Below are 114426 nucleotides of genomic sequence, written 5' to 3'. Positions count from 1 at the left end.
AGTTGATCTCCTCGTCGGGCTTCTCCCATACGGCGCGCAGGCAGTCGCGCAGCGATTCGACCCAGCCGATGCCGGTCAGCAGCAGCGCGGCACCGGCCACCAGGCCGACGGTGGTCGCGTGGTCGACGAGTCCGGCGATGTCGAGCCGGTCCGAGAGGCCGGGGAGCTGCTCGGCGAGCTTGTTCTCCAGCGAGTGCAGCCGGGCGTCGCTGAGCAGCGCGGCGCCGACCGCGGCGGCGACGGTGAGCAGCGGGAAGAGCGCGACGAAGCTGGTGAAGGTGATCGCGGCGGCGAGCCGGGTCCAGTGCACCCGGAGCATGCGTTCGTAGGCGCGCCAGAGGTGTGTGGTCATCAGCCAGGTGACGGCCGGCCCGATCACCGGGAGTGTGCTCAACCAGTTCATGGCAGTCCCCTCGTGCCCGGTCGGCCGCCGGGTCGGGCAGGAGTGGCGGCCGGCGCTCCGGGTGTTCCGGCGGTTCCGGCGATTCCGGAACACTAGCGTCCGGGTACCCCGGAAACGCGCACGCTCATACGTGCCGTACGGCTGTCGCGGGCCGGGGCGGGCAGCTGCGCGCCCCGCGGCGGGCAGCGGCCGTCAGCAGGAGGGCGCCGGCGGGCGGGAAAGATCGGCGGCCTGGCGGGGGACGGCGGCCGTCCGGGGCCCGAAGGGGTACTCCCGCTCCAGGCGCCACACCTCGTCCGCGCCCTGCTCGTAGAGCGCGAAGCCGCCGATGGTCCAGGTCGCGGTGAAGTCCCGGAGCCCGGTCTGGGCGCGCTCCATGGCCTCTTCGGTGATGCCGTGGGCGATGGTCACATGCGGGTGGTACGGGAACTGGAGCTCCCGGGCGCAGGGGCCGGAGGCGGCGCGGATCCGGGCCTGGAGGGTGGTGCAGCCCGCGACCCCGTCGGTGACCTTGACGTAGACCACTGGGGAGAGCGGGCGGAACGTCCCGGTGCCGTCCAGGCGGAGCGGGAAGGGGCGGCAGCCGGCCGCGACCTCGGCGAGGTGGCGTTCGATGGCGGGCAGCGCCTCGGTCCGTACCTCCGTCGGCGGGAGGAGGGTGATATGCGTGGGGATGCCGGGTGCGGCAGGGTCCCCGAAGCTTTCGCGCTTCCGCTGGAGGAAGCTGCCGTAAGGCTCCGGGACCGCGATCGAAACGCCCAGCGTTACGGTCCCCACTGCGTTCTCCCTCCTGACGTGTGTGCGGCGCGCTCGCGCACCCTCTTAGTGTGCCGGGTACGCGCCCTAATCGGGGAGCGTCCCCGGTCCTGTTGCGAGCGGACAAGGGGCCCACGGGCGGGGCCCCCTGGCTCGGCGGGGTCCGCGCGGCCGGCCGTGGCCCGCCGCGCGAGGGGCCGGCGTCAGTGCTTGGCCGGCAGGAATCCGAGCCGGTCATAGGTGGTGGCGAGGGTCTCGGCGGCTACCGCGCGGGCCTTCTCCGCACCCTTGGCCAGGATGGCGTCCAGCGTCTCGGGGTCGTCCAGATATTCCTGCGTACGGTCCCGGAACGGTGTGACGAAATCGACCATCACCTCGGCGAGATCGGTCTTGAGCGCGCCGTACATCTTGCCCTCGTACTTCTGCTCCAGCTCCGGGATCGAGAGGCCGGTGAGGGTGGAGTAAATGGTGAGGAGGTTGGAGACGCCGGGCTTGTTCTCGGTGTCGTAGCGGATCACCGTGTCGGTGTCCGTGACCGCGCTCTTGACCTTCTTCGCGGAGACCTTCGGCTCGTCGAGGAGGTTGATCAGGCCCTTGGGGCTGGCGGCCGACTTGCTCATCTTGGCCGACGGGTCCTGGAGATCGTAGATCTTCGCCGTCTCCTTGAGGATGTACGGCGCCGGCATCGTGAAGGTGTCGCCGTAGCGGCTGTTGAAGCGCTCGGCGAGGTCGCGGGTCAGCTCGATGTGCTGGCGCTGGTCCTCGCCGACCGGGACCTGGTGGGCCTGGTAGAGCAGGATGTCGGCGATCTGGAGGATCGGGTAGGTGAACAGGCCGACGGAGGTGCGGTCGGCGCCCTGCTTGGCGGACTTGTCCTTGAACTGGGTCATCCGGGACGCCTCGCCGAAGCCGGTGAGGCAGTTCATCACCCAGCCGAGCTGGGCGTGCTCGGGCACATGGCTCTGGATGAAGAGGGTGCAGCGCTCCGGGTCGAGACCGGCGGCCAGCAGCTGGGCGGCCGCGATCCGGGTGTTGCTGCGCAGTTCCGCCGGGTCCTGCGGAACGGTGATCGCATGCAGGTCGACCACCATGTAGAAGGCGTCGTGGGACTCCTGGAGCGCCACCCACTGGCGTACCGCACCGAGGTAATTGCCGAGGTGGAAGGAGCCGGCGGTGGGCTGAATGCCGGAGAGCACACGAGGACGTTGCTGCATGGCGGAGCCATTCCCCTGAGGGTGGTGGTGGGCGACGGGCGGGCGATCGAGAGCCATGGGTCGATTGTCTCAGGTCGGCCAGGGGCGCCGGTGTGTGGTGGCGCGCGCGGCGACGGTACCGGGCGGAAGCGGGGCGACGGGGCGTTGCCGGAGAGGGCTCGGCGGCCTGTTCGGGGCGGGCGGGAGCTGGAATCGTGGACCTGTTCGTGGCCTGGCGGCAGCGCCGTGGTGGCCGCGGCACCGTGCCCGTACCCATGGGCCGCGCCTATGGGCCGCACCCATGGCCCGTACCTGTGGACCCGTGCACCGCCCCGGATCTTCGTCACCGATCTGTGAGGACCGCCGATGAGCGACGGACAGCCCGAGACCGACGCACAGCCGACCGACGCACAGCCGACCGCCGACGCCCGCCGACCCGCGCCCGCGCCGTTATCCCCCTCGCCCGAGCCCCTCTCCCCTGGCACCGCCTGCCCCGCGCACCCCGGCGGCGGGCCGCCCCACCGGCTCGCCCCCGGCGGCCCCGGCCGGGCCGCGGCCGACGCACGGCTGCGGGAGGCCGGGCCGGTGGTGCCGGTGCTGCTGCCCGGGGAGGTGCCCGCAGTCGCCGTCACCCGCCACGAGGCGCTGCGCGCGATGCTGGCGCACCCCGAAATCGCCAAGAACGCCTGCCACTTCACCGCCCTGCACGACGGCACGGTGCCGCCCGGCTGGCCGCTGGCCCTCTTCGCCACCATCGAGGGGATGACGACCGCCGACGGGGCCGACCACCGGCGGCTGCGCGGCCTGGTGACCCAGGCGTTCACCGGGCGGCGGGTGGCGGCGCTGCGGCCCCGGATCGCGGAGCTGACGGCCGGGCTGCTCGACGCGCTGCCGCGGGCCGCGGATGCCGACGGCACAGTGGATCTGCGCCGGCACTTCGCCTATCCACTGCCGATGAGCGTGATCTGCGAACTGCTGGGCGTGGACGCCGCGTTGCGCGACCGGCTGCACGAGCTGTCGAACGTGATCGTGAGCACGGCCGGCACCGCGGCCGAGGTGCTGGCCGTCAACCGTGAGATCACCGCCCTCCTCACGGAGGTCGCCGAGGCCCGGCGGGCGGACCCCGGGGACGATCTGACCAGCGCGCTGCTCGCCGCCCAGGAGGAGGACGGCGACCGGCTGAGCGCACCGGAGCTGGTCGGCACCCTGCTGTCGCTGACCGTCGCCGGGCACGAGACCACGCTCAATCTGATCAGCAACGCGGTCCGGGCCCTGTGCACCGACCGCGGGCAACTGGAGCTGGTGCGGAACGGGCGGGCCACCTGGGACGACGTGGTCGAGGAGACCCTGCGTTACGACAGCCCCGTCGCCCACTTCCCGTTCCGCTACCCGGTGCGGGACCTGGAGATCGGCGGCATCCTCGTCCCGCGCGGCACCCCGATGCTGGCCTCCTACTCGGCGGCCGGCCGTGATCCGGACGCCTACGGGGCCGACGCGGACCGGTTCGACGTCACCCGGCGGCCCGCCGCCCGGCACCTGTCCTTCGGCCACGGCGCGCACTACTGCCTGGGCGCGCCGCTGGCCCGGCTGGAGGCGACCGTGGCCCTCCAGGCGCTGTTCACCCGCTATCCCACGCTGGACCTCGCCGTCCCGGACGCCGAGCTGCCGGCGCATCCGAGCCCCGTCAGCAACGGCATCCAGGTGCTGCCGGTCCGGCTCACCTGCTGATCACCGGCCGGTGAGCCGGGCGGAGCGCCGTGGGGCCGCCCGTTCAGGCCGTCGGCAGGCCCGGCGCCGGGTAGGCGGCCATCAGTTCCGCGACCTCACTACGGATCACCGTCAGCGCCTGCTCGTCGCCCTTCGCCGCGGCCCGGACGCTGCGGTCGATCCACTCGGCGACCAGCGGCATCCGGTCGGTGCCCAGCCCGCGCGAGGTGAGGGACGGGGTGCCGATGCGGATGCCGGAGGGGTCGAAGGGCTTACGCGGGTCGAAGGGGACGGTGTTGTAGTTGACGACGATCCCGGCGCGGTCCAGCGCCTTCGCGGCAACCTTGCCGGGGACGTCCTTCGAGGTGAGGTCGATCAGCACCAGGTGGTTGTCGGTGCCGCCGGAGACCAGGTCGTAGCCGCGGGCCAGCAGCGCCTCGGCGAGGGCCTTGGCATTGGCGACGACGGCATGCGCGTAGTCACGGAAGGACGGGGCGGCCGCCTCGCGCAGCGCGACCGCGATGGCGGCGGTGGTGTGGTTGTGCGGGCCGCCCTGGAGGCCGGGGAAGACGGCCTTGTCGACGGCCTTGGCGTGGCTCGCCCGGGACATCAGCATCGCGCCGCGCGGGCCGCGCAGGGTCTTGTGGGTGGTGGTGGAGATGACGTCCGCGTGCGGCACGGGCGAGGGGTGGGCGCCGCCCGCGATCAGACCGGCGATATGCGCGATATCGGCGACGAGGACGGCATCGACCTCGCGGGCGATCTCGCCGAAGGCGGCGAAGTCGATGGTGCGGGGGACGGCGGTGCCGCCACAGAAGATGATCTTCGGGCGTTCCTTGCGGGCGAGCTCGCGCACCTCGTCGAAGTCGATCAGCGCGGTGTCCGGGCGTACGCCGTACTGCACCCCGCGGAACCACGTACCGGTCGCCGAGACGCCCCAGCCGTGCGTGAGGTGGCCGCCCATCGGCAGCGCCATGCCCAGCACGGTGTCGCCGGGCTCGGCGAAGGCGAGGTAGGCGGCGAGGTTCGCGGGCGAGCCGGAGTACGGCTGGACGTTGGCGTGCTCCACACCGAAGACGGCCTTGGCCCGCTCGACGGCCAGCGTCTCGACCTGGTCGATGTTCTGCTGGCCTTCGTAGTAGCGACGGCCCGCGTACCCCTCGCTGTACTTGTTCTGGAGGACGGTGCCGGTGGCTTCCAGGACGGCGGCGGAAACGTAGTTCTCGCTGGGGATCAGCCGCAGCGTGTCGGCCTGGAGCTGCTCCTCGGCGCCGACCAGCGCGGCCAGTTCGGGGTCGGCGGCGCTCAGCGCGGGATGCGAAAGGGACTGGGACATGCGGGGCTGTGACATGGCGTCCTCCGGGGCGGTCGATCGGTGTTGCCGGTCGTGGTCCCGGGGTGCCCAGGCGGGGCGGCACCTCGTGGTGGTTGCCGCACACCGCTTCCTCGAGGTTGCTTCCCCGTACGCCAGTCGCGGTGCGCATCGCAGAGTCTAGGACACCCGGGCGGCCGTGTCCGGCGGATCTTCGCAGGCCGGACGGTCCGGGCGAGCGCAACAATGGAGGGGACGCGGCACGGTCCGCGCCCCGCACGGTCTACCGAACGGAGTCACCGGTGACGTCCACGGAACGCGGCATCGCGGCCGCCGAAGCGCACAGCGCGCACAACTACCACCCGCTGCCCGTCGTCGTGGCCACCGCCGAGGGCGCCTGGGTGACGGACGTCGACGGCCGGCGCTACCTGGACCTGCTCGCCGGGTACTCCGCACTGAACTTCGGGCACGGCAACCGCCGGCTGCTCGACGCGGCCAAGGCACAGCTGGAACGGGTCACGCTCACCTCGCGCGCCTTCCATCACGACCGTTTCGCGGACTTCTGCACACAGCTGGCCGAGCTGTGCGGCATGGAACTCGTGCTGCCGATGAACACCGGCGCCGAGGCGGTCGAGACGGCGGTGAAGACGGCCCGAAAGTGGGGCTACAAGGTCAAGGGCGTCCCGGACGGCCGGGCGAAGATCATCGTCGCGGACAACAACTTCCACGGCCGGACGACCACCATCGTCTCCTTCTCCACCGACCCCGAGGCGCGCGCCGACTTCGGCCCGTACACCCCCGGCTTCGAGATCGTCCCGTACGGCGACCTCGCCGCGCTGGAGGCCGCCGTCGACGCCGACACGGTCGCGGTGCTGCTGGAGCCGATCCAGGGCGAGGCGGGCGTGCTGGTGCCGCCGCCGGGCTACCTGGCGGGCGTACGGGAGCTGACCCGCAGCCGGAACGTGCTGTTCATCGCCGACGAGATCCAGTCGGGTCTGGGCCGCACCGGCCGGACCTTCGCCTGTGAGCACGAGGGTGTGGTGCCCGACATGTATGTGCTCGGCAAGGCGCTGGGCGGCGGCGTGGTGCCGGTCTCGGCGGTGGTCTCCTCCCGCGAGGTGCTGGGCGTCTTCGCCCCCGGCGAGCACGGCTCCACCTTCGGCGGCAATCCGCTCGCCTGTGCCGTGGCCCTGGAGGTCATCGCCATGCTGCGGACCGGCGAATTCCAGCAGCAGGCCCTGGAGCTGGGCGAACATCTGCACAGCGAGCTGGGGCAGCTGCTGGCCGGCGGCGCGGTGGACGCGGTACGCGGCCGCGGGCTGTGGGCCGGGGTGGACATCAACCCGTCGCGCGGCACCGGGCGGGAGATCTCCGAACAGCTGATGGCCCGCGGGGTGCTGGTCAAGGACACCCATGGCTCGACGATCCGGATCGCGCCCCCACTGGTCATCAGCAAGGAAGACCTGGACTGGGGGCTCGACCAACTGCGGGGCGTGCTGGAGGGGTGAGACGGGGCCGGGACAGCCCTCAGGCAGAGAGTGAGGCCGGGGTGACGAGCCGGGCGCGTTCGTCGAGTTCCCGGGCGGCGTGGTTTTTTAGGTGGGGGCGGATGAGTTTGAACATCTTCCCCATGCGCCGGTCGACCCTCCCGCTTTGCACCAGGGGATATTCGTCCAGCGCTGTATTCCATGTCGCACAGGCCGCTTCCAGGTGCCCCACCTCAAGCTGGAACTCGGCGAGTGTGGCCCGTTCCTTCACCCGGGACCGGCGGTAGATGTCGTAGCACAACCTGTCCGATTCCCGCATCGCCGTCACGGCTCCGGGAAGGTCTCCGAGCTCATGGCGAACATGGCTGATGTGGTAGTGCAGAGATGAAGGGTCATAGGACCCGAAGGCTTTCGCCCGCGCCTCCGCCTTTTCCATGGAAATTTCGGCCTCTTTGAGATGCGCCAGGGCCTTTTGGCGGTCTCCTGTTTGCGCAGCGGCGTGCGCCTGCTGGCCCGCGAGGAAGGCGAGCATACGCGGGCCCGCTTGCGGAGAGGCTGCGGCAGCGGCGTCGGCCAGCCGCATGGCTTCACGACCGTGCCCCAGGTCAACTGCCTGCACACTCATACCCCGCAGCGTCGTGCAGTACGTGAGGTGGTCCTCCGAAGCGCCGGCCAGTTCCAGCGCCTTCAGGTAGTACTTCTGCCCCAGCCCCTCCACCCCCTCGTCCACCGCCATGTATCCGGTGAGATAGCACAGGTCGGAGGCTGCCGACAGCATTGCCTTGCGTACCGGTTCCGGCGCATCGGCCCGTAGATACGGAGCCACCGTGTTGACGAGAAATGCCGCAGCCATGGGGCGGGCATGGCGTCCACCGAATTGGTCGTCGAGTTCCGAGATCCGCTCGGTCATGGCGATAACCGTGTCAACTTCCGGCATGCCGATGCGCGGAGTGAGGCCGGCTTGCACGGCTTCCATCCGCCCCACCACATCCGGCCAATTCGGCACCGTCAGCGCAACGGAAAAGAGCCCTATACCGAGAACGCTGCGGCGTGAGGGATCCATATCTCCCCTGCCGAGATCGATCAGCCCCTCCACCGCGCTCGGAGGGGCGTCCGGGCTACTGGCAGGGGACGGGAATCCCACCTCGGCATGTGTGACGGGACGTCCCAGCTTACGCGCCAGGGCCTCCACGATCAGTGGTCTGACCTGCTCCTTCGGCAGGTGCCCCTGGCGCCACTGATGGGCCGACGGCTCGCGGTACTTGAGCGGGGTTCCCCGCTCGGTGCCGATGCGGTTCACGGCCTGGACGAACTGCCGCAGCGTCCAGCCGGTCTGCCGGTAAAGCCGTTCAAGGTGCCGGTTCGGTTCCCGAGTGCCCACTAGCCCTCAACTCCCCGGTGTGCACGAGCACTTAAAGCTCTTAAAAGCCGCTTCCACTGCCACCGTACCGCTGGGCGTAGTGGAGCGGTTGCCTAGAGCGAGGAAGGCCCTCCTCGCAAGACAGGAGGACCCCCGCGACCGTGGTGGACGGCCCGGGGGCGTGGCCCTCAACTACAAGGGAGTTGACGACATGTCCAACGCTACCGCGCGGGTCTTCGTCCGGCTGCTGCCGTGGACCAGCCCCGACGGCAAACCGTGCTTCCTGGCAGGCGACGGGACCGGATATGTCTCCCGCATCGCCGACCAGATGGAGGAGGAACAGCTCAGTTCGGCCGACGACCTCATCGACGAGGCCCGCCAAGTGCTTGCCGCACGGGCCTGGACGCCCGGCGAACTGCACCTGCTGGCCGTCGAATTGACCGCGACCCTCGCCGATGTCCGCCGGGTGGCCAAGAGCCGGGGCGGGCGCCTGACCGCTCTCGGGGCGGCGTCGGTCCGTACGTAGAAGTTCGTGGCTGAACGCACCGCGCCCCTGCTCCGGCCATGTGCCGGAGCAGGGGCGCTTCCGCCTTTACCAGCGTGGGTTACTTGCCGTCCCCGCCCTGTGGCGACGGCTCACGCGGAGCCTCCGGGGGCATGGGGCCGCCATCGTGTTTACCACCGTCCTCCTCCATCTCCGCCTCGTGGCGGAAGGGGACACCGCGCCAGCCTTCGGCGTCGGGCCTGCGCGTCTCGTAGGTATCGACGCTCAGAACGCTCATTCACCAACCTCCTCTTTCGCGAGGAGCCATGCCGCCGTACGGTCGAGGGCATGGCCCATGGGCCGCAAAGGGGTTTCCTTTGCGGTTGGTCACCCGCCCCGGCTGCTCGACTGTCCAGGTTTCCGCCGCCGGGGCGGGAGTCTTCGGGCTCCGACTGCCGCCGGGCAGATGTGGCAGGCCCACAGGCCGGCGGGGTGAACGGCTTGTCTTCCCGACCGTATGGAGAGCGAAAGACTCAGCTCAATGAACTTCTGCGAACTTGCGCGCCGTCACCCGAGCGCGTCGATTGCCGAAGTAATGAGCTTCCTGGCTGCCGCCCCGTAGACAGCGATGCCTGCGAGTTCGGTGAACGTCTTGGCGTACTCGGCGATTTCACTTGGCTGCTTCACGGTGAGACTGGCGGACACCAACTCACAGGCGACTTGCTTCTCGTCGTACAGAGAGAAGGACTCGCACGGCCACGCATTGCCGCGCACGACCCCCATGGGGATCACGCCAAGGCTCAAGGAGGGTGCGGCCGTCATTCCGATCAGGTGGCTCAATTGGCTCAGCATCGTGGCGGAATCTCCGATGACCGTGCGAAGAACCCATTCCTCCATCAGGAAGGCGAACCGGCGTCCTCCCGTGTACAGGACGCGTTGGCGCTCCATCCGCGCCGCGACAGCCTCATCAGTGTCGCCAGGAGTGTCCCTGACGGAGGCAACCGTGTTGAGGACGGCGCGTGTGTAGTCCTGGGTCTGGAGCAGTCCTGGGATGACCCACGACTGATAGAAGCGGAACCAATGGGTTCGCTCGAAGAGCGGCAGCACAGACTCCTGGGCACGCTTCAGGCCGGCGCTTTCCAGACGCCGCCACTCCACGTACATGCCGTCAATGCCGCGGGCGGTCGCGATGAGGTCGGCGGCTTGGCCCTCGGCGTCACAGATCCGGGTCCAGGTACGAATGTCCTCATCGGAGGGAGGAGTTCGGCCGTTTTCCAGCCGGGAACTCTTGGACTCATGCCACCCTGCCGCCGCCGCCACAGCGCGGGCGGTCAGACCGGAGTCCTTGCGAATCTCGCGGAGGCGCTTCCCCAGCGCTTCCCTGGCCTGCTGGATGCTGGACGACGGCGACGACGGGGACACGGAGAGTTCAGCCCTGTTCGTGGATCAGACCGGCTGGTAAACCTCGTGCGGGACTGCGCGTTCCCAGACGGCCTCGAAAGACGTTGAGCAGAGCTGCACGATGGCTGGTTCCGTCGTCCGCTCCTCGTCTCCCTCGGGTGACAGCTCGCCATCCCCGGTGAAGTGCAGGAACACGACCAGGCTGTCATCGAACAGCCAGAAGTCATTGCCTGGGAGCGCCAGGTCCGACGCCTTGCGACGTGGCAGCCAGCGCACCTGCTCGCCGGCCTCCACGTTGCTGGGCGTGAGGTGGTGCTCAAAGCGGAGGTAGTCACTCATGGGCTCGGAGAAGATCCGGGCACGACGGACTTTCACACCGCGCGTGGTGATCTCCTGCATCAGGGCGAGCCAGGGGCGCGAGGCCGGGTCGCTCTCGGCAGGGACGCTTTGCGGATCCTGCCGCCAAGAGACGAATCGCGGGTCGGATCGCATGTACCCGTCCCTCATCTCCAGGTGAACGGCTGAACGCTTGGCCTGCTTGAACAGCTCGCTAAACGTCAGCTCGGCCGCCACCGCGTACCTCCGGAAAGAACTGTGTCATGTACTTGGGGATCTCTACGACCGTCTCATGGTCCGGGAGATCCAACTGGGCGAGTCGTTCGTCATCCAGCACCTTCAAGCCCTGGACCAGGTACTTGTCCGTCACATCGTCGTAATAGACGGTGGCGGACTTACCCTCGGGGGAGTTCGGGTCCTTGCCGAGCATGTGCAAAGCCATGATGCCCTCCGCACTCGTTGAAGACGATCTCTATCCATGAGCTTGCGCTTAAGTAACCCTGCTGCGCACTGAACTTGCATGAACTTGCACGGGTTTAAGGTTCCGGTGATCTGACGCGGCACCCGGCCACGCACGGTGGCGTGCCTAGCTGCGGATCACATGCGGCAAGAACCGCGCATACTCATCGGTGACCGGGCCCGCCGACTCCCGGATGCCGAGGCCGGCCGCCTCGTTCTCGACGACCCAGGCGCCGAGGACGACGCGGTTGCCGTCGAAGTCCGGCAGTGGGGCCAGTTCCTGGTAGCAGCAGGGGTCGTCGGGGTCCCGCGGGGCCGGGTCGGTGCCCGGCTCGTGCAGCGTGACCCCGGCGCCCTCGCGGCCGAGCAGCGGCTTGGCCACGTAGCCGCGGGTGTGTGCCAGCTCGCGCGGGCCGTCGAGGTAGGCGGGCAGCAGGTTCGGGTGGCCGGGGTAGAGCTCCCAGAGGATCGCCAGCAGCGCCTTGTTGGAGAGCAGCATCTTCCAGGCGGGTTCGATCCAGAGGGTGGAGCCGGTGCCGCCGCCGTTGTCGAGGGTGTCCAGGACGTGCGGGCCGAAGTCGTCGGTGGCCAGCCACTCCCACGGGTAGAGCTTGAAGCAGGCTCGTATGAAGCGCAGCCGCTGGTCGACGAAGCGGTCCGAGAGTCGGTCCCAGCCGATGTCCTCCATCGAGATGGCGACGGTCTCCAGGCCCGCCTGCTGGGCCGTCTCCTCCAGGTAGGCGACGGTCATCAGGTCCTCGCCGAGCTCGTCGCCCGCCGAGTGCGCGAAGTGCAGCGGTGCGCCGGGCGGCAGCAGCGGGGCCTGTCGCTTCCAGGCCGCCACCAGCCGCTCGTGGAGGGAGTTCCACTGGTCGGCGCCGGGGAAACGCTCCTCCATCCAGAACCACTGCGGGCTGGCGGCCTCGACCAGCGAGGTCGGGGTGTCGGCGTTGTACTCCAGCATCTTGGCCGGGCCACTGCCGTCGTAGTGCAGGTCGAACCGCCCATAGAGAGAGGGGAGTTCGTCGCGGCGGCGCCAGGATTCGGCGATCAGCCCGGCCAGGCGCGGGTCCTCGATGCCGAGGTCGGCGAAGCGGTCCCGGTCGACGATGTGCGCGGCCGCGGCCAGGCACATGCCGTGCAGCTCCTCGACGACCTCCTCCAGGGCCTCGACCTCGGGGAGGGTGAAGGAGTAGTACGCGCTCTCGTCCCAGTAGGGGCGCAGCGAGTCGTCCGGGTAGCGGGTCAGCGGGTAGATCAGGCCCTGCGCCTCGACGGTCTGCTGCCAGCCGGGGCGCGGGTCGATGGTGTGGCGTTGCATGCCGGCCGCGTCCGCTCAGCCGCCGAAGGAGCCGTGCCGGCCGCCGCCGCTGCCGTGCGAGCCCGAGCAGCCGAAACCGCCGCGGTTGACGGCCGTGCTCTTGCTGAACGTGCCGCTGTCGGCGTACGAGCCGCCCTTGTTGCTCGGGTCGTAGTACCACTGGCCGTCGACGCGCTGCTTGCCGCGGCCGGCGCTGCCGTATCCGCCGCTGCTGGAGCCACTGCTCCCGGACGACGAACTGCCGCCCGCCGAGCAGTTCTTGGAGTCGACGACGCGGTAGCCCTTGAGCGTGTCGTAGCTGTTGCGGTCGACGCAGCGCTTGTCGGGCTCGGAGCCGCAGGACGTCAGGGCGGCGGCGAGCGCGCCCATGCCTCCCAGGATCACCGTGCTGGACCGCAGCCTCCGGCGTGCCTTCTCGGCCATGATTTTCGCCTTTCCCCCGTGGAACATTTGTCTGAGCACGGACAGCGTAGACGGCGCCCGCGGGCCGAGGACAACGCGGTGCGGCCCGCGCCGCGACGAGGCCCCGGGCATCCACGACGGTCCCGGACGAAGCGGGCGGGGGGACAGGGAAAAGGGGCGGGGGGACAGTCGGGCGCCGGGCCGCCCTCCGGGGAGGACGGCCCGGCGCGGCGGGCAGGGAACGGCGCGTCAGGCGCCGAGGACGGTCTGGGTGTCGGTGTCGGAGGAGCCGGTGAAGTTGGTGTCACCCCCGTAGACGCCCGTGACGGTGTAGGTGCCCGCCGTGGCCAGCGGCGAGCTGGCGGCGGCGACCCCGTCGCCGTCGAGCGTGCCGGTCAGCGTCACGGTGGTCACCCCGTCGGTGACGGTGAAGGTCACCGTGCCGGTCGGGGTTCCGCTGCCGGGCGCCACGGCCTGTACGAAGGCCAGGAACGCCACCGTGTCACCGGCGTTGGACGGGTCGGGGAACGAGGTCACGGTCGTGGTGGTCGCGCTCTGGGTGACCGTGTGGATGTCGGTACCGGTGGAACCGGTGAAGTTGGCGTCGCCGCTGTAGAGGGCGAAGACGTTGTGCGGGCCGGCTTCGAGGGTGCTGGTGGTGATGGTGGCCACGCCCCCGGAGACGGTGGCGGTCTGTGTCCCGCCGCCCGCACCGTCGATGGTGAAGGTCACCGTTCCGGTCACGGTGCCGGAGCCGGGCGCCACCGGGGCGACCGTGGCGGTGACCGTGACCGTCTCCCCGAACACCGTCGGGTCGGGCGACGAGGCGACCGTGGTCGTGGTCGACGCCTGCGTCACCGTCTGGGTGTCGGTGCCGGCGGAACCGGTGAAGTTGGTGTCACCGCTGTAGGTGGCCGTGACCGTGGAGGTCCCCACCGCCACCGCATTGGTCGTGGCGGTCGCCGTGCCGCCGGACAGGGTGGCGGTCAGCGTCGGGCCGCCGGTGACGACGAAGGTCACCGTGCCGGTCGGGGTACCGGTGGCCGGTGCGACCGGAGCGACGACGGCCGTGAAGGTCACCGTCTCCCCGAACACCGACGGGTCCGGCGCCGACGTCAGCGTGGTGGTCGTCGCCCCTTGGGTCACGGTGTGGGTGTCCGCGCCCACCGAACCGAGGAAGTTGGCGTCACCGCCGTAGGTCGCCGTGACCGTGTAGGCCCCCGCGGTCACCAGACCGCTGGTGGTCACACTGGTCGTGCCGCCGCTGAGCGTGCCGGTCAGCGTCACCGTGGTCACACCGTCCGTCGCCACGAACGTCACCGTGCCGGTCGGCGTACCCGCACCCGGCCCGACCGGCGTGACGGTCGCGGTGAAGGTCACCGGCCCCCCGACGCCGGACGGGTCCGGAGCCGTGGAGACCGCGGTCGTGGTCGCCGCCTGGCCCACGGTCTGGGTGTCGGTGCCGGCCGAGCCGGTGAAGTTTCCGTCGCCGCTGTAGGTCGCGGTGACGGTGTAAGTGCCCGCGGTCACCAGCCCGTTGGTGCTGACGCTGGTGCTGCCGCCGCTGAGGGTGCCGGTAAGCGTCACCGTCGTCACCCCGTCGGTGGCCACGAACGTGACCGTGCCCGTCGGGACGCCGCTGCCGGGCGCCACCGCGGCCACCGTGGCCGTGAAGGTCACCGACTCTCCGACCACCGACGGGTCGGGGGACGAGGTGACCGTCGTGGTCGTCGACGCCTGGTTCACGGTCTGGGTGTCGGTACCGGACGAGGCGCTGAAGTTGGCGTCACCGCTGTAGGTCGCCGTCACCGTGTAAGTGCCCGCGGTCACCAGCCCGTTGGTGCTGACGCTGGTCGTACCGCCACTGAGCGAGCCGGTCAGCGCCACCGTCGTCACGCCATCCGTGGCCACGAACGTCACCGTGCCCGTGGGCGTACCCGCACCCGGCGCGACCGGCGCGACGGTCGCCGTGAAGGTCACCGTCTCCCCCACGACCGACGGGTCGGGGGACGAGGTGACCGTCGTGGTCGTCGACGCCTGATTGACGGTCTGGGTGTCCGTGCCGGACGAGGAGGTGAAGTTGGCGTCACCGCTGTAGGTCGCCGTGACGGTGTACGCGCCCGCGGTCACCAGCCCGTTGGTGCTGACGCTGGTCGTACCGCCACTGAGCGAGCCGGTCAGCGCCACCGTGGTCACACCGTCCGTCGCCACGAACGTCACCGTGCCCGTGGGCGTACCCGCACCCGGCGCGACCGGCGCGACCGTCGCCGTGAAGGTCACCGTCTCCCCCACGACCGACGGGTCCGGCGTGGTGGAGACCGTCGTCGTCGTCGATGCCTGGCCGACGGTCTGGGTGTCCGTTCCGACCGAACCGATGAAGCTTCCGTCACCGCTGTAGGTCGCGGTCACGGCGTATACGCCCGCGGTCACCAGACCGCTGGTGGTCACGCTGGTCGTACCGCCACTGAGGGTGCCGGTCAGTGCCACCGTGGTCACACCGTCGGTCGCCACGAAGGTGACCGTGCCCGACGGAGTACCCGCACCCGGCGCGACCGGCGTGACAGTGGCCGTGAAGGTCACCGGCTCGCCCACCACGGACGGGTCCGGCGACGAGGTGACCGTAGTGGTCGTCAACGCGAGGGTCACCGTCTGTGTGTCCGTGCCGCTGGACCCGGTGAAGTTGGCGTCGCCGCTGTAGGTCGCCGTGACGGTGTGGGTGCCGACGGTCAGCGCGTTCGTCGAGACGGTCGCCGTCCCGCCGGACAGCGTGCCGGTCAGGGTCGGACCGCCGGTGACGACGAAGGTGACCGTCCCGGTCGGGGTGCCCGCGCCGGGCGCGACCGGTGCGACGGTCGCCGTAAAGGTCACCGTCTCGCCGAAGACCGACGGGTCGGGGGACGAGGTGACCGTCGTGGTCGTCGCCGCCTGGCCCACGGTCTGGGTGTCCGTACCGACCGAGCCGGCGAAGTTCGCGTCACCGCTGTAGGTCGCGGTCACGGTGTACGCGCCCGCGGTCACCAGACCGCTGGTGGTCACGCTGGTCGTGCCGCCGCTGAGGGTGCCGGTCAGGGTCACCGTGGTCACGCCGTCCGTCGCCACGAACGTGACCGTGCCCGTGGGCGTACCCGTGCCCGGCGCGACCGGCGCGACGGTGGCCGTGAAGGTCACCGGCTGCCCCACCACGGACGGGTCGGGGGCCGAGGTGACCGTAGTGGTGGTCGCCGCCTGGTTGACGGTCTGGGTGTCCGTACCGACCGACGAGGTGAAGTTCGCGTCGCCGCTGTAGGTCGCGGTGACCGTGTGCGTGCCGACGCTCAGCGCGCTGGTCGTGACGGTCGCGACCCCGCCGGAGAGGGTGCCGGTCAAGGTCGGACCACCGGAGATAACGAAGGTGACCGTCCCGGTCGGCGTCCCCGCGCCCGGCGCCACCGGAGCGACGGTCGCCGTGAAGGTCACCGGCTCACCGAACACCGACGGGTCGGGGGACGAGGTGACCGTCGTGGTCGTCGCCGCCTGGTTCACCGTCTGGGTGTCCGTACCGGACGAGGCGGTGAAGTTCGCGTCACCGCTGTAGGTCGCGGTGACCGTGTAGGTGCCGGCGCCCAGCGCACTGGTCGAGACGGTCGCGACCCCACCGGAGAGGGTGCCCGTCAAGGTCGGACCACCGGAGATGACGAAAGTGACCGTGCCGGTCGGCGTACCCGCGCCCGGCGCGACCGGAGCCACGGTGGCCGTGAAGGTCACCGTCTGCCCCACCACGGACGGGTCCGGCGACGAGACGACCGTGGTGGTCGTCAGCGCCGGGAGCACGGTCTGGGTGTCGGTGTCACTGGAGCCGGTGTAGTTCGCGTCTCCGCCGTAGGTCGCGGTGACGGTGTAAGTGCCCGCGGTCACCAGCCCGTTGGTGCTGACGGTCGCGACGCCGGCGCCGTCGAGGGTGCCGCTGAGGGACACCGTGGTGACCCCGTTGGTGATGACGAAGCTGACGGTTCCGGTCGGAATGCCGCTGCCGGGGAACACTGGCCCCACAAAGGCCGTGAAGTTGACCGTCTGGCCCACCACGGAGGGGTCGGGGAACGAGGTGACCGTAGTGGTGCTCGCCGCCTGGTTGACGGTCTGGGTGTCCGTACCGACCGACGAGGTGAAGTTGGCGTCGCCGCTGTAGGTCGCGGTGACCGTGTGCGTGCCGACGCTCAGCGCGCTGGTCGTGACGGTCGCGACCCCGCCGGAGAGGGTGCCGGTCAAGGTCGGGCCACCGGAGATAACGAAAGTGACCGTCCCGGTCGGCGTCCCCGCGCCCGGCGCCACCGGCGCGACCGTGGCGGTGAAGGTCACCGACTGACCCACCACCGACGGGTCCGGCGACGACGTGACCGTAGTGGTCGTCGCTGCCTGGTTCACCGTCTGGGTGTCCGTACCGACCGACGAGGTGAAGTTGGCGTCACCGCTGTAGGTCGCGGTGACCGTATGCGTACCGGCGGAAAGGGCACTCGTGCTGACGCTCGCAACGCCCCCGGAGAGGGTGCCGGTCAGCGTCGGGCCACCGGAGATGACGAAGGTGACCGTCCCGGTCGGGGTACCTGCGCCCGGCGGCACCGGGGCGACCGTGGCGGTGAAGGTCACCGACTGACCCACCACCGACGGGTCCGGCGAGGACGTCACCGTGGTGGTCGTCGCCGACTGGCCCACCGTCTGGGTGTCCGTACCCACGGAGGAGGTGAAGTTGGCATCACCGCTATAGGTCGCGGTGACCGTATGCGTACCGGCGGAAAGAGCACTGGTACTGACGGTCGCCGTACCCCCGGAGAGGGTGCCGGTCAACGTCGGACCACCGGAGATAACGAAAGTGACCGTCCCGGTCGGGGTACCCGCGCCCGGCACCACCGGGGCGACCGTGGCCGTGAACGTCACCGACTGGCCGACCGCCGACGGATCCGGCGCCGAGGTGACCGTGGTGGTCGTCGACGCCTTGTTGACCGTCTGGGTGTCGGTACCGCTCGACGACGCAAAGCTGCCGCTGCCGCTGTAGGTCGCGGTCACGGTGTGGGGTCCCACCCCGAGGCTGCCGGTGGTGACGGTCGCCGTGCCACCGACGAGCGGGGCGGTCAGCGTGCCGCCCCCGGTACCGCTGATGACGAAGGTGACCGTGCCGGTCGGGGTACCCGAGCCGGGCGGGACGGGTGCGACGGTGGCCGTGAAGGTCACCGGCTGCCCGAAGACCGACGGGTCGGGGGACGAGGTGACCGTGGTAGTCGTCGGCGTCAAAACCTGCTGCACCGTCTGTGTATCGGTCCCGGACGACGCGTTGAATTGCGCATTGCCGCCGTAGGTCGCGGTGATGAGATGGGTGCCCGGGGTGAGACTGCTGGTGGTGACGGTCGCCGTACCGCCGACGAGCGGGGCGGTCAGCGTGCCGCCCCCGCCACCGGCGATGACGAAGGTGACCGTGCCGGTCGGGGTGCCCGAACCCGGCGAAACCGGCGCGACGGTGGCGGTGATGGAGACCGGCTGTCCGGAGTTCGACGGGTCCGGCGACGAGACCACGACGGTGGAGGTCGACGCCTTGTTGATCGTCACGGACCCGGAGCCGCTGGACGGCGAGAATTGGGGGCTGCCGTTGTAGTTCGCAGTGAAGGTATGAAAACCGATGGGGATACCGGTCGTGGTGACGGTCGCGGTGCCACCGACGAGCGGTGCGGTCAGGGTGGGTCCGCCGGCGACGACAAAGGTCACGGTGCCGGTGGGTGTCCCCAGGCCCAGCGGGATGACGGTGGCGGTCAGCGTCACCGGCTGTCCGAAGACAGCCGGATTTGGCGCTGCGGACGCCAAAGTGAAGGTGGGTGCCATGCTATGGCCCTCCGGTTGATGGATGTAGGCGGGCCGTTCAGCTCCCCGCGGAGCTTGTGGTTCTGCGGGAAGTGGGCATCAACCTGGGGACCAGGATCGGTAATGACAGCGACGGCAATTCGCACCTGCATACCGACGCCATCCGCCAGGTGGGCAACCCGCCGGTCGATAGCATCAGTAGGCGCGCCGATCACGCCGCCGCGCCATAGCCGTCACACCCATTTACCCTGAATGGCGCAGCGCGAAGTGGCGCCCAGGAGGCAGCGGGGCGCGCGCCACCGGGCGTAGATGTGACAGGGGTCAGCACTGGTGACCCGAGGTCAGTACGGGACGTCGCCGGGAGCGGCGCCGACACCACCCTCAACGACGTTGCACAACGGCGCAGTTGGTGGCAAGGCGCACGCGGGTGGGGGGCTGCCGACCATTCGCTCGATTTGCCAGCGCAATGCATCCACGGGGTCAGGCGAGGGGGCGGCGGCTTCCCCCTTTGTCGCCTCAACCAGCCCTCTACGCAAGGGCGTTGGCCGGGCAAGAGGGCGACTTTTCGCCAGTCGCCCGGAGCGGCCTCCCTCTACGCTGGCCAATGAATCGGGGCAAGATCCCGTTCGCCCCGGAGAACGGAGGAGCCACACCATGACCGAGCACGCCCGAGTGCCGGAACAGCTGCCCGGACGGCTGACGTTGCGCCGCCCGGTTCCCGCGGATCACGCGCGGCTTCAGCAGGCGCTCACCGATTGGTGGGACGGCCTGGGCGGCGAAGCGGGCGCGCTGCAACGCCGGCTGCTGGTACCGCGCCTCTGGCTTCAGCACTTCGCCGACACCAGCTTCCTGGTCGAGCGGCCCGACCGGACCCTGCACGCCTTTCTGATCGGCTTCCTGTCCCAGACGGACCCCAGGACCGCGTATATCCACTTCGCGGGCGTGTGCCCGGAGGGCCGGCGGGAGGGCCTGGGCAGCACCCTCTACGACCGCTTCTTCACTACGGCCCGCACGGCCGGCCGCAGCCAGGTCCGCTGCATCACCAGCCCCAACAACCGCAACTCCATCGCGTACCACACCCGTATGGGGTTCCAGCTGGAGCCGGGCGACCGGATCGCCGACGACGGCGTCCCGGTGCACGGCGACTACGACGGGCCGGGGCTGGACCGGGTGTCGTTCGTGCGGGAGTTGTAGTGCGGAGGGGGGAAGAGAGCGCCTGAGCCGAATTGGTTTCTGAAGTTCTTCGGCCGGCACCCTATCCGCCGCCCAACATTAACTAACCCACCTCCTGTTCTACCAAATTATGGCCACCCCCTCCTCAACATGACGGATTGTCTGTTCGGCACTGAACAATACAATTTGAGCCTGCAAGCGGGTTGCTTCTCGACGGGTGACACTCGTCGCCTGGCAACGGCTTCCCGCTGGTATGCCCCCCCCAGTTGAGAGGAAGGGAAGTCCATGACCCTCAACACATTCCACAGACGCGGCTGCCCGGTGACGCGTCCAATCGCCACCATATTGGCGCTCTGCTGCATCGCCCTGGGAGTCGTCATGTCTCCGCTCGCCACCGGCACGTCTTATGCGGTTGGCTCTGACGACTTCCAGGACTTGCTCCTCCCCTCCACGGTGACTGGCAGGCTCGTCGACGTGGAAAACGGCTCATACGATGACGGCGCTACGATCGTCACCAATTCGGGCGCGAATGGGGACTCACCGAGTCGGCACTGGAAGTTCAACGTTGACTCAAGTGACTCAACGTTCACGATCGAAAACAACTCTACCGGAAAGTGCGTCGACAAACCCGACAACAAAGAACACCGCCTCACCCAGTACACCTGCACCAGTAACAGCTCCCAGAAGTGGTACTTGGAGTTGGTGGACGGAACGTACAACAACTTCTATATCCGGAACAAGGAATCCGGCAAGTGCATGAACCTGCTGAACGGCAGCAATTACGACGGCGCCTGGGTCGGAGAGTGGGACTGCGATGGTTCAAGTAACGCGCAATTCTCGCCCGCCCCGCCGGATGGAATCCTAGAGAACTCTGCCAATCCCGGAAACAATTTCCAAAGGTTGGCAGTACAGCATGCAGCGGCGACAGACTGTCAAGATCCCACCAACGGAAAGTGCTCCTGGACGGCGCTCAGCAGCGAAACCGCAGTGGTTGGCGCAGAGCAGTGTGTAAGTACGGTCTGGGACAACACGGCTGGCACGGACGACCTGACTACTAGCTACAGCAGACAGGTGACAACGGGATATTCGAACGCTGCGGGGTTCTCATTTATGCTGGGAGCCAGCGTTAAGTGGGGGACCAGCCTCTTCGGCTTGGTGCAGGGGGAGGTCACCCTTAGCGCGTCGTTGACAACGACTTACACCCATACCGACACGACACAAGAAGCCACAACCAATGCAACGACGCTGAGCGTACCCCCGGGGCAATACGGATGGGTGACAGTAGGTCAGCTGGGCAAGAAAGTGACGGGCGAGTGGACGTTTGACAAGGGCACACCCACAGAGTGGAAGTACACCGCAACCGTGGAGATTCCCGCTGTCGACGGCACGGACGGTATGCAGTCCGTAACCAAGCCCAACTACTCCGATACCGCTCCGACCGACTGCCCCTCGGCAACGTAATCGAAGCGCCCTGGTCAGCGTGACACAACGCGGCCACCGCTCAGTCATCGTCGGGTTCCGACCAGGAACTCCCGGCGACGACAGGGGCGGTGGCCGCATCCGCGCAGGTCCGGGAGTGACCCCGTCCTGGCAGCGGGCGCCCGCGCAACGGTCCGTCCGTCACTCCCCCGGCGGCAGCGCCCTGATCAGCGCGTCCAGGACGCCTGCGAAGGAGTGGTCGGGCGGGGTGCCGTAGGCCACCACCAGGGCGTCGCGGGAGGCCGGTGGGGCAGCGGGGTCGTGGAAGTTGCTGAGGCCCTCCAGGGCGAGGCCCTGCCAGCGGGCGGCCTGGACGATGGACTGTTCGGTGCCGGGCGGGAGTTCCAGGACGGCGTGGAGTCCGGCGGCGATGCCGGAGACATGGACGTGGGGCGCGCGGTCGGCCAGGGCGGCCACCAGCTGGTCGCGGCGGCGCCAGTAGCGCAGCCGCATGCCGCGCAGATGGCGGTCGTAGGCGCCCGAGGAGATGAACTCGGCGAGGGTGAGCTGCTCCAGCTGTCCGGACTGCCATTCGCCGGTGCGTTTGACGGCGAGCAGCGGGTCGACGAGGCGGTCCGGCAGCACCATCCAGGCCAGCCGCAGTGCGGGGGCCAGGCTCTTGCTCGCGGTGCCCAGGTAGACGACGTGGTCGGGGTCCAGCCCCTGGAGCGCGCCGACCGGCTGGCGGTCGTAGCGGAACTCGCCGTCGTAGTCGTCCTCCAGGACATAACCACCGGTGGCGCGCGCCCAGTTGACGGCGGCGGCGCGGCGGTCTGGGTGCAGCGGCACGCCGGTGGGGAACTGGTGGGCGGGGGTGAGCAGCGCCGCCCGTACGTCGTCGAGGCCGGCCAGCTCCTCGGTGCGGGCGCCGCGTTCGTCCACGAGGAGCGGGACGGTGTCCAGCCCGGCGCGGGTGATGACGGCGCGGTGGAAGTGCAGGCCGTACGACTCGGTGGCCAGCCGCCCGGTGCCCAGCACCCGGCTGAGCAGGGCCAGCCCCTGCATGAAGCCGGTGCAGATGACGATGCGGTCGGGGTCGGCGCGTACCCCGCGGGCGCGCGCCAGGTAGTCGGCGAGGACTGTGCGGAGTTCCGGCCGGCCGCTCGGGGTGCCGTAGCCGAAGGCTTCGCTGGGGGCGGTGGTCAGGGCGCGGCGGGCGGCGGCGAGCCAGGCGGTGCGGGGGAAGGCGGAGACATCGGGGGTGCCCGGGGTGAGGTCGAAGCGCGGCCGGTCGGGGTGGCCGGCCGGGCCCGGGGGGCGCCGCGAGGCGGGCGTGGCGCGCGGCAGGACCCGCTCCGCCACGCGGGTGCCGGAGCCCTGCCGAGCGCTGAGCCAGCCCTCGGCGACCAGTTCGGCGTAGGCGTCGGCGACGGTGTTGCGGGCGATGCCGAGGTCGGCGGCGAGCGAGCGGGAGGACGGCAGCCGGGTGCCGGGGGCCAGCCGGCCGGACCGTACGGCGTCCCGCAGGGCGCGCAGCAGCGCGGCCCGCAGTCCGCCGGGACCGGTGAGGTCGAGGTGCAGATCGCGCCCGAAAGTGGCCCAGGAATTCCCCATGGAAGTGGACCATACAGCTGTGCCATTGCCGCCGTAGCGTCGTAGCCATGACGACCACACCGACAGCACAGAGGACGACACCGGCCACGGCCTCCGGGGCGGCGGAGGGCGCGGCGCACCGGCACGGCCCCCGGCTGCACTGGGCGAAACTCGCGCCGGACGTCTACAAGGCCATGATCGCGCTGGATGCGGCGGCGAAGCAGGGCCTCGACCCGACGCTGGTCGAGCTGGTCAAGATCCGTGCCTCGCAGCTCAACCACTGCGCCTTCTGCATCGATATGCACATCAAGGACGCCCGCAAGGCCGGTGAGACCGAGCAGCGCGTCTACCTCCTCAATGCCTGGGAGGAGGCCGCCGGTCACTACACCGACAAGGAGCAGGCCGCCCTCGCCCTCACCGAGGCGATCACCCTCCTCACCGACGGCTTCGTCCCGGACGCCGTCTACGACCGCGCCGCGGCCCACTTCGGCGACACCGAACTCGCCCAGCTCATCGCCCTGATCACCACCATCAATGCCTGGAACCGCTTCGGTGTCTCCACCCGCATGGCTCCGGGGCAGGCATGACGGAGAACGAGACCGCGCGGCTGCCCTTCTACCGGCTCGCGCCGGGCATTTACGAAGCCGGCCTCGTCCGCCTGATCGCCCTGATCACCGCCATCAACTCCTGGAACCGGATCAATGTCGCGGCCCGTGTACCGGTGGGGGCGGGTCTCGCTCCGGCCGAGGCGGCGCCGGTCGGAGGTGCCTCATGACAGCCGCCGTGCTCCGTGCCCTGCACCACGGTCCTGAGCTGCCGCTGGTCCTCCCCGGCCCGTGGGACGCGGCGAGCGCCCAGGTCTTCGCGGACGCCGGCTTCCCGGCGCTGGCCACCCCCAGTGCGGGCGTCGCGGCCTCCCTCGGCCACGCGGACGGGGCGACCCCGCCCGACGAGATGTTCGCCGCCGTCCGCCGTATCGCCCGCGCCGTCGACATCCCGGTCTCGGCGGACGTGGAAGCCGGATACGGGCTGTCCGCCCGGGAGTTGGTCGGCCGGCTCGTGGACGCGGGGGCGGTGGGCTGCAACCTGGAGGACACCGATCACACCAGCGGCCAACTACGGGACGCGCACCAGCAGGCCGACTGGCTGGCCGAGGTACGCGCCGAGGCCGGCGACGCCCTGGTGATCAACGCCCGGATCGACACCTACCTGCACGGCGCCCCGGACCGGGACGAGACGGTCCGCCGCGGCCGCATGTACGCCGCGGCCGGCGCCGACTGCGTGTACCCGATCCTCGCCCCGCCGCCCCTGCTGGCCGACCTGGCCGGCGCCATCGGCCTCCCGGTCAATGCCGTGGTGACCCCCGACGGCCCCGCACCCCGCGAACTCGGCGCCCTGGGCGCGGCCAGAGTCACCTTCGGCCCCGGACTCCAGCAGCGGGCGATGGCGGCCCTGACGGGGATGGCGGAGCGGCTGCGGGAGGAGCTGGGCGGGTAGCCGGTGGCGGGGGGCCGAGGCGCTACCGCTCGTCCGTCCCCGCCACCTTCCCCGTGCTGAGGGCGAGCCGGTTCCAGGTGTTGATGGTGAAGATCAGGGCCAGCAGGCGGGCCAGTTCCGGCTCGTCGAAGTGGGCGGCGGCGCGCCGGTAGACCTCGTCCGGAACACCACCCTGCGCCACCAGGGTCACGGCCTCGGTGAGGGCGAGGGCCGCCCGCTCCCTGGGGGTGAAGAAGTGCGCGGCCTCCTCCCAGACGGCGACCATGTGCAGGCGCTCCTCGCTCTCCCCGGCCTTGCGGGCGTCGGTGGTGTGCATGTGCAGGCAGTACGCGCACTTGTTGAGCTGCGAGGACCGGATCTGGACCAGTTCCACGAGGGCCGGATCGAGACCCTCACGGGCCGCGGCGTCAAAGCCGATCAGCGCCTTGAACGCCTTCGGTGCGGCCTTCGCGAAATTGACCCGCGGGCTGCGTCCCGCCACCTCGTCCGCCACGTCCGCCACCTTCGCTTCGCCGTTCCGAGCCGTGATCCGCTCCGTGATCTGTGCCGTGCTGTCTGCCGTGCTGTTTGCCGTGATATCTGCCGTGTTGAGCTGCGCTTCCTTCGTCATGCCTTGAATCTAGAAGAGCAGGCGACCGGCTGTAGGGTGCACTTCCATGCCGGAATCATGGGTCAATCTCGCCGAGAGCCTGGGCGCCGATCTGCATCTGGAGCTGACCGGCCCCGGCAGCCGCCGCGCCGTCCTCATCCGGGCGCTGCGGGACGCCGTACGGTCCGGACGGCTCGCCCCCGGTACGCGGCTGCCGCCCTACCGCTCGCTCGCCGCCGACCTCGGCATCGCCCGTAACACCGTCGCCGACGGCTACGCCGAACTGGTCGCCGAGGGCTGGCTCAGCGCTCGGCAGGGCTCCGGCACCCGCGTCGCCCACCGCGCGAAGCCGCTGACGCCCACCCGGGCCCCGGCCCACCGCGCCCCGGCGGGCCGCCCCGCGCACAACCTCCTCCAGGGCCAGCCGGATGCCGCGTCCTTTCCGCGTACCGCCTGGCTCGCCGCCGCACGCCGTGCGCTGACCGCCGCCCCGCATGACGCGTTCGGCCCCGGCGACCCGCGCGGCCGCCCCGAACTGCGCCGCGCCCTCGCCGACTACCTGGCGCGCACCCGTGGCGTACGCACCGACCCCGAACGCATCGTGATCTGCTCCGGCTTCGCCCACGCGCTGCGTCTGCTGCTGCCCGCCGTGCTCCCCGGGCCGCTCGCCGTCGAGTCCTACGGCCTGCCGTTCCACCGCCATCTCCTGGCCACGGCCGGCCTCCGCACCCACCCTCTCGGCATCGACCAACACGGCGCCGACAGCGCGGAGTTGGCCGCGACCCCAGGCGTGCGGGCGGCGCTGCTCACCCCGGCGCACCAGTTCCCGCTCGGCGTGCCACTGCATCCCGACCGGCGCGCCGCGGTCATCAACTGGGCGAGGGAGAGCGGGAGCTATCTCCTCGAAGACGACTACGACGGGGAGTTCCGCTACGACCGCAAGCCCGTCGGCGCCCTCCAGGGCCTGGATCCGGAGCACGTACTCCACATCGGCTCGGTCAGCAAGAGCCTCTCCCCCGCGGTGCGGCTGGGCTGGATGGTGCTTCCCGACCGCCTCGTCGACGCCGTACTGGAGGCCAAGGGTGAGCGCGAGGCATGGGCGGGCGTCACCGACCAGCTCACCCTCGCCGAGCTCCTCACCCACGGCGCCTACGACCGGCACATCCGCCGGATGCGCCAGCGCTACCGCCGGCGCCGCGACCAGCTGATCGACGCGGTGGCCGGCCATGCCCCGCACCTCACCGTCACCGGCATCGCCGCCGGCCTGCACGCCGTCCTCCAACTCCCCGACGGCTCGGGCGAGTCGGACGAGCAAGCGGCCCTGCGCGCCGCCCGCTGGCAGGGCCTGGCCCTCGACGGCCTGTCCGCCTACCGCCACCCCGAGGCCACCATGGCCCCCCACCACGGCCTGGTCGTCGGCTATGCGACCCCCAGCGACAGCGCCTTCCCCGCCGCCCTGGAGGCGCTGTGCCGGGCGCTGCCGCCTCTGGGGTAGCGGCCTGTGGGTGTGGGGGGCGCCGCGCGGCGGTGCGGGGCGGTCCGGGCGCGCTGGGTCCCGCCGACCGCGAGCGGCCGTGGGTGTGGCGGCAGGTCCCTCCGCCACACCCACGTCCTCCTCCCCTACTGGCTCGCGAACTTCTGGCTGATGTTGGCGAAGACCTGCTGGGCCTCCGGGCCCAGGTGCGGGCCGGCCAGCCAGGTGTGGGCGTTGGAGCTGATCGAGGTGTTGGACACCAGGGTCAGCTTGCCGCCGCGGTTGACGAACCAGCCGCCGCCGGAGGTGCCGCCGGTCATCGTGCAGCCGATGCGGTTCATGGCGGGGGTGCCCTGCTGCATGACGAGACGGCCGGGACGGGCGGGGCAGTTCATCATGCGCGCGCCGTCGTAGGGGGGAGCCGCCGGGTAGCCGAAGGCATCCAGGGAGCCGAGCTGGTTCGCGGCCGGGGCGTTGAACCAGACCCGGGCGGCGTTGCCGACGGTCTCCTGGAGGGACTTGCCGCTGCCGTTCTCCGGCTTGACGTGCAGCACCGCGAAGTCGTAGGCGGAGCCGCCGTTGCCGGACTTCTCGCTGCCCATCTTGATCCACTCACCGGAGGTGGTGATCCAGTCGGCCCAGAACCGGCCGTAGGGCGTGACCTGTTGGGCGGGCGTGCTGTTGACCTGGTTCATCGGCACGCCGTTGTCGTTGTAGGACGGCACGAAGACGATGTTGCGCATCCAGCCGCCCTGCTTGCCGGAGTGCACGCAGTGGCCCGCGGTCCACACCAGGTTGGACTTGCCCGGGTGTGCCGGGTCCTCGACGATCGTGCCGGAGCAGACCATCGGGCCCTTCGGGCTGTCGAAGAAGATCTTCCCGACCGGGGCCATGTGCTGGTGGTACGGCCGGTCGACCTGCTCGGCGGTGACCGGCCGCGGCTCGGGGTCCGTACCGTCGAACTCGCTTCCCGTGCCGGTGGCCTTGACGCCGATCTCCGGCGAGGTCTTCGCCTTGGCCAGCCGGTCCGACTTCCAGTGGTCCTTGATGACCGGGTTGGCGAAGTCCTTTGCGTCGCGGGCCCACTTGTCCCAGTTCTGCCAGCCGCCGTCCTTCCACTTCTTCAGATCGTCCAGGCTGGTCGGCGCGTCCTCGGGGAGCTTGAAGCCCCCGTCGGCCCGGTCCTTCTGGTCGGCGGCCGCACCGCCGCCGGCCTGGTCGTCGGGGCCGCAGGCGGTGACGGTGCCCGCGAGCAGTGCGACGAGTGCCGCGGCCGCGGCGGTGGAGCGGCGGATGGATGGCATGGAGCGGGAGTCCCCCTGGTACGGGGCGGCGCCGAGCGCAACAGCGCGCCGTAGCCACCGTTGATTGTCATGTCCCTCATCGGGCTGCGCCCTACTATGCCGTCACTCCAGGACCGCCGGGCAACCAGGTCCCGGCCTTCAGGCCCGCCGCGCGTTCACTCTCCGCTGCGGAGCCTGTCGAGGTTCCGCGTGATGGCCTTCGTCTCCGCGATCAGCCGGTCGTGCGCCTGCTGCTGCTCTTTGCCGCCCTGCTCCTTGAATGCGCCGCTGAAGTGCGGCTTGAGCTGGGTCCACCAGCCGTAGTCCAGCATCGCCCAGGACTGCGGACACCACGGAGCGCGGGTTTTCGGCAGGTAACCCGGGCCGACCAGGGGCCCGTAGTACCTCTTCGGGTCGCTCCCCTCCAGGTAGCAAAGGAAGTGGAAGACGCGTTGCTGGGTGACGGGGTGGTCGCTGGAGAGCCCTTCCAGCGTCAGCCGGCCCTCCTCGCGGGCGATCTCGTCGAAGAGGAGGGCGGCTGCCAGCGACGGCTCGGGACCGACCTCGTTGACGGTGTAGAACGACGCGAATCCGTCGGCGGCGTCCTCCTCCAGGCCGAGGTTCGCCAGCAGCAGCTGCCGCTGCAAGGCATGCCCCATCTCGTGGCCGAAGATGAACTGGGTCGACAGCGCGGTCAGGTCGTCGGCATCGAACTTGTCGGCGGGAAACAGCGCGGGCCGCTTGACGGTCCTGACCACGGTGCCGAGGGCCTTTTCGATCTGGGCCAGGAACGACGGGGGCACAAAGATCGTCCTGCCATCGGGCTGGGTGACCGCATCCGTCACGCCCGGCGGGACCCGGTCGGTGACCTTCACGACCAGCTCATGCGGGAGCGCGAGCGAGGCGTTCACCCAGTCGGCGGTCTGCTCCAGCACCCGGGACCTCCGGACCACCGCCACGGCGTGCCGGTTCTTCGGCTGGATCGCCTTGTCCTGGTAGACGACGGTGACCTTGCCGCTCGCGTCGTCCTTGCCACCGTCGTCGCCGCTGCCGCACGAGGCGACCGCGAAGCCCGCGAGGAGCAGCGCCCCCGCCGAAGCAGCCCGCCTCCTGGCCGGGGACCCACCACTGCGCAGCACCCTGGTCAGCCCTTTCCTCGGTCAAGGTGTGCGGGCGGACGGTTGCCCTTCCGGGGTCTTCGGAGCCACCTGCCGGAGGCGATGCCGGAGCCACGGCCCGAACCTGACATCCGGATTATGAGCGATGAGGCAATTCACCACAATTACCCATTTATGAGGTGTTTCGCCCTACGGGCAGGGCCGAGTATCCGCGGAAGCACTCACGCCCGCTCCCCATGCAGGAGCGGCCCGGCCGTGACGCAGGCCGGGCCGCTCCGTGGTGGCACTCAGGCGCGGGGGTTCGGCCGGCCGGCCTCGCAGATGGTGCGGTCCACGCTGCTGCCGCGGTACTTGCGCACCCCGAGCTCCAGGTACTGGATTCCGTCCCGGTCGTAGATCGACGGAGTGCTCCAGTGGGTCTCGCCGCTGCGGACGTGCCGCCATGGGGTCGCGCTCGTGTGGCCCTTCTTGTCGGTCCACACGATCCGGACGGCCGGGTGCCGTCCGTCGGACTTGGTGTCCTTGCCCCGGAGGGTGACCGAGCGGATCTCGTTCCGGCTCTTCCAGTTCCATGCGGCGCTGCCCTTGCCGCCGCTCCCCGAGCAGGACAGCTTCACCGATGCTGCGGCCGTCGCCGGGGCCGTGGTGGCCGCGGCCGGAACGGCGGTGGCCGGCACCGTGACGGCGACGGCCGCCAGAGTGGCGGCGGCGAACGTCATCCCCCGTGTACGCACAAGAAACTCCTTCATTGGTCAGTTCGCGGTCCGGCCGGGGCCGGACCCACCCCGTGTGGGTTGCTTCAAGAAAGAGATACCGCAGCTGTGTTCCGCCGGCACAGATGATTCGAGGAGCCTCGAAAGTCGGTCTAGCGGCGAGCCGTCCGCGGGTCCCGGTGGGCCGCGGCGGGCCGGCTCGTTCCGTAGCGGAAGTCCTGGAGCTGTTCTGCCGTGGGGTACCACTGTTTGCGGCAACGGCAGCACCACCAGCGCCAGTTGTCCCAGTCGGTGTTGGTGTGCGCGGTGTCCTTCCACAGCCGGTCGTCGCAGTCGGGTGTGGGGCAGGTCGGCGGCAGCGGCATGGCGGGCCTTTCGTCGGGACGGCTGCCCAGCCTTCTGGGCCGGGCGCCGCGCCGTGCGGTGGTTCGCCACCCGCCACCCGAACGGGTAAGGCCGACGCGCAAGGCCCCCAAAACGCGCTCGCGGGCAGCCGCACACACCGTGCGACTGCCCGCGGGGTTCCGCGCTTCCCGTGCGGCTACTTCTTAGTGAGCCACTTCTTCCAGACCTCCGGGTGCTTGTCCACCCAGCGCTTCGCCGCCTCGTCGGCGGACAGACCGCCCGAGGCGATCGACTCGGAGACCTCGTTCTGGTCGTCCTTGGTCCACTTGAAGTTCTTCAGGAACGCCGCGGCACTGCCGCCCTTCTTGGCGAATTCCGTGTTGAAGTACTTCTGGAGGGGCGTGGTCGGATAGGCACAGTCGATGGACGTGGGGTCCTTGGTGCCCTTCTCCGCACAGGCATCGGTGTACTTGGGGAGCTTGACCTCCTCCATCGGCACCTGGTTGAAGAGCCACTGCGGCTCGTACCAGTACGTCAGGAAGGGCTTCTTCTGCTTGGCGAACTGCTGGATCTGGGTGATCTGCGCCGCCTCGGAGCCCGCGAAGACGACCTCGTAGTTGAGCTTGAGGTTCTTCACCAGCGCCTTGTCATTGGTGACGTAGGACGGCGAACCGTCCATCAGCTGGCCCTTGTTGCCGCTCTCCGAGGTCTTGAGCTGGTCGGCGAACTTGTTGAGGTTCTTCCAGTCCGTGACCTCGGGGTGCTTGTCGGCCCAGTACTTGGGGACGTACCAGCCGATGTGGCCGGTGACGCCGTTGCCGCCACCCGCGGTGATCGTCTTCTTGTCCTTGACGTACCGCTGTTCCTGCTCGGGGTGGCCCCAGTCCTCCAGGATCGCGTCGACCCGGCCCTGGCTGAGGGCGTCCCAGGCGGGGATCTCGTCCACCTGGACGGTGTCGACGTGGTAGCCCATCTTCTGTTCGAGAAGGTACTTGGCGACCGCGACATTGGACTGGGCGCCGACCCAGGTCTGCACCGACAGGGTGACCGACTTCGAGCCCTTGGCCGCCGCGAACGGCGAGGACTGCTTGGTCATGTCGGACTTGCCGCAGGAGGACAGGGAGAGGGCGAGGACCGCCGTGCCGGCCAGCGCGGCCGTCCCGATGGTCATGGTGCGCTTACGGGACATGGTCAGGCTCCCTTCCCCGTCGTGCGGCGTTCCGTGGGCTGGGTGACCCGGTCGAGCATCAGGCCCAGGCACACGATGGCCACACCCGCGACCAGGCCGAGGGCCAGGTCTCCGGTGGCGAGGCCGGTGACGACGTCGTAGCCGAGGGCACCGCCGCCCACCAGACCGCCGATGATGACGACGGCGAGGACCAGTACCACGCCCTGGTTGACGGCCAGCAGCAGGGCGGGCCGGGCGAGCGGGAGCTGGACCTGGCGGAGGATCTGCCAGCGGGTGGCACCGAGGGACTTCGCCGATTCCATGGCGGCGGGGTCCACCTGGCGCAGGCCCTGGGTGGTGATGCGGATGACGGCCGGCAGGGCGTAGACCACGGCAGCGGCGGCGGCCGGGGCGCGGCCCACGGCGAAGAGCGCGACGACCGGGATCAGGTATACGAACTGCGGCATGGTCTGCATGACATCCAGGACCGGGCGCAGGATCGCTTCGAGGCGCTTGCTGCCCGCCGCCAGGACGCCGACGCCGAAGCCCAGCACCAGGGTCACCACCAGCGCGGCGAGCACCTGGGAGAGGGTGTTCATCGACGGCTTCCACACGCCCAGCACACCGATGGCGGCCATCGCGAGGACGGCGGTCAGCGCGGTGCGCCAGGTGCCGATGAGCCAGGCCAGCGCGGCGACGATGAGCAGCGTGCCGTACCAGGGCAGCGCGGTCAGACCGTCCCGCAGCGGGTTGAGCACCCAGTCGGTGAAGTGCGCGGCCCAGTCGGCGGTGCCGCCGATGACCGGGACTCCGGAGTAGAGGTGGTCGACCATCCACTCCTTGAAGTCGTTGACGGGGCGGGCCAGGTCCACGGCCCAGGCACCCGGCCAGACCAGCGAGCCGGACAGCCGGCCGGCCAGCGCGAGGACGGCGGTGACCACGGCGATGCCGGTCCAGGCCTGCCAGCCGCGCAGCCACGCCGGGCCGGTGGTGGTGTCGGAGCCGAGACGCGCACCGGCCGCGGCCGTGGTGCGGTCCATGACGATGGCCAGCAGCACGATCGGGATGGCGGCGGCGAGCGCGGCACCGACGTCGACCGAGGCGAGCGCCTGGTAGACGCGGTCACCGAGACCGGCGGCGCCGATCATCGAGGCGATCACGACCATGGACAGCGCCATCATGATCGACTGGTTGACGCCGAGGAGGAGTTCCTTACGGGCCAGCGGGAGGCGGGCGGTCAGCAGCCGCTGCCGGCCGGTGGCACCGAGCGAGGAGACGGCCTCCAGGACGCCCGGGTCGGCGCTGCGCAGACCCAGCGCGGTCAGCCGCGCCATCGGCGGCGCCGCGTAGATGACGGTGGCCAGCAGCGCGGCGGGGACGCCGATGCCGAAGACCAGCACGACGGGCAGGAGATAGGCGAAGGCCGGCAGCACCTGCATGGTGTCGAGGACCGGGCGCAGCAGCCGGAAGAGCCGCTCGGACAGTCCCGCGGCCAGGCCGAGCAGGGCGCCGACGACGACCGAGGCGGCGACCGCCACGACCATCAGCGCGAGCGTCTGCATGGTCGGGACCCACATCCCCAGCAGACCGCTGACCAGGAAGGAGATCAGTGCGGTGGCGGCGATGCGGACACCGGCCACCCGCCAGGCGATCAGCGTGACGCCGGCCGTCACACCCGTCCAGCCGAGCGCGAGCAGCAGCAGATAGACGGCGCGTACGGAGATGACCACGGCGTTGGAGAGGTGGCCGAGGAAGTAGACGAACAGCCAGTGGCTGTCGCGGTTGTCGATGATCCAGTCGCTGGTCTTGCCGAGCGGGCCGGAGACATCGACGGTCAGCGAGGACGGCCAGGCGGCGCCGTACTTGGTGGCCAGCAGCGGGACGAGGACGGCCGCGGCGACGACGAGCAGCAGGAGCTTGGCGAGGCCACGACGCTGGAGCAGGAGCTGGGCCGGGCCCTTGGGGGTGTCGACGCCGAGGGTGCCGCGCGCGGAAACCGGGGTTGCGGTGCTCATGCGCGCCCCCGCTTCACGGTGCCGGTGGGCACATTGAGCGCGGCGCAGCGCTGGGCCTCGCGCCAGTGGCGCAGCCAGGAGGCGCGCAGCCGGGCGCGGGGCGTGGCGGCGGGAGCTCTGGAGCCGACGGCGCGGAGGGCGCCGCCGCGGGTGGTCGCGGTGTACATCAGGCAGCCACCTCGCCGTGCTGCGGGCTGTCGACCCGGGCGACCACGTTCAGCAGACAGGCGTGGTCGACGATGCCCACACAGCGGCCGTCGTCGACGACCCGGGCCGCGCCGCCGGAGCGGGCGACGGCCTCGATGGCGTCGGAGATCAGGGTGTCGGGGCTGAGCGCCGGACCCTGGTCGGCCTCGCCGTCCTCCACCGGGCGCATCGCGCGGCGGACGGTCAGCACCTGCTCGCGCGGGACGTCCCGGACGAAGTCGCGGACGTAGTCGTCGGCCGGGGAGCCGACGATCTCCTCGGGGGTGCCGAGCTGGACGATCTCGCCGTCGCGCATCAGGGCGATCCGGTCACCGACCCGCAGCGCCTCGGCAAGGTCGTGGGTGATGAAGACCATGGTGCGGCCCTCTTCGCGGTGCAGGCGGACGACCTCTTCCTGCATATCGCGGCGGATGAGGGGGTCCAGGGCGCTGAACGGCTCGTCGAAGAGCAGGACCTCGGGGTCCACGGCGAGCGCGCGGGCCAGGCCGACGCGCTGCTGCTGACCGCCGGAGAGCTGCCCGGGGCGGCGCTTCTCCATCCCGGCCAGGCCGACCTTGTCGACCATCTCGTTGGCCTTCGAGCGGCGCTCCGTCTTGCCCATGCCCTGGATCTCCAGGCCGTAGGCGACGTTGTCGACGACGGTGCGGTGCGGCAGCAGGCCGAAGTGCTGGAAGACCATGGCGGCGCGGCGGCGGCGCAGTTCGCGCAGCGTGGTGCGGTCCATGGCGCGGACGTCCTCGCCGTCCATCTCCAGCTCGCCGCTGGTCGGCTCGATCAGCCGGGTCAGACACCGTACGAGGGTGGACTTGCCGGAGCCGGACAGGCCCATGACGACGAAGACCTCGCCCTTGTGGACGTCGAAGGAGACATCGCGGACGGCCGCCACACAGCCGGTCTTCTCCCGCAGCTCCTGGGCGCTCAGCTTCTTCACCGAGGAGTCGCCGGGGATGCGGTCGGCCTTGGGGCCGAAGACCTTCCAGAGGTTGCGGACGGAGAAGACGACCTCACGGGCGTCCTGCTCGTTCTCGGCGGCTTTGCGGGCGTTGGGTATCTCGGATGCGCCGGCGGAGGTGGTAGCCATCACGCATCACCTCCTTGGGTCGGAGCCTTATGGAGCAGTTCAGCGCACTTCTCCCCCACCATGAGCACGCCCAGCATCGGGTTGACCGCGGGCATCGTCGGGAAGACGGAGGCGTCGGCGATACGGATGCCGGACAGCCCACGGATTTTCAACTCGGGGTCGACGACGGCGAGTTGGTCGTCAGTGGCGCCCATCTTGCAGGTGCCGGCCGGGTGGTAGACGGTGTGGGCCGCCTTGCGCACCAGCTCGCTGATCTCCGCGTCGTCGGTGACCTCGGGGCCGGGGAAGACCTCCCGCTTGAGCCACTTGGCGAACGGCTCGGCCTGGGCGATCTTGCGGGCCAGCTTGACGCCGTCGACCAGGGTCTGGCCGTCGTAGTCGTCCTCGTCCTCGAAGTAGCGGAAGTCCAGGGCCGGCTTGGCCTCGGGGTCCGCGGAGGTGAGGTAGAGGCGGCCGCGGGAGCGGGACTTGGGGATGTTCGGGGTCATCGACACGCCGTGCTCGGGGCGCTCGTAGCCCAGCCGCTCAGGGTTGTCGGTGAAGGGGATCTGGTAGAAGTGGAACATCAGGTCGGGGCCCTTGTGCTCCGGGTCCCGCTTGACGAAGAGGCCCGCGTCGGAGTCCATCGCGGAGTTGCCCGGGATCGGACCGTTGGTCTCCCAGACGATCACCGACTCCGGGTGGTCGATCAGGTTCTCCCCGACGCCCGGCAGGTCGAGCACGCAGGGCAGACCGAGCGCTTCCAGGTCCTTCTTCGGCCCGATGCCGGAGTGCATCAGCAGCCGCGGGGTGTCGACCGCACCGGCGCAGACCAGCACCTCACGGGCGGCCTCGACGTAGACCTCTTCGCCGTCCTTCGTGCGGACGTGCACGCCCTTGGCGGTGGTGCCGTCCAGCTCCAGCTTGTGCGCCCAGGTCTCCAGCATCAGCGTGAGGTTCGGGCGGTCACCGGCCTCCATGTGCGGGTGGAGGTAGGCGACCGAAGCGGAGGAGCGCTTGTTGTTCTCCGGGTGGTAGGAGAGGTCGAAGAAGCCGACGCCCTCGTCGAAGGGCTTGTCGTTGAAGCCGACGACCTCCGGGACGCCGAGCGCCGTCTTGGTGGCCTCGATCCAGTCGGTGGCGATCTGGTTCTGGTCCTTCTTCGCCACCCGCACGATGTTGTTGCGCAGCTTGCCGAAGTAGGGGTCCATCTCCGCGGCGTTCCAGCCGGTGGCACCCGCCGCTTCCCACTCGTCCCAGTCGGACGGCAGCGGCTTGAAGGAGATCAGCGTGTTGTGCGAGGAGCACCCGCCGAGCACCTTGGCGCGGCTGTGCAGGATGTGCGAGTTGCCGCGCGGCTGCTCGGTGGTCGTGTACTCGTAGTCGAGGTCACCGCCGAGCAGGCCGAGCCACTTGCGCAGCGTCAGCACGTCCTCGCGGTCGATGTCGGACGGGCCACCCTCGATCACGGCGACGGTGACGTCCGGGTCCTCGGTGAGGCGGGAGGCGATGACGGAACCGGCGGTGCCGCCGCCGACTACGACATAGTCATACACAGGCATTGGGGGTGCTCCTTCTTACAACGTGCGTGGTGCGGGTGGTGCCAGTGAGGCGGGGGTGTCAGCCCGCGAACCAGCGCACCGGCTCCGGCCGGAGGTTTTCGTAAATGTGCTTGCTCTCGCGGTACTCGTCCAGACCCGCGGGGCCCAATTCCCGTCCGATGCCGGACTTGCCGAAGCCGCCCCACTCCGCCTGCGGGAGGTAGGGGTGGTAGTCGTTGATCCAGACCGTGCCGTGCCGCAGCCGGGCGGCGACCCGGCGGGCGCGCGCGGTGTCGGCGGAGAAGACCGCGCCGGCCAGGCCGTACTCGGTGTCGTTGGCGAGCGCCACGGCCTCGTCCTCGGTGGTGAAGGTCTCCACCGTCAGGATCGGGCCGAAGGTCTCCTCACGGACCACCTTCATCTCGCGGTGGCAGCCGTCGAGCACGGTCGGCGCGTAGAAGTAGCCGGTGGCCGGGCGAACGGCGGACGGCTCCGGGCGGGCGCCGCCGCAGCGCAGCTGGGCACCCTCGGCCAGGGCGGAGGCAACATACGCCTCGACCTTGTCGAGCTGCTGCTGGGAGACCAGCGGACCGCACTCGACACCGTCCTCGGTGCCCCGGCCGAGCTTGATCTTCTCGGCGCGGCGGGCGAGCTCGGAGACGAAGCGGTCGCGCACCGACTCCTCGATGATCAGCCGGGCACCGGCCGAGCAGACCTGGCCGCTGTGGATGAACGCGGCGTTCAGCGCCTGGTCAACGGCGGTGTCGAAACCTTCTTCGGTAGCGCAGGCGTCGGCAAAAACCACATTGGGGTTCTTGCCGCCCAGCTCCAGGGCGATCTTCTTGGCGCCGGAGACCGCCGCCGCGCCCGCCTTCGTCCCGCTGATGAGACCGCCCGTGAAGGAGAACAGGTCGACGTCCGGGTGCTCGGCGAGCCGCTGGCCCACCGGCAGCCCCGCACCGGTGACGATGTTGGCGACCCCGGCCGGCAGCCCGGCCTCGACCAGCAGCTTGACCAGGTGCACGGTCGACAGCGGGGTGACCTCGCTGGGCTTGATCACAAAAGTGTTGCCGGCCGCGAGGGCCGGCGCGATCTTCCAACTCGCCTGGAGCAGCGGGTAGTTCCACGGCGTGATGAGCGAGCAGACACCCACCGGCTCATGCACGATCACGCTGTGCACGTCGGGCGAACCCGCGTCGACGACCCGGCCGCCGCTCTCGTTCATCACCAGGTCGGCGAAGTACCGGAAGGCGTTGGTGACGTCATCGACGTCGACCCGGCCCTCCTCCAGCGTCTTGCCGGTGTCCCGGCTCTCGATGAGGGCGATCTCCTCGCGGTCGCGCTGGAGCAGGTCGGCGACCCGGCGCAGCAGCGCGGCGCGCTCGGCGACGGGGGTACGGGGCCAGGCGCCCTCGTCGAAGGCCCGGCGGGCGGCCGCGACCGCCGCGTCGACGTCCTCGGCACCGCCCTCGGCCACCAGCTGGAGCGTCGTCGCGTCGGCGGGGTCGAGGACCTCCCGCGTTTCGCCGGCTGCGGCGGCCTGCCACACCCCGTCTACGTGAATGGTCTCGATTGACGACACGTCGTTCTGCCTTCCGGTTACCGATCTCGTACGCACTGGTGCAACCACTGGCATCACCAGCAACGTGGACCCCTCCCCGGAAGCGGCGGACCTATGCCCAAACGTTCATGGAAAGTGACTCGACTCACTGAACGTGCGGCGTAATGCCCAGGTACGTACCCTGAATAGCCGTATGTCCCAGGCTGCTTTTCCCCTCGGGACCGGAGGTACCCAGATGACCAGCAGACGGCGTGCCGCCACCGCCACCGCGGCCCTGACCTGCGGGGCAGCCCTGATCGCCGGGCCGGCCTGCACCGGCGCCGCGGCGGCCGAGGATCCGGACGGCGGCGAGGGCGACCTCGCCAACAAATCGGCCCAGCAGATCTCCGACGACTCCCTCCACCAACTGGTCGCCGCGAAATCGCTGCGTTTGCGCACCCAGACCAGTGCTGATCCCACCAAACTCGACCTCACCCTCGACCAGGCCGGCAACTGCACCGGCGCCATCAGCAAGGGCGAGCTCGGCCGCGTCGAGCTCGTCAAACGCGGGAACCAGGTCTGGATGAAGCCGGACGCCGCCTTCTGGAAGAGCCAGCTGCCCGGGAACGAGGGCCGCGACGCCGCCGAGAAATACAAGGACACGTTCCTGCACGGCACCACCAAGGACACCTTCCTCGGCAACCTCTCCGCGGCCTGCGACCTCAGGGCGTTCCAGAAGTCCGCCATACCCCCGAAGAACCCGCCCTCCGGCGCCCCCTCGGCCGCGCCCACCCTCACCAAGGGCCGCCCCACCACCCACGAGGGCACCCGCGTCCTCCCCGTCGTCAAGAAGGCCCAGGGCGCCGTCCAGACCCTCTACGTGGCCATCGCCGGCAAGCACTACCCCCTGAAACTCACCGCCGAGGTCGACCACCAGACCGGCACCATCCTGCTCAGCAACTACAACACCCCGGTCTCCGCGAGGACCCCGGCACCTGGCGACACGGCCGATATCTCGGTACTGGAGGACCGGCTCCAGGGGTCGCAGAGCGCGTGACGCTTGAGTGCACTGTGTGCGGTACGTAACTGTTCGTACATACGTATCGTTGAACCGTGCGGCTGCCCGCGGCGCGCGGGCAGCGGGGAGGAGCGGCACGGTGACCATCGAACTGACCGACAGGACCGAGATGGCCAGTGGTAGCGAGCTGGACGACATGTTCGAGCGGCTGGAGCAGATGCACATCCCCCCGGGCTACAAGGCTGAGATCGTCGAGGGGACCATCTACATGGCGCCGCAGCGGGGCACGCACTGGGAGACGATCCTGGACATCGTCGAACATCTGCGTACGCGGTATCCGAAGAAGCGCGTGCTGTCCGACGTGCGCATCGACTTCCCCGGCCATCTGAACGGGTTCGCCTCCGACGTGGTGGCGCTGGCCGAAAACGCCACCAAAAACGACAAGGGCCGCCCGCGCTATCAGGACATCGAGTTCATCGCCGAGGTCATTTCCGAGAGCACCGGCAAGAACGACTACGGCCCCAAGAAGACGGCCTACGCTCTCGCCGAGGTCCCCGTCTACATGATCGCCGACCCCTACCTCGGCCGGTGCCGCGTCTTCACCGACCCGCAGGACGGCGACTACAAGCTCGACCTCACCGTCGCTTACGGCACACCCGTAGACCTCACCCACACGGTCGTCGGAATCACCTTCTCCACCGAAGAGTTCCCCAGGGACTGACCCCACGGGCCGACGGCCTCCCGTCCCCTCACGCGGCCCATGCGGCCAAGTGGAGGCCCCGTGAAGGGTGTGACGTTTTCGGGATCACCGGCGCTTCTTCATATGCGAGTTCGAATCCCGGGCTCGCATACTCCGGGGCCCTCGGGCCTCGTCACGGAAGGAGCGTACGTGCGGATTTCACGCACTGCGTTGTCTCTCGGTCTTGCTGTCGCGGTGAGCCTGCCCCTTATGGGCAGCGCGTCCGCGGCGGCCCCCTTCGCTTCGGAGAGCTCCGGCAGCCTGAGCGAGGACAGGCTGCTGGTGTCCGAGCGGACCAGCGATTACCGCCGGACCGTGGAAATGAACCCCGCCGACGGAGCGGCCACCCGCACCGTCGCGGACGGCCTGGACGGCGTCTACTCCCCCAGCGGCTCCCAGGTCGCCTACATCCGCTACGGCGACACCTGCGTCCCGCAGGCCGAGGGCTGCACCTACCGCCCCGACCTGATGACGGCCACGGCGAGCGGCGCCAACCAGCATGTCCTGGTCCCGGGGATCGAGAGCGAGACCGGAGAGGTGTATGTCGCCAATCCGGACTGGGCTCCGAACGGCAAGCGCCTCGTCTTCGACTCCCCCCGCGGCATCGAATCGATCAACGCGGACGGAACCGGGGCCGAGACGCTGACCACCTCGGGGCTCCGCGCCACGTTCTCCCCCGACGGCAACCGGATCGCCTACCTCCGCACCACCTCGTACGAGGGCCCCGACGGCACCGAGTACGGCACGGATGTGTTTGTCATGGACCTCACCACCCGGGAGAGCCAGCAGGTCACCACCGACCACCAGGCCGTGTCGACCCCGGCCGACTGGTCCCCGGACGGCCGGCACCTCGTCTACGGCGGACGGTACGGGCTGAAGACCGTCGACCTCGCAACCGGTGCGCAGACGGACCTCTACGACGCCACCTGGCCCGGCGCCCTCACGGACGTCAGGACCCCGGTGTACTCCCCGGACGGCACCCGTATCGCCTTCTCCGGCTGGGACGACGCCACGGCGACGCGGCGCATCTACACCGTCGACGCGGACGGCAGCCACCTCCGGACCGTCGCCGAGACCGGCGGGACCCTGACGGACTGGGTCGGCAAGTAGCCCCCAGGTGACACCGCGCCGGGCCCGGTGGGGTGACGCCCCGCCGGGCCCGGCCTTTCGCAGGGCCTCCGGGTCAGCTAACGGCCGGGTGTCACCCGCGCTGCCGAACCAAAGGGGCCGCGGCCGGCCGGCCGGACGACAATGCAGGCATGGCTGACACAGCGGCGAAAGCAGTGCTCGAAGGCGGCCCCGAGGAGCTGCCCGAGCGGATCGTGCCGATCGATCCGCCCGGTACCGAGCTGAAGATCCCGTTCCGTAACGGCTATGAACACTTCCGGGCCACCAGCCGGCAGCAGAACACCTCCGAGGGGGCGCTGCCCGTCTACGAGTGGTGGGAGCGCACGGAGCTGCCCGGATAGCGAGGCGCCGGGCGCAGGCACCGCTCAGGTGTGGGGAACGAAGGTCCGCAGCGCGATCTCCTGGGTCTGCTCCTGCTCCGGCCAGTCGTCCTCGGCGCCCAGGACGAGCACGGCGAACTGGCGGCCGTCGGCGGCGGTGAAGGCACAGTCGACGACCTTGACGCGTACCCCGAGCCGCTTGCTGTCATAGGCGTAGACCAGTTGGTTGGCATCTATGCCCGGCCCCGGGAAACCGAGCGGTTCGAGGCTGATCTCGCGGTAGCCGGGGTTGGCGGACAGGCCCTGGGATGCCTGCCGGAGGGCCTCGCGCGGGGTGATTTCGGGGTCGGTGATCTCGAAGATCTGCACCAGTCCGCGATCGTCCGGCGCGGTGTAGAACACCCCGGTCTCGCGCTCGCTGCGCGTCCAAGTACCGGGCACCGCGAGGGTGAAGCCCTTCTTGTCGTGGGCGAGGCGGAAGCCGTCCGGCAGGTCGGTGAGGGTGGGTGCGGGCGTGACGCTGTCCGGGGCGCCGGTGGACTGCCCGGTGGCCGTACGGGACGGGGCGGATGCCTTGCTGCGGGCCGGCGGGTGAGCGGCGGCCGGATCGTCGTCGTGCCCCCAGAGCAGATAGCCGGCGCCGATGACCGCCGCGATCACGGCCACCGCCGCCCCGGCGACCAGCCCCGTCCGATGCCGGGCACCGGGGGCGTAGGCGGGGCCTGCTTCGGGAGGGAGATACGGGTCGGTGGTGTAAGGGTCGGTGGTGTGCGGGTTGGTGGTGTACCAGTCGGTGGTGTGCGGGTCGGTGGCGGGATCCGGTAAGCCGCCGGCGGACGAGCTCGGGTGCGGGTAGGGGTAGGTGCTGCGCGGTGCGGCGGATGGCGGGGGCGGGTCGGCCGGAGGCGCGGCGGACGGGGGCGCGGCGGCCCCGCCGTCTTGGGGACCGCCGTCCTGGGGCCCGCCCGCCGACGGCGTGAAGGACGGCCGGGGCGGCATCGGGCCCGTGTAGGGGGCGGGCGGTGGGGTGTCGTTCTCCCAGCGCTGGGTTTCGCTGTTCCAGCGGGGCCGGCCGCCGCGCTTCATCGTCAGCCTCCCGCCAGTGCCGCGACCGCCTGGCTCACCGCGGCGCCGGAGGCCAGCAGGCCCACCACCGCACCGGCGTCCGCGAGCGCCGTACGGAGCCGGGACAGCCGTCCGGGCCCGGCCGCGCCGCGGTCCGCGATCTCCGTCTCGGTTTCGGCGAGTTCCCCGCTCAGGGCGGTGATCTGCGGGCTCTCCACCGCCCGGGACAGATCGTCGCGCAAGGCGCGGACGGCACGCAGCAGTTCCTCCTGCGCCGGGTCCACCGCCGGTCCGGCCGGGCCCTCGTGGTGAGTCACCGTGTTGTGGTCGCCAATGGCGAAGGCACCCCGGACGCTGCCGATGTGGATGCCGTTTCCGCGCTCGTCAGCCCTTGCCACGCTTGGCACTTCCCTTCGTCCCGTTCCCGCGCGGGGGTGCGGAGTGGTGGTTGATCGTGTTGTGGTCGCCGATGCCGACGGCGCCCTGTGCGGATTCGACGTACACGCCGCCCTCGGCGACATGCACGACCCGCTGCTCGAACTCGTCGGTCTGGTAACCCGCCTCGCGCAGCGCCGTGGTCACCCCGGCCGCCACCCGCTGCTGAATGGTCTTCAGATAGCGGGCGACGTCCATGTCCTGGAAGAGCGAGGACTCGCCGAACGAGCCCAGCTCGCGTACGGCGCCGCCGGGGCCCTCGGGCAGTGCCCCGCCGTGCCCCCCGGTGGCCAGCCGCCAGGCCGACAACAGGCCGCGGGCCAGCGTGCCGAGGGCGTGCCCGGCGGAACGGGGCGTATGGGCCAGCGCCCAGACCGCCTTGCCGAAGTGGTGATGGTGCCGGTACCGGTGGGCGATCCGGTCGGCGTCCTGGAAGGGCTGCCGCAGCGGCCACAGCACATGCGGGGCGACCTCCAGCATCAGCATCCCGCCCTGGGTGTGCACCCGTACGAAGACCGTGGTGACGATGCCCTCGTTCCAGCCGCCGACCCGGATGCGCAGGAAGTGCCGCCGGGTCTCGCCGCCCTCCTCGACCGCGCCGGCCCGGTGCTCCTCGAAGGCGTCCGGGGCGTACGGCGCCGCCTCCCGGCTCGGCAGCCCCTCGGCCGGCAGGAAGACACACTCGTCGATCTCCAGCGCGCGCAGCCGGTCGCGGACCGCGGCCGCGGACGCCGGCGAACCGTGCGGCGACGGCACCCGCAGCGCCGCCACCAGCGGCACGATCCGGGCCAGGATGGCGCTGTTGTCCAGCGGTTCGGCGACGCGGTCGGCGCGCGGGTTCAGCTCCACCGACAGCGACCAGGTCTTGTACGGCTGGCCGGCACCGCAGAACGGGTTGGCCGCCCGGTACATCACCAGCGGCCCGTGCTGCTCGGTCCGCACCCGGTCCCGCAGCCGCAGGAAGCGGTAGCTCTCGGAGCGCTCGGCGGGGTCGGACCGGACGTCGGGGAAGCGTTCCCGGGACAGCTCGTGCGCCAGCACCCGGGCGAACTGCCCGCGTTGCAGGGCGACCAGGAGGGCCAGGACCAGCGGCAGCAGCAGCGCGATCCACACCCCGATCAGCAGGCCGGACGCGTGGGTGGCGCCGAAGCCGCCGTCGCTGCCGTAGGGGCTGTCCCACGGGCTTGAGTCGTGGGAGCCGTATTCGTCCGAGGAGTCGTCGCCCGTCAGGGAGTTCAGCACGTCCGGGAGCACCCGGCTGAACAGCCATCCCGGGCCCAGGATGGCGAGCCCGCCGACGACCGCCGCCACCAGCAACGACACATAGAAGAAGGCGAGCGTCAGCCGCCCGTACCAACGCAGGACGAAGGCGAGGAAGCGAGCCGGTCCCGGCAGCACCGGAGACCGGCGGACGATACGGGCCAGCGCCATGAGGACAACGGGGAAGACATAGACCCCCGCGAGCCCGGAGGACAGCGGGAGGGCCACGATCCACAGCGCCAGGATCCCCGCCGCCCAGCCCAGCTGGAGCCGCCGGGCGCGCAGCGCATGGGCCAGCACGCGGGCGGCGTCGATGCCCAGGGAGGGTGCGGCGAACCGCTCCTCGTGGACGTACAGCTCGTCGATGACCGCGTCACGGAAGCTGTCGTCCATGTACGTGCCCGCGCACAGCAGCCGGGTGGCATCGCTGGCGCCCGGCGGGGTCGGGGGAAGCGGCCCCGGGGGCGGGACGCCGTCCGGCTTCCCCAACCGCGGCGGACCGCCGGATTCACCGTGCTGCGCAGGCACATCCGTCCGAGTCATCGGCTTCCCCCATCAGCACACCAACGAGCCGTCGCCGAGGGCCTGTTGAGCAGGCGGGCTGCCGTTGTCGGCCACGGCGGCGCAGAACCCGCAGCATAAGGGAGTGGAGCGCTCCGTGTCAGCGCGATAACCCAAGGTTGCCGTGGGTCAGACAGCCGCGGGGAACTCCCCGTTCTTGAGCGCGGTGACGAAGGACGACCAGCCGCCCGTCGGGAAGACCAGTACGGGGCCGTCAGGGTCCTTGCTGTCACGGACGGGGACGGCGTCGGGGATATCGGGGGCTATTTCGATGCAGTTGCCGCCGTTGTTGTCGCTGTAACTGCTCTTGATCCACATCGCTGTACCCACCTGGTGCTTGCCCATGGTCCCCGTACCCTTCCATGAAGTCGCCGATCAGAGCGGCGGATTCGGGGGCTGACAGAGCATCCGCCCGGAGCACATCATAGGTCTGGGTCTGACGGACGTAGACAGCCGGATCGTTGTTGAAATGGCCGCGGTCCAGCGACTCCGAGTACACCCACCGCCCGTTGGGCAGTTCGATCAGCGACATGGAACCCCTGGGGCGAACGAGCCCGAAGAGGCGCGCCGGAGCCACCTGGATACGGATGTTGGGCCGTTGTCCGACCCACAGCAGATGCGCGCACTGGTCACGCATGACCTCCGGGCTCCCCACCGCATTGCGCAGACAGCTCTCGTCCAGGACAGCTATGTACAGCGGGCCGTCATCCGTCAGGAAACGCGGCTGGCGGCTCAGCCTGGCTCGGACTCGCTCCTCCACCGCATCGCCACTCGCGATCTGCGAGAACAGCGCGTGCGCATAGCCGGGCGCCTGCAACAGGCCAGGAATAACCCGCTCTTGATACTCCCGCAGCGCCACCGCCTTCGCATCCATCTCTGCCCGCCGCTCGAACCAGTCCGGATGCTGCACCTCCGGATACCAGTCGATCCGCCCCCACAAACGCAGCAGCACGCCACCCGTCCGCAGCAGTTCGTCGCACTGCTTGGCGAACGTGTCCTGCGGTACGCGCGTGCCCGCCTCCACTCGGGCGACCTGCGAGCGGTCGCACGGGATCTTGTTCGCCAGCTCCTCCTGCGTGTAACCCGCCGCCTCCCGGAAGTGCCTCAGGACCTCCCCGAACACGGCGGCATTGGTGGCTGCCGGTCCACTCTCTGCATTGCGTCGTCGTCGGCTCACCGCATCCCCCTTGGTGCCAGAAGGTGAGTGTCACGCGTCTGACGTTGCGACCCGCACTACGGGGCGCAACGCTGAACACACCCAACGTAATGGGTGGGTCTGACAACTGCGCCGGGTTCTTGCGCAACCAACCTCTGGGAGTCACTGAGCATGAGTTACGACCGGGATGCCGTCCCGCCGTTGCCGGGGCTGCGCCTGCTGCCGTGGGAGAGCGAGGGCGGGAAGCCGTGCTTCCTGTCGGCGGACGGAGCCGGGGGTGTGCTGTCGCGGCTGGCCGATGAGGTCGAGGCGGAGCAGTTGTGTGACGGTGCCGATGTGCTCAAGGGCGCGGTGGCCGTACTGGACGACGGCAAGGCGGGGGAACACGCGTTACGGCTGGCGCTGCGGGCGACCACGCAGTCCTTCGGCGATGTGCTGCGGGTCGCCGACAGCCGGGGCGCGCGCCTGCCCGTGGCGCCGGACGGTGACCAGGAAGCCGACGAAACGGAACTGCGGGGCGAGCGCACATGACCGAGCCCGCACGGCCGTCGTGGACCGTGCGGGCTCGTAGGTGCTGCGGTGCCGCCCGTGCGGGGCGGCCGCGGCGTGGGGTCAGCCGAGGAGGCCGAGACCGCGGACGGCCTCGCGCTCCTCCGTCAGCTCCTGCACGGACGCGTCGATGCGCTCGCGGGAGAAGTCGTTGATCTCCAGGCCCTGGACGATCTCGTATGTGCCGTCCTTGGTGGTGACGGGGAAGGAGGAGATCAGGCCCTCCGGGACGCCGTAGGAGCCGTCCGAGGGGATGCCCATCGAGGTCCAGTCGCCGTCGGCGGTGCCGTTGACCCAGGTGTGGACGTGGTCGATGGCGGCGTTGGCGGCGGAGGCCGCGGAGGACGCGCCACGGGCCTCGATGATCGCCGCACCGCGCTTGGCGACGGTCGGGATGAAGTCCTCGGCCAGCCACTTCTGGTCGTTGACGACCTCGGCGGCGTTCTTGCCCGCGACCTCGGCGTGGAAGATGTCCGGGTACTGGGTGGCGGAGTGGTTGCCCCAGATCGTCAGCTTGCGGAGCTCGGAGACCGGGGTGCCGGTCTTCTTGGAGAGCTGCGAGAGCGCGCGGTTGTGGTCGAGGCGGGTCATCGCGGTGAAGCGCTCGCGCGGGACGTCCGGCGCGGCGGCCTGGGCGATCAGCGCGTTGGTGTTGGCGGGGTTGCCGACGACCAGGACCTTGATGTCGTCCGCGGCGTGGTCGTTGATGGCCTTGCCCTGCGGCTTGAAGATGCCGCCGTTGGCCTCCAGGAGGTCGCCGCGCTCCATGCCCTTCGTACGGGGGCGGGCGCCGACGAGCAGCGCGACGTTGGCGCCGTCGAAGGCCACGTTCGGGTCGTCGGAGATGTCGATGCCCTGAAGCAGCGGGAAGGCGCAGTCGTCGAGCTCCATGGCGGTGCCCTCGGCGGCCTTCAGACCCTGGGGGATCTCCAGGAGGCGCAGCTTCACCGGCACGTCCGCGCCGAGCAGATGACCGGAAGCGATGCGGAAGAGCAGTGCGTAACCGATCTGGCCGGCTGCACCGGTGACGGTGACATTGACGGGAGTGCGGGTCATGGCGATCTCCTGCGCGGTGTGTTCCGGGGGCAAGCCCCTGGACCACCATGGTTGGCGGTGGGTGTCCCTGCCCAGCTATCGAGGTCTCTTGGTATCGAGAGACCCGTCCGTCAGGCTATCGGACCCCTGCCGGGGGCAGGCGCCGGGCTGGTGTGCAACACCTCACCGGGTGCCCCGGGACGTCCGTACGGCGGTCCGGAACCGGGCTTGCGGGGTCCGGCATGCGCTCCGCGCGCGGCCCCGTGGGCGAGGGCGGCGGCCGCCCGCTCTAAGGAGGGGGGAGTGCGGGCGGCCGCCGAGTTGTGCCACACCCGTGGGGGGGGGTATTCGTCGCATGCCCGGGATCCTGGAGGGCATGCCCCCCGTCTTTCGGACATCCTCCGCGGAGGGTGATCCCGGGTCTGCGGGCCGGCCGGGCGGCTCCCGCGCGGTGCGGTTGCCGCCCGTGCCAGGGGTGCGCTAGCGGACCGCGGCGCCGGCCGACGGGGCGGGTGCGCCGGCGGGCGTGGCCGGAACCGGACGGGAGCAGCCCTTCACGCCCGCCACGGTCGTGCCGCAGGCCGCGACCTTCGCCGGGTCGCCGGTCACCTCGACCATCGGGGTGTAGGCGGCGCCGTTCCGCTCGGCCCGCGCGGTGGCGCTGTGGCCGCCGGCGCTGAGGGTGGCCTGGTCGCCCGGTGCCGCCTGGCTGATCCGGGCCCAGGCGGTGTGGCAGATCTTGCTGTAGCGGACCTCTATCACCGCCCGGCCCGCCCGGCCGCGGGACGGGGTGGTGGCATGCCCGCCGCCGCAGCCCATCGCCTCCGGGTCCTTGCCCACGCAGCCGGCGCCGGTGCAGCGCACCCCGGCCGGCAGGACCTGCTTCGCGCTCGGCGCGGCCGCGGGGCGGGGGGCCGCCGCTTTCTTGGCCGTGCCGCTGCCGGGGTTGAGCAGGAGGAAGGCGGCGCCGGCCACCAGCGCCACACCGGCCGCACCGGCGGCGGCCATGAGTATTCGGCCGCGGCGGGTGCGCCGGGCCGGGCCCTGGTCCGCGGGCGCCGCGGCCGGGGACGGGCCCGCGACGGCCGCCCACTGGGGAAAGTCCGCGGCCGACGGGCTGTCCGTGCGCCGCTGTTGGGGCACCCGGGGCGGCTGTGCCGTACCGGACGCCGGTGCGGCCTTTGTCCCCTTGGTGAACTTCGCGTTGGTGAACTTCGCGCTCTTCGCCGGGGGTTCGGCCTGGTCGGCGTCCCAGCCGAGCGCGGCGCGCGCCTGGGCCACGCTGATCGCTTCCATGGTGACGTCCTGCCGCATCTCGTCGCGGCTCCAGGCCCGTTCGGCCAGCTCCCACAGCGTGGTGAGGTGGGCGGGATTCGCGCCGGTCGCCTCGGCGAGCGCGACCACGGCGCGCTGCGGTGGCAGCAGCCGCCCGTTGAGATAGCGCTCCCAGGACGTTTTGCTGTAGCCCGTGGCGTCCGCGAGGGCGGCCACACTCAGGCCGCTGCGGTCCACGAGCCTGCGCAGCTGACCGGCGAACTCCCGCACCTGCGGGTCCAGTTCCTCCGGCAGCGCCTTCCAGCGAGGCATTGCCTCCCCCTATCCCCCCGCGTACGTGCCGAGCGCGGCCCCCGGCCCGCACTCCTTGCTCCCCGTGGGACGCCCCCGGTCAGGACGGCGTTTCCCTTCACGGGCACACGGGAGCATGCGGACATAGGTCACCCGTCCGTGCGCCCGTGACCCCAGCAGTGTGGCATTTCCGACGGAGTCCGGACGACTTCCGTACGAATCCTGACAAGAACCGGCCAGGAGGGCATCAATATAGGCCCCGGTCAGGCATTATGCCGAGAAGCACTCCCGGGCCCCGCCGCCCGCCGGATAGAGGCAGAGCCGGACGCCCTCGGGCCCGCGGGCCGCCGCCATCGGCGTGACGAGCGAGTCCTCGGCGTCGAACCGGTCCAGCACCCGCACCGACCGCGGTGGCACCCCCGGCACCACCACCTCGACCCGGTCCCCGATCCGGCCGTCCCGGACCCGCCCCCAGGCCGCGCCGCACACCGTGCCGTAACGGAGCTGCACCCGCTCGCCACCAACCGCGGTGCGCTCCACGGGCGTCCGCACCAGCTCCGGGAGATCGCAGCGCATCGACTCCGGGTCCTTGCCGTCGCACGCCGTCGCCCGGCAGCCGGTGACCTCGGGGGCGGCGGGCACATCGCCCCTCACCGGACCGGCCGCGCCCGCTGTCGTCCAGGCGGCCAGGGCCGCGAGGAGGGCGACCGCGGCGGCTCCGGCCCCGGCCCCGGCCGCCAGGCCGGCCACCCGCCGGGCCGGGCGCGGTGCCCACCGGGGCGTGACCTCGCTGTCCGCCGGGGGCCCGGCCGTCTCAACCGCGGCCGTAGGGGGCGCACTTGACCTGCCCGGGCCGGGAGCCACCGCGCTGCCCGGGCCATGGGCCGCCGTGCTCCCCGGTCCGTGGGCCGCCGCGCTCCCCGCCTCCCGGGCCTGCGCCCGCACCGTGCCGGTCCGGCCGCGTCCGCTCCAGGCCGCGTCCGCCAGCTCCCACAGCGCCACCAGCCGGCCGGACGGTTCCCCAGCCAGCCGGCACAGCGCCTCGACCGCGTCCCGGGGCGGCAGCTTCTTCCCGTTGAGATAGCGCTCCCAGGACGACTTGCTGTACGGGGTACGGGCGGCGAGCGCGGCCAGGCTCAGCCCGGTGCGGGCCCGTAACTCCCGCAGGCCCGCGGCCAGCCGGGAACTCTCGACACCGTCGCGCGGCGCCACGCCGGGCCCGCTCACCGGCGCAGCGCCTTCCAGGTGCCGGGGTCCACGATGCCGTCCGTGGGCAGCCCCGATCCAGCCTGTAGGCGCTTGACGGCGCGGAGGGTGCGGCCGCCGATCACGCCGTCCACCACGCCGGGGTCGTACCCGTGGCGGCGCAGCAGACACTGCGCCTCGACGACGTCCCAGCCCTCCGCGCCGCTGCCCAGGACCGCGGAACCCGTACGGCTGTGCCCGGCATACAGGGCGCCGTCCCGGAGCTGGAGACGGCAGCCGAAGGTCTCCCCCGGCCGGGGCGTGAACTCCGGCCCGGCACCGGAGCCGCGGCCGGCCATCGCGGCGCCCGCACCGCGCCCGGCGGCGAGGTCGTCCTGCCAGGGGCGCAGCACCGGCAGCGCCACGACGAGCACGGCCAGCGCGCCCAGGACGAGCGGCCCGAGCGGCACCTGGCGACCGGCGGCGGGGGCGGGGGCGGGGTGCACGGCCGTGTGCGCGGCGGAGTGCACGGCGGGGAGCGGCGGCTCGTCCCGCGCCGCCGCCTGTGGTGGTGGCCCGCTGCGGCCCGGCGCAACCGGCGGGCCCGGCGGCACCCGGGGGGCTCGCGGGGCTGGGGCCTGCGGGGCCTGAGGGCCCTGCGGCCGGGCCTCCGTCATCAACCCCCGTCCCCCCGCGCTCCACGCCTGCGCGGCGACCTCGTGCAACGCCAGCAGCCGGGTCACATCGGCCCCGCAGAGCCGCGCCAGCGCCTCCACGGCACCGGCCGGCGGCAGCTTCTTGCCGTTGAGATAGCGCTCCCAGGACGACTTGCTGTACGGGGTGCGGGCGGCGAGCGCGGCCAGGCTCAGCCCGCTGTGGTCCTTCAACCTCCGTAGCTGTACGGCCAGTTGCCGCACCCGATGGTCCAGCGATGCGGGCAGCCCGCTCCAACGCGACATGTCCCACCCCATACGCGTTCGTACTCCCCCGAGGCCATGGCCCCCTTTGTCGCCGATGATGGCGCGGATGCCGCCTCCGTTTCCGCCCTTTGCCGTTCCGCATGCCGTACGGAACGCCGTCCGGGCCGCGGTCCGGCCCCGCCCCGTCCCACCGGAGCCTCCGGGGCGGTGACGTCCCCGCAGGTCAGCGGGTGGGACATCCCACGGCGTCCCCACCGGGGCGGTCCCCGTGGCCGGGCAACGGCGGGTGGGCGCACAGTCGGTGGCGCAAACAGCGGGCGGCGCGGCCGACGCGCCTCCGCCGCACAGGGGAGGAACCCACACCATGAACGTCCGCAAGCGCATCGCCCTCGCCGCGGCCGCCGCGGCGGTCTCCGGGGGCCTGGCACTGGCCCCCACCGCGGGCGCGTCCGCCGCCCCGGCACCGACCAAGCACGGCTCGGTCACCGTCCAGCGGGCGCCGGCCAACTGCCCCCGCACCTATCTGTGCGTCTACCCGAGGACGAACTTCCAGGGCACGCCGAAGAAGGTCCGGTCGAACAACCGGAATCTCAAGCGCTACGGCGGCGCCTTCAACTACCCGCTGTCCGCGTACAACAACGGCTCCCAGTGCAGCGTGACCGTCTACGAGAAGACCAACTACCGGGGCCGGCACGCGAAGCTGAACCGCGGCACCGGCTGGCGGTTCATCGGCAGCAACCTCATGACCATCTACTCCAACAAGTGGTGCGTGCGCTGACCCGGCCGGCCGGGTAGCCCTCGCGTCACAGCACGGCGGCGGCCCGCCTTCTCCCTAGGGGGAGGGGCGGGCCGCCGTCATCGTCGTGCGGCCGTGCGCAGCCGCTCCAGGTCAGCGCACCGTGAAGTGCACGATGTCGTCCAGGAACGGGATGTGGATCCACGGCTTGGGCTGCACCATCAGCGACAGCATCACGATCACGAAGCCGAGCAGGCCGTAGGTCGCCATGTCCGTGAAGCGGGAGCGGACGGCGAGCATGCCCACCGACGGCAGCGCCCACCGCAGCACCGCGCCGGCCAGGAGGGAGAGCCCGATCACCAGCGTGCCGATACGGAACGCGTCGAGCGCCACGAGCAGCAGTCCGGCCGCGACCCCGCCCATGACGCTGAGCAGCGGCCACTGCCGGGCGGGCGCGGGGTAGCCGCCCGCGGCCGCGCGGCCGCCGCCTTCCGGGCGGGCCGTGTCGCGGGTCAGCGTCGGAAAGCGGCGCGAGGAGCGCTGCGGCTCGGAGGCTCCATCCGAATGCACGTCGGCACCCATGGCGGGCAGTCCCTTCCGGTCTCCGGATACGTCTGTCACGGACAAGGGTCTCAGGTCCCGCCGCGCTCAGCCGGCCGCGCGCTCGGCGGCCTCGACGACGTTGACCAGCAGCTGGGCGCGGGTCATCGGGCCGACACCGCCCGGATTGGGGGCGACCCAGCCTGCCACCTCGGCGACGCCCGGGTGCACATCGCCGACGATCTTGCCGGCCTCGTCACGGCTGACACCGACGTCCAGGACGGCCGCGCCGGGCTTGACGTCCTCGGGCTTGATGATGTGCGGCACACCGGCCGCGGCGACGATGATGTCGGCCTGCTTCAGGTGCGACGACAGGTCCCGGGTGCCGGTATGGCACTGGGTCACCGTGGCGTTCTCGGACTTGCGGGTGAGCACCAGCGGCATCGGGCGGCCGATGGTGATACCGCGGCCGACGACCACCACGTGCGCGCCCTTGATCTCGACCTCGTGCCGCCGCAGCAGCTGGACGATGCCGTACGGGGTGCAGGGCAGCGGGCCCTCGATGCCGAGCACCAGCCGGCCCAGGCTCATCGGGTGCAGCCCGTCGGCGTCCTTGGCCGGATCCATCAGTTCCAGGACGCGGTTGGCGTCGATGCCCTTGGGGAGCGGGAGTTGGACGATGTAGCCGGTGCAGGCGGGGTCCTCGTTCAGCTCCCGTACGACGGCCTCGATCTCCTCCTGGGTGGCGGTCTCCGGCAGTTCGCGCTGGATCGAGGCGATGCCGACCTGGGCGCAGTCACGGTGCTTGCCGTTGACGTACCAGCGGCTTCCCGGGTCGTCGCCGACCAGGAGGGTGCCCAGACCGGGCTGCACGCCCTTGGCCTTCAGGGCCTCGACGCGGGTGGCGAGCTCGGACTTGATAGCGGCTGCGGTGGCCTTGCCATCCAGAATCTGGGCAGTCATACCCCCCATCCTCCCGGATGAGGGCGGTCACGTTCCAATCAGGGCATGCGGGTCGCCGATGGCCGGAATTGATCATTGCACTTGGACAACGGTGAGACCCCTTGACTGGACAGAGTGAATGCGCAACTAGAAGGATTGACGCCGCAGTGCCGCAGGCTTCGTCGGGGGGTGGCCAGTGAATCCTGTTTTTCCTCCGCGTCACGCCTTGTGTCCCCCACTGACCCAACGGAGGAAAACAGCAGATGAGCTTTGGTGACCCGAACAACCCGTACGGGCAGCAGCAGCCGCCGCAGGCGCCGCAGGGCCCGTACGGCCAGCAGCCCCCGGTCCCGCCGCAGGGCCAGCCCGGCTACGGCTACCCCCAGCAGGCCCCGCAGCAGCAGCAGTACGGCTACCCCCAGCAGCAGGCCGTCCCGCCGCAGCAGCAGGCTTACGGCGGCTACCCGCAGCAGGGCGCGCCTTACGGCCAGCCGGGGATGCCGGGCATGGGCATGCCCACGGGCTACGCGAGCTGGGGTGCCCGGCTGGGCGCCTTCCTGGTCGACGGCCTGATCATCGCCGCGGTGCCGATCATTCTGTACATCATCGCCGGTGTCATGGCGGCCGGCTCCGCCTCGTCGGCCACCCCGGACACCTCGTCTTGCCCGCCGGGTGACGTGCAGTGCATCAGCGACGCCTACAACACGGCCGCGGACACCGCCACGCCGGTCGGCGCCATCATCATGATCGCGCTCGCGTGGCTGATCATGATCGGCGGGACCTTCTTCCTCATCGCCAAGGAAGGCGCCTCCGGCCAGACCCCGGGCAAGAAGGCGCTGGGCGTCAAGGTCATCAAGGAGACCACCGGCCAGCCCCTCGGCTTCGGCATGACCTTCGTGCGCTACCTCTGCCGCTACCTGAACGGCCTGCTGTGCGGCCTCGGTTGGCTGTGGCCGCTGTGGGACGACAAGAGCCAGACCTGGGCGGACAAGCTCGCCGGCACCGTGGTCGTGAGCGTCAAGTAAGCCCGCTCTGGGCTGCACGGACGCCCTGAAGAGCCCGCGAAGGCCCCCTCGCAGCCGCGACCGGGGCCTTCGCGGCGCTCGCCGATTCCGCCTCAAGTCGCCCGAAGGACACCGCTCGTGAGCTACCCCAATCAGAATCCCTACGGTCCGCCGCCGGGGCAGCAGCCCAACTACGGCTATCCGCAGCAGCCTCCGCAGCCGCAGCAGCCGATGGCCCCGTACGGCGGCGGCTACCCGGGCGGCCCCATGCCCGGGATGCAGCCGCAGTACCCCACGGTGATGCCCGGTGGCGTCAAGGCCGCCCGGGTGCTGCTGTTCGTGCTGTCCGGTCTGAACCTCATCGGCCTGGTCCTCGCGGTGATGGGGCTGGGCGGAGTCAGCAGGGCATCGCACGAAGCCACGCTGGACACCGCCGCCGACAACATCACGGCGATGAACGTCGGCAAGGGCCTGCTGATCGCGGTGATCGTGATCATCGTGATCTTCACCGTCGGCGCGATCACGCTGGCCCTCCAGTTCGCCAACGGCGGCAACGGGGTCCGGGTCGGCACCATCGTCTTCGGTGTCGCCAACATCATCCTGAGCCTGTGCACCTTCCCGATCGGCCTGGTGCACACGGTCCTCGGCGTCCTGGTGCTGGTCTTCGTCGCCAAGGACGAGGGCAACGCCTGGTTCAACCGGCCGCGTTACTGAGCGCGGCGGACGCGAGCGACCCCGGACACACCCCGAGGGCCGCACCCCACGCGGGGTGCGGCCCTCGGGGCGTTTGTGCGGCGGCTCAGTGGAAGAAGTGCCGGGTGCCCGTGAAGTACATCGTCACGCCGGCCTGCTTCGCGGCCTCGATGACCTGCTCGTCGCGGACCGAACCACCGGGCTGGACCACGGCCTTGACGCCGGCGGCGGTCAGGATCTCCAGGCCGTCCGGGAACGGGAAGAACGCGTCCGAGGCGGCGTACGAGCCCTGCGCGCGCTCCTCGCCCGCCCGCTCGACCGCGAGCTTCGCCGAGTCGACGCGGTTGACCTGGCCCATACCGACGCCGACCGAGGCGCCGTCCTTGGCGAGCAGGATCGCGTTGGACTTGACGGCGCGGCAGGCCCGCCAGGCGAAGGCCAGCTCGGCCAGTTCCCCGGCGGACAGCGCGGCACCGCTGGCCAGCGTCCAGTTCGCCGGGTCGTCGCCCTCGGCCTGGAGCCGGTCGGTGACCTGGAGCAGCGCGCCGCCGTCCACCGGCTTGACCTCTACCGGGTTCGAGGGCGCCTCGGGGCAGCTCAGCACGCGGATGTTCTTCTTGCGGGCGAGGATCTCGACCGCGCCGTCCTCGTAGCCGGGGGCCACGATGACCTCGGTGAAGATGTCGGCGACCTGCTCGGCCATCGCCACGGAGACCGGGCGGTTGACGGCGATGACGCCGCCGAAGGCGGACAGCGGGTCACAGGCGTGCGCCTTGCGGTGCGCCTCGGCGACATCCGCGCCGACCGCGATACCGCAGGGGTTGGCATGCTTGATGATCGCGACGCAGGGCTCGCTGTGGTCGTACGCGGCCCGGCGCGCGGCGTCGGTGTCCGTGTAGTTGTTGTACGACATCTCCTTGCCGTGCAGCTGCTCGGCCTCCGCGAGCCCGCCGCTGCCGTCCACGTACAGCGCGGCGCCCTGGTGCGGGTTCTCGCCGTAGCGCAGGACGTTCTTGCGGGAGTAGGTGGCGCCGAGGAACTCGGGGAAGGCGGAGTCGTCCGCGTAGCCGTCCAGGAACCAGGAGGCGACCGCCACGTCGTACGCCGCGGTGTGCTGGAACGCCTCCGCCGCCAGCCGCTTGCGCCCGGCCAGCTCGAAGCCGCCGTCGGCGACGGCCTTGAGGACCTCGCCGTAGTGGGCGGGGTTGACGACGACGGCCACCGAGGGGTGGTTCTTGGCGGCGGCGCGGACCATCGAGGGGCCGCCGATGTCGATCTGCTCCACACACTCGTCGGGGGTGGCGCCGGAGGCCACGGTCTCCCGGAACGGGTAGAGGTTGACGATGACCAGGTCGAACGGCTCGACGCCGAGCTCGGACAGCTGCTGGCGGTGGTCCTCCAGGCGGAGGTCGGCCAGGATGCCGGCGTGCACCTTCGGGTGCAGGGTCTTGACCCGGCCGTCGAGGCACTCGGGGAAGCCCGTCAGCTCCTCGACCTTGGTGACCGGCACCCCGGCCGCGGCGATCTTCGCGGCCGTCGATCCGGTGGAGACGAGCTGGACGCCCGCCGCGTGCAGACCCTGTGCCAGCTCCTCCAGCCCGGACTTGTCGTAGACGCTGACCAGCGCGCGGCGGATGGGCCGCTTCGTGCCTTCGGTGGCGGTCACGAGATACGTACCTTTCGTCCCTCAATGCGGTAGCCGTGCCGGGCCAGATGCCCCACGACCTCGACGAGCAGCGATCGCTCGACTTCCTTGATGCGCTCATGCAGCGCGGATTCGTCGTCCTCGTCCCGGACCTCGACCACGCCCTGGGCGATGATCGGGCCGGTGTCGACACCGTCGTCGACGAAGTGGACGGTGCATCCGGTGACCTTCGCGCCGTACGCGAGCGCGTCGCGCACGCCGTGGGCACCGGGAAAGCTCGGCAGCAGCGCCGGGTGGGTGTTGACCGTCCGGCCGCCGAAGCGGGCGAGGAACTCCTTGCCCAGGATCTTCATGAAGCCGGCCGAGACCACCAGATCGGGCTCGTACGCGGCGGTCGCCTCGGTGAGCGCCGCATCCCAGTCCGCCCGGCTGTCGTAGTCCTTGACCCGGCAGACGAACGCCGGGAGCCCCGCGGCCGCAGCGCGCTCCAGCCCCGCGATGGCACCGCGGTCGGCGCCGACGGCCACGATCTCGGCCCCGTACGCCTCCGGGCCCTGCGCGGCGATGGCGTCCAGCAGCGCCTGAAGGTTCGTCCCGGAACCGGAGACGAGCGCGACGATGCGGGCCGGGCGGCCGGGTCGGGCGGGCTGGACGGGGGGTGGGGAGGAAGCCACGGCGGGGGCTCTTTTCCGATCTCGCGTGCTTTGTGTGGTCGTACAAGACTGCGGGTACCGCAGATCCGGGGAACCCTACGAAGGCGCCGACCGTCAGCAACGATACCGGCACACCGCGCGGCCCCCACGGGACGGGGGCGGGCACGGGAGGTAGCGTCAGGCGTAAGACTGCATGCAGTTCGTGGTAACCGCGCGCCGGCCGCCGAGGCCCGCGCGCGGACGAGACAAGGGGAAGACACACCTCAGATGACGGACCGACGCCGCCGCGCGGCCCTATTGCTCCCTCCCCCAGCTACCGCTGGGTGGTACCCCCAGCCCGCCACCGCCCCCGGGGTGGTGCTGCTGCCGCGGGAGCGCAAGTCGTCGTCCTCGTCGTCCTCGTCGTCGGAGCCCACCGCCCCGGATTCCCCGGACACCGAGCGGGACAACCCCTTCGCCCCGCCGCCGGCCGGCACCCCCGACCAGGTCTGGCGCCCGCGCCACCGCACCCGTTCCGGCCAGGACGGCGACGGCGACGAGGAGCAGCCGCAGGACGAGCCGACGCCGAGCTGGGGCAGCCAGTGGAGCCCCCGGCAGCCGGGGCGCCAGAACGGCGGCTTCGGCACCCGGCCCAGCGGCCGCAACGGCCAGCAGGGCGGCCCCGGTGGTCCCGGCGGCCCCGGCGGACTGCGCTGGGACCCCACCGACCCGGCCCAGCGCCGGGCCCGCTACGCCCTCCTCGCCGGCATGTGGTCGTTCTTCTTCGTGCTGTTCAGCCTGCCGGAGGTCGCACTGCTGCTGAGTGCACTGGCGATCTACTGGGGCATCAGCGCGCTGCGCGCCAAGCCGAGCCCGGCGAAGGCGTCCGCCGCGGCGACCACCGCCGCCATGGAGGGCCGCCCCGCGCCCGCCGCCGAGCAGCCCGGCCGCGGCGACCGGCCCGGCGCCCCGTCCGCGCCGGGCTCCACCCGGCCGCAGGTCACCTCGGCGATCGCCGGGCTGGTGACCGCGTCGCTGGCGCTGATGATGGTCGCCGCGACCTTCACCGTGCAGATCGTCTACCGCGACTACTTCACCTGCGTCAACGACGCCCTGACGCAGTCGGCCGGCAAGTCCTGCGAGAACCTGCTCCCCAAGGAGCTGCGGCCGCTGCTGAGCACGCAGAAGTAGCGAGGCGCTCCGCGGTCCCGGCCCGGGTGGCCGGGTAGGCGCCGTCAGTCATCTGCGGCTGCGTCGGGGCCGGTCGCGCAGTTCCCCGCACCCCCAACGGGCGCAGCCGGGCCGCACCGGGCCGCGGTGAGGGCGCTGGGCGGGCTCGGGTCGTCGCTGTCGTTGGCGGTGTCGCTGTCGTCCTTCGCGGTGCCGTCTCCGCCGTCCTTCGCGGTGCCGTCTCCGCCGTCCTTCGCGGCGTCGGCCTCGTCCTTCGTGCTCACCGGCTCCTGCGGGGCCGGTTCGTTGTGCGGGGCCTCGGCCTCCCGTCGCCGGGTCCGCAGCCACCAGGCCCGTAGCGCGACCGCGGCCGGGATGCCGGTCAGGGCGGTCCAGGCCGCTGCCGCCAGGCCCGTACGCCACCAGCTCGGGCCGAAGTCGGCGAGCGCGCCGGTGCCCAGTGCGCCGCCGGCGAGGCCCGCGAGCGCGGCCATGACCAGACCGCAGAGGCCGGCCCCCAGGGCCGCCACACAGGCCGTCGGCCACCAGGACCAGGGCGCTCGCGGAGTGCTCGGCGCGGTGGCGGAGCGGGCCACTTCACGGGCGAGCAGCACCCCCGCCACCACGGGCACGACGGCCACCGCCCAGGTCAGCAGGCTTCCGGGGCCGGTGTCGGGCAGTCCGCCGAGCAGCGGCAGTTGCGGGAGCACGGGATGTGCCGAGGTCCCCAGCGGGGCGACCGTGCTGCCCGCGCCGACGGTGAACCCCGGCCCCAGGCCGTAGGCGGCGCCCCAGACGGCCGCGTTCGGGAGCAGGGCCAGGCACAGCAGCAGGACCGTGGCGCGGCCCGCCCAGTCGGGCGCGAGTTGGAGGAGGTCATGGCGTACCCGGCCCGCGTGCAGGCCGAGCGAGAGCAGGGTGAGCAGACCGCCGGCCGCCAGCAGGGCGCCGAGGGCGGAGCCGGCGGCCCGGCACACGGCGCCCCGGCGGGCGGCGGCGACCCGGGAGCCGCCGAGGAAGGCGCGCACCCGGCGCGGTGCCCTGGACCTGAGTGCCAGGATCCTGGCGGGCAGCAGCTCGGTGCCCGGGTGCCGGAGGAGGCGCCAGGCCGTGCCGCCGAGGATGGCGGCCGTGGTGGCCGGTACGCACAACAGCACGCTGAGCGGCTCGGCCCGCAGCCCGCCACCCGAGGCGTAGACCAGCGCCCCGGCCACGATCAGCAGATATCCGGTGAGCAGCGCGCCGAGCAGGGTGCGCGGCGCGACCGTAGGGGCGGCGTCCGCGGCCGGGCCGGTGGACGGGGCGGGGCCGGGCGGGCCGTCGGCCGAGGTTGCCAGGGCGTGCCGGGCGGCCCGGTGGAGCAGCCAGACCGGGAGGACGGCGAGCAGCAGCGGGGGCACGGCGACCGGGGCGGCGGCGTGGGCGGTGGTGCGTACGAGGTCGCCGCCGTGCGCCAGCAGCCACAGGTCGGCGGCGAGATGCAGGGCCCGGGAGGGGCCGCTGTCGGGGTAGGGGGAGGCGACCCAGAGCAGCAGCACGGCGACGGTCAGCGCGCCGAGGCCGAGACCGGCGGCCGTCACACCGCCGAGGAAGGCCGCGCCGATCGCGGAGGAGCGCTGGGCGGCGGTCCGGCCGTGCGAGGACAACGTGGGGCCGCGCTCGATCAACTGGCTCACGCCGCCATGCTGCCAACAAGACACCTTTCCGCCATGTACTGGTGAAATGCCCGACGTGTCGCACCGCGCGGGTGCGGCGGGTTTTCCACACTGCTCTGTATGACCCAGCGCGAGCAGGCCGCCACCGCCTTCGACGATCTCCACACCCGGCACGCCGCGGCGCTGAACCAGCAGGCGTATCTGCTCACCGGGCGGCCGTGGCTCGCCCGGCGGGCGGTGGAGCGGGGGTTCCGGCTGGCCTGGCAGCGCTGGCCGGAGGTCGCGGTGGATCCGGATCCGGCGGGGTGGGTGCGGGCGGCGGTGTACGAGTACGCGCTGACGCCGTGGCACCGGCTGTGCCCGGGGCTGCGGACCGCCCGCGGCCTGCGGGAGGCGTCGGCCCCCGGGCCGTCGGACCGCGCGCTGCCGGCGGCCCTGCTGAGCCTGCCCGCCCGGTACCGGCGGGTGCTGCTGCTGCACGACGTGGTCGGGCTCGGGCCGGACGAAACCGCGGCCGAGATCGAGGCGAGCGTCCCGGCCACGACGGCGCGGCTGGCGCACGCCCGCGAGCGGCTCGCCGAGCTGCTGCCGGAGCTCGGGCTCGACGGGCAGTCGCCGGTACGGCAGGGCGAGATCCTGCGGGCCCGGATCACCGCGCTGCCGTCCGTGCCACCGACGGCGCCGTCCGCCGCGGCGGACGTACGCGGCGGCAGTGAACGCAGCGCCCGGCGGACCACCCGGGCGGTGTTCGGCGGGACCGGGCTGTTCGCGCTGGTGACGCTGGTGATGATGGCCCTCGCCCCGGACCACTACACGCCGCAGGAGCGGCCCCGGGCGCACGCGCCGCACACCCGGACGGCACCGGCCCGGCACCACCGGGACACGGAGGCCCGGGACCACCGGGACACGGACGCCCGGCACCACCGGGACGCGGCACGGGAGCGAGGGAACGCGGCCCGGAACGCCGCACGGGAGCAGGGGAACGCGGCCGTACGGAAGAAGATCCGGCAGGCCCGGCTGGCCCCCGAGCTGCGCTGATCCGTACGGCCCGCCCCCGGGAACGGGCGCGGGCCCGCACCCCAAGGGGTACGGGCCCGCGTCCGGGGCACTGCGCCGCAGGACGGGTCCGGCGGCGCGGGAACGCCAATCAGCCGCCGAGGATCTCGCGGGCCAGCCGCGCGGTCTCGGACGGGGTCTTGCCGACCTTGACGCCGGCGGCCTCCAGGGCCTCCTTCTTCGCCTGGGCGGTGCCGGAGGAGCCGGAGACGATGGCGCCGGCGTGGCCCATGGTCTTGCCCTCGGGCGCGGTGAAGCCCGCGACGTAGCCGACGACCGGCTTGGAGACGTTGGCCTTGATGAAGTCGGCCGCACGCTCCTCGGCGTCGCCGCCGATCTCGCCGATCATCACGATCAGGTCGGTGTCGGGGTCGGCCTCGAACGCCTCCAGGGCGTCGATGTGCGTGGTGCCGATGACCGGGTCGCCACCGATGCCGACGGCCGAGGAGAAGCCGATGTCACGGAGCTCGTACATCATCTGGTAGGTCAGCGTGCCGGACTTGGACACGAGACCGATGCGGCCGGGCTTGGTGATGTCGCCCGGGATGATGCCGGCGTTGGACTGGCCGGGGGTGATCAGGCCGGGGCAGTTCGGGCCGATGATCCGGGTCTTGTTGCCCTTGGCCTGCGCGTACGCCCAGAAGGCGGCGGAGTCGTGGACCGCGATGCCCTCGGTGATCACGACGGCCAGCGGGATCTCGGCGTCGATCGCCTCGACGACGGCGGCCTTGGCGAAGGCCGGCGGCACGAAGAGCACGGACACGTCGGCGCCGGTCTTCTCCATCGCCTCGGCGACGGAGCCGAAGACGGGTACCTCGGTGCCGTCGAAGTCGACGCTGGTGCCGGCCTTGCGCGGGTTCACACCGCCGACGATGTTGGTGCCGTCACCGAGCATCAGCTTGGTGTGCTTCATGCCAGTGGCACCGGTCATGCCCTGGACGATGACCTTGCTTTCCTTGGTCAGGAAGATAGCCATGGTTGTTGTGTCCTCGTCCTTTACTTAGCAGCCAGCTCGGCGGCCTTGTCGGCCGCGCCGTCCATGGTGTCCACACGCTGCACCAGCGGGTGGTTGGCCTTCGACAGGATCTCGCGACCGAGCTCCGCGTTGTTGCCGTCGAGACGCACGACCAGGGGCTTGTTGACGTCCTCGCCCTTGGACTTGAGCAGCTCCAGGGCCTGCACGATGCCGTTGGCGACCTCGTCACAGGCGGTGATGCCACCAAAGACGTTGACGAAGACGGACTTGACGTCCGGGTCGCCGAGGATGATCTCCAGGCCGTTCGCCATGACCTCGGCGGAGGCGCCGCCACCGATGTCGAGGAAGTTGGCGGGCTTGACGTTGTTGTGCTTCTCGCCGGCGTAGGCGACGACGTCCAGGGTGCTCATGACGAGACCCGCGCCGTTGCCGATGATGCCGACCTGGCCGTCGAGCTTGACGTAGTTCAGACCCTTGGCCTTGGCCGCAGCCTCGAGCGGGTTGGCTGCGTCCTTGTCCTCCAGCGCCTCGTGCTCCGGCTGGCGGAACTCGGCGTTCTCGTCGAGGGACACCTTGCCGTCAAGGGCGAGGACATCGCCGCTGGCGACCTTGGCGAGCGGGTTGACCTCGATGAGGAGCGCGTCCTCGGCGATGAAGGTCTTCCACAGGGTGACCATGATGTCGGCGACCTTGTCGGCGACCTCGGCCGGGAACTTCGCGGCGGCGACGATCTCGGCGGCCTTCTCCTTGGAGACACCCTCGTTGGCGTCCACCGGGATCTTGGCGAGGGCCTCGGGCTTGGTGGCCGCGACCTCCTCGATGTCCATGCCGCCCTCGACGGAGGCCATGGCCAGGAAGGTGCGGTTGGTGCGGTCGAGGAGGTACGAGACGTAGTACTCCTCGACGATCTCCGGAGCGGTCTCGGCGATCATCACCTTGTGGACCGTGTGGCCCTTGATGTCCATGCCGAGAATGTCCGTCGCGCGGGCGACGGCCTCGTCCGGGGTCGCGGCCAGCTTGACGCCGCCGGCCTTGCCGCGGCCGCCGACCTTCACCTGCGCCTTGACGACAGACTTGCCGCCCAGCCGCTCGGTCGCCTCGCGGGCTGCCTCAGGCGTGTCGATGACTTCACCGGCCAGCACCGGTACACCGTGCTTGGCGAAGAGGTCCCTCGCCTGGTACTCGAACAGGTCCACGCGCGTCCGTCCCTTGTCTTCTCAGAATCGCCGTAGTGATCGCGGTTCGTTCGTCTGCGATGGGCGTGCCGCGAAGGGCAACGTGACGGCGCTGTCACAGGGGAGGCGTACACGGTGACCGGATACGCGGCATGTCCGTCCGGCAGGTTATCGCCGCAGGAGCTGAGGCCCTAAATCGCAGATCACACTCCGGCGGTGATTACCATCACAGATCTTTTGGCCAAGTTACGCCTCCCTGAGATTTCCGCATGTTGTCGGGTGGATTTCCTCCGTCCCGAACGCATATGTGGTGGGGATGCGCTCCGCGCCCGGTCGGCCGGGCGCCCCGTTGTCACTCACCGTGCGCGCGGGTGTGGCGCACGGTTCGCGATCTCCTCCCGATACGCCCCTGTGCGCCCCGTCTCAGGCGATTCCGGTTCCGGTGCCGCGGGAATCCAGTTGGGAAGAAGTGGCGACTCCCGCGCACAAGACCTCCGCAGGCGGTGTCCGGAATGGCCTCTTGACCCTTCAACTCCCGCTTACGGACACTGTGTTGAGCGCATACGCATACTTACGCATCAGGAGTCACACGCCCCGGCCCGGCCCGCCCTCCCCCTTTCTCGATTTCCCGGTGTGCGCGCACTCGGCGCCCGCAGGGATTGGCGGGGAATGCCGACACCTACACCCCCTCCCACGTTTATGCGGAAGAGCTTCCCCGCCGCATCCGCGGCATCACCACCGTCACCCCGTCCGTGCGAGGAAGGAATCGCCTGATGGCCACCCCGCTGACCGCGAGCCGGCTGCTGAAGGCACTGCGCGACGAGGGCCTGGTGGTCCATGAGGTCCGCAGCTGGCGTACGCACAACCGCAATGCGAAGGGCCCCTGGGGCCCGACGCACGGCGTGATGATCCACCACACCGCCACCGAGGGCACCGACACCTCGGTGGACCTCTGCTACGACGGACGCTCCGATCTGCCGGGGCCGCTATGTCTGGGCGTGATCGACAAGAAGGGCGAGGTCCATCTCGTCGGCAACGGCCGCGCCAACCACGCCGGGCTCGGCGACGGTGACGTACTGCGCGCGGTGATCAACGAGGACCCGGAGCTGCCGTCGGACAACGAGGCGGACACCGACGGCAACCGTCACTTCTACGGCTTCGAATGCATCAACCTCGGGGACGGCAAGGACCCGTGGCCCGAGGAACAGCGGGTCGCCATGGAGAAGGCGTCGGCCGCGATCTGCCGGGCGCACGGCTGGAACGAACGCTCGGTGATCGGCCACAAGGAGTGGCAGCCCGGGAAGGTCGATCCGCGCGGCATCGGGATGGACGACCTGCGTGGGCGGGTCAAGAAGCGGCTGGCGAAGCCGGCGGAGGGCGCGCCGGAAACGGACGGTACGGAGCCGGACGGCTCGGGGCCGACGCCGCCGGAACCGCAGCATCCGCGGTACGAACCGTTTCCCGGCCGGGACTTCTTCCGGTCGGGGACCAGCAGCCCGGTGGTCACGGCCATGGGTGAACGGCTGGTCGCCGAGGGGTGCAGCCACTACGAAGAGGGCCCCGGTCCGGAGTGGACCGAGGCGGACCGCGCGTCGTACGCAGCCTGGCAGCGCAAGCTCGGCTTCCGCGGCAAGGACGCCGACGGGGTGCCGGGGCGGGTGAGCTGGGAACGGCTGCGGGTGCCCAACTCGTAGTGGACGGCGGCTTGTTGCCGCCCGAAAACACCAAGGCCGGGCGGTCCTCCCCCACAGAGGTCCGCCCGGCTGTTCATGGGTGTTCCGGCATCGGTCGCCGCCGCGACCGGGAGCCGGTGGTGCCGACTACGGTCAGACGGCCTGAACCGGGAGGGCCGGGAGGGCCGGCAGCGCCGGGATGTTGGCGGCGTTGGTCAGGTCGGCCAGGTCAGCGGGGACGGCCGGGACGGCAACGGCGTCGGTCACGTTGGCCGGGACGGCGGGCACGGACGGGGTGGCCGGGGTGGCCGGGAGGGAGTCGGTCGCGTTGGCCGGGACGGCCGGGACGGCCGGGACGGCCGGGGCCGAGGGCACGGACGGGACGGCGGGCACGGACGGGGCCGCGGGCACGGACGGGACAGCCGGGACGGCCGGCACGTTCTTCGCCGGGGTCAGGCCGCGGACGCCGGTGACGGCCTGGCCGGCGGTGTCCTGTGCGTCGGTCACGACGACGGTGGTCAGACCCTGCGCGAACGGGGCGGCGTCAGCGGCCGCACCCTGGGCGAACGCCACCGCGTCGGTCGCCTTGCCCTGGGCGAAGGGGACCGTCTTGGCGACCTGACCCTGCGCGAACGGCACCGCGTCGGTGGCCACGCCCTGGGCGAACGGCACCGCGTCGGCCGCGGCACCCTGCGCGAACAGCTGCGCCTGGCCGCCGACGACGGTCACGAACGGGGTGGCCTGGCCGGCCGCGTCACCGGCGAGCTGACCGGCACCGCCGACCGCACCCTGGGCGACCGGCACGACCTTGATGACGACCCGGCGGGCGACGGGCGGCAGCACGTCGGCGGCGGCCTCGTCGACGACCGGACGCGCGGTGGCCAGCGCGCCCTGGGCCTGCTTCGTCAGCTGCTCGGGACGGATGCCCGCACCGGCGAGACCGGCCAGCAGGTTGTCGGCCGAGCCGGGGGCCTTGGGCAGCGCGGGGGTCTTGGGCAGCGCCGGGGTGCCGGGCAGGGACGGGACGCCCGGGGTGGCGGGCAGCTTCGGAGCGGTGGGCAGTGTGCCGTCCGTGAGGCGGCCGGCCTGGCCGAGGTCGGCGCCCTTGGCGGCCTTCTTGACGGTCTTGACGGCCTTCTTGGCCTGCTTCGGACCGGCGGCCTTGTGCACCGCACCGGTGTCCGGCAGACCGGCGCCGCCGACCTGCTTCTGCACGCCGTCGGCCGCACCGGACACGTCGCCGGCCTGCGGCAGCTTGCCGGTGGGCAGGTTCTGGGCCGGCACACCGCCCAGGGCGCCGGTGGCCTTGCCCGCCACCTCACCGACCGTCTTCTTCGCGGTCTCGGCGGTCTTGGTCGCGGTGCCGGCCAGATCGCCGGTGGGCAGGTGCTTGGCGGTGTCGGTGACCGTGCCGGTGGCGGGCAGGTCCGAACCGACGGGCAGCTCGGCGGCGTTGGCGCCGGCGGAGCCCAGGGCCCACAGGCCGGTGGCGGCAGCGGCAACGACGATGGAACGACGGATGTGGGAGCGCATGGAGGTGAAGTCCTTCGAATTCGGAGGGGTTTGACGGGCAGACCTGTCCCGCCCCCGCGCGGCAGGTCCAGTTACAGACGCGGAGCGGTCTGCCCTAGCCCGGAAATTCGAGGATTTCTTCGGCACGCCGACGCGTCGGAGCGCCATCGGCCGTGCGGACGCCACCGGGCAGCAGCCGGAAGCGCGTGGGGTCCGCCGGGGCGGCGGCGTGCTGGTCCCCGCCACGGGGGCCGTGGCCGTCACCGGCGGTGTGCGAGGCGGGCGCCACCGGGCCCTGCGGGTACTGCCCCGGAAGGCCGTTGTGGCCCGGGTCCCGCTGCTCGTGAACGGTGGCCGAGGAGCCCTCGGAGACCGGCTTGTGCAGGTCGGCGAGGACCTGAACCGCCTCGGCGGCGGCAGCGCGGTCGACCGTGGCAGCGGTCCGCGAACCGGCCGACGGCACCGCACCCGGCGTACGGCCGGGCTCGTGCGAGCCGCCGTCCCCGGGGTTCTCGGTGTGTTCACCGGACGGGAGGTGCCCGGGCAGCGCGGCACCGGCCGAGTCCCCGATCTCCCGTACGACGCGGTGCACCGGCTCGGTGACCCGGCCGGTGACCGGTGCGGTCCGCTCGGCGGCGGGCCGGACGGCCTGCGCCACCGCGTCGGACGCGGCGTGGGTGCGCTCGGCGAACCGCGCGCCGGACTCCTCGCCCCGGTCGGTGACCGCGGCGCGGGAACCGGACAGCCGGCTCGCCCCGTCCCGGGTGGCGGCCCGGTCCGGGGTGGACGCCTCGGCGGCGGGCCGCGCCGGGGCCGTTGCCCCGGTCAGCTCCGCGCTTCCCGTGCGGTCGTCGGCATGGGCGCCGGGACCGAAGGCGAAGCCGAGGGCCACGAAGCCCACCAGGAAGAACCCGGCCAGCAGCGCACGCCGCACGGCCACCGTGCGCGGCAGGCGCACGGTGGCAGGCAGGGCGAACACAGCAGACAAGGAGGGACCTTCCCCTACGGACGGGGACGCCCGGGAGACATGCCCCGGGGTCACGCGCGTCGCGGGCGATCGAGCGATGAGCTGATACTTGCATGGGCAACCAGGTGCCGCGCAAGTCTCCCCGGGGCACCTGTCACCGTTGCTCCGCCATGTCCGGTATGGGCAGCGGCCGTTTCTCGATCGCGGCCGCCATCACGTCCGGGAAGAGGTCCGGAGTGCACGCGAACGCCGGTGCGCCCAGGGCCGCGAGGGCCGCGGCGTGGTCCCGGTCGTAGGCGGGCGTCCCCTCGTCGGACAGCGCGAGCAGCGTCACGAACTGCACACCGGACGCCTTCATCGCGGCCACCCGCTTGAGCATCTCGTCCCGGATACCGCCCTCGTAGAGGTCGCTGATGAGGACGACGACGGTGTCGGCGGGGCGGGTGATACGGGACTGGCAGTAGGCGAGCGCGCGGTTGATGTCCGTGCCGCCGCCGAGCTGGGTGCCGAAGAGGACATCGACCGGGTCGTCGAGTTGGTCCGTCAGATCGACCACCGAGGTGTCGAAGACGACCAGCCGGGTGTCGAGGGTCCGCATGGAGGCCAGCACCGCGCCGAACACCGAGGCGTAGACAACCGAGGCGGCCATCGAACCGGACTGGTCGATGCAGAGCACCACATCCTTCTTCACCGACCGCGCGGCGCGGCCGTAGCCGATCAGCCGCTCCGGGACGACCGTGCGGTACTCGGGGAGGTAGTTCTTGAGGTTCGCCCGGATCGTGCGGTCCCAGTCGATGTCGCGGTGGCGCGGCCGGCTGATACGGGCGGAGCGGTCCAGGGCGCCGGTGAGGGTGGCGCGGGTGCGCTGCGCCAGCTTCTTCTCCAGCCGTTCGACGACCTTGCGGACGACGGCGCGGGCGGTCTCCTTGGTCGTCTCGGGCATGACCTTGTTGAGCGAGAGCAGGGTGCCCACGAGATGCACATCGGCCTCGACGGCCTCCAGCATCTCCGGCTCCAGCAGCAGCGTGGACAGCCCCAGCCGGTCGATGGCGTCCCGCTGCATCACCTGCACCACGGACGACGGGAAGTACGTCCGGATGTCGCCGAGCCAGCGGGCCACCCCAGGCGCCGAGGCCCCGAGCCCCGCCGAACGCCGGCCGCCGTCGGCCGTCTTGGCGCCGCGGCCCTTCTCCCGGCCGTAGAGGGAGGCCAGCGCCCCGTCCATCGCGGCGTCCCGGCCGCTGAGCGCACACCCCGTCCCGTCCGCGCCGCCACCGCCGAGCACCAGCCGCCAGCGGCGCAGCCGTTCGGCCTCGGGGGCGGGGGCCGGGGCGTCGGCCGTGGGCGGGGGCGGGGCCGTGGTGGTGGCCGTCGGGTCCGGGGGCGTGGTGGCCGTGGGCGTGGGCGTGGACCTCGGGTCCGGTGTCGTGGTGGTCATGTCCGTGCCCCCGTGAGGTCGTCGGCCGGGCGGGAGTCGTCGGCCGGGCGGGATGGGTCCGGTTGCTCGTCGTCGAAGCCGTGCTGTCCGATGCCCAGCAGCGTGCGGAGCGTGGGGAGGACGGCCGCGGCACGGTCGCGGTCCAGGCCGGGGCCGAAGCCGGGCACAGCCGCGTCCGGGGTGTCGCCGGACGGGTGGCGGGGCGCCGTCGCGGGGCCGCGGCGGACCAGTTCGCCGAGGGTGCGGCGCACTCCGGTCTCGTACTCCGCGAAGGTGCGGCGCAGCAGCGGGAGTACGTCGGTGAACGCGGCGTCCGGCACACCGGTCAGCCAGCCGTCGACCAGCGCCAGCAGGCGGGGGTCATGGACCAGCAGCATGCCGCCGTCCCCGCCGCCGACGAAGCCCTCCAGCCAGCCGGCGGCCTCGGTGGGCGGGGTGCCCGGCGACAGGGCGAGCCCCATCAGCCGCTCCGCTCCCCCGTCGCCCAACTCACCGTCGTCCAGCAGGAGCCGGGTGGCCCGGCCGCGGAGCAGACCCGGCACGGCGTCCCGTTCGCTGACCGCCCGCAGCACCCCGGCCCAGCGGGCCCGCAGCTGCCTGCCTCCCGTCTGCCGCGCGCTCTCCGGCTGGCCGAGCAGGCCGACGGCCTGGTGGGTGGCGTCGAGATGGCCGCGCATTTCGGCGGCACCGTCGGCGTCCAGCCCCGGGCAGGCCGGTGGCAGTCCGACGAAGACCCGCTCGGCCAGGCCCATGGCCACCTCGCGGAGCGCGGCGGCGTCCGTGCCGCGCACATCGCCGTAGCGCACGGACCGGACGAGGGCGGGCAGCGCCTGGGCGAGATGGCCCACGTCCGCGTCCAGCGCCGCGCGGTCCGACAGGGCCTGCATCACCACCGGGAGGGCGTCGGGGAGTTCGGCGAGCAGACAGCGCTCGGCGAGCGCCGTGACCTCGGCGAGGCCGGCTGCCCCGGCCGCCGCGGCCGCGGCCTTGGCGGTGGCGGCCGAGAGCACGGTCGTGCCCCAGATGCCGGCCTCCGCGACGCGTACGGCGAGCTCCGGCTCCCAGCGCAGCCGCCAGGTCTCCCGGAAGGTGCCCGTACTGCCGCGGGAGCGCGTCGGCTCGCCCCAGGGGATGCCGAGCAGCCGCAGCCGGTGCAGCAGCCGGCTGCGCCCGGCGTCGGTCTCCTTGCGCAGGTCCAGCTCCAGTTCTCGTTCCAGAGCCTCGGGTTTGAGCCGCAGCGTCCGCCGGCTGCGGTCGATGTCCTGTTGCAGCGGCACCGCGGGGGCGTCCTCCGGGACCTCGCCCAGCACCTCCCCGACCACCAGCCGGTCGTGGATCAGCGAGGACGGGGCGTCGGTGCCGTCGCCCATGACGGCGCGCACCGCGTCGTCCAGCTCCGTCAGCCCGGCGAGCGGACGGCCGCGTACCGTGGCCAGCCCCTCGGCGAGCCGCACCGCTTCGATGACATGCGCCGACGAGACGGCGTAGTCCTCCTCGCGGAGCAGCCCGGCGACCTTGGTCAGCCAGCGTTCCACGGGGCGGTCGGGGGCGCTGAAGAGATGGCCGTACCAGCCGGGGGAGGCGATACCGGCGCCGTAGCCGCTGCGGCGGGAGAGCCGGCGGTGTGTCCAGGGCACCCAGGTCACCGCCGTCTTCACCTTCGGCAGACCCTTGAGCAGCTGCCGGTCGGCGGTGACCGTGGTGCGCCGCGCCAGGGCGGGGACGTGCCAGGCGCCGCACACCACGGCGAGGTCGTCGCCGAACTCCCGTCGCGCGGCCCGCAGCCGGAGCCGCATATGGGCCTCCCGCACCGGGTCCCGGTCATGGCCCCCGTCGCCGTAGGTCTCCCGCAGCGCGCCCATCGCCTCGGCCAGCGCCGCGAACGGAGCCAGCGCGTCCGCGCCGGCTCCCCCGCCCGCGCGGTGCTCGATCACGTCCTCCCACCAGCGCTCGGGGTCGTCGTACCCGGCCGCCTCGGCCAGCACCCCGATCGGATCGATCCGCACCTCGGCACCGGAGCGGGCCTCCTGCCCGCCGGCCGCCTCGTCCGGCGCCTCCGCCTCGTCCGCCGTCTCGGGACCGTCCGCCGTCTCCTCGTCGTCCCCCCGCGCCAGGGAGTGCGCCGCGGGCAGATCGATGAAGCGGACGGGGACGTCGTGGGCCAGCGCCCAGCGCAGCGCCACCCACTCCGGGGAGAACTCGGCCAGCGGCCAGAACGCGGCGCGGCCGGGGTCGTCCTGCGCATGGGCGAGCAGCGCGACGGGCGGCCGCATCCCCTCCCGGGCGGCCAGCGGCACCAGTTCGTCCGCCTCCGGCGGCCCTTCGATCAGGACCGCGGCCGGGCTGCACTGCTCCAGGGCGGCCCGCACCGCCCGCGCCGATCCGGGGCCGTGGTGACGCACCCCGAGCAGCACCGGCCCGCCCCCGTTGGCCGTTCGCTCGCTGCGCTCGCTCATGCGCCCACCTCACGGCAGGCGCGGTAGAAGTCCTTCCAGCCGTCGCGCTCGCGCACCACGGTCTCCAGATACTCCTGCCATACGACCCGGTCGGCCGCGGGGTCGCGGACCACGGCGCCCAGGATGCCCGCGGCCACGTCGCCGGAGCGCAGCACACCGTCCCCGAAGTGGCTGGCCAGCGCCAGGCCGTTCGTCACCACCGAGATGGCCTCGGCCGTGGAGAGGGTGCCGGACGGCGACTTGAGCTTGGTCCGGCCGTCGGTGGTGAGACCGGACCGCAGTTCGCGGAAGACCGTGACGACCCGGCGGATCTCGTCCAGGCCCTCGGGTCCGGCCGGGAGGTCCAGCGAGCGCCCGATCTGCTCGACCCGGCGGGAGACGATGTCCACCTCCTCGTCCGGGGTGGCGGGCAGCGGGAGTACGACGGTGTTGAAGCGGCGGCGCAGCGCGCTGGAGAGTTCGTTGACGCCGCGGTCGCGGTCGTTGGCAGTGGCGATCAGGTTGAAACCGCGGACCGCCTGCACCTCCTGCCCCAACTCCGGGATGGGCAGGGTCTTTTCCGACAGGACCGTGATCAGCGAGTCCTGTACGTCGGCGGGGATACGGGTCAGCTCCTCGACCCGCGCGGTCATGCCCTGCGTCATCGCGCGCATCACCGGGCTGGGCACCAGTGCCTCGCGGCTGGGGCCGTGCGCGAGCAGCTGGGCGTAGTTCCAGCCGTAGCGGATCGCCTCTTCAGGGGTGCCGGCGGTGCCCTGCACCAGGAGGGTGGAATCGCCGCTGACGGCGGCCGCCAGATGCTCGGACACCCAGGTCTTGGCGGTGCCGGGCACGCCCAGCAGGAGCAGTGCGCGGTCCGTCGCGAGGGTGGTCACCGCGACCTCGACGATCCGGCGCGGGCCGACGTATTTGGGGGTGATGACCGTGCCGTCGGCGAGGGTGCCACCGAGGAGGTAGGTCGCGACCGCCCACGGCGAGAGCCGCCAGCGCGCCGGCCGCGGCCGGTCGTCGGCCGCCGCGAGGGCCCGCAGCTCGCCCGCGAAACTGTCCTCGGCATGCGGCCGCAGCGCCTCGCCGCCCGCGGCTTCCGGCGCCGCCCCCGCGGTCTGCCGGCTCGTGTCGTCGGTCGTCCCGAAGCTGTTCGCGGACATGGTTCCCCCTCGTCGCACGGTGCGCGGCCGGCACCCCGAAATCGCGGCGGCCGCTTGCGGAATCAACCCTGCACCACGCCACTGACAATCACCCGAAATGCAGCTCCGGCGCGCAAGTTCGTCGCGGGCCACGGCGATTGTCAGTGGTGCGCCGTAGCGTCGGAGACATGAATCCGCAGGGGGAACGCTGGACGACGGACCAGGTGTACGCACTGGCACCTGACGAGGCATCACGCAGAGCGGGCGGCAGGCTCGCGGCGCCCGGACCGTGGTCGGAAACGGGCGCGGGCGGGGGCGCGGTGTGGGGGCGGTGCGAGGGCAGCGGCAAGAAGCCGTATCAGACGGTCGTGGACCTCAACGGTCCCGCCTTCATGTGCAGTTGTCCGAGCCGCAAGTTTCCCTGCAAGCACGCCCTGGGGCTGCTGCTGCTCTGGGCGGGCGGCGGCGGAGGGGTGCCGGCCGGGAAACCGGCCCCCTGGGCGGATGAATGGCTGGCCGGGCGGCGGGAGCGGGCCGCGCGGGCCGCGGGCGCGCCCTCGGGCGCGGGCGCCCCGTCGCGGGCTCCCGCGGACCCGGAGGCCGCCCGGCGGCGGGCGGAGCGCCGGATGCAGCGGATCGGCGCCGGCGCCACGGAGCTGGAACAGCGGCTGGAGGATCTGCTCCAGTCCGGGCTGGCGGCGGACGGGAGCGGGGGCGGCTCCTGGGACGAGACGGCGGCCCGCATGGTCGACGCCCAGGCCCCCGGACTCGCCGCGCGGGTACGGGAGTTGTCCTCGGTGACGGCGTCCGGGCCGGACTGGCCGGCCCGGCTGCTGGAGGAGTGTGCGCTGCTGCACCTCCTCGACCAGGGGTTCCTCGGTATCGAGCGGCTGCCGGGCCCGCTCGCGGCGACGGTCCGCGCACGCGTCGGGCTGACCACGGAAGCGGCGGATCTGCTGACCGGCTCCGATGCGGCGACGGTCCGGGACCGCTGGCTGGTGCTCGCCCAACAGGACAGCGACGACGGCAAGCTGCTCACCCGCAGAATCTTTCTGCGGGGCGAGCGGACCGGCCGGATGGCGCTGCATCTCTCCTTCGGCGGCTCCACCGGCCGCCCCCTGGACCTGGCGCTGCCACCCGGCCTGGTGCTCGACGCGGACCTCGCCTACTACCCGGGCGCCCGCCCGCTGCGTGCCACCTTCGGTGAGCGGCACGCCCCGGTGACCCACGGGTCGGTACCCCCGGGCGGTGGCATCGACGCCGCCCTGGCCGCATACGGCGATGCGCTGCGCGACGACCCGTGGCTGGATTCCTGGCCGGTGGTGCTCAGCGAGGTCACCCCGATACCGAGCCGGAACGGGGCGGGCTGGCAACTGGCCGACGCGGACGGCGAGTCGGCGCTCCCGCTGGACCCGCGCTGCGTCGGCCGGACGAGCCTGTGGCAGCTGGTCGCCCTGTCGGGCGGGGCGCCGATCACGGTCTTCGGCGAATGCGGCCATCGCGGCTTCCTGCCGCTGACCGCCTGGGACCCCACCCCGGTGCCCCTGTGACCCGCGCCCCGGCCACAACACCCCGGCCCGCCCGGACGCCGTCCACCACCGATGCCTGGAGGAAGGGCATGACCCGCACCACCCCCAGCACTTCACCCTCTGCCACCACTTCACCCACCCCACCCACTTCACCGACCTCCACCTCACCCGCTTCATCCATCCCCGCCACTTCACCCGGCCCCTTCGCCGCGGCCGCCCCGGCCGCCCCCGCCCCCTGGTCCGCTCTCGTGAGCGCCGCGCTGCTGGGGACCGAGCGGCGGACACCGCCGGTGGCGGCGCGGCCGGGGCAGGGCGCCGCGGCCGCACTGCTGGACGCGGCCGCGGTGAGCACGGTCCGCCGGCGCGCCGCGCTGCGCCCCGCGGTGGCCGGTGAGCGGCCCGCCCCGGCCCCGGCCGACCCGCGGCCCCTGCTCCCGCCCGCGGCCCGCCGCCGGCTGTCCCTGCTGCTCGCCGACCGCGGCGCCGGCGGAGGCGCCAGCCGCCGTGGCACGGCCCCCGACCTCACCGAGCTGCTGCCCCAGTGGCTGGCCGCCGCCGTCGCGTCCGGGTACCGCGCCCCGGAGGTCCTGCTGCCCGCGCTGCTCGACGCCGCCCGCGCCCGTACGGATCTGCGGCCCGCCGCGCTCGCCCTGGCGGGGCCGCGGGCCCGGTGGCTGGCCCGGCTCAACGACGAATGGAAGTTCGCGCTCCGGGGGACCGGCAGCCGGGCCGCGCTCCCCGGTGACGGTGACCCCACGGCCGTACTTCGCACCTGGGAGGAGGGCCTGTTCGCGGAGCGGGTCGCCCTGCTGACCGCCTTGCGCCGCCAGGACCCGTCCGCGGGCCTGGCACTGCTGACCACCACCTGGTCCACGGAACGGGCCGAGGACCGCCTGATGTTCCTCGACTCGCTGCGCGAGGACCTCTCGACGGCCGATGAGCCCTTCCTCGAACAGGCCCTGTCCGACCGCAGCCGCAACGTCCGCGCCACCGCCGCCGAACTGCTCTCCACACTGCCCGGCTCCGCCCTCGCGGCCCGTATGGCGTGGCGGGCGCACACCTGCATCGGCCTGGACCGTACGGCCGGCACACCGGTGATCGCGGTGGAGGCGCCCCATGAGTGCGATCCGGGGATGCAACGGGACGGCGTGGCCCCCAAGCCGCCCTCCGGACGGGGCGAACGGTCCTGGTGGCTGAGCCAGTTGGTGGAGGCCACCCCACTGGACGGCTGGAACGCACGCTTCGGGGGCCGGGACGCGGCGGCGATCGTCGCGCTGCCGGTGGGCGACGGCTGGCGGACGGAGCTGCACGATGCCTGGTGCCGCGCCGCCGTGCGCCAGTGGAACGCCGACTGGGCGCGGGCGCTGCTGGGCGCGCCGGCCGCACCGTCCCAGGCCGCCGAGGTCGCCCCGGCCGGCTCGTCACGGGATCTGACGAAGCTGCTGACCGTCCTCCCCGAGGACGAACGGGCCCGGTGGGTGGCGGAGTTCATCGCGGCGCACGGCCTGTCGGAGGCGTTCCGGATGCTCGGGGTGTGTGCGGTCCCGTGGGCCGAGCCGCTCGGCGGAGCGGTGGTCGACGCCCTGGACATCGCCCGGGACGCGGGCAGTTATCCCTGGAGCTTCAGCGGGGTGATGGGCCTGGCCGAGCGCTGTCTGGACCCGGCCGCCGCGGACCGGCTCGACATGCTCACGGCCGTCACGGACGAGCCGGAGGGCGCCTCGCCCGGCTCCGGCGGCTACTGGTCCGAGGCCTTCCAGCGCCTGGTCGGCACCCTGCGCCTGCGCGCCACGATGCGTATGGAACTCACCCCGCCGTCATGACCGCCCACAGCAAGACCTCGCACACCGAAGCCACGGACGCCAGGGCCACGCTCACCGTCGCTGCGCGGATCAGGGCCCGCCGCCCGGCCCAGCCGCCGGGCCGGGCCGGGCCGCCGCACCGGCTCCGCGCTGTCTCAGACCGCCAGCGAGCGGACGTTCGTGTTGACCCACTCCACGATCGAGGCGGTCGTGGCGCCCGGCGTGAAGATCTCCGCGACGCCCTGGGCCTTGAGCGGGGCGATGTCCGCCTCGGGGATGATGCCGCCGCCGAAGACCTTGATATCCGCCGCGTCCCGCTCCTCCAAGAGGGCGATGACCTTCGCGAAGAGGGTGTTGTGCGCCCCGGAGAGGATGGACAGCCCGATCGCGTCGGCGTCCTCCTGGATCGCGGTGTCGACGATCTGCTCGGGGGTTTGGTGCAGCCCGGTGTAGATCACCTCCATACCGGCGTCGCGCAGCGCCCGTGCGATGACCTTGGCGCCCCGGTCGTGCCCGTCCAGGCCCGGCTTGGCCACCACCACACGGATCGGCCCCGACCTGCCCGCCGCGCCCCGGCTCTCCGCTTGCGCTCCGTCATGCCGAGCCACACTCATCACTGCCTCCAAGCCATGCACGGCACTGTGGTGCCGCCGAGCCGACAATCGATCGCGCGACCGCGATCCGGCGGCCACGAGCGTGAACGAACGTTATCGCCAGCATCCCGTACCCAGCCGTTTCGTGACATCCGGGGAGGGGGAAATCACACACGGGACACGTTCGCTACGCGCCGCGTCCCGCGTGTCGTGCCGCCGGAGCCGGGCGGTGCAGGGCGCGGGCCGGGCGCACGGGGAGCCACCGCCGGGGCACCGAGCCGCCGGGCACGCATCGACGCGGATCACGCCTGCCCGTCATCGCCACCCAGGGCTTCCCACGAGGGCATACGGGGGTCGACGCCGCCTTCCGCATGCCGTTCGGGAGGTCGGCCATGCAGGCCCTGCCCTTTCTCTCCGCACCCCTTTTGCTCGCCCGCCTCGCTTCCGCACCGCTCCGGTGCGCGCGCCTGCTCCCCGCTCGCGCCGCGGCGCTTCCGCTGCGCAGCACGGTCGTGGACCTGGCGATCCTCGCCGGCCATCTCCTCCTCTATCCGACCGGCATCTCCCCGGAACGCCCCCGGCCACGGCCCGTACCCCACCCCGTGGCCGAGCCCCCGGAAGGATTCCTGGCGCCGGAGGCGCCCGAGGCTCCGCCGCCGGCCCCCGGCGCGCCCACGCTGCTGCCGACCGAGGGCCGGGCCCACCCGCCGGTCCTCCTGCTCCATGGCTTCATCGACAACCGCTCCGTCTTCCTGCTGCTGCGCCGCTCACTGCACCGGCACGGCTGGCGCCATGTCGAGGCGCTCAACTACTCCCCGCTGACCTGCGATCTCCGTAAGGCCGCCGAGCTGCTCGGCCGCCATCTGGAGGAGGTCTGCGCCCGGACCGGCCATCGCCGGGTGGACCTCGTGGGCCACAGCCTCGGCGGGCTCATCGCCCGCTATTACGTCCAGCGGCTGGGCGGCGACACCCGCGTCCGCGCGGTGGTCACGCTCGGCACCCCGCACTCCGGCACCCGTATCGCGCCCCTGCTGTCGGCGCACCCCCTCGTCCGCCAGATGCGCCCCGATTCCGAGGTGATAGCGGAGTTGGCGCGGCCGGCGCCGAATTGCCGCACGCAATTCACCGCTTTCTGGAGTACGGAGGACCAGGTGATGATTCCGGCCACAACAGCGAGAATCAGTCACCCTGATTTGCTCGCCCACAACGTGCAAGTCGCCGGTGTCGGACATCTCGCCCTGCCGGTCAGTGGCACCGTCGCCGCCGGAATACGGGAAGCCCTGACGGCGGCGGAAACCGCGGAAGGAGCCGCGGACAGCATTTCGGTGGCCTGACCGGCCGGGCGCGACGACCTGCCAGGCGTCCGCAGGAGGTCGTCAGGACGCCCTGTCGGCGACATGATCTTGACGTGAAGTCGAACAAACTTCGAACGAGGCGCCAAGAGCTCGCATGGGGACTGCCGAAAGGCGGCCAAATGCCCGATCTGGCCCAGCCCAAAACCAGTTGAAGATTGTCGCCGTCGTGTACCGCCGGGTACAGTCGCCGCTAATTCTCCTGCTGCCGAGGCGAAAGAGAAGTTGGTGAACGACCGTCACCCCTCGGGGGCCCAGCCTCCGACCGGCTCTCCTGCCGACGCCTCGTATGCGCATTACCCGGCTTACGGCTCCTATGCACAGCAGGCCCCGGCCGGCGTCGCCGAATACGGCGACGGCGACCCCCTCTTCGGCTCGCTCCCCGGCTCGTACCAGACCGGTATGTACGACACCGGCACCTATGACACCGGGATGTACGACACCGGCACGCACGCGGCGGGCGCCTATGGCATGAGCGTCTACGGCACCGGCACCTACGGCACCGACACGTATGACACCGGGACATACCCGGCGGGCGACGGCTACGCCACCGGCGCGTACGACACCGGCAGCTATGCCGCCGCGCCCCAGTGGGACACCGGCGCCTGGGAGACCGGCGGGTGGGACACCGGCGCCCACGCCCTCGCCGACCCGCACCCGGCCGACGCGGGCTACGACCCGTACGCGCACACCACCTACGACGCCCCGGCGCACGACGCGACCGCGTACGCCGCGTCCGGGTACGAGACGGCCGGTTACGACGCCACCGCGTACGGTCACGGCGGCTACGACACCGGGAGCTATCCCACCAGCGCGTACGACACCGGCAGTTACGCCACCGGCACGTATGAGACCGCCGACTCCTTCGACGCCTTCGACCGGCAGGCCACCGCGCTCCAGGAGACCGCGAGCTACGAGGCCACCGCGATCTGGCCGACCATGGACCAGGACCTGATCGCCAGCATCCCGGCACAGGCCGGGCCGCCCCCGACCGACACCCTCCAGTGGGACAGCGCCACTTGGAACGAGGCCGGGCACTTCAGCAACGACGGCCCCGACAGCGACCGGTCCGCGGACGACCCGTACGACACCGGCCGGGCCGAGGGCGACGACCACTCCCCCGGCGACGCCGACGACTACAGCGAGGCCGCGGCCGTGGCGGACGCCATGACGCAGGCCATGCCGATCACCCCCGCGGCCCCCGCCGCCTCCCCCGCCGGACGGCGGGTCGCCGGGCCGGACGCCGGGAAGGCCGTCCGCGGCCGGGGCCGGCGGCGTACGGCGAAGCGGTCGGCGCTGCTGACCGTCGCGGTGCCCTCGGTCGCCGCCATGGGCGTGTGCGCCGTGGCCGCCGCGTCCGTCACCGGCAGCTTCGGAGGTGACGACCAGGGCGAAGCGACCGCCCAGGCCGCGCCCGACGCCGCGGCCGTCAAGCCGTCCACGGCCAACAACAAGCTCGACACCCAGCTCGCCGGACTCAGCGCCAGCGCCGACGACTTCCGCGACCGGGCCAGCCGTACCCAGGAGCGGATCGACCTCAAGGAGCGCCAGGCGCAGGAGCGCAAGCGCAAGGCGGAGGAGGCGGCCCGCAAGGAGGCGATGCGGCCCAAGTTCCTGCTGCCGGTCAAGCAGCACGGGCTGAGCGCCCAGTTCGGCCAGGCCGGGGTGAACTGGATGTCGCTGCACACCGGTATCGACTTCCCGGTCAGCTACGGCACCCCGGTCATGTCCGCCACCGACGGCACCGTACGCACCCAGTGGAACTCCGCCTACGGCAACATGGCGATCGTGACGGCCCCCGACGGCACCGAGACCTGGTACTGCCATCTCAGCAGCACCAAGATCCGCTCCGGGACGGTCAAGGCCGGTGACCAGATTGCCTATTCGGGCAACTCCGGCAATTCCACCGGACCGCATCTGCACTTCGAGGTGCGTCCCGGCGGCGGCGCGGCGGTCGACCCGCTGCCGTGGCTGCGCGACCACGGCCTCGACCCGAACTGACCTGGTCCGGTCTGGTCTGATCCGGCCTGATCGCCTACGGCTCCGACGAAGCCCCCGAGGAAGATCCCCGGGGGCTTCCGGCTTCCGGCTTCCGTTACAGCTTCTCCACCGGCGCATACCGCAGCAGCAGCCGCTTGGGCTTCTCGCCGCCGAAGTCGATCGTCGCCTCGGCGTTGTCACCGCTGCCCTTGACGCCGACGACCGTGCCGAGGCCGAAGCTGTCGTGAGTGACGCGGTCGCCGATGGCCAGCGAGACCGCCGGGCGGTCCGAAGTGCGGCGGGTCGCAAAGCCGCTGGGGCCCTTGGCACGCGACGACGAGAGGGAGGAGGCGAAGCCGCCTCCGCCGCCCGCCGACAGGCTGCCCATGGAGGCGGACGGCGTCGCCGGGCCCGTCCGCTTCCACTCCATGTAGCCGTCCGGGATCTCCTCCAGGAACCGGGAGGGCGGGTTGTACGAGGGCTGGCCCCAGGCGCTGCGCATCGTCGAGCGGGTGACATAGAGCCGCTCGCGGGCGCGGGTGATGCCGACATAGGCCAGCCGGCGCTCCTCCTCCAGCTCCTTGGTCTGGCCCAGCGAGCGCATGTGCGGGAAGACGCCGTCCTCCATGCCGGTCAGGAAGACCACCGGGAATTCCAGGCCCTTGGCGGTGTGCAGCGTCATGAGGGTGATGACGCCGCTGCCTTCCTCGTCCTCATCCGGGATCTGGTCGGAGTCGGCGACCAGCGCGACCTGCTCCAGGAAGTCGGAGAGGGTGCCCGGATTGTCCTCACCGCGGTCCTGCTCGAACTCCAGGGCCACGGCGGCGAGTTCCTGGAGGTTCTCGATCCGGGTCTCGTCCTGGGGGTCCGTGGAGGCCTGGAGCTCGGCGAGGTAGCCCGTACGCTCCAGGACCGCTTCCAGGATGGTGGCGGGGCCGGCGCCGGACTCGACGATGGTCCGCAGCTCCTCCATGAGGACGTTGAAGCGCTTGACGGCGTTGGCGGAGCGGGCCGCCATGCCGTACGCCTCGTCGACCCGGCGCAGCGCCTGCGGGAAGGTGATCTTCTCGCGCGCCGACAGGGCGTCGATCATCGCCTCGGCGCGGTCGCCGATGCCGCGCTTGGGAACGTTCAGGATGCGGCGGAGCGGGACGGTGTCCTCGGGGTTGCTGAGCACCCGCAGATAGGCGAGCACATCGCGGACCTCCTTGCGCTCGTAGAAGCGCACGCCGCCGACGACCTTGTAGGGCAGCCCGACCCGGATGAAGATCTCTTCGAAGACACGGGACTGGGCGTTGGTGCGGTAGAAGACGGCGACATCGCCGGCCTTGGCGTCCTTGACGTCCGTCAGCCGGTCGATCTCGTCGGCGACGAACTGGGCCTCGTCGTGCTCGGTGTCGGCGACATAGCCGGTGATCTTGGGACCGGCGCCGGCATCCGTCCAGAGGTTCTTGGGGCGGCGGTTCTCGTTGCGCTCGATGACGGCGTTGGCGGCGGACAGGATCGTCTGCGAGGAGCGGTAGTTCTGCTCCAGCAGGATCGTGGTCGCGTCCGGGTAGTCCTCCTCGAACTGGAGGATGTTACGGATCGTGGCGCCGCGGAAGGCGTAGATCGACTGGTCGGCGTCACCGACGACGCAGAGCTCGGCGGCGGATTCGGCGGGGCCGACCAGTTCGCGTACGAGGGTGTACTGGGCGTGGTTGGTGTCCTGGTACTCGTCGACGAGGACATGGCGGAAACGGCGGCGGTAGTGCTCGGCGACGTCCGGGAATGCCTGGAGCAGATTGACCGTCGTCATGATGATGTCGTCGAAGTCCAGGGCGTTGGCCTCGCGCAGCCGTGCCTGGTACATGGCATACGCCTCGGCCAGGGTCTTCTCGAACCCGTCGGCGGCCGTCCCGGCGAAGGTCTCCTCGTCGATGAGCTCGTTCTTGAGGTTGGAGATCTTCGCGCTGAAGGACTTGGGCGGGTAGCGCTTGGGGTCCAGGTCGAGGTCGCGGCAGACCAGGGCCATCAGGCGCTTGGAGTCGGCGGCGTCGTAGATCGAGAACGAGGACGTGAAGCCCAGCTTCTTGGACTCGCGGCGCAGGATGCGGACGCAGGCGCTGTGGAAGGTGGAGACCCACATGGCGTTCGCGCGCGGGCCGACCAGTTCCTCGACGCGCTCCTTCATCTCACCGGCGGCCTTGTTGGTGAACGTGATCGCGAGGATCTGGCCGGGGTGAACATGCCGCTCGGCGAGCAGATGCGCGATGCGGTGGGTGAGCACCCGGGTCTTGCCGGAGCCGGCGCCGGCGACGATCAGCAGCGGACCGCCGGTGTGCACCACGGCGGCCTTCTGCTCGTCGTTGAGCCCCTCCAGCAGCGTCGCCGGGTCGATGGCGGGGCGGGCGGCGCCGTCGCGGTAGTACGTCTCCCTGAGCGCGGGCGCGTCGAACCTCCCGCCGAAGAGGTCGGCGGGGATCTCCTCCGGGGCCGGGCCGTGCTCGTCCTCGGGAGGCGGAGGGTGTTCCTCCTCGCCCTTGTGGCCGAGGTCCGCCAGGAAGCTGTCATCAAAGAGGCTGCTCATCGCCCACCGAGTCTAGGCCGCCGCACTGACAGTCCGCCGCCGAGTGGCGGATTGCGGACCGCCTTCGCGCGGCCCCCGGCGCAGCGGCAGGTCAGACGGCCGGCGGCCGCGGTCGTACGGCCGGCGCTTCGGGTACCCGAACCCGACATCTGCCGCAACAACCCCCGCATCGCGTTCAGGTCACGAAAAGGTTTCGGGCATATCGAACATCAGCCTTCACAGGAGCCACACGAGTTGGCTAACGTCCTCGCTCAGGCAGCCCGCCTCCCCGCGGACGACAGGTTCGCACGGGCCGCCGACGCCGAGTCCGGCCCTGCCCTCAGGCACCCGGAGCCGGGGACCCACCAGCACCACCGGGGTGAATCGATCCGTACGGCCGTCGCCAGTGGACGTCCGGACCGTAGGGCAAGCCTTCCGTCAGCGACACCGCCCGAACCCGACAGCTAACCCGGTAGGCGGTCCACGGAAGGAGTTGCCGGTCTTGGCGTCGCACCGCAAGCCGCGCACCAGCGTTCTCGCCTCACCCACCGGCCGCCGTACAGCGGCCGGCCTCACCACTGCCGCCCTCGCCTCGGTCACCCTGCTCTCGCAGTCCGCCGAAGCGGCCCCCAGGGCGCCCAAGCCGACCGTCGAAGAGGTCAAACAGAAGGTCGACGACCTGTACCACCAGGCCGAGGTGGCCACCCAGAAATACAACGCCGCCAAGGAGCGGGCCGAGTCCCAGCGCGACACCGTGGACGGCCTGCTCGATGCCTCCGCCAAGCGCGCGGAGAAGATGAACGAGTCCCGGCGCCTGCTGGGCACCTTCGCCTCGGCGCAGTACCGGACCGGCGGCATGAACCCGACGGCGCAGCTGATGCTCGCCAAGGACCCGCAGCAGTTCGTCGACCGCAACCACCTCATGGAGCGGCTGACCGGCCGGCAGAAGCAGGCCGTCACCGACTACCAGGAGCAGCAGGCGGCGGCCACCAAGCAGCGCGCCGAGGCGACCCGCAGCTTGGAGCGGTTGCAGGAGTCGCAGGCGTCCCTGAAGGAGTCCAAGGCCTCCGTCCAGGACAAGCTGGCCGAGGCCCGGCAGCTGCTGTCCCGGCTGACCGCCCAGGAGAAGGCGCGGCTGGCCGAGCTGGAGCGCCAGAAGGAGGCGGCGGCCAAGCGCCGGGCCGCGGAGGAGGCGCGCAAGCAGCAGGAGCGGGAGCGCCAGCGGCAGCAGGACAGCGGCGGCTCGACCGGTGGCTCCACAGGGGGCTCCACCGGTGGTGGCTCCTCCACGGGTGGCTCCACGGGCGACTCGGCCACCAGCAAGGGCGCCAAGGCGCTCGCCTTCGCCCGCGCCCAGATAGGCAAGCCGTACGTCTGGGGCGCCACCGGGCCCACTTCCTACGACTGCTCGGGGCTGACCCAGGCGGCGTGGAAGGCGGCGGGTGTCGATCTGCCGCGGACGACCTGGGACCAGGTCAAGGTGGGCCAGCGGGTGGCCACCAAGGATCTTCAGCCCGGCGACCTGGTCTTCTTCTATGACGACATCAGCCACGTCGGCATGTACCTGGGCGACGGGAAGATGGTGCACGCTCCGAAGCCGGGCGCCAGCGTCCGGGAGGAGTCGATCTACTACATGCCGATATACGGGAGCGTCCGTCCGGGCTGAGCCCGCCCCGCTCCCCCACCAGACCACCCCCCACGGTCACCCCCCACACGCCACCGCGCGGTCCTCGCCTCCGTATCCGGAGGCGAGGACCGCGCGGTGTGCCGTAGTGGGGGGCTCGTCAGGTCCAGAGCACCGCGATGAAGATGTTGGCCACCGTCAGGCCGCCGACCGCGGCGAAGAGCGGCTTGTCCACCGTCTCGTCGTCCCGCTTGACGTAGACCAGCGCCAGGATCACCACCAGTACGGCCATCTTGATGCCGAGCTTGATGTTGTTGAGCGGGTGGTCCTGGGCCTGGTTGAGGCCGACCAGCACGATGCCGGTGACCAGCATCGTCAGGGCGCCGTGCAGCATGGCCGGCACGAAGCGGGCGGTGCCCGCGCTCATCGCCTTCATCTGGGTCAGAAAGCCGCCCAGCAGGGAGGCGATGCCGATGATGTGCAGACCGACGAAGATATTGGTTACTACGTCCATAGTGCTGGATCGTAGCCGCCGTATAGCACGGCCCTTCGGGCAGGGCGCCCACTATCGCCGCTTCGGTCAGGCCAGGCCGGTCCCGGCCGTACGGCCATGGCGCCGCGGTCACCCGCGTACCCGCCGCGGTCGAAAGCGAACAATCCCGGGCAAGCACACTCACTGCCGCGACCCCCAGGCTTAGCGTCCTCCCTCAGGCGGCCGACTCCCCGCCTCGCCGGTCTCCCACCGGCGTTCCGTCGGCCGCCCCCGCCGAGTGGTGCGGCGGCGGCCCGTTGCCCCCGTGACGGACCGCCGCCGCACCCGCGGCTCGAAGGGAAGGAAGTGACGGCCACCGTGGCCTCGCACCGCAAGCCCCGGCAGCATCCGCTCGCCTTGCTCACCGGTGGCGGCTCGCGCAGCGCGCGCACCGCCCGTACGGCCGCCACCCTGGCACTGGCCGGTGCCACCCCCGCGTTCGGCCTCGCGCAGGCGGCAGGCGCCCCCCTCACCCCCGATTTCGACGCCGCCGGCCAGGCCGCACACCGGCTCACCCCCGCCCAGGTCAAGGACCGGGTCGACGCGCTGTACCAGGAGGCAGAGGTGGCCACGCAGAGCTACAACGGTGCGAAGGATTCCGCCGACACCGCACGCGAGGAGCTGAGCAGGCTCCAGGACGAGGCCGCCCGCAGGACCGGGAAACTGAACACCGCCCGCGCCGAACTGGGCACCCTGGCCGCCGGCCAGTACCGTTCCGGCGGCGTCGACCCGACCGTGCGGCTGCTGCTGTCCGCGGACCCGCAGCGCTATCTGGACGGTGCCGCGGTGCTGGAGCGTACGGGCAGCCATCAGGCGACCGCCGTGGCCGGCTACGCACGCCGGCTCGGCAGCGTCCGGCAGGTCCGGCAGCGGGCCGAGGACACCGTGGAGCGGCTGGCGGACGCCGAGGCGCAGCTGAAGAAGCACCGGGTCACCGTCGTCCACAAGCTGGGCGCCGCCGAGCAGTTGCTGTCCCGGCTGACCGCGGAGCAGCGGCAGCGGATGACGGCCCGGGACGGCGCACGGAGCGCGCGCCAGGGCCGCGCGGAGAACGGGGGCGGCGATGGGGGCGGCCACGGGGGCGGCGTGCTCAGCCGGCTTCCTGGCGTGTCGGGAGCCGCCGCGGCGCAGGCACCCAACCCCCGCGCCGCGCGCGCCGTCTCCTTCGCCTACAGCGCCCTCGGCAAGCCGTACGTCTGGGGCGCGACGGGCCCCTCCGGCTACGACTGCTCGGGGCTGACCCAGGCCGCCTGGAAGGCCGGCGGGGTCGCCCTGCCGCGGACGACCTACACCCAGATCAGCTCCGGTCCGCGGGTCGCCCGCTCCCAACTCGCCCCCGGTGACCTGGTGTTCTTCTACTCGGGCATCAGCCATGTGGGGATCTACGTCGGGGACGGCCGGATGATCCACGCACCGCATCCGGGCGCGCCGGTACGGATCGCACCGATCGACCAGATGCCGTTCGCGGCGGCGACGCGGCCGGCGTAGCCGGGGGGTGCGCGGGGGTGGCGTCCCCTTGGGCTCACGCCCTGAGCTGTGTCCCCAGCCAGCGGAAGATCTGCGGGACCTGCTGCTCCCAGACCGCCGTGGTGTGGCCGCCCGCGCTCGCCGGGATCAGCTGCACGGTCACCGTCGTCGGGAGCTGCGCGAACTGCCGCAGGGCGAGGCCGGACTGGTAGCCGTCGCGGGCCGCGCCCGACACATACAGCGCGGTACGCGGCGGCTTGCCGGCCGCGTTCGCCGACTTCAGGATGTGCAGCGGGTTGGATTCGAGGCGCAGCTTGGGGTCCTTGCCGGCCAGCGAGTCGCGCTCCAGCGCCGGGTCGTTGTAGCCGGACATGGCGACCGCGGCGCGGTAGCGGTCGGGGTGGGCCAGCGCGAGCTTGGCGGCGCAGTGCGCACCGGCCGAATACCCGGCCAGGGCCCAGGAGTCCGGCTTGTCGCCGGCCCGGAAGTTGTCGATGACCATCTTGCGGACGTCGACGGTCAGCCAGCTGTCGGCGTTGACCTTCCCGGCGAGGTTGACGCATCCGGTGTCCACACCGGGGAGGAGGTTGGTCCGGGGCGCCACCAGGATGGCCGGCTTGACCGTACCGTTCTGCATCAGCGGCATCAGCTGCTGGGCCGCGTGCAGCGAGCCCATCCAGGACTTCGCCGAGCCCGGGTAGCCGGGCAGCAGCTCGACCACCGGGAACTTCTTGTTCCGGTAGGCCGGGTCGTTGTACTGCGGCGGCAGCCAGACGTACACCTCGCCCCGCACGCCCGAGATCTTGCCCTGGAGGTCGGTCATCCGGACACCGGGGCCCACCTTGGGGTCGTCGGCCGGGCGGAACTGCTGGAGCTGCTTGGGCTCATGCGCGACCTGCCGGCCGCCCATGCCGTCGGGGCCGAGCTCCCGGGCCTCCGCCACATGGCTGTCGGTGCCGAGCAGATCGCCCCAGGTGTCGTAGAGGCTGTTGGCGTTGTTGACCAGGACGAAGACCACGGTGATGGCCGTGACCTGGGCGAACAGCAGCATCAGCAGCCGGGCGAGACCGCGCACCAGGGGCGGCCCGGCTATTCGGCCCCAGAGGGCGAAGGGCAGCACGACGGCGACGATCAGCAGCGTGAGCGAGGTGAGGAAGAAGGGCGTGCCCGTCAGGCTCATCAGGGTCTCGCTTCCAGGACAAACTAGGCGAAGGACGTAGGGATGGTTCCGGCCCCGCCTTCGGCAGTGAGCCTCTCCGCGCCCTTAGAGGTGATCAGCCCGGTCCTGGTTGCCCTTCTGTGGTGCTTTGTTACGCCCTCGTCATGAAGCTGCGGGTGCGTCCGCCCCGTGCCCGTTCCCGCAGGTCAGACCAGCCGCCGGGCCGCGGCCCACCGGGTCAGCTCATGGCGGTTGGAGAGCTGGAGCTTGCGCAGCACCGCGGAGACATGGGACTCGACGGTCTTCACGGAGATGAACAGCTGCTTGGCGATCTCCTTGTAGGCATAGCCGCGGGCGATCAGCCGCAGGACCTCCCGCTCGCGCTGGGTGAGGCGGTCGAGGTCCTCGTCGATCGGCGGGGCGTCCGACGAGGCGAAGGCGTCCAGAACGAAGCCGGCCAGCCGCGGGGAGAAGACCGCGTCGCCGTCGGCGACCCGGAAGATCGCGTCGACCAGGTCCGTGCCCGTGATCGTCTTGGTGACGTAGCCGCGGGCGCCGCCCCGGATGACGCCGATGACGTCCTCGGCCGCGTCGGAGACGGAGAGCGCCAGGAAGCGGACCGGGCGCTCGTCGTCGCTCATCATCGCGGCGCTGCGGCGCAGCACCTCGACGCCGCCGCCCCCGGGGAGGTGGACGTCCAGGAGAACGACCTCGGGGCGGGTGGCCGTGATGACCGTGAGCGCCTGGTCTACGTCGGCGGCCTCGCCGACGACCTCGACACCGGTGCGCCCGGTCTCACCGATCTCGGCCTGGACGCCCGTACGGAACATCCGGTGATCGTCGACCAGTACGACCCGAACGGTCCGGCCCTCGGCCGCCCCGCCGGTCCCGTCCTGCTGTGCGTCCTCGCTGCTCATCTCTTCCGCCCGTCCCTCGGTGTCTGCCCCGCCATCATCCCGTGCCCCGGCGCGCACTGTCGCCTCCGGCCGCCCCTCGCCCGGCCCGCTCATATCTCCTGCTCCGTCGCCGCGCGCTCTATTTCCAGCTCGACGACCGTGCCGCCCTCGGGGGCGGACCGCAGCCGGGCGGTGCCGCCGTGGCGCTCCATACGGCCGATGATGGACTCTCGTACGCCCATCCGGTCCTCGGGGACCGCGTCCAGGTCGAATCCGGGGCCGCGGTCGCGCACCGAAACAAAGACCGTGCGGCCCTCCACTTCGGCGAACACCTGCACCGCGCCGCCCTCGCCGCCGTATTTCGCGGCATTGACCATCGCCTCGCGGGCGGCCTGCATCTGGGCGCCCAGCGGCTCGTCCAGCGGGCAGTCACCGACGACCACGACCTCGATGGGGACACCGTGGTCGTCCTCCACCTCGGCGGCGGCCTTGCGGACCGCCTCCGCCAGGGTGGCCGGCTCCTCGTCCTCCTCCTTGCCGCGGCCCTCGGGCTTGTAGAGCCAGGCGCGCAGCTCACGCTCCTGGGCGCGGGCCAGCCGCGCCACTTCCCGGGGGTCGTCGGCATTGCGCTGGATCAGGGTGAGGGTGTGCAGGACCGAGTCATGGACATGGGCGGCCACTTCGGCGCGCTCCTGGGCGCGGATGCGCATCAGCCGTTCCTCGGAGAGGTCCTGGGCCATCCGCACGAGATAGGGGCCCGCCAGCAGCGCTATGCCGACGACGACGGCGAGCGCGGCCTGAAGCACCGAACCGAGATGGCGCACCGAGCCCTGAAGCACGACGATGCCCGTCACCCCGACGCCGACCAGCAGCACGCCGGCCGCGCCGCGCACCATCGGCAGCAGGGCCTTGCGGCGGCCGAGCTCCAGCCACTGGGCGCGGCGGGAGTTGTCCGCCTGCCGCCACACCAGGGCGACACCGGCGCCGATCAGCAGCACCGGCCAGAGATAGCCGTCGGCCTGGCCCAGTTGGAATCGGGAGGCGACGATCGCGGCTCCGATGAGCAGCGCGATCAGCGCGAAGACCTGTCCCCTGTCGGGCCGGTGACGCAGCAGGCGGCGCCGGCCGTCGGCCGCGCCGGGCTGCCGGTGCTCCACGCCTCCGACACCCAGGGGGACGAAGAACCAGAACGCGGCATACAGCAGCGCACCCATCCCGTCGGCCATGAACAGGGCCACGAACACGATCCGCACCCAGGAGACCGGCAGTCCGAGATGGCCCGCGAGCCCCCGCGCGACGCCACCGAGCAGCCGCCCGTCGGCGCTGCGGTACAGCTTGCGCACGGGCGGGTCGTCAGGGTCCGGCGCCGGGGCGTAGCCCGTCTCGGCGCGGGGCGGAGCGGTGGTCATGTGCTCGATCGTCACACGACATCCCGGCCCGGGGCATCAGGGTCGTCCCTGAGGCTGTCCCTGAGGTTTGCGGGTGTGGGCCGGTGCCGAGGGACGGCCCGGCGGCCCGGAGCGCCTCAGCTCTGAGGGTCGGTCCTGCGGAAGCCGTCCTTCACCGTCGAGAACACCCTCTCGTACTTCGCCCAGTCGGCGTTCGGCGCGGACACGTAAATCGCGTACTCCTTGTCGCCCTCGCGGCCGAAGCCCAGGTCGATCCCCCGGAAGGTACGGGCCCGGCCGCCAAAGGTGAACTCCCAGATCGCGGCCGGATCCCCCTGGAAGACCGTGGGCTGCAAGCGCAGGTTCGAGTAGACGGGGTACTTCCGCTGGAAGGCCTTTTCCACCTCCTTGAAGTGCTGCACCTGGTCCCCCGAGGAGAAGTCCAGGACGCTGACGGTGATCTGCGCGAACTCCGCCTTGGAGGTGTAGAGGATCTGCCGGCCGGCATCGTCGGACTGGCGCTGCCAGCCGTCGGGGACCGGGAAGCTGACGCCGAGTGCGGTCTCCTTGACCCTGTGGTAACCGTCGGGAAGGGGCGGCAGCGGCCCGATGGTGTGGGCGGGGGCCTTGGGGAGCTCGGGGGTGGTGCTCTTGTTCGCCGACGTCTGGCCGGAGCCACCGGATTCGGTGGGGTGCATCAGGTACCAGGTCGTGCCCACGCCGCCGCCGGCGATCAGCACCCCGACGACGCTCCAGACCACGATCCGGGCGTGCTTCTTACGGGGCGCCGTGCCGGGCAACACGTCGGCGCGGTCGGCGGACCGTCCGGCGCCGGTCACGTCCGGAACGGCGACCGGGCCGGTCACGGCCTCGCCGCCGGTGGCCGGAACGGCACCGGCCCCCGCACCCGTTACCGCACCCGTACGCTCCCCGTTGCCGGTGCCGCGGCCCGAAGTAGCCGCCACCTCGCCCGTATCGTGCACCGGGCGGGTGGGCGCCTCCGTCTCACCGTCAGGGGTGGCCTGCTCGGTGCCGCTCCGCCCGACCGTCCCCAGGGTCATCGTCGACCAGCCCATCAGCGCGGTCTCCGCCTCGGCTTCGGTCGCGCGCAGCGCCTGCTCGACGACCTCGGCCGTCGGCCGTTCCGCCGGCTCCTTGGCGAGCAGCGCCTCGATCAGCGGGGCCAGCGTGCCGGCGTTGCGGGGCGGCTCGAACGGGTCCATGGCGATCGCGTAGGCCGTCTCGACGGCGGTGGGCTTCCGGAACGGCGAGCGTCCCTCGACCGCCTGATAAAGCGTCGCTCCCAGCGCCCACAAGTCGGAGGCTGGGCCCGGGGTGCCGCCCTTGACGCGCTCGGGCGCCAAGTAGTCGATGGAGCCCACCAGCTCGCCGGTCTTGGTGAGCGTGGAGGCACCGGTGGCGACCGCGATGCCGAAGTCGGTGAGCACGACCCGGCCGTCCTCACCGAGCAGCACGTTGCCCGGCTTGACGTCACGGTGCAGCACACCGGCGGAGTGTGCGGCCCGCAGCGCCGCGACCATGCCGCGTCCGATACGGGCGGCTTCGCGCGGCGTGACCGAACTGTCGGTCCGCGCGGCCTCCTTGATGGCGTCGCCGAGCGTCGTGGAGGGGACGTACTCCATGACGATGCACGGCATCCCGGCGTCGTCCACGACGTCGTGGACACTCACCACATTGGGGTGGTTGATGCGCGCAGCTGCCTGGGCCTCACGGGTGGTGCGCTCATGGCGCGTTGCCAGTTCGTCCTCGTCGAGCTGCGGCGAGACATGCAGACGCTTGACCGCGACCTGACGGCCGAGCAGTTCGTCCCGGGCACGCCAGACGGTGCCCATACCGCCCTGGCCTATCCGCTCAACCAGGCGATATCGCCCGGCGACCAGTCGCCCCTCGTCCACCGACGCCGCCTCCGTCACCGCACGCCCCTCCGGAAACCCGTACGTATCCAGGGCGCAACGATAGTCGTCGATACCGCCGGGCAGCCCCCCGGCCACCACCCGTCCACATCTGTTCCTCCGTCTGAGCACGGGCGCGGGGGCATATGCGAACGCGCGAGGGGTTTCAGGACCCCCCTGGGGCATCTCAGGGCCGCCACCGGCGGATCTCAGGGATCTGCCAGGGTTTCCACGGATACCGCGGCGCGGTCGCCCTTGTCACCATGGCCTCATGAACGATGCAGCCCACGCCGAGGAGTCGGCGCCCGCCGGCCCCGCCGGACCCGCCGCGCATCCGCCGCTGCGCCGCAGCCGGCGGCACAAGGTGATCGGCGGAGTCTGCGCCGGGCTGGGCCGGCAGTGGGATCTCGACCCGGTGATCTTCCGGGTGGTGCTCGCCGTGCTCTCCGTCGGCGGCCTCGGGCTGATCGCCTATGGCTTCGCCTGGCTGCTCATCCCCCTCGACGGCGAGGAGCAGAACGAGGGCCGTCGGCTGCTCTCCGGCCGGGTCGAGGGCTCCGCGCTGACGGCCCTGCTCTTCGCGCTGGTCGGCTGCGGACTGTTCCTGACAACCCTCGCCAAGGCCAGCATGATGTCGTTCGCCATCATGCTGACGCTGGCGGTGGCCGGTTCCGCCTATTGGTCGCGCCGGCGGCGGCTGGTGGAGGCCGAGGGCCCACAGGCGATGGACACCGCCACGGCCCAGGCGGTGGCCGACGCCCCGCCCGAGACCCAGGCGCCACCGGTGCCCACCGGACCCTCCTGGTGGCGCGCCCAGCGCTCCGGGGAGGCGGCCGGCCCGGGCTATCTGTGGGGGCCCGACAACACCCCGCTGCCCCTCGACCTCAGTTACCGGGGCGAGCACGGCGCGGCCACGGCCCCGTACCGGCACGACGGCTGGTCCGGCGCGGGCCGTCCGCCCGAGCCGCCGAGCGGTGCGCCGCCGGCCCGCGCCCCGCGCGGTGGCCGCCGCGTCGGACGCCCGATCGGGGGCTGGACGTTCCTGCTCGCGCTGATCGCCGGTGGCGGCGCCGCGGTCGCCGTCTCCCGCCATGACGGCCTGGCGCCGTCCCTCCAGGCGGGCCTGGCGTGCGCGCTGGCCGTCTTCGGCCTCGGGCTGGCGCTCAGCGCCTGGTACGGACGCACGGGCGGCGGCACGGTCTTCATGGTGGTGCTGACGGCCCTGCTGCTGGCGGGCTCGACGACGCTGCCCGACAACATCACCGCCCACTGGGAGAAGCGCACCTGGGCCCCCACCGCCCTCGGCGCCGTCCGGCCGCAGTATGAGCTCGGTTCGGGGGAGGGGGAGTTGGATCTCACCGGCCTGCCCCTCAAGGCGGGCCGCACGGTCCACACCGGCGCGGGAGTAGGCGCCGGCCGCCTTCACGTGACGCTGCCGCACGGTGTCACCGCCCGGCTCCGTATCTCGCTCGGCCTCGGCGATGTCCAGCTGCCCGGCGAATCGCCGCACGACGTGGATCTGATGGCCGGACACCGGACGGTCGACCTCCCCGCCGATGGCCTCAAGAAGGGCGAGAAGCCGCGCGGCTCGGTGGAGCTGAACCTCGAACTCGGCGCCGGACAGGTCGTCGTCACCCGCGCCGCCCCGGCCGCCGCACCACCGGCACCCGCCGCGCCGACCGCCCCGACCCCGCAGGGAGCCCACCGGTGAAGCGCCATCCCTTCGAACCGGCCCGCCTGATCTCGGGCCTCACCGCCCTCACCCTCGGCACGGCCTACGGCCTCGACGCCCGCGGCCTCTGGCACGCCCCCGGCCCCTGGCTCTTCCTCACCCTCCCGGCCGGCCTGCTCCTCTCCGGCATCACCGCCGCCGTCTGGACCAGGACCCGGCGCCCGCACGACCCGTCCACCGACACCACCTCCCCGAAGGGCTCCTGACACGACTACCGACGGCACCGTCACCGCGCCCCGGCACCACCACCCACGCCCCGGCCCTCATGAACCGACCCCGCCGCCCACGGGGCAGCCCTCAGCCGAACAACTGCGCCCCGTGCCGCTTGCGGCGGTTCGCCAGGGCGGCGTCCAGGGAGAACCTCGGCGTCCCGGCCAGCAGGAGCGGGATCCAGGCCACCAGGTAGGCGAGGTCATTGCCGTAGTAGTAGGGCGTGGTCGCCCAGCTCACGGTGAGCCACAGCGTCAGCGAGATCAGCGCACCGCCCAACGCCGCCAGCCGCCCCAGCAGCCCCGCCAGAGTCCCGAGTCCCACCGCCAGCTCACCGGCCGCGATGGCATAGCCGAAGCCCACCGGACTCTTCTGCGCGATCTCCACGAGCTGCGGCAGCGCCGCCGCGTCATGGACCTGGCGCAGCATCTCGCCGAGCGAACCCGCGCCACCGGCCGCCAGAAACGCCGGATCCGTCAGCTTGTCGATGCCCGCATAGAGGAAGGTCGCTCCCAGAAAGAGCCGCAAGGGGAGCAACGCATGGCGCGCCAGCTGCGCCCGCAACCCGGCGCCGGCACCCTCGACGCCCGCCCCTCCCAAGTCGGCACCGATCGTACGATTCGCGTGCACCATGACGTCCGCCTCTCCGTTGCCACCGGGCGCACACGATTGTGCCCGCGCCCGCGCCTCCTGGGGAGATACGTACGCACGTGCGCGAGAGGTTCAACGGACCGATGCACTTCAGGCGACTACGCCACACAGAATCGTCACGCGCGGGCGCCGGACGTCACCGGAGGGCAGCGGACGTCACCGGCCGCACCCGTCGCCGTCCGATGACCTGCGCCAGGTACCCGGCAAAGCCCCGCGCCAGGCGCCGCGGACCCCGACCGTGATCCGCGAGGCCCGACCGTGATCCGCCGGCCCCGCCGGACATTGCGGCCACGCCGAACACTCCGACCCACCGGCACCGCCGGCCCCGCCCGCCAGGGACGACAGGACACCCCTAGTCCACGACGTCGATCACATATCCCTTCGTCTCCACGCCCGCCGCCGTGACCACCCGGACCTCCACCCGGCCGGGCTCGACATCGACCGGTACCGGGACCGTCAGCACGCCGTCCGTCGGGTTGGTGAAGCCGCCGGCCACCGGGACCAGGGGGACGGGGACATGGACGTCTCCGATGCGTACGACGGTCCGGGCGAGCCGGTCGGGCGTGCCGGCGCCCGGGGGGACGAAGCCGGCGCCGCGGATCTCGATGTCGTCGCCGGTACGGACCGGGGCGGCGAGATCGCCCAGCTCACGGGAGCGGACGACCGAGAGGATCACCGGCCGCCCGCCCGCCACCGCCTTCCCCCACAGATAGGTCGCCCCGGAGAGCGCGAGGAGCACCACCAGGCCCCAGGGGAGCTGCGGCAATTGATCCGGGCGCCCGGCCAGCCGTACCAGCGCGCACCCCAGCACGGCCGCGTTCACCAGGACGTACTGCACGTCCAGCAGGCTGCCCCGGCCCGCGTCGTCCGTCAGCAGATCGGCGGCCCGCGGTCGCTCCGCGGGAACCTTCTGAAGCCGGCCCGACCGCACCCGCGAGGCCACCAGCCCGTAGGCCAGCACGGCCACCGCGCACCCGAGGGCCAGCGCCACCAGCAGCGCGCCGGACCGTGCGAGCGCCACGCCCTGGAGCAGCATGCGCCGCTCGTCCGGGCCCGCGGCCGTCACCTGCTGCACGGCCACCGTGAGGACGGCGTACAGCACCGCGACCGCCCAGCCCGCCGCCACCGTCCGTGAGGTGGACAGCCGCCCGTCCTCGCCGATCAGCGGCGCCAGCGCCCCGCCGTGCGCCCGGTGCCACCAGGCCGCCGCGGTCAGCCCCAGCGCCAGTACGACGGCCGCGGCCAGCCCCGCCGTACGGGCCGCCGTCCAGCCGGTGCCGAGGGCGGACAGTGCCTGCCCGACCAGCAGCGCCACCGCCGCGCACCAGACGGCGAGCAGGGTGCGCCACCGTACGGCCGCCAGCCAGGCGGTCTTTCCGGCGGCGCGCTGCCGGGCGACCTCCCGTGCGGACAGCGTCAGTTCGTCGGAGACCCACTGCCGGGCGGCACCGGCGGAACGCGCGAGTCCGGCCGGCACCCCGCGCCCGGCGGCGAAATCCTCACGGAGCGCAACAAACGCGGCAACCGCCTGCCGGTGCCCCGCCCGGGCGCCGTGCGGGCACCGTCCGCACCGGCACTCGCCGCCCGTGGCGCCCTCCGCGCCCTCCCCCGGCTCGCCCGTTCCGGCCATCCTGCCCGCCGCATCCACCGACACGTCCGCTACCGCCTGCCACCGATGATCATCAACTTGGGTTCTCCGAAAGCGAATTGTGCCGCACCCCCGCCGGAAGCCCCTCAAACGTCCAGCTGGTGGCCGGGGGCGGGCGCAGCGCCGTGTTGACGACCGGCGAAATCGGCGCCCCCGTACACCTGGCCGGCGCACCGGCCGGGTAACCAGGGCACATCCCCTATTCGGGCGAACCGGGCCACCGCGAAGGCTGAGCGATGGGCGCGCTGCGCAAGCTCTCGCCGTGCGTCAAATAAACGGATTTCACGGATCGCACAGCCGCGATGACCTGGCCGGACCGAACGCGCCGCGACGGCCGAGTGCGCCGCGAGGGCTGAACGCGCCGCGACGGCCGGACGGTCCCAGCCCGGTCGGTCCCGGGCCGCGGGCCGCCGCCGCGTTCCTTCTGCTGGCCGGGATCGCCGCGCTGCTCGTCGTCGCGCCCACGGCCACCGCCCGTGACCGGCCCAACCGCGCGGTCACCGGCGACAATTGCGCCTACGCCGGAACGGCGCCGCCGGTGGACGTACCGACCGATTTCCCCATGCCGCGCGGCTGGCACTTCCCCTGTAGCCGGACCAAGGCGCCGCCGCCCCCCTCCCACCGGCCGGCCCCGCGCCCGCACGTCCCCAAGCCCGCGCCCCCACCGCCCCGCGCCCGTACACCCCGGCCGGCACCGCCCCCGCCACCACCGCCCACATCACGCGCCCGCCCCGCGGCGCCGCCGCCCCCACCGAAGCCGAAACCGAAGCCGAAGCCCCCGCCCGTCGTCCGCCGCCCGGCGTCACCGACGCCCGTCCTGCCCCGCAGCTACGCACGGCCGTCCCACCGGCCGCGTGACGGGCGCTCCATGGTGACCACGACCCTGCTGCTCACCGCCCCGGCCGTGCTGGCCGGCGCCGCCCTCCGTCCCCGTTCGAGCTCCTCGTCCGGTTCCGCCGGGCGCCGTTCCTCGTAGGAGGTCTCCATGTCGCAATGGCTGGTGCTGACCCTCGCCATGGCCGCTGCCTGCGGCGTCGTCCTGACCATCACGGTGCTCAAGGAGCGCCGGATCGCCGAGGACGACGACCCGTCCGAAACGCCCGATGTGATCGAGTATCTGACGATGATGGTGGGGGTGGTCTACGCGATCGTGCTGGGACTGGCCATCGCCGGTGTCTGGGAGGCCCGCAGCGCGGCCGAGGACACCGTACGGACCGAGGCGCAGGCCCTGCACGAGGTCAGCGCGCGGGCCCGGGCCTACCCCGCGCCGGTGCGGGACCGTATCCGCGCGGATGTTGATGCGTATGTGAGTCATGTGGTGCACAAGGAGTGGCCCGTGATGGCCGAGCAGGGGGAGCTGACCGGGCGCGGTACCGAGCTGCTGACGAAGGTCCGGGCGGATGTCACCGACTACCGTCCGCGCAATGACTTCGAGGGGCAGTCGTACCAGCCCCTCGTCGACCAGGTCGCGGTGGCCGACGGGGCCCGCACCGCCCGTGCGAACGCGGCCGAGTCGACGCTGCCAGGGGTGGTGTGGTTCGGGCTGATCATCGGGGGTGCCATCTCGATCGGCGTCATGTTCACCCTGCAAATCCGGCGCTCGGGGCGGGAGTTGCTGATGGCGGGCCTGTTCAGCGCGCTGATCGCCTTCCTGCTGTTCCTCGTCTGGGACTTCGACGCCCCGTTCAGCCGCGGCATCTCCGCGACGGCCTCACCGTTCGTCGACCTGTTCCCACACCCGTGAGGCGGGGTGCCCTGCGGGACCTCCGTACGACCCGCAGGGCACCCGCCCGGCCCACTCAGCCGCCCCGCCGCCCGGCCCACGCGGCCACCCAGCCACCGGCTGCCCCGCCCCCCAGAAGCGCCCTAGTCGAAGAGATCCGTCTCGGTGCGCACGATCTGCTGGTACAGCGGCTGGTAGTTGATCCAGGCGACCAGGTCGTTGCCCAGCTGTTCGCGCGTGTGGACGGCGTTGTGGTGGTCGATGAGCACCGGCTTGCCGGCGGCCTTGGCGGTCAGCTGGACCTGGCAGGAACGCTCCATCGTGAGGAACCACCACGCCGCCGCGTCCACCGAGTCGCCGACCGTCAGCAGCCCGTGGTTGCGCAGGATCACCGCCTTGTGGGGCCCGAGGGCGGCCGCGATCCGCCGTCCTTCCTCCTCGTCGACCACCACGCCCGTGTAGTCGTCGAAGAGCGCATGGTCCTCATAGAACGCGCAGACGTCCTGGGTGATCGGCTCCAGCAGCTCGCCCAGCGAGGACAGCGCCCGGCCGTAGGTGGAGTGGCTGTGCGCCGCCGCGATGACGTCGGGACGGGCCAGGTGGACCTGGGAATGGATGGCGAACGCCGCCTGGTTGACGTGGTAGCGGCCGTTGACGACCTTTCCCTCCGCGTTCACCATGATCAGATCGCTGACCCTGAGGTGCCGGAAGGACATCCCGAAGGGGTTCACCCAGAAGCAATGCGGGAACTCCGGGTCGCGCACGGTGATATGGCCCGCGACGCCCTCCTCGAAGCCATGGCGCCCGAAGAGACGCAGCGCCGCGACCAGTCGCTCCTTGCGGTAGCGCCGCTCGGCCTCGACGGTCGCATGCGTCGGCGGCATCGCGAAGTGCAGCTGTTCGGTGGGTATGGGCGTCGGCTCGGGCATCGCGGCCCTCCTCTGGCACGTACGGCGTAATGCTCGATGCGGAAGGTACCTTCCGCTACCGCAGGTAAACAGGGCCGCGACCGGCGCACTTCCGGCTGCCTGCATGATGAGGGCACCAGGAACGGCAGCAGAGGGGGCACACCATGAGGGCCATATCGGTCAGCAGGGACATCGTCGCCACACCGCGGGAGCTCTTCGACGTCCTCCGGGACCCGGCCCGGCACGCCGAGTTGGACGGCTCGGGAATGCTGCGCGGCCGCCCGCAGGGGCCGTCGCCGCTGGGGCCCGGCGACCGCTTCAGCATGGGGATGGCACAGGCCCGGATCGCGTACCGGTCAGTGAATGTCGTGGTGGAGTACGAGAAGGACCGGCTGATCGCCTGGGAGACCTGGGGCGAGTTCCGCGGCCGGCGGCTGGTCGGCGGGCAGCGCTGGCGCTACGAGCTGACGCCCGTGAACGGCACGGAGGGCGCGGAGGGCACGGACGGTGCCGGCGACGGAGGCGGGGGCGTCACCCGGGTCACCCACACCTTTGACTGGTCGCGCGCCCGGCTCCCCCGTCTCATCGTCGAACTCCCCGGCTACCCACGACGGATGGGCCCGGCGATGGCCACGACACTGGAGCGGCTGGCCTCGGCCGTAGAGGGCTGAGCACGCGGCTCCGCCGCACCGCCGGCGCCCGCCGCACCGCTGCCCCGCCCCGGGCGTTCCCTCCCGGAGCAGGCCCGACCGGCCCGGCCAACGACAACGCCGCCGCTCAGCAGGAAAGCCGAGCGGCGGCGTCATCAGGCAACCGGCAGGATCACCCCGGCCCCATGGGCGGGATCACTCCCACTCGATGGTGCCCGGGGGCTTGCTGGTGACGTCGAGGACGACGCGGTTGACGTCGGCGACCTCGTTGGTGATGCGGGTGGAGATCCGGGCCAGGACCTCGTACGGCATCCGCGTCCAGTCCGCGGTCATGGCGTCCTCGGAGGACACCGGGCGCAGCACGATCGGGTGGCCGTACGTCCGGCCGTCGCCCTGGACGCCGACCGAGCGGACATCGGCGAGCAGGACCACCGGGCACTGCCAGATCTCGCGGTCCAGACCGGCCGCGGTCAGCTCCTCGCGGGCGATGGCGTCGGCCTCGCGCAGCAGGTCCAGGCGCTCCTTGGTGACCTCGCCGACGATCCGGATGCCCAGGCCGGGGCCGGGGAACGGCTGGCGCTGGACGATCGCGTCGGGCAGGCCGAGCTCGGTGCCGACCATCCGGACCTCGTCCTTGAACAGCTGGCGCAGCGGCTCGACGAGCTGGAACTCGATGTCGTCGGGGAGCCCGCCGACGTTGTGGTGCGACTTGATGTTGGCGGTGCCCGTGCCGCCGCCGGACTCGACGATGTCCGGGTAGAGCGTGCCCTGGACCAGGAAGGCGACTTCCTCGCCCTCGGCGCCGGCCTCGGCGACCAGCTCGGCCTGGGCCTGCTCGAAGACCCGGATGAACTCCCGGCCGATGATCTTCCGCTTCTGCTCGGGGTCGCTGACCCCGGCCAGTGCGGTCAGGAAGCGCTCCTCGGCGTCGACGACCTTCAGCTGGACGCCGGTGGCGGCCACGAAGTCCTTCTCGACCTGCTCCGACTCGCCCTTGCGCTGGAGGCCGTGGTCGACGTAGACGCAGGTCAGCTGCTCGCCGATGGCCTTCTGCACGATCGCAGCGGCCACCGAGGAGTCCACGCCGCCGGACAGCGCGCAGATGGCGCGCTTGGTGCCGACCTGGGCGCGGATCGCGGCGACCTGCTCCTCGACCACGCTGGTGGTGGTCCAGTTCGGCTCGATGCCCGCGCCGCGGTAGAGGAAGTGCTCCAGCACCTGCTGGCCGTGCGTGGAGTGCATGACCTCGGGGTGGTACTGGACGCCGTAGAGCTTCTTCTCGTCGTTCTCGAAGGCGGCGACCGGGACCACGTCCGTGGACGCGGTGACCGTGAAGCCCTCGGGGGCGGCGGAGCAGGCGTCACCGTGCGACATCCACACCGGCTGCTCGGCGGGGGTGCCCTCGAAGAGGGTGGAGCCGGGGCGGGAGACGGTCAGCGGGGTACGGCCGTACTCACGGGCGCCGGTGTTGTCGACGGTGCCACCGAGGGTGGTGGCCATGAGCTGGAAGCCGTAGCACATGCCGAAGACCGGGACACCGGCCTCGAACAGCGAGCGGTCGAGGCTGGGGGCGTCTTCGGCGTAGACCGACGAGGGACCGCCGGAGAGGATGATCGCCTTGGGGTTCTTGGCGAGCATCTCCGCCACCGGCATGGTGGACGGCACGATCTCGCTGTATACCCGGGCCTCTCGGACCCGGCGGGCGATGAGCTGGGCGTACTGTGCGCCGAAGTCGACTACGAGGACGACGTCCGGGGCAGCGGCAGGGGGCGCTGATGGCACTTCGGCGGCCTTCCGGCGGTGTGGAGCAGGGGTTGGACTTTCGATTCTAACGGGCTCATACTGAGCCCCATGAACAAGCAGCTGACCTTCGTCTTTACCTATGGCACCGGCCCAACCGGCTGCCATGGTCGTGCTGCTTGATCCACTGACGAGCAACTTCCCAGGCGCCCCGGGCCGACAAGGTCCGGGGCGTCTGCGTCTGTCGGGACCACTTGCGGCTCCGGGGCCACTCACCCCAGGAGATACGGACATGAGCACCCCCACCAGCACCGCCCCCGACACCGGCGCCCGCTCCCCCGAGGCCGCCGGGATCATCACCGACGCCCGGCAGCGGATCGACGATCTCGACGGCCGGATCATCGGCCTCGTCCAGGAACGGATGGCCGTCTCGGCCGTCATCCAGCACGAGCGCGTCACCTCCGGCGGACGACGGGTGAACCTCGCCCGCGAGATGGAGATCCTCTCCCACTACAGCGACCAGCTCGGCAAGCCGGGCACCGCGCTGGCGATGACCCTGCTGGAGCTGTCCCGGGGCCAGATCTGAGGCGGCACGGGTCAGCAGCGTGGCCAGTTTTGGCTGGTGTGCGGTCGGTTTTGCGGCCGGTCAGGCGCGTGAAGGAACGCACGCGCCCCGGCGCAGCTGCCGGATCTGAGTTCGGTTGCCGACTCACCCGTACGGCGCGTGACCGGCCGCTGCGAGGCTTCGTTGTTCCCGGTGCCACGCCAGCCAGGCGCGGCCTGCACGACTACGCGTAGACGCCGCCCCACGGGCGGAAACCCGGAGCGATGAGACGCCGGCCGCCAGCCGCGGCCCGCGTCGTGGGACCTCGCTCCGTGCCGTGGCCGGTCAGCAGGGGACAGCAGCCCGGTCACATCCGATGGGGTGGTCGGTCCTGGGGACGCCCGGGACCGACCGCATCCGGTCGAAACGGTTGCGCCAGGTGAGGCGTATCCAGGACGATGCTTGACGAACGACGCACCGCGTCCGGTAGGGACTGTGCACTGCCATTGGTCCGACCATCGCGGGCTCCGCACCATCGCGCACCACCCCGAAAGCCAGCGGCGCTACCCCCCCCCAGCGCCGCCCCTCGGTGCCGGCGCTGCCCTGACGCCGGCACCGAAAGCCAAGGGCCCCGTGGCCGTCCGCAACCCCCCTCGCGGACGGTGTCCGGGGCCCTTCGCTGTGCCCGGGGTGCGCCCGGCGCACGTCCGTCCGCCGGCGACTGCTGTGCACAGCCTTTGAGAAGCCTGTGAGGCTGCTGTGACGGGTGTGATCGGCATCACGGCGGCGTTTCCAGTTGAGTGGACAACCTTTTTCAGCCATGGCCGGTCATGTACCTGCAATCGCACGGCCATCCCGCGCCCCACCGCGACGGCCCGCAACCCACTTGTGCCGGAAACCGGCACTTTGGAACCCGAGAGGTCTTCTCGATGAAGCTTCGCCGTGCCCTGACGGCTGCCGCCGCGACGGCCGTCATAGCCCCCGCCGCCCTGCTGGCGGCCCCTGCCGCGTACGCGACCGACCCCGAGACCGAGGCCGTCGCGAGCGCCGAGCCCACGCCGGGCACCCCGGGCTCGGAGCAGACCGACGCGCCCACCACGCAGCCGGAGACCCCGGACGCCGGTGACGAGAACGCGACGGACGACACCACGCCGGGTGACACCACCCCGGGCGGCGACACCAAGCCGGGCGAGGAGACCGGGGGCGGTGACGGCACCGCGCCGACCACCCCGGCCACCCCCGGCGGCGACACCAAGCCGAGTGACTCGCCCAAGCCCTCCACTTCGGCCAAGCCCACCGAGCCGGGCGAGCCCGGTGACGAGGACGAGTGCACGGTCGATGACGCCGCCATCAAGGTGACCGTCGCCCACCTGCCCTCCAAGCTCGTCGCGGGCGGCGGCTGGCAGGGCTTCAGCGTGCAGCTGGCCAACACCACGGACAAGACGCTGGACGAGGTCTACCCGGTCATCTACGCGGTGCCGACCGGCGACATCGACCACCCCAAGTCGCAGCTCGACCTGGAGTACCAGAACCCGGACACCGGCAAGTGGACCTCGTTCGACGAGTGGACCGACGGGGAGTACTTCGGCTGGTTCCAGCTCGACGCGCACCAGACCGCCGAGCTGAAGATGCGGATCCGTGCCGACAAGGGCGCCACGCCCGGTGACGGCTTCGCGCTGGTGGCGGGCGACTACCAGAACCAGGACGGCTCCTGCGGCTGGTCCGAGGAGCAGTGGTACGACTTCACCATCCTGTCGGCCGGCAGCAACCCGGGCGAGATCCCGCCGGCCAAGCCCGGTAAGCCCGGCAACAAGCCCGGTACGCAGGGCGGCGGGAAGCCGGTCAACACCGGTAAGCCGAAGGACGGTATGGACAAGCTGCCGGTGACCGGCAACCTGGCCGAGACCGGTGCCTCCTCCGCGCTGCCGACCCTCGGCCTCGTGGGCGGGGTCGCCATGGTCGTGGGCGCGGGCGCGATCTTCGTCGTCCGCCGCCGTAAGACGGACGGCGCCGCCGCGTAACGGCAGGCGCAGAGCAGGAGGGCCGCACCCCGTTCGGGGTGCGGCCCTCCGTCGTACGGGCGCAAGAGACGCTCTAGGAGAGCGACTTCTTCGGCGGGACCGGCGGGACGGCCAGGAAGGGCAGGTTCAGGGCGCCGAACGCCTTCTTGGGGACGGCGGGGCGGACCGGCTCGACCGGTGCCAGCCGGCGGTAGGCCCGGCCCGGGGCGGGGCGCGGATCGGCCTCGCCCTTGTTGGGCCACAGCGACATCGCGCGCTCGGCCTGCGCGGTGATGGTCAGGGACGGGTTGACGCCCAGGTTGGCGGAGACCGCGGCGCCGTCGACGACGGAGATGCCCGGGTGGCCGTAGAGGCGGTGGTACGGGTCGATGACCCCGTGGTCGGCGTCCGCGCCGATCGCGCAGCCGCCGAGGAAGTGCGCGGTCAGCGGAGTCCCCATCAGCTCGCCGACGTTGCTGCCCGCGAAGCCGTTGATCTCCTGGGCGAGCAGTGTGGCCGCCTCGGTGGCCTCGGGGATCTGCTCGGGGTTCGGCGCGCCATGGCCCTGGCGGGCGGTGAGCAGGCCCTTGCCGAGGCCGTCCGGCTTGCGGTACGTCGTCAGGGAGTTGTCCAGCGACTGCATCACCAGGCCGATGATGGTGCGCTCCGACCAGCGGCGGTTGGAGAGCGAGCGGAGCAGCAGCAGCGGATGGCGCACACAGTTCGCGGCCCAGCGGGCGGCGCGGGAGCCGCGGCCGTCGACGGGCACCTGGAGGATGGACATCGCGCCCATCGCGTTCGAGCCCTTGCCGTAGCGGACCGGCTCGATATGGGTGTGCGCGTCGGGGTGGATGGACGAGGTGATCGCGACCCCGCGGGTGAAGTCGGCCTTGGTGCCATGCCGCTTGCGGTAGCGGCGGTTGTCGGTCTGCGCGCCCACCAGCGCCTCGGAGTTGGTCCGGGTCAGCTCGCCCAGCCGGCCGGAGATGCCGGGCAGCAGTCCGCTGTCCTTCATCTTGTGCAGCAGGGTCTGGGTGCCGTACGTGCCGGCGGCGAGGACGACCCGGCGGGCGGTGAAGGTGCGGCCCCGGCCCTTGCGCTTGTTGTCGGTGGGGAGGGTGGCGACGGCGAAACCGCCGCGGGAGTCCTCGGTGACGGTGACGACCGAGGTCATCGGGTGGATGACGGCGCCGGCCCGCTCGGCGAGGTGGAGGTAGTTCTCGTTGAGGGTGTTCTTGGCGCCGTGCCGGCATCCGGTCATGCACTCGCCGCACTCCGTACAGGCCCTGCGGGACGGGCCCTCGCCGCCGAAGTAGGGGTCGGGGACCTCCGCGCCCGGTGCCGCCTTCGAGGTCCCGGCTTCCTCCCCGCCGACGGCATCCCTTCCGTCCCCGAAGAAGACCCCCACCGGCGCCAGATGGAAGGAGTCGCCGACGCCCATCTTGTCCGCGGCCTCCTTGAGGTGGACGTCGGAGGGCGTCATCGTCGGGTTGAGACGGACCCCCAGCATCCGCTTGGCCTGGTCGTAGTAGGGGGCCAACTCCTCCTGCCAGTCGGTGATATCGCCCCACTGCCGGTCCTCGAAGAACGGCTTCGGGGGGACGTAGAGGGTGTTGGCGTAGTTGAGCGAGCCGCCGCCGACGCCCGCGCCGGCCAGCACCATGACCTTGCCGAGCAGATGCACCCGCTGGATGCCGTAGCAGCCGAGCGCCGGCGCCCACAGGTAGTTGCGGATGTCCCAGGAGTTCTTCGGCAGGGTCTGCCGGGTGAAGCGGCGGCCGGCTTCGAGGACGCCGACGCGATAGCCCTTCTCGGTCAGCCGCAGCGCGGAGACCGAGCCGCCGAAGCCGGAGCCGACGACGAGCACGTCGTAGTCGTAGCCGTCGTGGCCGTGGCCCTCGTGGTCGTGGCCGTCGTCCTGGGCCTCCCGGCCGCCGTCGCCGTTGTCGTGCTGATTCCGGGCAGAGTTCTCCTGGGGCACTGGCTCTCCCTGCTGTGTTGCGTGGGACTTAGCGGAGCCGGAACGCCTTCATCGCGCGCAGGCTGCGGCTCATGAACTGGGCGTACTTCTCGTCGGTCATGCCGAAGGACGGGGCGAGCGGCATCAGTCGCTGCTGGGCGACGGTCTGTGCCTCGGTGTACTTGAGGATGCCCTCGGAGCCGTGCCGGCGGCCCAGACCCGAGTCGCCCATGCCGCCCATCGGCGCCTGGACGCTGCCGTAGCCGGCGGCGTAGGACTCATTGACGTTGACGGTGCCGGTCCGCAGCCGGGCGGCGACCGCGCGGCCGCGGCGGCCGTCCTTGGTCCAGACGCTGGAATTCAGCCCGTACGGGGTGGCGTTGGCCAGCGCCACCGCCTCGTCCTCGTCACGGAAGCGGTAGATCGAGACGACCGGGCCGAAGGTCTCCTCGCCGCAGACCGCCATCGGAGCCTCGACGCCGTCGAGGATGGTCGGCTCGTAGAACAGCGGGCCGATGTCGGGGCGGGGGCGGCCGCCGGCGACCAGCGTGGCGCCCTTGGCGACGGCCTCCTCGACATGGCGGGTGACGGTCTCCAGCTGGCGCTCGCCGACCAGGGAGCCCATGTCGGCGCCGTAGGCCAGGGAGTTGCCCAGCCGCATCGCCTTCGTCCGGGCCGCGAAGCGCTGGAGGAAGTCGTCGGCGATGGACTCGTGGACGTAGAGCCGCTCGATGGAGATGCACAGCTGGCCGGCGGAGGAGAAGCAGCCGCGGACGGCGCCGGCGGCGGCCTTCTCCACGTCGGCGTCCCGGAGCACCAACATGGCGTTCTTGCCGCCGAGTTCGAGGGAGACACCGACCAGCCGGGCGGCGGCGCCCTGGGCGACCTCACGGCCCGTACGGGTCGAGCCCGTGAAGGAGACGTAGTCGGCGTGCGCGACGACGGCGGGGCCGACGACCGGGCCCTCGCCGATCACGACCTGCCAGACGTCCTCCGGCAGCCCGGCCTCGATCAGCTGCTCACGGGCCCACAGCGCGGTCAGCGCGGTCTCCGTGTCGGGCTTCATGACGACGGCGTTGCCCGCGACGAAGGCCGGCAGGGCATCGCCCACGGACAGCTCGAAGGGGTAGTTCCAGGGGGCTATCTGCCCCACGACGCCCCGGGGCTGGCGGAGTTCGGTGACCTTGGTGAGGGTCGGGACGACGCCGGTGCGGGCCTTGGGCCTGAGGTAGGCGTGGGCCTTGCGGCCGTAGTGCCGGGCGGTGACGGCGACCGCCAGCACCTCCTCGTGGGCGTGCAGCCGCGCCTTGCCGGTCTCCAGCTGGATCAGGTCCAGCACCTCGGCCTGGCGGCGCAGCACCAGGTCGTGGAAGCGCAGCAGGACCGCGGCGCGCTCCTTGACGGGGACCTTTGCCCAGCGCTCCTGGGCGGCGCGGGCGCGCTCGAAGGCGGTGGCGACGTCCTCGGGGGTGGACTCGGGCAGGTCGGCCAGCTTCTCCCCGGTGAAGGGGGTGTGGTTGGCGGTGCGGCCTCCCCCACTCACCACCCCGCGGGTCAGCCGGGCGGCGATCTCCGGGGTGACCACCTCCGCCGCCGTACGGGCGCCCGCGGGGGCGGGGGCGACCGGGTTGCCTGCGGCGGGGGTCCCGTCGGGCGCGGTGGCCACGGGGGCCGCGGGGGCGTCCGTGGGGGCCTCGGCGGGGGCGTCCGTGGGGGTCTCCGTGGCGGAGGCGGCTGTTCCGGTGTCCTGCGAGTCCGTCATGCGGGCGAGCGTATTCCTCCCCCGGCGCTTTGTGTACCCGGCAGTAACGAGTTTTCACGCGGCACGCACAATCGCGCCAGTGCCCGCTGGCCGCAAGGGCGCTGGTCTGGGACGACCGGAGGGGCCGCGATCACGTCCCGGACAGCCGGAAGGCGTCGACCGCGGTGTCGAAGTGCCGCTTGGCCTCGGTCTGCGAGGCGAGCGGGGAGGAGATCCACACATCGATCATCCGGCCGCCCTCGTCCCAGCTGAGGTCGTAGGTGTACCGCGCGCCGCCGTCCTGGGCACTGCCGTTCCAGACGAACTCCCAGAGTCCGGCCTGGAGCCCGTTGTGGGTGGTCTCGGTGACCTGCCCCTGGCGGTAACCGCGGTAATCGGCGGGGCCCTTGGCGTGCGCCGCGCGCATCGCGCCCAGTGGACCCTCCGGCACCGGCCGCTGAAGCTGGACGCCGATCCGGAACCGCTTGCCCTGGGAGTAGTAGTAGACGCGGTCGTTCTCGTAGGAGCGGGTGAAGCCCTCGGGGACGGCGAGGGCGAACCCGGCCGGATCGCGGACGAGGCGGTAGCCGGCCGGGACCTTGCCGGCACCCCCGGAGGCCGGCGGCGCGGTGACGGTGGGTTCCGGCGTGCCGGAGTCGCCGCCCTTCGAGGGGCCGGTGTCCGAGGCCTGCTGGGACCGGCTGGGCCGGCCGCCGGTGCCGCCCTCGGATCCGTCCTGGTTCATCAGCAGTACAGCGATGCCCGCGCCGGCGCCGCCGATCACCACCGCCGCGAGCGCGACCAGCAGGGCGGTGCGGGCGCGGCCGGTGTGCGGGCGGGCGGCCGCGGCCAGTGCCCGGTCGTCGAGCGCGTCCCGGATCGGCAGGCCCGGGGTGCGGCCGCCCGTACGGCCACCGGGTTTTCCGGCGCCCCCAGCAGGTGCAGCGACCGGTCCCGGCGGTGTACCCGCGACCGGCGGGTCCTCGCCGGACGGGTGCTCGCCGGGCGGGTGTTCACCGGGCAGGCCGCCGCCGGGGGCGTCGTACAGGGGGGCGTGGGCGTCGGGCCCGTGGTACCGCGGGGTGTCCGGGCCTCCAGGGAGCGGCCCGCCCGCCACGGCCTCGGCCGCGAGGCCCGCGGCACCGGCGCCGTGATCTCCGTGGCCGCCGTGGCCGCCGTGGCCGCGACCGGACCCGTGCCCCGGCGGCCCGCCCGGCGTGCGTTCCGGGGCGCGGCCCGACTGGAGATAGCCGCGCAGCAGCCGCTCCGTCTCGGCGACGCCCAGCCGCCGCTCCGGCTCCCGTTCCAGCAGCCCGTCGACGACGGCGTGCAACGGGCGGGCGGATTCCGGGAGTTCGATCTCGTCGTACACGACCGCGTGCAGCACCCCGCCCAACGAGTCGCGGTGGAACGGCGAGGCACCGCTGAGCGCCGCGCACAGCAGCACCCCGAGCGACCAGAGGTCGGCCTCGGGGCCGGTGCCGCGCCCGGCCATCCGCTCCGGCGCGGTGTATTCGGGCGAGCCGACGAAGCCGCCGGCGTCGGTCAGCGTCGTGACGCCGGGCACCTGGGCGATACCGAAGTCGGTGAGCACGACCCGGCCGGTGCCCGACTCCATCAGGACGTTGGCGGGCTTGATGTCGCGGTGCAGTACCCCGCGGGTGTGCGCGGCGCGCAGCGCGCCCAGCAGTGCGACGCCGATCCGGGCCGCCTCGCGCGGTGCGACCGGTCCGCCGCTCTGGAGCCGGTCGGCCAGCGACGGGCCCTCCACCAGCTCCATCACGATCCACGGCCGGCCGTCCTGCTCGACGACGTCATGCACGACGATCACATTGGGATGCTTGATCTGCGCGACGGTCCGCGCCTCCCGCATCGCCCGCTCCCGCTGCACCCGCGCCTCGGGCTCGGCCGTTCCCTCGTCCAAGTGCAGTTCTTTCACCGCGACTTGACGTCCCAGCACTTCATCGGTGGCCCGCCAGACCGTTCCCATTCCGCCGCGGCCCAGCCGTATTCCCAGGCGGTACCGGCCACCGATCAGTCGGCCCTCGCCCCCGAAGATCCCCATGGCCCCATCTTGCCGCACGGCCGCCCTTCCGGCAGGGGCGGCACCCCTCGTCCGGCCATGGTCCTGCACACCCTGCCGCTGACCTGGTCCGCTGTAATCCACTGCCCTCATGGAGGCAGTTGTGGCAGGCTTCGTGGCCGTCCTGGGCGCCCTGCCGGGTTCCGGAATCACCCCAAGGGGCCTTGTTCCGGGGCCAGATGGTGACCGATGGCCGGAGATACTCGTCCACAGGGAGCAGATTTCCCTCGCGGCCACCGCGCGGCAGGTGCGCTGATCAACCGGGCGGGAGCCGGACGACACGGGGTGGAACCTCCACCGGCTCTCCCGCCGTCCTTGACACAGTGAGGCTGTTGTACGGGAACTGCCGGTACGGCGGCCACGAGAGGCGGATCGGGGGTCGGTCATGGTGATGCAGGACGGTGGAACGGTGGATGTCCGTCCGGGCCCCGATCCGCGCCGGGCCGCCCCGGAGCACAGCGGCGCCTATCTCGCGACCGGGCTGTGCCTGACGTTGTACGCCGGGGTGCTGGCCGCCTGGACGGTCTTCGGCATCACCCAAGGGGACGGCAGCACCTGGGACTTCGTCGAGGGCCTGTTCAACCCGGGCGCCTCCCCCACGACCCAGGTCCTCGGCCCGTACGAATGGGCCTTCACCGCCGCGTTCCTGGTGATCGCCGGGCTCGTGCTGGCCCAGCGGCGGGTGGCGCGCTCCGCGGCGCTGTTGTCCGGTTTCGTGCTGCTCGCCCTCTCGCTGCGTGAGGGCGTGGGCATGCTGCATGCCGCCTACCGCCACCAGTACACCAACGACCCGCTGGGCAGCTGGGCGCTCGCCACCCGCGGGCTGGGGGTGGTGGTGGCGCTGGTCGTGCTGTGCTCGATGTTCCCGGCCACCGAGCGGCGGCAGGACGCCCGGCCGCCCGCGGCCGGCGCGCCCGGTCCCGATGCCCAGTGGCGCCGGCTGTCCCGGATCTGCGGGGTGCTGTTCCTGATCATGGCGCTGGCCGAACTCGGCTGGGCGGTCCGCGACATGACCGCCACCGGGACGGACACCGGCCGCTATCTGCGCGGGGTGGTCGACGGTTCGGTGCTCGGCGCCCTCGATCTCGCCGCGTCCGCCGAGTTCACCACCGTCGGCTCGGTGCTCGTCCTGCTGATCCTCGGGGTGCTGGCCCTCCGGGGGCGCCGGGAAGTCCGGGGCGCGCTCCTGGTGTTCGCGGCGCTGGAGCTGTACATGACCGTACGGACGGTGGTGTGGCTGACCGTCTCCGACTTCTTCAACCGCTCCTTCGAGACCACCGAGGGCGCCCTCTCGATGGCCACGACGGCCTACGGTCTGGCCGCCATGACCTCGGTCGTCGTCCTGGCCACCGGCCGCGGCTTCGGCCCGTACGACGCCGTCCGCCCGGAGGGGATCCGGGCGGCGGCGGTGGGGCGGGAAGGCTGGCTGTGAGGGGCGTACGGGCCGGCGGGCCGCCCGCGCTGTGAGGGGCGGGGCCCCCGGGCTGTGTTGGGCGGAGCCCCTGGGCTCCGCCCTGTTGGTGGGCGGAGCCCAGGGGCTGAGCTCCGCCCGGCCCTCATGACCCGATGGGCTGCTCCGCGGCGCTGTCCTGGTCCTGGACGTCGGCGGCGGCGACCCGGCGCGGCAGTTTCGCCGCCACGAAGATCGTCACCACGGTGAGGGCGGCGGCGACACCGAAGGCCAGCTTCATCCCGCTCAGTGCGGCAGGTGCGGCGGCGACGCCCTCGGCGACCAGACTTCCGCTGCGCGCGGACATCACCGTCACCACCAGCGCGGTCCCGAACGCCGCGGCGACCTGCTGCAACGTCCCGAGCATCGAGCTGCCGTGCGAGTACAGATGCGGCGGAAGCGCGCCCATGCCCAGCGTGAAGACGGGGGTGAACGTCGCCGCCAGGCTCACCATCAGCAGCGTGTGCAGTCCCAGCACCTGCCAGTACGGCATCGTCATCGAGACCTGGGAGAAGCCGGCGAGGGCGAGCACCATGCCGATCGAGCCGGGCAGTACCAGCGGCCGGCTGCCGAACCGGTCGAACAGCTTGCCCACGGTCGGTCCGAGCACTCCCATGGCCAGACCGCCCGGCATGACCAGCAGGCCGGTCTCCAGCGGGCTGAGTCCGCGCATGTTCTGGAGGTACAGCGGCAGCAGGATCATCGACCCGAGCATCGCCAGGAAGCCGACGGAGATGAGCGCCAGGGAGAGGCCGTAGGTGCGGTGCTTGAGGGTGCGCAGGTCCATCAGCGGCGCGCCGGTGCGCTGGAGCTTGAGCTGGCGGACCACGAAGACCGCGATGGCCGCGACCCCGGCGACGACGATCCCGATGCCGAGCCCGACCCGGCCGCCGGATTCGCCGAGCAGGCTCAGGCCGTACACCAGGCCGCCGAAGCCGAGCGTCGCCAGGGAGACGCTGAGCCAGTCGATGGAGCTCACCTGCGGCTCGCCGATGTTGTCCATCTTGCGCAGCCCGAACAGGGTCACCAGACCGGCGATCGGCAGGACGACCACGAACAGCATGCGCCAGGAGCCGGCCTGGAGGACCAGCCCGGACACGGCGGGTCCGAGCGCGGGCGCGACCGAGATCGCCAGGGTGACGTTGCCCATCACCCGGCCGCGGTCGTGCTCGGGCACCACGATCATCAACGTGGTCATCAGCAGGGGCATCATCACGGCGGTGCCGGCGGCCTGCACGATCCGGCCCAGCAGCAGCACCTCGAAGGAGGGCGCCACGGCGGACAGCGCGGTCCCCGCGAGGAACACACCCATCGCGATGGCATAGGCCTGGCGGGTGGTGACCCGCTGAAGGAACCAGCCGGTCACCGGAATCACGGCGGCCATGGTCAGCATGAACGCGGTGGAGACCCACTGCGCCGACTGCTCGGTGATGTGCAACGAGTCCATCAGCCGCGGGATGGCGTTGACCAGAATGGTCTCGTTGAGGATCACCACGAAGGTGGCGAGCACCAGCAGCCGCACCACGGTGGGTATGCGGCCCGCTTTCGCGGCTGGTCGTTCTTGGATTGCAGCTGTCACGGCAGCACCTCGCTGGGGTTCCTGGTCACAGTCGCCTCGCAGCCAGGGGCTGTCGGCATGAACACGGTCGGTGGATTGTCGGTAGAGACCGATGGGCAGGGCAGAACTCATCGGTCGGCCCGAGTGTTGCGCACCCTCGCGCCGAATTCATCCGATTTTATGCCTGCTCGCAAGGACATCCGTCGACGACGCCATGACCGGCGGCCCACGTTTCGGCGACGCTCACCACGACGCCGGGAGCCTGCTTCACCAGCGGCTTCGAGGGGGTGCCAGGCCGTGCTCGGCGGTGCGGGGGAGATCCCCCTCCGAACCGCCCCCGCACGCCAAAGGCGGCCGCCGCGTGTGGGGGTCGCGGCGGCCGCCGATGTGAACTGCACCGCGTCCTGGGCTCGGGGCCTCTTCAGTGGTGCAGCATGAGAACCACTCTGCCCGTGGGGGACCCCCCGCGGCATCCTCCAGAGGTCGCGGGCTCACCCCCGCCGCTCGGCGGGGGTGGGGGTCCGTCGAAGGGCGGGCCCGGGTGACAGGGGAACGGAATCGCGCAGCGCCGGGCGGTTCCGCGGATGCGGGTGGGTGCGAAGGAGAAAGGGGCGGCCGGTGATCCGTGTCGCTGTGGTGGACGACGAGCGGCTGGTCAGATCGGGACTGCGGATGATTCTGGGGACCGCCCCGGACATCGAGATGGTCGCGGACTGCGGCGGCGCCGAGGCCGTGGAGACCGTGCTGCGCTGTGCGGCCGATGTCGTGCTGCTGGACATCCGTATGCCGGACGTGGACGGGCTGACCGTACTGCGCGGGCTGCGGGCCGCTCCGGAGCCGCCCGCGGTGGCGATGCTGACCACCTTCGACGCCCAGGAGTACCTGACCGCGGCGCTGCGCGAGGGCGCGGCCGGGTTCCTGCTGAAGGACTCCGATCCGGAGCAACTCGTACGGGCCGTACGGACGCTGGCGGAGGGCGGGAGCGTGCTCGATCCGGGTGTCACGCGGGCGGTGATCGGGGGCTATCTGACCGCCGAGGACCAGGCATCGGCGGCACGGGCGGTCAGCGGGCTGACGCCGCGGGAGTCGGAGGTGCTCGCCCTGCTCGGCGAGGGTCTGGCCAACGCCCAGATAGCCGGGCGGATGGGGCTCGCCCCCAGTACGGTCAAGGACCATGTGCGCGCCCTGCTGGGGAAGTTGGGCGGCATCAACCGCATCCAGGCGGCCATCGTCGCCGACCGGGCCGGCCTGGTGACGGGCGATCCCCGGGGGGCGTGGTGAGGGCCCGGGGCGGGCGGAGCCGGCTACGGGCGCGCGCGGGGCGGGCGGTGGCCCGCGGGGAGGCGAAGGGGCGGGCGCTGGGGCGCGGGGCGCTGGGGCGGCGGCTGCGCGCCCTGGCTCCCGTGGTGGTCCCGGTGCTGCTGGCGATCGCCGACGCGATGCTGGTCAACGGCCTCGAACTCGACCTGGAGGTCGGTGTCTCGATGCTGGCCGCGGCGGCTCTGGTACTGCGCCGGCGCTTCCCGCTGCTGGTGTTCCTCTTCACGCTCCCCGGGCTCTACATCGGCTACATCTGGTTCGCGCCGATGATCGGGCTCTACACCCTGGCCGTCCGCCGGCCCGGCCGGGTGCGGCTCGGCATCTGTGCGGTGCTGCTGATCGCCGCGCACTTCTTCCCGTATCCGATCTCCGACTTCGAGCTCACCGTCTACCGCGAGAACACCCTGGTGCTGATCGACGCCTGCGTCACCTCGGCCGCGCCGATCGCCCTGGGCCTGCTGGTGCGCACCCGCCAGGAACTCGCCTCCCGCGTCGAGGACCTGACCCGCAGCCTGCGCCGGGAGGACCGGCTGCTCGCGGACCGGGTCAAGACCACCGAACGCGCCCGGCTGGCCCGTGAGATGCATGACGTGGTGGCCCATCAGGTCAGCCTGATCAGCCTCCAGGCGGGGGCGGTGCAGGTCAGCACGGAGGACGCGGCGGCGCGCGCGGGTGCCAGGACGATCCGGGAGCTGTCCGTGCGGACGCTGGAGGAGCTGCGGCACATGGTGGGTGTGCTGCGGGCGGACGGCGGTGAGGCGGCGGAGGCGCACCGCCTGGCGCCGCAGCCGGACTTGGCGGAGCTGCCGCGGCTGATCGAGATGAGCGCGCTGGATGTGACGTACGAGGGCGGGGTGGTGGCCGGGGCGAGCGGCACGAAGACGGTGGAGCGGGCGGCGTTCCGTACGGTCCAGGAGGCGCTCACCAACATCCGCAAGCACGCGCCGGGGGCGCGGGTCCGGGTCCGGGTGGATCCGGTGGACGGGGTGGACGCGGTGGACGCGGTGCGGGGCGAGGGATCCGGACGGGCCTCAGGACGGGCTTCCGGACGGGCCTCCGGACGGGCCGAGGGGGCCGGGGAGAGCCGTGCGGCGCACGGGCTGCGGGTGGAGATCCGCAACGGGCCGCCGGACGCGGCGGCGACGGTTCCCGCGCTTCCCGGGGGCGGGCACGGGCTGGTGGGGCTGCGCGAGCGCGCGCAGAGCCTGGGCGGGACGCTGGAGGCGCGTCACACCTCCGACGGCGGCTTCGTCGTACGGGCGGAGTTTCCGTACGGAGCGGGGTGAATCAGGCAGGAGCGGGCGTACCGGGGCAGAAGGCGTGCCCGGACGCGGTCAGGCGGAGAGCGGTGCGGCGCCCTCGTCGACGGCGGTGAGCAGGTCCGGGTAGACCTCGAAGAGCCGGCGCACACCCAGGGCGGCCAGCACCCGGTTGACGTGCGAGCCGTCCACGGCGCCCTGCGCGGGGAGGATCAGCCGCAGCCGCCCCTGACAGGAGCGCATCAGACGGCGGGCGGCGATCAGCACACCGACCCCGCTGGAATCACAGAACCGCACCTCGGAGAGGTCCAGTACGAGCGATCTCCGGCCGTCCGCCACCGCGTCATGCACATGCTGGCGCACCGCGGGCGACGTGACCAGGTCCATCTCCCCCGACACCTGGAGTACGGCCCACGGGCCCTGTTCGTCCTCTGCCACCTTCAACGACACGCGCTCGAAGCCTTTCGCTCGCTTTCGGACCGGATGGGCCCGGCTGCATCCGGAACTCATCCTTCCCCGCCTCGACTGCCCGGCCTCTCTCCCCTGAAACTCTTCCGAATCCTTGGCGCAACAGGCAGTCGGCTCAAGGCTATGCCCCAGCGGCCACACCTTTTCGCCGACATCCGGTCACACACGGATAACACATCACCGTATGCGGACACGAACGATCGGCATCGATCGGCTCCGATCGGGCAGTATCGCCACAAAGCGAGGCCATCCGTCGTGAGGTCCTTACCATCCCCGTCCCCGTCCGGGCTCGGTTTGCCGCAAAGGAGCGTGCGTTGTCAGACCCGCGCATTACATTCGGTAGCACGGTGGTTTCTGTGATCGTGCGCACAGCTCCGGATGTGCGTGCGCGTGCGGAAGTGACGGCTGAGGAGTGAGCCCGGAGGCGACGGGCAGGGATGGGGTTCCTATGGGACACGACGCGCCACCGCGCTGGGACA

General features: G+C 71.8%; 96 protein-coding genes, 1 pseudogene and 2 riboswitches (2 of these 99 only partly in view). Of the genes and pseudogenes, 36 read left to right on the top strand and 61 right to left on the bottom strand.

Annotated elements, in window-relative coordinates; genetic code table 11:
- The 3 genes from AC3EUV_RS06715 to trpS form a co-directional block, all read right to left on the bottom strand.
- Positions 1–403, bottom strand: the 5' end (the start) of a protein-coding gene (locus tag AC3EUV_RS06715) for a YihY/virulence factor BrkB family protein (RefSeq protein WP_435602386.1). It extends 560 nt beyond the left edge of the window; the window shows 403 of its 963 coding nt (coding positions 1–403); it begins with the start codon at positions 401–403; the stop codon falls past the left edge of the window.
- Between the two features lie 192 nt (positions 404–595).
- Positions 596–1180: a 2'-5' RNA ligase family protein gene (locus AC3EUV_RS06710; protein WP_432141514.1), complete on the bottom strand. Its 585-nt coding sequence runs from the start codon at positions 1178–1180 to the stop codon at positions 596–598.
- A 182-nt stretch (positions 1181–1362) separates the two neighbouring features.
- A complete protein-coding gene (trpS, locus tag AC3EUV_RS06705; RefSeq protein WP_435602458.1) occupies positions 1363–2373 on the bottom strand; it encodes a tryptophan--tRNA ligase in 1011 nt (336 codons plus the stop codon).
- Between the two features lie 345 nt (positions 2374–2718).
- Here trpS and AC3EUV_RS06700 point away from each other — a divergent pair, with 345 nt between their 5' ends.
- Positions 2719–4080 carry a cytochrome P450 family protein gene (locus tag AC3EUV_RS06700; protein WP_435602385.1) on the top strand — a complete coding sequence of 454 codons (1362 nt, stop codon included), beginning with the start codon at positions 2719–2721 and terminating at the stop codon, positions 4078–4080.
- A 43-nt stretch (positions 4081–4123) separates the two neighbouring features.
- Here AC3EUV_RS06700 and AC3EUV_RS06695 read toward each other — a convergent pair whose 3' ends face one another.
- Positions 4124–5395 carry a serine hydroxymethyltransferase gene (locus AC3EUV_RS06695; RefSeq protein WP_432141596.1) on the bottom strand — a complete coding sequence of 424 codons (1272 nt, stop codon included), beginning with the start codon at positions 5393–5395 and terminating at the stop codon, positions 4124–4126.
- 57 nt (positions 5396–5452) lie between these two features.
- A riboswitch (ZMP/ZTP riboswitch) is annotated at positions 5453–5544 on the bottom strand.
- A gap of 129 nt (positions 5545–5673) precedes the next feature.
- Between AC3EUV_RS06695 and rocD the strand changes: the two genes are divergently transcribed.
- Positions 5674–6879 (top strand): ornithine--oxo-acid transaminase, encoded by a 1206-nt coding sequence (gene rocD / locus AC3EUV_RS06690; RefSeq protein ID WP_432141511.1) that lies wholly within the window; start codon positions 5674–5676, stop codon positions 6877–6879.
- Positions 6880–6898: 19 nt separating this feature from the next.
- On the opposite strand, the gene AC3EUV_RS06685 is transcribed toward rocD, so the two are convergent.
- Complete coding sequence (locus AC3EUV_RS06685; protein ID WP_432141510.1) at positions 6899–8239, bottom strand: NsdA family TPR-like regulatory protein; 1341 nt, start codon at positions 8237–8239, stop codon at positions 6899–6901.
- Positions 8240–8429: 190 nt separating this feature from the next.
- Between AC3EUV_RS06685 and AC3EUV_RS06680 the strand changes: the two genes are divergently transcribed.
- Positions 8430–8744, top strand: coding sequence for a hypothetical protein (locus AC3EUV_RS06680; RefSeq protein ID WP_435602384.1), 315 nt, complete (start codon positions 8430–8432; stop codon positions 8742–8744).
- 79 nt (positions 8745–8823) lie between these two features.
- Here the strand turns inward: AC3EUV_RS06680 and AC3EUV_RS06675 are convergent, their stop codons facing one another.
- From AC3EUV_RS06675 to AC3EUV_RS06645, 7 genes are all read right to left on the bottom strand, one after another.
- On the bottom strand, positions 8824–9000 hold the full coding sequence (locus tag AC3EUV_RS06675) for a hypothetical protein (RefSeq protein ID WP_386442063.1): 177 nt from the start codon (positions 8998–9000) through the stop codon (positions 8824–8826).
- Positions 9001–9269: 269 nt separating this feature from the next.
- The gene (locus AC3EUV_RS06670; protein WP_432141508.1) at positions 9270–10124 is read right to left on the bottom strand and encodes a helix-turn-helix domain-containing protein; all 855 of its coding nucleotides are present in this window, start codon (positions 10122–10124) and stop codon (positions 9270–9272) included.
- Positions 10125–10148: 24 nt separating this feature from the next.
- Positions 10149–10676 carry a DUF6879 family protein gene (locus AC3EUV_RS06665; protein WP_432141507.1) on the bottom strand — a complete coding sequence of 176 codons (528 nt, stop codon included), beginning with the start codon at positions 10674–10676 and terminating at the stop codon, positions 10149–10151.
- Positions 10654–10881, bottom strand: a complete 228-nt coding sequence (locus AC3EUV_RS06660; RefSeq protein ID WP_432141506.1) for a hypothetical protein — start codon at positions 10879–10881, stop codon at positions 10654–10656. The genes AC3EUV_RS06665 and AC3EUV_RS06660 overlap by 23 nt, the downstream gene beginning before the upstream one ends.
- Positions 10882–11025: 144 nt before the next feature.
- Positions 11026–12219: a glutathionylspermidine synthase family protein gene (locus tag AC3EUV_RS06655; protein WP_432141505.1), complete on the bottom strand. Its 1194-nt coding sequence runs from the start codon at positions 12217–12219 to the stop codon at positions 11026–11028.
- A 15-nt stretch (positions 12220–12234) separates the two neighbouring features.
- Positions 12235–12642, bottom strand: a complete 408-nt coding sequence (locus AC3EUV_RS06650; protein ID WP_432141504.1) for a hypothetical protein — start codon at positions 12640–12642, stop codon at positions 12235–12237.
- Between the two features lie 228 nt (positions 12643–12870).
- Complete coding sequence (locus AC3EUV_RS06645) at positions 12871–18468, bottom strand: Ig-like domain repeat protein (protein ID WP_435602383.1); 5598 nt, start codon at positions 18466–18468, stop codon at positions 12871–12873.
- A gap of 633 nt (positions 18469–19101) precedes the next feature.
- On the opposite strand from AC3EUV_RS06645, the gene AC3EUV_RS06640 reads away from it, so the two are divergent.
- Both AC3EUV_RS06640 and AC3EUV_RS06635 read left to right on the top strand, forming a co-directional pair.
- A complete protein-coding gene (locus tag AC3EUV_RS06640) occupies positions 19102–19641 on the top strand; it encodes a GNAT family N-acetyltransferase (protein WP_435602382.1) in 540 nt (179 codons plus the stop codon).
- Between the two features lie 264 nt (positions 19642–19905).
- Entirely contained in the window at positions 19906–21081 is a 1176-nt protein-coding gene (locus tag AC3EUV_RS06635; RefSeq protein ID WP_432141501.1) for an RICIN domain-containing protein, read from the top strand.
- 159 nt (positions 21082–21240) lie between these two features.
- Here AC3EUV_RS06635 and pdxR (AC3EUV_RS06630) read toward each other — a convergent pair whose 3' ends face one another.
- The gene (gene pdxR / locus AC3EUV_RS06630) at positions 21241–22653 is read right to left on the bottom strand and encodes a MocR-like pyridoxine biosynthesis transcription factor PdxR (protein WP_435602381.1); all 1413 of its coding nucleotides are present in this window, start codon (positions 22651–22653) and stop codon (positions 21241–21243) included.
- Between the two features lie 47 nt (positions 22654–22700).
- Between pdxR (AC3EUV_RS06630) and AC3EUV_RS06625 the strand changes: the two genes are divergently transcribed.
- The 3 genes from AC3EUV_RS06625 to AC3EUV_RS06615 are packed head-to-tail and all read left to right on the top strand — an operon-like array spanning position 22701 to position 24129.
- Positions 22701–23219 carry a carboxymuconolactone decarboxylase family protein gene (locus AC3EUV_RS06625; protein WP_432141499.1) on the top strand — a complete coding sequence of 173 codons (519 nt, stop codon included), beginning with the start codon at positions 22701–22703 and terminating at the stop codon, positions 23217–23219.
- Positions 23216–23407 (top strand): carboxymuconolactone decarboxylase family protein, encoded by a 192-nt coding sequence (locus AC3EUV_RS06620; RefSeq protein WP_432141498.1) that lies wholly within the window; start codon positions 23216–23218, stop codon positions 23405–23407. Before AC3EUV_RS06625 ends, AC3EUV_RS06620 begins: the two co-directional genes overlap by 4 nt.
- Positions 23404–24129, top strand: a complete 726-nt coding sequence (locus AC3EUV_RS06615; RefSeq protein WP_432141497.1) for an isocitrate lyase/PEP mutase family protein — start codon at positions 23404–23406, stop codon at positions 24127–24129. Before AC3EUV_RS06620 ends, AC3EUV_RS06615 begins: the two co-directional genes overlap by 4 nt.
- Positions 24130–24151: 22 nt before the next feature.
- Here the strand turns inward: AC3EUV_RS06615 and AC3EUV_RS06610 are convergent, their stop codons facing one another.
- Positions 24152–24739, bottom strand: coding sequence for a carboxymuconolactone decarboxylase family protein (locus tag AC3EUV_RS06610; RefSeq protein WP_432141496.1), 588 nt, complete (start codon positions 24737–24739; stop codon positions 24152–24154).
- 46 nt (positions 24740–24785) lie between these two features.
- Between AC3EUV_RS06610 and pdxR (AC3EUV_RS06605) the strand changes: the two genes are divergently transcribed.
- A complete protein-coding gene (gene pdxR / locus AC3EUV_RS06605) occupies positions 24786–26213 on the top strand; it encodes a MocR-like pyridoxine biosynthesis transcription factor PdxR (protein WP_435602380.1) in 1428 nt (475 codons plus the stop codon).
- 125 nt (positions 26214–26338) lie between these two features.
- Here the strand turns inward: pdxR (AC3EUV_RS06605) and AC3EUV_RS06600 are convergent, their stop codons facing one another.
- The 10 genes from AC3EUV_RS06600 to AC3EUV_RS06555 form a co-directional block, all read right to left on the bottom strand.
- Positions 26339–27496 carry a trypsin-like serine peptidase gene (locus tag AC3EUV_RS06600; RefSeq protein WP_432141494.1) on the bottom strand — a complete coding sequence of 386 codons (1158 nt, stop codon included), beginning with the start codon at positions 27494–27496 and terminating at the stop codon, positions 26339–26341.
- A gap of 155 nt (positions 27497–27651) precedes the next feature.
- Positions 27652–28614 (bottom strand): DUF4344 domain-containing metallopeptidase, encoded by a 963-nt coding sequence (locus AC3EUV_RS06595; protein ID WP_432141493.1) that lies wholly within the window; start codon positions 28612–28614, stop codon positions 27652–27654.
- 266 nt (positions 28615–28880) lie between these two features.
- Entirely contained in the window at positions 28881–29327 is a 447-nt protein-coding gene (locus AC3EUV_RS06590; RefSeq protein WP_435602379.1) for a hypothetical protein, read from the bottom strand.
- A gap of 131 nt (positions 29328–29458) precedes the next feature.
- On the bottom strand, positions 29459–29671 hold the full coding sequence (locus tag AC3EUV_RS06585; RefSeq protein ID WP_387232716.1) for a hypothetical protein: 213 nt from the start codon (positions 29669–29671) through the stop codon (positions 29459–29461).
- Between the two features lie 176 nt (positions 29672–29847).
- On the bottom strand, positions 29848–30840 hold the full coding sequence (locus AC3EUV_RS06580; protein WP_432141491.1) for an ABC transporter substrate-binding protein: 993 nt from the start codon (positions 30838–30840) through the stop codon (positions 29848–29850).
- A 2-nt stretch (positions 30841–30842) separates the two neighbouring features.
- Positions 30843–32834: an ABC transporter permease gene (locus AC3EUV_RS06575; RefSeq protein WP_432141490.1), complete on the bottom strand. Its 1992-nt coding sequence runs from the start codon at positions 32832–32834 to the stop codon at positions 30843–30845.
- Positions 32831–33001 (bottom strand): hypothetical protein, encoded by a 171-nt coding sequence (locus AC3EUV_RS06570; protein ID WP_386689162.1) that lies wholly within the window; start codon positions 32999–33001, stop codon positions 32831–32833. Before AC3EUV_RS06570 ends, AC3EUV_RS06575 begins: the two co-directional genes overlap by 4 nt.
- Positions 33001–34122 carry a quaternary amine ABC transporter ATP-binding protein gene (locus tag AC3EUV_RS06565; protein WP_432141489.1) on the bottom strand — a complete coding sequence of 374 codons (1122 nt, stop codon included), beginning with the start codon at positions 34120–34122 and terminating at the stop codon, positions 33001–33003. The genes AC3EUV_RS06570 and AC3EUV_RS06565 overlap by 1 nt, the downstream gene beginning before the upstream one ends.
- Positions 34122–35663 (bottom strand): GMC family oxidoreductase, encoded by a 1542-nt coding sequence (locus AC3EUV_RS06560; protein WP_432141488.1) that lies wholly within the window; start codon positions 35661–35663, stop codon positions 34122–34124. Before AC3EUV_RS06560 ends, AC3EUV_RS06565 begins: the two co-directional genes overlap by 1 nt.
- 58 nt (positions 35664–35721) lie before the next feature.
- Positions 35722–37224, bottom strand: a complete 1503-nt coding sequence (locus AC3EUV_RS06555) for an aldehyde dehydrogenase family protein (RefSeq protein WP_435602378.1) — start codon at positions 37222–37224, stop codon at positions 35722–35724.
- A gap of 214 nt (positions 37225–37438) precedes the next feature.
- Here AC3EUV_RS06555 and AC3EUV_RS06550 point away from each other — a divergent pair, with 214 nt between their 5' ends.
- The 4 genes from AC3EUV_RS06550 to AC3EUV_RS06535 all read left to right on the top strand — a co-directional run bounded on the left by AC3EUV_RS06550 (position 37439) and on the right by AC3EUV_RS06535 (position 40408).
- Complete coding sequence (locus AC3EUV_RS06550; protein ID WP_435602377.1) at positions 37439–38239, top strand: hypothetical protein; 801 nt, start codon at positions 37439–37441, stop codon at positions 38237–38239.
- 100 nt (positions 38240–38339) lie between these two features.
- Positions 38340–38921: a Uma2 family endonuclease gene (locus AC3EUV_RS06545; RefSeq protein WP_432141485.1), complete on the top strand. Its 582-nt coding sequence runs from the start codon at positions 38340–38342 to the stop codon at positions 38919–38921.
- Positions 38922–39134: 213 nt separating this feature from the next.
- A complete protein-coding gene (locus tag AC3EUV_RS06540) occupies positions 39135–40049 on the top strand; it encodes a TolB family protein (protein WP_488187957.1) in 915 nt (304 codons plus the stop codon).
- 149 nt (positions 40050–40198) lie between these two features.
- Positions 40199–40408: a DUF5988 family protein gene (locus AC3EUV_RS06535; RefSeq protein ID WP_190146311.1), complete on the top strand. Its 210-nt coding sequence runs from the start codon at positions 40199–40201 to the stop codon at positions 40406–40408.
- A 24-nt stretch (positions 40409–40432) separates the two neighbouring features.
- Here AC3EUV_RS06535 and AC3EUV_RS06530 read toward each other — a convergent pair whose 3' ends face one another.
- The 5 genes from AC3EUV_RS06530 to AC3EUV_RS06510 all read right to left on the bottom strand — a co-directional run bounded on the left by AC3EUV_RS06530 (position 40433) and on the right by AC3EUV_RS06510 (position 44885).
- Positions 40433–41473, bottom strand: coding sequence for a hypothetical protein (locus tag AC3EUV_RS06530; protein WP_435602375.1), 1041 nt, complete (start codon positions 41471–41473; stop codon positions 40433–40435).
- A gap of 2 nt (positions 41474–41475) precedes the next feature.
- The gene (locus AC3EUV_RS06525) at positions 41476–41850 is read right to left on the bottom strand and encodes a hypothetical protein (protein WP_432141482.1); all 375 of its coding nucleotides are present in this window, start codon (positions 41848–41850) and stop codon (positions 41476–41478) included.
- The gene (locus tag AC3EUV_RS06520; protein ID WP_435602374.1) at positions 41837–43690 is read right to left on the bottom strand and encodes a hypothetical protein; all 1854 of its coding nucleotides are present in this window, start codon (positions 43688–43690) and stop codon (positions 41837–41839) included. The genes AC3EUV_RS06525 and AC3EUV_RS06520 overlap by 14 nt, the downstream gene beginning before the upstream one ends.
- Before the next feature lie 147 nt (positions 43691–43837).
- Positions 43838–44026, bottom strand: a complete 189-nt coding sequence (locus tag AC3EUV_RS06515; protein WP_435602373.1) for a DUF397 domain-containing protein — start codon at positions 44024–44026, stop codon at positions 43838–43840.
- A complete protein-coding gene (locus AC3EUV_RS06510; protein WP_435602372.1) occupies positions 43938–44885 on the bottom strand; it encodes a helix-turn-helix domain-containing protein in 948 nt (315 codons plus the stop codon). The genes AC3EUV_RS06515 and AC3EUV_RS06510 overlap by 89 nt, the downstream gene beginning before the upstream one ends.
- 150 nt (positions 44886–45035) lie before the next feature.
- Here AC3EUV_RS06510 and AC3EUV_RS06505 point away from each other — a divergent pair, with 150 nt between their 5' ends.
- On the top strand, positions 45036–45395 hold the full coding sequence (locus tag AC3EUV_RS06505; RefSeq protein ID WP_432141479.1) for a hypothetical protein: 360 nt from the start codon (positions 45036–45038) through the stop codon (positions 45393–45395).
- A gap of 81 nt (positions 45396–45476) precedes the next feature.
- Here AC3EUV_RS06505 and AC3EUV_RS06500 read toward each other — a convergent pair whose 3' ends face one another.
- The 4 genes from AC3EUV_RS06500 to AC3EUV_RS06485 form a co-directional block, all read right to left on the bottom strand.
- Positions 45477–46469, bottom strand: a complete 993-nt coding sequence (locus tag AC3EUV_RS06500) for a malate dehydrogenase (RefSeq protein WP_432141478.1) — start codon at positions 46467–46469, stop codon at positions 45477–45479.
- Positions 46470–46928: 459 nt separating this feature from the next.
- The gene (locus AC3EUV_RS06495) at positions 46929–48035 is read right to left on the bottom strand and encodes a helix-turn-helix domain-containing protein (protein WP_435602371.1); all 1107 of its coding nucleotides are present in this window, start codon (positions 48033–48035) and stop codon (positions 46929–46931) included.
- 249 nt (positions 48036–48284) lie between these two features.
- On the bottom strand, positions 48285–49241 hold the full coding sequence (locus AC3EUV_RS06490; RefSeq protein ID WP_432141476.1) for a helix-turn-helix domain-containing protein: 957 nt from the start codon (positions 49239–49241) through the stop codon (positions 48285–48287).
- Positions 49238–50158, bottom strand: coding sequence for a helix-turn-helix domain-containing protein (locus tag AC3EUV_RS06485; RefSeq protein ID WP_435602370.1), 921 nt, complete (start codon positions 50156–50158; stop codon positions 49238–49240). Before AC3EUV_RS06485 ends, AC3EUV_RS06490 begins: the two co-directional genes overlap by 4 nt.
- Positions 50159–50483: 325 nt before the next feature.
- Between AC3EUV_RS06485 and AC3EUV_RS06480 the strand changes: the two genes are divergently transcribed.
- Positions 50484–50897, top strand: a complete 414-nt coding sequence (locus tag AC3EUV_RS06480; RefSeq protein ID WP_432141474.1) for a peptidase inhibitor family I36 protein — start codon at positions 50484–50486, stop codon at positions 50895–50897.
- A 111-nt stretch (positions 50898–51008) separates the two neighbouring features.
- On the opposite strand, the gene AC3EUV_RS06475 is transcribed toward AC3EUV_RS06480, so the two are convergent.
- Together AC3EUV_RS06475 and AC3EUV_RS06470 are read right to left on the bottom strand one after the other, a co-directional pair.
- A complete protein-coding gene (locus AC3EUV_RS06475; RefSeq protein WP_432141473.1) occupies positions 51009–51437 on the bottom strand; it encodes a DUF3017 domain-containing protein in 429 nt (142 codons plus the stop codon).
- 66 nt (positions 51438–51503) lie between these two features.
- On the bottom strand, positions 51504–52358 hold the full coding sequence (locus tag AC3EUV_RS06470; protein WP_042147487.1) for a bifunctional methylenetetrahydrofolate dehydrogenase/methenyltetrahydrofolate cyclohydrolase: 855 nt from the start codon (positions 52356–52358) through the stop codon (positions 51504–51506).
- 242 nt (positions 52359–52600) lie between these two features.
- On the opposite strand from AC3EUV_RS06470, the gene AC3EUV_RS06465 reads away from it, so the two are divergent.
- Positions 52601–53362 (top strand): RDD family protein, encoded by a 762-nt coding sequence (locus AC3EUV_RS06465; protein ID WP_432141472.1) that lies wholly within the window; start codon positions 52601–52603, stop codon positions 53360–53362.
- Between the two features lie 117 nt (positions 53363–53479).
- Positions 53480–54055 (top strand): hypothetical protein, encoded by a 576-nt coding sequence (locus AC3EUV_RS06460; RefSeq protein WP_432141471.1) that lies wholly within the window; start codon positions 53480–53482, stop codon positions 54053–54055.
- An 85-nt stretch (positions 54056–54140) separates the two neighbouring features.
- On the opposite strand, the gene purH is transcribed toward AC3EUV_RS06460, so the two are convergent.
- Both purH and purN read right to left on the bottom strand, forming a co-directional pair.
- Positions 54141–55700, bottom strand: a complete 1560-nt coding sequence (gene purH / locus AC3EUV_RS06455; RefSeq protein WP_432141470.1) for a bifunctional phosphoribosylaminoimidazolecarboxamide formyltransferase/IMP cyclohydrolase — start codon at positions 55698–55700, stop codon at positions 54141–54143.
- The gene (gene purN, locus AC3EUV_RS06450) at positions 55697–56353 is read right to left on the bottom strand and encodes a phosphoribosylglycinamide formyltransferase (protein WP_432141469.1); all 657 of its coding nucleotides are present in this window, start codon (positions 56351–56353) and stop codon (positions 55697–55699) included. Before purN ends, purH begins: the two co-directional genes overlap by 4 nt.
- 246 nt (positions 56354–56599) lie before the next feature.
- Between purN and AC3EUV_RS06445 the strand changes: the two genes are divergently transcribed.
- Positions 56600–57502 carry a hypothetical protein gene (locus tag AC3EUV_RS06445; RefSeq protein WP_432141468.1) on the top strand — a complete coding sequence of 301 codons (903 nt, stop codon included), beginning with the start codon at positions 56600–56602 and terminating at the stop codon, positions 57500–57502.
- 44 nt (positions 57503–57546) lie between these two features.
- Here the strand turns inward: AC3EUV_RS06445 and AC3EUV_RS06440 are convergent, their stop codons facing one another.
- Positions 57547–59157, bottom strand: a complete 1611-nt coding sequence (locus tag AC3EUV_RS06440; RefSeq protein ID WP_432141467.1) for a cell division protein PerM — start codon at positions 59155–59157, stop codon at positions 57547–57549.
- Positions 59158–59256: 99 nt separating this feature from the next.
- Here AC3EUV_RS06440 and AC3EUV_RS06435 point away from each other — a divergent pair, with 99 nt between their 5' ends.
- On the top strand, positions 59257–60174 hold the full coding sequence (locus AC3EUV_RS06435) for a sigma factor-like helix-turn-helix DNA-binding protein (RefSeq protein ID WP_432141466.1): 918 nt from the start codon (positions 59257–59259) through the stop codon (positions 60172–60174).
- A 109-nt stretch (positions 60175–60283) separates the two neighbouring features.
- Here AC3EUV_RS06435 and sucD read toward each other — a convergent pair whose 3' ends face one another.
- Entirely contained in the window at positions 60284–61168 is an 885-nt protein-coding gene (gene sucD, locus AC3EUV_RS06430; RefSeq protein ID WP_387232630.1) for a succinate--CoA ligase subunit alpha, read from the bottom strand.
- Between the two features lie 20 nt (positions 61169–61188).
- Positions 61189–62364, bottom strand: a complete 1176-nt coding sequence (gene sucC / locus AC3EUV_RS06425; RefSeq protein WP_435602369.1) for an ADP-forming succinate--CoA ligase subunit beta — start codon at positions 62362–62364, stop codon at positions 61189–61191.
- Positions 62365–63116: 752 nt separating this feature from the next.
- Here sucC and AC3EUV_RS06420 point away from each other — a divergent pair.
- Positions 63117–64037 (top strand): peptidoglycan-binding protein, encoded by a 921-nt coding sequence (locus AC3EUV_RS06420; protein ID WP_432141464.1) that lies wholly within the window; start codon positions 63117–63119, stop codon positions 64035–64037.
- 132 nt (positions 64038–64169) lie between these two features.
- On the opposite strand, the gene AC3EUV_RS06415 is transcribed toward AC3EUV_RS06420, so the two are convergent.
- The 5 genes from AC3EUV_RS06415 to AC3EUV_RS06395 all read right to left on the bottom strand — a co-directional run bounded on the left by AC3EUV_RS06415 (position 64170) and on the right by AC3EUV_RS06395 (position 71540).
- Positions 64170–65549 carry a hypothetical protein gene (locus AC3EUV_RS06415; protein ID WP_435602368.1) on the bottom strand — a complete coding sequence of 460 codons (1380 nt, stop codon included), beginning with the start codon at positions 65547–65549 and terminating at the stop codon, positions 64170–64172.
- Between the two features lie 94 nt (positions 65550–65643).
- Positions 65644–66516, bottom strand: a complete 873-nt coding sequence (locus AC3EUV_RS06410) for a hypothetical protein (protein ID WP_432141462.1) — start codon at positions 66514–66516, stop codon at positions 65644–65646.
- 133 nt (positions 66517–66649) lie between these two features.
- Entirely contained in the window at positions 66650–67933 is a 1284-nt protein-coding gene (locus tag AC3EUV_RS06405; RefSeq protein WP_432141461.1) for a VWA domain-containing protein, read from the bottom strand.
- Entirely contained in the window at positions 67930–70389 is a 2460-nt protein-coding gene (locus tag AC3EUV_RS06400) for a DUF5682 family protein (RefSeq protein WP_432141460.1), read from the bottom strand. The genes AC3EUV_RS06405 and AC3EUV_RS06400 overlap by 4 nt, the downstream gene beginning before the upstream one ends.
- Positions 70386–71540 carry an ATP-binding protein gene (locus AC3EUV_RS06395; RefSeq protein WP_432141459.1) on the bottom strand — a complete coding sequence of 385 codons (1155 nt, stop codon included), beginning with the start codon at positions 71538–71540 and terminating at the stop codon, positions 70386–70388. The genes AC3EUV_RS06400 and AC3EUV_RS06395 overlap by 4 nt, the downstream gene beginning before the upstream one ends.
- Before the next feature lie 167 nt (positions 71541–71707).
- On the opposite strand from AC3EUV_RS06395, the gene AC3EUV_RS06390 reads away from it, so the two are divergent.
- Positions 71708–73069 carry an SWIM zinc finger family protein gene (locus AC3EUV_RS06390; RefSeq protein ID WP_435602367.1) on the top strand — a complete coding sequence of 454 codons (1362 nt, stop codon included), beginning with the start codon at positions 71708–71710 and terminating at the stop codon, positions 73067–73069.
- Between the two features lie 68 nt (positions 73070–73137).
- On the top strand, positions 73138–74871 hold the full coding sequence (locus AC3EUV_RS06385) for a DUF5691 domain-containing protein (protein ID WP_435602366.1): 1734 nt from the start codon (positions 73138–73140) through the stop codon (positions 74869–74871).
- Positions 74872–75005: 134 nt separating this feature from the next.
- Here the strand turns inward: AC3EUV_RS06385 and AC3EUV_RS06380 are convergent, their stop codons facing one another.
- Positions 75006–75464, bottom strand: a complete 459-nt coding sequence (locus AC3EUV_RS06380; RefSeq protein ID WP_432141456.1) for a cobalamin B12-binding domain-containing protein — start codon at positions 75462–75464, stop codon at positions 75006–75008.
- Positions 75465–75835: 371 nt separating this feature from the next.
- On the opposite strand from AC3EUV_RS06380, the gene AC3EUV_RS06375 reads away from it, so the two are divergent.
- Together AC3EUV_RS06375 and AC3EUV_RS06370 are read left to right on the top strand one after the other, a co-directional pair.
- The gene (locus AC3EUV_RS06375; protein WP_435602365.1) at positions 75836–76777 is read left to right on the top strand and encodes an esterase/lipase family protein; all 942 of its coding nucleotides are present in this window, start codon (positions 75836–75838) and stop codon (positions 76775–76777) included.
- Positions 76778–77023: 246 nt separating this feature from the next.
- Positions 77024–78796, top strand: a complete 1773-nt coding sequence (locus AC3EUV_RS06370) for a M23 family metallopeptidase (protein WP_435602364.1) — start codon at positions 77024–77026, stop codon at positions 78794–78796.
- A 94-nt stretch (positions 78797–78890) separates the two neighbouring features.
- Here AC3EUV_RS06370 and pcrA read toward each other — a convergent pair whose 3' ends face one another.
- Positions 78891–81344: a DNA helicase PcrA gene (pcrA, locus tag AC3EUV_RS06365; RefSeq protein ID WP_435602363.1), complete on the bottom strand. Its 2454-nt coding sequence runs from the start codon at positions 81342–81344 to the stop codon at positions 78891–78893.
- Positions 81345–81633: 289 nt separating this feature from the next.
- A riboswitch (cyclic di-AMP (ydaO/yuaA leader) is annotated at positions 81634–81818 on the top strand.
- A 7-nt stretch (positions 81819–81825) separates the two neighbouring features.
- On the opposite strand from pcrA, the gene AC3EUV_RS06360 reads away from it, so the two are divergent.
- On the top strand, positions 81826–82989 hold the full coding sequence (locus AC3EUV_RS06360) for a C40 family peptidase (RefSeq protein WP_435602362.1): 1164 nt from the start codon (positions 81826–81828) through the stop codon (positions 82987–82989).
- Positions 82990–83107: 118 nt separating this feature from the next.
- Here AC3EUV_RS06360 and AC3EUV_RS06355 read toward each other — a convergent pair whose 3' ends face one another.
- Positions 83108–83461: a hypothetical protein gene (locus AC3EUV_RS06355; RefSeq protein ID WP_018089587.1), complete on the bottom strand. Its 354-nt coding sequence runs from the start codon at positions 83459–83461 to the stop codon at positions 83108–83110.
- A gap of 324 nt (positions 83462–83785) precedes the next feature.
- On the opposite strand from AC3EUV_RS06355, the gene AC3EUV_RS06350 reads away from it, so the two are divergent.
- Positions 83786–84967: a C40 family peptidase gene (locus AC3EUV_RS06350; protein ID WP_435602361.1), complete on the top strand. Its 1182-nt coding sequence runs from the start codon at positions 83786–83788 to the stop codon at positions 84965–84967.
- 34 nt (positions 84968–85001) lie between these two features.
- Here the strand turns inward: AC3EUV_RS06350 and AC3EUV_RS06345 are convergent, their stop codons facing one another.
- From AC3EUV_RS06345 to AC3EUV_RS06330, 4 genes are all read right to left on the bottom strand, one after another.
- Positions 85002–86126: an alpha/beta hydrolase gene (locus AC3EUV_RS06345; RefSeq protein WP_432141450.1), complete on the bottom strand. Its 1125-nt coding sequence runs from the start codon at positions 86124–86126 to the stop codon at positions 85002–85004.
- Positions 86127–86311: 185 nt separating this feature from the next.
- Positions 86312–87022 (bottom strand): LuxR C-terminal-related transcriptional regulator, encoded by a 711-nt coding sequence (locus tag AC3EUV_RS06340; RefSeq protein WP_432141449.1) that lies wholly within the window; start codon positions 87020–87022, stop codon positions 86312–86314.
- 89 nt (positions 87023–87111) lie between these two features.
- Positions 87112–88410: a PspC domain-containing protein gene (locus AC3EUV_RS06335; RefSeq protein ID WP_432141448.1), complete on the bottom strand. Its 1299-nt coding sequence runs from the start codon at positions 88408–88410 to the stop codon at positions 87112–87114.
- A gap of 116 nt (positions 88411–88526) precedes the next feature.
- Entirely contained in the window at positions 88527–90242 is a 1716-nt protein-coding gene (locus AC3EUV_RS06330) for a serine/threonine-protein kinase (RefSeq protein ID WP_435602457.1), read from the bottom strand.
- A 331-nt stretch (positions 90243–90573) separates the two neighbouring features.
- Between AC3EUV_RS06330 and AC3EUV_RS06325 the strand changes: the two genes are divergently transcribed.
- Both AC3EUV_RS06325 and AC3EUV_RS06320 read left to right on the top strand, forming a co-directional pair.
- Complete coding sequence (locus AC3EUV_RS06325; protein WP_435602360.1) at positions 90574–92013, top strand: PspC domain-containing protein; 1440 nt, start codon at positions 90574–90576, stop codon at positions 92011–92013.
- Positions 92010–92240, top strand: a complete 231-nt coding sequence (locus AC3EUV_RS06320) for a hypothetical protein (protein ID WP_432141446.1) — start codon at positions 92010–92012, stop codon at positions 92238–92240. Before AC3EUV_RS06325 ends, AC3EUV_RS06320 begins: the two co-directional genes overlap by 4 nt.
- Before the next feature lie 91 nt (positions 92241–92331).
- Here the strand turns inward: AC3EUV_RS06320 and AC3EUV_RS06315 are convergent, their stop codons facing one another.
- Together AC3EUV_RS06315 and AC3EUV_RS06310 are read right to left on the bottom strand one after the other, a co-directional pair.
- Positions 92332–92877, bottom strand: a complete 546-nt coding sequence (locus tag AC3EUV_RS06315) for a TQO small subunit DoxD (protein ID WP_432141445.1) — start codon at positions 92875–92877, stop codon at positions 92332–92334.
- Between the two features lie 370 nt (positions 92878–93247).
- Positions 93248–94525, bottom strand: coding sequence for a hypothetical protein (locus AC3EUV_RS06310; RefSeq protein WP_432141594.1), 1278 nt, complete (start codon positions 94523–94525; stop codon positions 93248–93250).
- A 1003-nt stretch (positions 94526–95528) separates the two neighbouring features.
- Between AC3EUV_RS06310 and AC3EUV_RS06305 the strand changes: the two genes are divergently transcribed.
- Positions 95529–96287: a bestrophin-like domain gene (locus AC3EUV_RS06305; RefSeq protein WP_387232563.1), complete on the top strand. Its 759-nt coding sequence runs from the start codon at positions 95529–95531 to the stop codon at positions 96285–96287.
- 122 nt (positions 96288–96409) lie between these two features.
- Here the strand turns inward: AC3EUV_RS06305 and AC3EUV_RS06300 are convergent, their stop codons facing one another.
- On the bottom strand, positions 96410–97195 hold the full coding sequence (locus tag AC3EUV_RS06300; protein ID WP_435602359.1) for a class II aldolase/adducin family protein: 786 nt from the start codon (positions 97193–97195) through the stop codon (positions 96410–96412).
- Between the two features lie 143 nt (positions 97196–97338).
- Here AC3EUV_RS06300 and AC3EUV_RS06295 point away from each other — a divergent pair, with 143 nt between their 5' ends.
- On the top strand, positions 97339–97845 hold the full coding sequence (locus AC3EUV_RS06295) for an SRPBCC family protein (protein WP_435602358.1): 507 nt from the start codon (positions 97339–97341) through the stop codon (positions 97843–97845).
- A 174-nt stretch (positions 97846–98019) separates the two neighbouring features.
- Here the strand turns inward: AC3EUV_RS06295 and guaA are convergent, their stop codons facing one another.
- Complete coding sequence (guaA, locus tag AC3EUV_RS06290; RefSeq protein WP_435602357.1) at positions 98020–99606, bottom strand: glutamine-hydrolyzing GMP synthase; 1587 nt, start codon at positions 99604–99606, stop codon at positions 98020–98022.
- A gap of 250 nt (positions 99607–99856) precedes the next feature.
- Between guaA and AC3EUV_RS06285 the strand changes: the two genes are divergently transcribed.
- Both AC3EUV_RS06285 and AC3EUV_RS06280 read left to right on the top strand, forming a co-directional pair.
- The gene (locus tag AC3EUV_RS06285) at positions 99857–100150 is read left to right on the top strand and encodes a chorismate mutase (RefSeq protein ID WP_432141441.1); all 294 of its coding nucleotides are present in this window, start codon (positions 99857–99859) and stop codon (positions 100148–100150) included.
- 887 nt (positions 100151–101037) lie between these two features.
- Complete coding sequence (locus AC3EUV_RS06280) at positions 101038–102129, top strand: LPXTG cell wall anchor domain-containing protein (RefSeq protein ID WP_432141440.1); 1092 nt, start codon at positions 101038–101040, stop codon at positions 102127–102129.
- A 73-nt stretch (positions 102130–102202) separates the two neighbouring features.
- Here AC3EUV_RS06280 and AC3EUV_RS06275 read toward each other — a convergent pair whose 3' ends face one another.
- The 3 genes from AC3EUV_RS06275 to AC3EUV_RS06265 all read right to left on the bottom strand — a co-directional run bounded on the left by AC3EUV_RS06275 (position 102203) and on the right by AC3EUV_RS06265 (position 107874).
- Complete coding sequence (locus AC3EUV_RS06275) at positions 102203–104089, bottom strand: GMC oxidoreductase (RefSeq protein WP_432141439.1); 1887 nt, start codon at positions 104087–104089, stop codon at positions 102203–102205.
- Between the two features lie 28 nt (positions 104090–104117).
- The gene (locus AC3EUV_RS06270; protein WP_432141438.1) at positions 104118–105830 is read right to left on the bottom strand and encodes a succinic semialdehyde dehydrogenase; all 1713 of its coding nucleotides are present in this window, start codon (positions 105828–105830) and stop codon (positions 104118–104120) included.
- Positions 105831–105960: 130 nt separating this feature from the next.
- Complete coding sequence (locus AC3EUV_RS06265; protein ID WP_432141437.1) at positions 105961–107874, bottom strand: serine/threonine-protein kinase; 1914 nt, start codon at positions 107872–107874, stop codon at positions 105961–105963.
- Between the two features lie 427 nt (positions 107875–108301).
- On the opposite strand from AC3EUV_RS06265, the gene AC3EUV_RS06260 reads away from it, so the two are divergent.
- Positions 108302–109324, top strand: coding sequence for a hypothetical protein (locus AC3EUV_RS06260; protein WP_432141436.1), 1023 nt, complete (start codon positions 108302–108304; stop codon positions 109322–109324).
- Between the two features lie 124 nt (positions 109325–109448).
- Here AC3EUV_RS06260 and AC3EUV_RS06255 read toward each other — a convergent pair whose 3' ends face one another.
- Positions 109449–110921, bottom strand: coding sequence for an MDR family MFS transporter (locus tag AC3EUV_RS06255; RefSeq protein ID WP_435602356.1), 1473 nt, complete (start codon positions 110919–110921; stop codon positions 109449–109451).
- Between the two features lie 597 nt (positions 110922–111518).
- On the opposite strand from AC3EUV_RS06255, the gene AC3EUV_RS06250 reads away from it, so the two are divergent.
- Together AC3EUV_RS06250 and AC3EUV_RS06245 are read left to right on the top strand one after the other, a co-directional pair.
- Positions 111519–112181, top strand: a complete 663-nt coding sequence (locus AC3EUV_RS06250; RefSeq protein ID WP_168480985.1) for a response regulator — start codon at positions 111519–111521, stop codon at positions 112179–112181.
- A 47-nt stretch (positions 112182–112228) separates the two neighbouring features.
- Positions 112229–113506, top strand: a complete 1278-nt coding sequence (locus AC3EUV_RS06245) for a sensor histidine kinase (RefSeq protein ID WP_435602355.1) — start codon at positions 112229–112231, stop codon at positions 113504–113506.
- Positions 113507–113554: 48 nt separating this feature from the next.
- Here the strand turns inward: AC3EUV_RS06245 and AC3EUV_RS06240 are convergent, their stop codons facing one another.
- On the bottom strand, positions 113555–113929 hold the full coding sequence (locus tag AC3EUV_RS06240; protein WP_387232528.1) for an STAS domain-containing protein: 375 nt from the start codon (positions 113927–113929) through the stop codon (positions 113555–113557).
- A 466-nt stretch (positions 113930–114395) separates the two neighbouring features.
- Between AC3EUV_RS06240 and AC3EUV_RS06235 the strand changes: the two are divergent.
- Positions 114396–114426, top strand: a pseudogene (locus tag AC3EUV_RS06235) (sigma-70 family RNA polymerase sigma factor) (its annotated part continues 533 nt past the right edge of the window); the annotation flags it as partial.

The sequence above is a fragment of the Streptomyces sp. bgisy130 genome (genome assembly GCF_057708345.1).
Note: the sequence above shows the minus strand (reverse complement) of the source record. Positions and strands in the feature narration are given on the sequence as shown.

Excerpts from the sequence above, each read along its gene's own strand:
- trpS (WP_435602458.1), bottom strand. The coding sequence starts at position 2,373 with ATGCAGCAACGTCCTCGTGTGCTCTCCGGCATTCAGCCCACCGCCGGC.
- AC3EUV_RS06700 (WP_435602385.1), top strand. The coding sequence starts at position 2,719 with ATGAGCGACGGACAGCCCGAGACCGACGCACAGCCGACCGACGCACAG.
- AC3EUV_RS06695 (WP_432141596.1), bottom strand. The coding sequence starts at position 5,395 with ATGTCCCAGTCCCTTTCGCATCCCGCGCTGAGCGCCGCCGACCCCGAA.
- AC3EUV_RS06680 (WP_435602384.1), top strand. The coding sequence starts at position 8,430 with ATGTCCAACGCTACCGCGCGGGTCTTCGTCCGGCTGCTGCCGTGGACC.
- AC3EUV_RS06675 (WP_386442063.1), bottom strand. The coding sequence starts at position 9,000 with ATGAGCGTTCTGAGCGTCGATACCTACGAGACGCGCAGGCCCGACGCC.
- AC3EUV_RS06660 (WP_432141506.1), bottom strand. The coding sequence starts at position 10,881 with ATGGCTTTGCACATGCTCGGCAAGGACCCGAACTCCCCCGAGGGTAAG.
- AC3EUV_RS06655 (WP_432141505.1), bottom strand. The coding sequence starts at position 12,219 with ATGCAACGCCACACCATCGACCCGCGCCCCGGCTGGCAGCAGACCGTC.
- AC3EUV_RS06650 (WP_432141504.1), bottom strand. The coding sequence starts at position 12,642 with ATGGCCGAGAAGGCACGCCGGAGGCTGCGGTCCAGCACGGTGATCCTG.
- AC3EUV_RS06645 (WP_435602383.1), bottom strand. The coding sequence starts at position 18,468 with ATGGCACCCACCTTCACTTTGGCGTCCGCAGCGCCAAATCCGGCTGTC.
- AC3EUV_RS06640 (WP_435602382.1), top strand. The coding sequence starts at position 19,102 with ATGACCGAGCACGCCCGAGTGCCGGAACAGCTGCCCGGACGGCTGACG.
- AC3EUV_RS06635 (WP_432141501.1), top strand. The coding sequence starts at position 19,906 with ATGACCCTCAACACATTCCACAGACGCGGCTGCCCGGTGACGCGTCCA.
- pdxR (WP_435602381.1), bottom strand. The coding sequence starts at position 22,653 with ATGGGGAATTCCTGGGCCACTTTCGGGCGCGATCTGCACCTCGACCTC.
- AC3EUV_RS06625 (WP_432141499.1), top strand. The coding sequence starts at position 22,701 with ATGACGACCACACCGACAGCACAGAGGACGACACCGGCCACGGCCTCC.
- AC3EUV_RS06620 (WP_432141498.1), top strand. The coding sequence starts at position 23,216 with ATGACGGAGAACGAGACCGCGCGGCTGCCCTTCTACCGGCTCGCGCCG.
- AC3EUV_RS06615 (WP_432141497.1), top strand. The coding sequence starts at position 23,404 with ATGACAGCCGCCGTGCTCCGTGCCCTGCACCACGGTCCTGAGCTGCCG.
- AC3EUV_RS06610 (WP_432141496.1), bottom strand. The coding sequence starts at position 24,739 with ATGACGAAGGAAGCGCAGCTCAACACGGCAGATATCACGGCAAACAGC.
- pdxR (WP_435602380.1), top strand. The coding sequence starts at position 24,786 with ATGCCGGAATCATGGGTCAATCTCGCCGAGAGCCTGGGCGCCGATCTG.
- AC3EUV_RS06600 (WP_432141494.1), bottom strand. The coding sequence starts at position 27,496 with ATGCCATCCATCCGCCGCTCCACCGCCGCGGCCGCGGCACTCGTCGCA.
- AC3EUV_RS06585 (WP_387232716.1), bottom strand. The coding sequence starts at position 29,671 with ATGCCGCTGCCGCCGACCTGCCCCACACCCGACTGCGACGACCGGCTG.
- AC3EUV_RS06580 (WP_432141491.1), bottom strand. The coding sequence starts at position 30,840 with ATGTCCCGTAAGCGCACCATGACCATCGGGACGGCCGCGCTGGCCGGC.
- AC3EUV_RS06575 (WP_432141490.1), bottom strand. The coding sequence starts at position 32,834 with ATGAGCACCGCAACCCCGGTTTCCGCGCGCGGCACCCTCGGCGTCGAC.
- AC3EUV_RS06570 (WP_386689162.1), bottom strand. The coding sequence starts at position 33,001 with ATGTACACCGCGACCACCCGCGGCGGCGCCCTCCGCGCCGTCGGCTCC.
- AC3EUV_RS06565 (WP_432141489.1), bottom strand. The coding sequence starts at position 34,122 with ATGGCTACCACCTCCGCCGGCGCATCCGAGATACCCAACGCCCGCAAA.
- AC3EUV_RS06560 (WP_432141488.1), bottom strand. The coding sequence starts at position 35,663 with ATGCCTGTGTATGACTATGTCGTAGTCGGCGGCGGCACCGCCGGTTCC.
- AC3EUV_RS06550 (WP_435602377.1), top strand. The coding sequence starts at position 37,439 with ATGACCAGCAGACGGCGTGCCGCCACCGCCACCGCGGCCCTGACCTGC.
- AC3EUV_RS06535 (WP_190146311.1), top strand. The coding sequence starts at position 40,199 with ATGGCTGACACAGCGGCGAAAGCAGTGCTCGAAGGCGGCCCCGAGGAG.
- AC3EUV_RS06530 (WP_435602375.1), bottom strand. The coding sequence starts at position 41,473 with ATGAAGCGCGGCGGCCGGCCCCGCTGGAACAGCGAAACCCAGCGCTGG.
- AC3EUV_RS06520 (WP_435602374.1), bottom strand. The coding sequence starts at position 43,690 with ATGACTCGGACGGATGTGCCTGCGCAGCACGGTGAATCCGGCGGTCCG.
- AC3EUV_RS06515 (WP_435602373.1), bottom strand. The coding sequence starts at position 44,026 with ATGTGGATCAAGAGCAGTTACAGCGACAACAACGGCGGCAACTGCATC.
- AC3EUV_RS06505 (WP_432141479.1), top strand. The coding sequence starts at position 45,036 with ATGAGTTACGACCGGGATGCCGTCCCGCCGTTGCCGGGGCTGCGCCTG.
- AC3EUV_RS06500 (WP_432141478.1), bottom strand. The coding sequence starts at position 46,469 with ATGACCCGCACTCCCGTCAATGTCACCGTCACCGGTGCAGCCGGCCAG.
- AC3EUV_RS06495 (WP_435602371.1), bottom strand. The coding sequence starts at position 48,035 with ATGCCTCGCTGGAAGGCGCTGCCGGAGGAACTGGACCCGCAGGTGCGG.
- AC3EUV_RS06485 (WP_435602370.1), bottom strand. The coding sequence starts at position 50,158 with ATGTCGCGTTGGAGCGGGCTGCCCGCATCGCTGGACCATCGGGTGCGG.
- AC3EUV_RS06480 (WP_432141474.1), top strand. The coding sequence starts at position 50,484 with ATGAACGTCCGCAAGCGCATCGCCCTCGCCGCGGCCGCCGCGGCGGTC.
- AC3EUV_RS06475 (WP_432141473.1), bottom strand. The coding sequence starts at position 51,437 with ATGGGTGCCGACGTGCATTCGGATGGAGCCTCCGAGCCGCAGCGCTCC.
- AC3EUV_RS06470 (WP_042147487.1), bottom strand. The coding sequence starts at position 52,358 with ATGACTGCCCAGATTCTGGATGGCAAGGCCACCGCAGCCGCTATCAAG.
- AC3EUV_RS06465 (WP_432141472.1), top strand. The coding sequence starts at position 52,601 with ATGAGCTTTGGTGACCCGAACAACCCGTACGGGCAGCAGCAGCCGCCG.
- AC3EUV_RS06445 (WP_432141468.1), top strand. The coding sequence starts at position 56,600 with ATGACGGACCGACGCCGCCGCGCGGCCCTATTGCTCCCTCCCCCAGCT.
- AC3EUV_RS06435 (WP_432141466.1), top strand. The coding sequence starts at position 59,257 with ATGACCCAGCGCGAGCAGGCCGCCACCGCCTTCGACGATCTCCACACC.
- sucD (WP_387232630.1), bottom strand. The coding sequence starts at position 61,168 with ATGGCTATCTTCCTGACCAAGGAAAGCAAGGTCATCGTCCAGGGCATG.
- AC3EUV_RS06420 (WP_432141464.1), top strand. The coding sequence starts at position 63,117 with ATGGCCACCCCGCTGACCGCGAGCCGGCTGCTGAAGGCACTGCGCGAC.
- AC3EUV_RS06415 (WP_435602368.1), bottom strand. The coding sequence starts at position 65,549 with ATGCGCTCCCACATCCGTCGTTCCATCGTCGTTGCCGCTGCCGCCACC.
- AC3EUV_RS06405 (WP_432141461.1), bottom strand. The coding sequence starts at position 67,933 with ATGACCACCACGACACCGGACCCGAGGTCCACGCCCACGCCCACGGCC.
- AC3EUV_RS06400 (WP_432141460.1), bottom strand. The coding sequence starts at position 70,389 with ATGAGCGAGCGCAGCGAGCGAACGGCCAACGGGGGCGGGCCGGTGCTG.
- AC3EUV_RS06395 (WP_432141459.1), bottom strand. The coding sequence starts at position 71,540 with ATGTCCGCGAACAGCTTCGGGACGACCGACGACACGAGCCGGCAGACC.
- AC3EUV_RS06390 (WP_435602367.1), top strand. The coding sequence starts at position 71,708 with ATGAATCCGCAGGGGGAACGCTGGACGACGGACCAGGTGTACGCACTG.
- AC3EUV_RS06385 (WP_435602366.1), top strand. The coding sequence starts at position 73,138 with ATGACCCGCACCACCCCCAGCACTTCACCCTCTGCCACCACTTCACCC.
- AC3EUV_RS06380 (WP_432141456.1), bottom strand. The coding sequence starts at position 75,464 with ATGAGTGTGGCTCGGCATGACGGAGCGCAAGCGGAGAGCCGGGGCGCG.
- AC3EUV_RS06375 (WP_435602365.1), top strand. The coding sequence starts at position 75,836 with ATGCAGGCCCTGCCCTTTCTCTCCGCACCCCTTTTGCTCGCCCGCCTC.
- pcrA (WP_435602363.1), bottom strand. The coding sequence starts at position 81,344 with ATGAGCAGCCTCTTTGATGACAGCTTCCTGGCGGACCTCGGCCACAAG.
- AC3EUV_RS06355 (WP_018089587.1), bottom strand. The coding sequence starts at position 83,461 with ATGGACGTAGTAACCAATATCTTCGTCGGTCTGCACATCATCGGCATC.
- AC3EUV_RS06345 (WP_432141450.1), bottom strand. The coding sequence starts at position 86,126 with ATGAGCCTGACGGGCACGCCCTTCTTCCTCACCTCGCTCACGCTGCTG.
- AC3EUV_RS06340 (WP_432141449.1), bottom strand. The coding sequence starts at position 87,022 with ATGAGCAGCGAGGACGCACAGCAGGACGGGACCGGCGGGGCGGCCGAG.
- AC3EUV_RS06335 (WP_432141448.1), bottom strand. The coding sequence starts at position 88,410 with ATGACCACCGCTCCGCCCCGCGCCGAGACGGGCTACGCCCCGGCGCCG.
- AC3EUV_RS06330 (WP_435602457.1), bottom strand. The coding sequence starts at position 90,242 with ATGGGCACCGTCTGGCGTGCCCGGGACGAACTGCTCGGCCGTCAGGTC.
- AC3EUV_RS06325 (WP_435602360.1), top strand. The coding sequence starts at position 90,574 with ATGAACGATGCAGCCCACGCCGAGGAGTCGGCGCCCGCCGGCCCCGCC.
- AC3EUV_RS06315 (WP_432141445.1), bottom strand. The coding sequence starts at position 92,877 with ATGGTGCACGCGAATCGTACGATCGGTGCCGACTTGGGAGGGGCGGGC.
- AC3EUV_RS06310 (WP_432141594.1), bottom strand. The coding sequence starts at position 94,525 with ATGGCCGGAACGGGCGAGCCGGGGGAGGGCGCGGAGGGCGCCACGGGC.
- AC3EUV_RS06305 (WP_387232563.1), top strand. The coding sequence starts at position 95,529 with ATGTCGCAATGGCTGGTGCTGACCCTCGCCATGGCCGCTGCCTGCGGC.
- AC3EUV_RS06300 (WP_435602359.1), bottom strand. The coding sequence starts at position 97,195 with ATGCCCGAGCCGACGCCCATACCCACCGAACAGCTGCACTTCGCGATG.
- AC3EUV_RS06295 (WP_435602358.1), top strand. The coding sequence starts at position 97,339 with ATGAGGGCCATATCGGTCAGCAGGGACATCGTCGCCACACCGCGGGAG.
- AC3EUV_RS06285 (WP_432141441.1), top strand. The coding sequence starts at position 99,857 with ATGAGCACCCCCACCAGCACCGCCCCCGACACCGGCGCCCGCTCCCCC.
- AC3EUV_RS06280 (WP_432141440.1), top strand. The coding sequence starts at position 101,038 with ATGAAGCTTCGCCGTGCCCTGACGGCTGCCGCCGCGACGGCCGTCATA.
- AC3EUV_RS06270 (WP_432141438.1), bottom strand. The coding sequence starts at position 105,830 with ATGACGGACTCGCAGGACACCGGAACAGCCGCCTCCGCCACGGAGACC.
- AC3EUV_RS06265 (WP_432141437.1), bottom strand. The coding sequence starts at position 107,874 with ATGGGGATCTTCGGGGGCGAGGGCCGACTGATCGGTGGCCGGTACCGC.